The sequence below is a fragment of the Flavobacterium sp. TSSA_36 genome (assembly GCF_051547165.1).
GTDB lineage: Bacteria > Bacteroidota > Bacteroidia > Flavobacteriales > Flavobacteriaceae > Flavobacterium.
Map to the genome: position 1 here is coordinate 1 of NZ_JBPTTP010000002.1, position 115,343 is coordinate 115,343.

General features: G+C 34.5%; 108 protein-coding genes and 2 tRNA genes (1 of these 110 running past the window's edge). 59 read left to right on the plus strand and 51 right to left on the minus strand.

The genetic code is table 11. From position 1 onward, the window contains the following. Positions 1-55: 55 nt before the first annotated feature. A complete protein-coding gene (locus tag ACSVH7_RS04170) occupies positions 56-637 on the minus strand; it encodes a hypothetical protein (RefSeq protein WP_438065438.1) in 582 nt (193 codons plus the stop codon). After that, positions 631-1,470, minus strand: coding sequence for a hypothetical protein (locus ACSVH7_RS04175; RefSeq protein WP_438065439.1), 840 nt, complete (start codon positions 1,468-1,470; stop codon positions 631-633). Before ACSVH7_RS04175 ends, ACSVH7_RS04170 begins: the two co-directional genes overlap by 7 nt. 385 nt (positions 1,471-1,855) lie before the next feature. Between ACSVH7_RS04175 and ACSVH7_RS04180 the strand changes: the two genes are divergently transcribed. After that, positions 1,856-2,320 carry a hypothetical protein gene (locus ACSVH7_RS04180; protein ID WP_438065440.1) on the plus strand — a complete coding sequence of 155 codons (465 nt, stop codon included), beginning with the start codon at positions 1,856-1,858 and terminating at the stop codon, positions 2,318-2,320. A 238-nt stretch (positions 2,321-2,558) separates the two neighbouring features. Here ACSVH7_RS04180 and ACSVH7_RS04185 read toward each other — a convergent pair whose 3' ends face one another. Then, positions 2,559-3,326, minus strand: a complete 768-nt coding sequence (locus tag ACSVH7_RS04185) for a sulfite exporter TauE/SafE family protein (RefSeq protein ID WP_438065441.1) — start codon at positions 3,324-3,326, stop codon at positions 2,559-2,561. 483 nt (positions 3,327-3,809) lie between these two features. On the opposite strand from ACSVH7_RS04185, the gene ACSVH7_RS04190 reads away from it, so the two are divergent. Next, positions 3,810-4,331, plus strand: coding sequence for a hypothetical protein (locus ACSVH7_RS04190; RefSeq protein WP_438065442.1), 522 nt, complete (start codon positions 3,810-3,812; stop codon positions 4,329-4,331). Between the two features lie 43 nt (positions 4,332-4,374). Here the strand turns inward: ACSVH7_RS04190 and ACSVH7_RS04195 are convergent, their stop codons facing one another. Then, positions 4,375-6,438, minus strand: coding sequence for a M1 family metallopeptidase (locus tag ACSVH7_RS04195; protein ID WP_438065443.1), 2,064 nt, complete (start codon positions 6,436-6,438; stop codon positions 4,375-4,377). A gap of 349 nt (positions 6,439-6,787) precedes the next feature. On the opposite strand from ACSVH7_RS04195, the gene ACSVH7_RS04200 reads away from it, so the two are divergent. Next, complete coding sequence (locus ACSVH7_RS04200) at positions 6,788-7,525, plus strand: diphthine--ammonia ligase (RefSeq protein ID WP_438065444.1); 738 nt, start codon at positions 6,788-6,790, stop codon at positions 7,523-7,525. A gap of 576 nt (positions 7,526-8,101) precedes the next feature. Then, positions 8,102-8,362: a hypothetical protein gene (locus ACSVH7_RS04205; RefSeq protein ID WP_438065445.1), complete on the plus strand. Its 261-nt coding sequence runs from the start codon at positions 8,102-8,104 to the stop codon at positions 8,360-8,362. Positions 8,363-8,550: 188 nt separating this feature from the next. Here ACSVH7_RS04205 and ACSVH7_RS04210 read toward each other — a convergent pair whose 3' ends face one another. The 3 genes from ACSVH7_RS04210 to ACSVH7_RS04220 all read right to left on the minus strand — a co-directional run bounded on the left by ACSVH7_RS04210 (position 8,551) and on the right by ACSVH7_RS04220 (position 9,648). Beyond that, the gene (locus ACSVH7_RS04210) at positions 8,551-9,087 is read right to left on the minus strand and encodes a GNAT family N-acetyltransferase (RefSeq protein WP_438065446.1); all 537 of its coding nucleotides are present in this window, start codon (positions 9,085-9,087) and stop codon (positions 8,551-8,553) included. Then, positions 9,074-9,235 (minus strand): hypothetical protein, encoded by a 162-nt coding sequence (locus ACSVH7_RS04215; RefSeq protein WP_438065447.1) that lies wholly within the window; start codon positions 9,233-9,235, stop codon positions 9,074-9,076. The genes ACSVH7_RS04210 and ACSVH7_RS04215 overlap by 14 nt, the downstream gene beginning before the upstream one ends. A 173-nt stretch (positions 9,236-9,408) precedes the next feature. Continuing rightward, on the minus strand, positions 9,409-9,648 hold the full coding sequence (locus tag ACSVH7_RS04220) for a hypothetical protein (RefSeq protein WP_438065448.1): 240 nt from the start codon (positions 9,646-9,648) through the stop codon (positions 9,409-9,411). 111 nt (positions 9,649-9,759) lie between these two features. On the opposite strand from ACSVH7_RS04220, the gene ACSVH7_RS04225 reads away from it, so the two are divergent. After that, positions 9,760-10,005, plus strand: coding sequence for a hypothetical protein (locus ACSVH7_RS04225; RefSeq protein ID WP_438065449.1), 246 nt, complete (start codon positions 9,760-9,762; stop codon positions 10,003-10,005). A 26-nt stretch (positions 10,006-10,031) separates the two neighbouring features. Here ACSVH7_RS04225 and ACSVH7_RS04230 read toward each other — a convergent pair whose 3' ends face one another. The 3 genes from ACSVH7_RS04230 to ACSVH7_RS04240 form a co-directional block, all read right to left on the minus strand. Further along, the gene (locus ACSVH7_RS04230) at positions 10,032-11,396 is read right to left on the minus strand and encodes a hypothetical protein (protein WP_438065450.1); all 1,365 of its coding nucleotides are present in this window, start codon (positions 11,394-11,396) and stop codon (positions 10,032-10,034) included. Continuing rightward, positions 11,393-12,781 (minus strand): McrB family protein, encoded by a 1,389-nt coding sequence (locus ACSVH7_RS04235; RefSeq protein WP_438065451.1) that lies wholly within the window; start codon positions 12,779-12,781, stop codon positions 11,393-11,395. The genes ACSVH7_RS04230 and ACSVH7_RS04235 overlap by 4 nt, the downstream gene beginning before the upstream one ends. A 118-nt stretch (positions 12,782-12,899) precedes the next feature. Continuing rightward, positions 12,900-13,169 (minus strand): helix-turn-helix domain-containing protein, encoded by a 270-nt coding sequence (locus ACSVH7_RS04240; RefSeq protein ID WP_438065452.1) that lies wholly within the window; start codon positions 13,167-13,169, stop codon positions 12,900-12,902. A 245-nt stretch (positions 13,170-13,414) separates the two neighbouring features. Between ACSVH7_RS04240 and ACSVH7_RS04245 the strand changes: the two genes are divergently transcribed. Next, entirely contained in the window at positions 13,415-18,358 is a 4,944-nt protein-coding gene (locus tag ACSVH7_RS04245; protein ID WP_438065453.1) for a translocation/assembly module TamB domain-containing protein, read from the plus strand. 29 nt (positions 18,359-18,387) lie between these two features. Then, the gene (locus tag ACSVH7_RS04250; protein ID WP_438065454.1) at positions 18,388-20,676 is read left to right on the plus strand and encodes a BamA/TamA family outer membrane protein; all 2,289 of its coding nucleotides are present in this window, start codon (positions 18,388-18,390) and stop codon (positions 20,674-20,676) included. 238 nt (positions 20,677-20,914) lie between these two features. Here the strand turns inward: ACSVH7_RS04250 and ACSVH7_RS04255 are convergent, their stop codons facing one another. Continuing rightward, positions 20,915-23,416: a M14 family zinc carboxypeptidase gene (locus ACSVH7_RS04255; RefSeq protein WP_438065455.1), complete on the minus strand. Its 2,502-nt coding sequence runs from the start codon at positions 23,414-23,416 to the stop codon at positions 20,915-20,917. A gap of 259 nt (positions 23,417-23,675) precedes the next feature. Between ACSVH7_RS04255 and ACSVH7_RS04260 the strand changes: the two genes are divergently transcribed. Then, positions 23,676-24,617: a polyphosphate kinase 2 family protein gene (locus tag ACSVH7_RS04260; protein WP_438065456.1), complete on the plus strand. Its 942-nt coding sequence runs from the start codon at positions 23,676-23,678 to the stop codon at positions 24,615-24,617. 60 nt (positions 24,618-24,677) lie between these two features. On the opposite strand, the gene ACSVH7_RS04265 is transcribed toward ACSVH7_RS04260, so the two are convergent. Next, positions 24,678-25,745, minus strand: coding sequence for an AI-2E family transporter (locus ACSVH7_RS04265; RefSeq protein ID WP_438065457.1), 1,068 nt, complete (start codon positions 25,743-25,745; stop codon positions 24,678-24,680). Between the two features lie 480 nt (positions 25,746-26,225). Here ACSVH7_RS04265 and ACSVH7_RS04270 point away from each other — a divergent pair, with 480 nt between their 5' ends. From ACSVH7_RS04270 to ypfJ, 8 genes are all read left to right on the plus strand, one after another. Further along, the gene (locus ACSVH7_RS04270) at positions 26,226-27,653 is read left to right on the plus strand and encodes an L-serine ammonia-lyase (RefSeq protein ID WP_438065458.1); all 1,428 of its coding nucleotides are present in this window, start codon (positions 26,226-26,228) and stop codon (positions 27,651-27,653) included. Positions 27,654-27,910: 257 nt separating this feature from the next. Continuing rightward, the gene (panB, locus tag ACSVH7_RS04275; protein ID WP_438065459.1) at positions 27,911-28,729 is read left to right on the plus strand and encodes a 3-methyl-2-oxobutanoate hydroxymethyltransferase; all 819 of its coding nucleotides are present in this window, start codon (positions 27,911-27,913) and stop codon (positions 28,727-28,729) included. Further along, positions 28,730-29,425, plus strand: coding sequence for an RluA family pseudouridine synthase (locus tag ACSVH7_RS04280; RefSeq protein ID WP_438065460.1), 696 nt, complete (start codon positions 28,730-28,732; stop codon positions 29,423-29,425). It abuts the gene before it with no gap. Positions 29,426-29,491: 66 nt separating this feature from the next. Beyond that, positions 29,492-30,820 carry an aldehyde dehydrogenase gene (locus tag ACSVH7_RS04285; protein WP_438065461.1) on the plus strand — a complete coding sequence of 443 codons (1,329 nt, stop codon included), beginning with the start codon at positions 29,492-29,494 and terminating at the stop codon, positions 30,818-30,820. Continuing rightward, entirely contained in the window at positions 30,811-31,542 is a 732-nt protein-coding gene (locus ACSVH7_RS04290) for a nitroreductase family protein (protein WP_438065462.1), read from the plus strand. The genes ACSVH7_RS04285 and ACSVH7_RS04290 overlap by 10 nt, the downstream gene beginning before the upstream one ends. 11 nt (positions 31,543-31,553) lie before the next feature. Continuing rightward, a complete protein-coding gene (locus ACSVH7_RS04295; RefSeq protein ID WP_438065463.1) occupies positions 31,554-32,306 on the plus strand; it encodes a hypothetical protein in 753 nt (250 codons plus the stop codon). A gap of 129 nt (positions 32,307-32,435) precedes the next feature. After that, a complete protein-coding gene (locus ACSVH7_RS04300) occupies positions 32,436-36,455 on the plus strand; it encodes a PAS domain S-box protein (RefSeq protein ID WP_438065464.1) in 4,020 nt (1,339 codons plus the stop codon). Between the two features lie 16 nt (positions 36,456-36,471). Beyond that, complete coding sequence (gene ypfJ, locus ACSVH7_RS04305; protein ID WP_438065465.1) at positions 36,472-37,335, plus strand: KPN_02809 family neutral zinc metallopeptidase; 864 nt, start codon at positions 36,472-36,474, stop codon at positions 37,333-37,335. Positions 37,336-37,393: 58 nt separating this feature from the next. Here the strand turns inward: ypfJ and ligA are convergent, their stop codons facing one another. The 5 genes from ligA to rpsF all read right to left on the minus strand — a co-directional run bounded on the left by ligA (position 37,394) and on the right by rpsF (position 41,199). Beyond that, complete coding sequence (ligA, locus tag ACSVH7_RS04310; RefSeq protein WP_438065466.1) at positions 37,394-39,394, minus strand: NAD-dependent DNA ligase LigA; 2,001 nt, start codon at positions 39,392-39,394, stop codon at positions 37,394-37,396. A gap of 69 nt (positions 39,395-39,463) precedes the next feature. Continuing rightward, on the minus strand, positions 39,464-39,937 hold the full coding sequence (locus ACSVH7_RS04315; protein ID WP_438065467.1) for a DUF6495 family protein: 474 nt from the start codon (positions 39,935-39,937) through the stop codon (positions 39,464-39,466). A gap of 109 nt (positions 39,938-40,046) precedes the next feature. Continuing rightward, a complete protein-coding gene (gene rplI / locus ACSVH7_RS04320) occupies positions 40,047-40,490 on the minus strand; it encodes a 50S ribosomal protein L9 (protein ID WP_438065468.1) in 444 nt (147 codons plus the stop codon). Between the two features lie 65 nt (positions 40,491-40,555). Then, on the minus strand, positions 40,556-40,852 hold the full coding sequence (gene rpsR / locus ACSVH7_RS04325) for a 30S ribosomal protein S18 (protein WP_024982097.1): 297 nt from the start codon (positions 40,850-40,852) through the stop codon (positions 40,556-40,558). Positions 40,853-40,857: 5 nt separating this feature from the next. Next, positions 40,858-41,199 carry a 30S ribosomal protein S6 gene (rpsF, locus tag ACSVH7_RS04330; protein WP_024982098.1) on the minus strand — a complete coding sequence of 114 codons (342 nt, stop codon included), beginning with the start codon at positions 41,197-41,199 and terminating at the stop codon, positions 40,858-40,860. A gap of 166 nt (positions 41,200-41,365) precedes the next feature. On the opposite strand from rpsF, the gene ACSVH7_RS04335 reads away from it, so the two are divergent. Continuing rightward, positions 41,366-42,061 (plus strand): LytR/AlgR family response regulator transcription factor, encoded by a 696-nt coding sequence (locus ACSVH7_RS04335; protein ID WP_438065469.1) that lies wholly within the window; start codon positions 41,366-41,368, stop codon positions 42,059-42,061. Between the two features lie 12 nt (positions 42,062-42,073). Here the strand turns inward: ACSVH7_RS04335 and priA are convergent, their stop codons facing one another. From priA to nadC, 4 genes are all read right to left on the minus strand, one after another. Beyond that, complete coding sequence (gene priA / locus ACSVH7_RS04340; RefSeq protein ID WP_438065927.1) at positions 42,074-44,524, minus strand: replication restart helicase PriA; 2,451 nt, start codon at positions 44,522-44,524, stop codon at positions 42,074-42,076. Between the two features lie 141 nt (positions 44,525-44,665). Continuing rightward, positions 44,666-45,097 (minus strand): DUF2147 domain-containing protein, encoded by a 432-nt coding sequence (locus ACSVH7_RS04345; protein ID WP_438065470.1) that lies wholly within the window; start codon positions 45,095-45,097, stop codon positions 44,666-44,668. A gap of 192 nt (positions 45,098-45,289) precedes the next feature. Next, complete coding sequence (locus ACSVH7_RS04350) at positions 45,290-46,249, minus strand: YihY/virulence factor BrkB family protein (protein ID WP_438065471.1); 960 nt, start codon at positions 46,247-46,249, stop codon at positions 45,290-45,292. Positions 46,250-46,262: 13 nt separating this feature from the next. Further along, positions 46,263-47,120 (minus strand): carboxylating nicotinate-nucleotide diphosphorylase, encoded by an 858-nt coding sequence (nadC, locus tag ACSVH7_RS04355; protein ID WP_438065472.1) that lies wholly within the window; start codon positions 47,118-47,120, stop codon positions 46,263-46,265. A gap of 264 nt (positions 47,121-47,384) precedes the next feature. Here nadC and ACSVH7_RS04360 point away from each other — a divergent pair, with 264 nt between their 5' ends. The 6 genes from ACSVH7_RS04360 (at position 47,385) to ACSVH7_RS04385 (ending at position 51,672) form a co-directional block, all read left to right on the plus strand. Next, positions 47,385-47,927, plus strand: a complete 543-nt coding sequence (locus tag ACSVH7_RS04360; RefSeq protein ID WP_438065473.1) for a hypothetical protein — start codon at positions 47,385-47,387, stop codon at positions 47,925-47,927. A 2-nt stretch (positions 47,928-47,929) separates the two neighbouring features. After that, positions 47,930-48,133, plus strand: coding sequence for a helix-turn-helix domain-containing protein (locus tag ACSVH7_RS04365; RefSeq protein WP_159684713.1), 204 nt, complete (start codon positions 47,930-47,932; stop codon positions 48,131-48,133). A 286-nt stretch (positions 48,134-48,419) separates the two neighbouring features. Continuing rightward, positions 48,420-49,256: a 50S ribosomal protein L11 methyltransferase gene (gene prmA / locus ACSVH7_RS04370; protein WP_438065474.1), complete on the plus strand. Its 837-nt coding sequence runs from the start codon at positions 48,420-48,422 to the stop codon at positions 49,254-49,256. A gap of 35 nt (positions 49,257-49,291) precedes the next feature. Further along, positions 49,292-49,567 (plus strand): ATP-dependent Clp protease adaptor ClpS, encoded by a 276-nt coding sequence (locus tag ACSVH7_RS04375; RefSeq protein ID WP_438065475.1) that lies wholly within the window; start codon positions 49,292-49,294, stop codon positions 49,565-49,567. A gap of 92 nt (positions 49,568-49,659) precedes the next feature. Then, a complete protein-coding gene (locus tag ACSVH7_RS04380) occupies positions 49,660-50,925 on the plus strand; it encodes a sterol desaturase family protein (RefSeq protein WP_438065476.1) in 1,266 nt (421 codons plus the stop codon). A 75-nt stretch (positions 50,926-51,000) separates the two neighbouring features. After that, entirely contained in the window at positions 51,001-51,672 is a 672-nt protein-coding gene (locus tag ACSVH7_RS04385; RefSeq protein WP_438065477.1) for a lysoplasmalogenase, read from the plus strand. A 63-nt stretch (positions 51,673-51,735) separates the two neighbouring features. Here the strand turns inward: ACSVH7_RS04385 and ACSVH7_RS04390 are convergent, their stop codons facing one another. After that, positions 51,736-52,152, minus strand: coding sequence for a DUF6691 family protein (locus tag ACSVH7_RS04390; RefSeq protein ID WP_438065478.1), 417 nt, complete (start codon positions 52,150-52,152; stop codon positions 51,736-51,738). A gap of 7 nt (positions 52,153-52,159) precedes the next feature. Then, the gene (locus ACSVH7_RS04395) at positions 52,160-52,720 is read right to left on the minus strand and encodes a YeeE/YedE family protein (protein ID WP_438065479.1); all 561 of its coding nucleotides are present in this window, start codon (positions 52,718-52,720) and stop codon (positions 52,160-52,162) included. A 181-nt stretch (positions 52,721-52,901) separates the two neighbouring features. On the opposite strand from ACSVH7_RS04395, the gene ACSVH7_RS04400 reads away from it, so the two are divergent. The 3 genes from ACSVH7_RS04400 (at position 52,902) to ACSVH7_RS04410 (ending at position 55,156) form a co-directional block, all read left to right on the plus strand. Further along, on the plus strand, positions 52,902-53,357 hold the full coding sequence (locus ACSVH7_RS04400; protein WP_438065480.1) for a 2-dehydro-3-deoxyphosphooctonate aldolase: 456 nt from the start codon (positions 52,902-52,904) through the stop codon (positions 53,355-53,357). 129 nt (positions 53,358-53,486) lie between these two features. Beyond that, positions 53,487-54,305 carry a 3-deoxy-8-phosphooctulonate synthase gene (kdsA, locus tag ACSVH7_RS04405; protein ID WP_438065481.1) on the plus strand — a complete coding sequence of 273 codons (819 nt, stop codon included), beginning with the start codon at positions 53,487-53,489 and terminating at the stop codon, positions 54,303-54,305. Between the two features lie 17 nt (positions 54,306-54,322). After that, on the plus strand, positions 54,323-55,156 hold the full coding sequence (locus tag ACSVH7_RS04410) for a hypothetical protein (RefSeq protein WP_438065482.1): 834 nt from the start codon (positions 54,323-54,325) through the stop codon (positions 55,154-55,156). A gap of 539 nt (positions 55,157-55,695) precedes the next feature. On the opposite strand, the gene ACSVH7_RS04415 is transcribed toward ACSVH7_RS04410, so the two are convergent. After that, positions 55,696-57,792: a glycoside hydrolase family 97 protein gene (locus ACSVH7_RS04415; protein WP_438065483.1), complete on the minus strand. Its 2,097-nt coding sequence runs from the start codon at positions 57,790-57,792 to the stop codon at positions 55,696-55,698. Positions 57,793-58,119: 327 nt separating this feature from the next. On the opposite strand from ACSVH7_RS04415, the gene ACSVH7_RS04420 reads away from it, so the two are divergent. From ACSVH7_RS04420 to ACSVH7_RS04450, 7 genes are all read left to right on the plus strand, one after another. Beyond that, complete coding sequence (locus tag ACSVH7_RS04420) at positions 58,120-58,992, plus strand: DUF808 domain-containing protein (RefSeq protein WP_438065484.1); 873 nt, start codon at positions 58,120-58,122, stop codon at positions 58,990-58,992. Positions 58,993-59,085: 93 nt separating this feature from the next. Further along, positions 59,086-59,505: a DUF1801 domain-containing protein gene (locus ACSVH7_RS04425; protein ID WP_438065485.1), complete on the plus strand. Its 420-nt coding sequence runs from the start codon at positions 59,086-59,088 to the stop codon at positions 59,503-59,505. 123 nt (positions 59,506-59,628) lie between these two features. Beyond that, positions 59,629-60,480: an HAEPLYID family protein gene (locus ACSVH7_RS04430; RefSeq protein WP_438065486.1), complete on the plus strand. Its 852-nt coding sequence runs from the start codon at positions 59,629-59,631 to the stop codon at positions 60,478-60,480. 162 nt (positions 60,481-60,642) lie between these two features. Continuing rightward, entirely contained in the window at positions 60,643-61,011 is a 369-nt protein-coding gene (locus ACSVH7_RS04435; RefSeq protein ID WP_438065487.1) for a glyoxalase, read from the plus strand. A gap of 98 nt (positions 61,012-61,109) precedes the next feature. Continuing rightward, positions 61,110-61,610, plus strand: coding sequence for a type II RES/Xre toxin-antitoxin system antitoxin (gene parS / locus ACSVH7_RS04440; protein WP_438065488.1), 501 nt, complete (start codon positions 61,110-61,112; stop codon positions 61,608-61,610). Positions 61,611-61,612: 2 nt separating this feature from the next. After that, entirely contained in the window at positions 61,613-62,083 is a 471-nt protein-coding gene (locus ACSVH7_RS04445; RefSeq protein ID WP_438065489.1) for an RES family NAD+ phosphorylase, read from the plus strand. Between the two features lie 109 nt (positions 62,084-62,192). Beyond that, entirely contained in the window at positions 62,193-63,080 is an 888-nt protein-coding gene (locus ACSVH7_RS04450) for a carbon-nitrogen hydrolase (RefSeq protein ID WP_024980785.1), read from the plus strand. A 183-nt stretch (positions 63,081-63,263) separates the two neighbouring features. Here the strand turns inward: ACSVH7_RS04450 and ACSVH7_RS04455 are convergent, their stop codons facing one another. Then, complete coding sequence (locus tag ACSVH7_RS04455) at positions 63,264-64,790, minus strand: choice-of-anchor I family protein (RefSeq protein WP_438065490.1); 1,527 nt, start codon at positions 64,788-64,790, stop codon at positions 63,264-63,266. A gap of 185 nt (positions 64,791-64,975) precedes the next feature. Between ACSVH7_RS04455 and ACSVH7_RS04460 the strand changes: the two genes are divergently transcribed. The 4 genes from ACSVH7_RS04460 to ACSVH7_RS04475 all read left to right on the plus strand — a co-directional run bounded on the left by ACSVH7_RS04460 (position 64,976) and on the right by ACSVH7_RS04475 (position 67,921). Beyond that, positions 64,976-66,016 carry an agmatine deiminase family protein gene (locus tag ACSVH7_RS04460; protein WP_438065491.1) on the plus strand — a complete coding sequence of 347 codons (1,041 nt, stop codon included), beginning with the start codon at positions 64,976-64,978 and terminating at the stop codon, positions 66,014-66,016. A gap of 16 nt (positions 66,017-66,032) precedes the next feature. Continuing rightward, positions 66,033-66,623, plus strand: a complete 591-nt coding sequence (locus tag ACSVH7_RS04465) for a sigma-70 family RNA polymerase sigma factor (protein ID WP_438065492.1) — start codon at positions 66,033-66,035, stop codon at positions 66,621-66,623. Positions 66,624-66,699: 76 nt separating this feature from the next. Beyond that, entirely contained in the window at positions 66,700-66,936 is a 237-nt protein-coding gene (locus ACSVH7_RS04470) for a thioredoxin family protein (RefSeq protein WP_438065493.1), read from the plus strand. Positions 66,937-66,946: 10 nt separating this feature from the next. Beyond that, positions 66,947-67,921: a permease gene (locus ACSVH7_RS04475; protein ID WP_438065494.1), complete on the plus strand. Its 975-nt coding sequence runs from the start codon at positions 66,947-66,949 to the stop codon at positions 67,919-67,921. A gap of 72 nt (positions 67,922-67,993) precedes the next feature. On the opposite strand, the gene ACSVH7_RS04480 is transcribed toward ACSVH7_RS04475, so the two are convergent. After that, positions 67,994-70,255, minus strand: a complete 2,262-nt coding sequence (locus tag ACSVH7_RS04480; RefSeq protein ID WP_438065495.1) for a M1 family metallopeptidase — start codon at positions 70,253-70,255, stop codon at positions 67,994-67,996. 164 nt (positions 70,256-70,419) lie between these two features. Here ACSVH7_RS04480 and ACSVH7_RS04485 point away from each other — a divergent pair, with 164 nt between their 5' ends. The 3 genes from ACSVH7_RS04485 to ACSVH7_RS04495 all read left to right on the plus strand — a co-directional run bounded on the left by ACSVH7_RS04485 (position 70,420) and on the right by ACSVH7_RS04495 (position 72,539). Next, complete coding sequence (locus ACSVH7_RS04485) at positions 70,420-71,274, plus strand: aldose 1-epimerase family protein (protein WP_438065496.1); 855 nt, start codon at positions 70,420-70,422, stop codon at positions 71,272-71,274. A 10-nt stretch (positions 71,275-71,284) separates the two neighbouring features. Next, positions 71,285-71,836 carry a GNAT family N-acetyltransferase gene (locus tag ACSVH7_RS04490; protein ID WP_438065497.1) on the plus strand — a complete coding sequence of 184 codons (552 nt, stop codon included), beginning with the start codon at positions 71,285-71,287 and terminating at the stop codon, positions 71,834-71,836. Positions 71,837-71,981: 145 nt separating this feature from the next. Further along, positions 71,982-72,539 carry a DUF3575 domain-containing protein gene (locus ACSVH7_RS04495; RefSeq protein ID WP_438065498.1) on the plus strand — a complete coding sequence of 186 codons (558 nt, stop codon included), beginning with the start codon at positions 71,982-71,984 and terminating at the stop codon, positions 72,537-72,539. Here ACSVH7_RS04495 and ACSVH7_RS04500 read toward each other — a convergent pair. Beyond that, positions 72,536-72,760, minus strand: a complete 225-nt coding sequence (locus tag ACSVH7_RS04500; RefSeq protein WP_438065499.1) for a VF530 family DNA-binding protein — start codon at positions 72,758-72,760, stop codon at positions 72,536-72,538. The two genes, ACSVH7_RS04495 and ACSVH7_RS04500, sit on opposite strands and share 4 nt — an antisense overlap. Positions 72,761-72,830: 70 nt before the next feature. Between ACSVH7_RS04500 and smpB the strand changes: the two genes are divergently transcribed. Both smpB and ACSVH7_RS04510 read left to right on the plus strand, forming a co-directional pair. Beyond that, positions 72,831-73,283: an SsrA-binding protein SmpB gene (gene smpB / locus ACSVH7_RS04505; protein WP_438065500.1), complete on the plus strand. Its 453-nt coding sequence runs from the start codon at positions 72,831-72,833 to the stop codon at positions 73,281-73,283. Between the two features lie 70 nt (positions 73,284-73,353). Next, positions 73,354-73,992 (plus strand): hypothetical protein, encoded by a 639-nt coding sequence (locus ACSVH7_RS04510; RefSeq protein ID WP_438065501.1) that lies wholly within the window; start codon positions 73,354-73,356, stop codon positions 73,990-73,992. 33 nt (positions 73,993-74,025) lie between these two features. On the opposite strand, the gene ACSVH7_RS04515 is transcribed toward ACSVH7_RS04510, so the two are convergent. After that, entirely contained in the window at positions 74,026-74,667 is a 642-nt protein-coding gene (locus ACSVH7_RS04515) for a protein-L-isoaspartate(D-aspartate) O-methyltransferase (RefSeq protein ID WP_438065502.1), read from the minus strand. 164 nt (positions 74,668-74,831) lie between these two features. On the opposite strand from ACSVH7_RS04515, the gene ACSVH7_RS04520 reads away from it, so the two are divergent. Next, positions 74,832-75,797: a Gfo/Idh/MocA family protein gene (locus ACSVH7_RS04520; RefSeq protein WP_438065503.1), complete on the plus strand. Its 966-nt coding sequence runs from the start codon at positions 74,832-74,834 to the stop codon at positions 75,795-75,797. An 85-nt stretch (positions 75,798-75,882) separates the two neighbouring features. Further along, complete coding sequence (locus ACSVH7_RS04525) at positions 75,883-76,770, plus strand: 3-hydroxyacyl-CoA dehydrogenase family protein (protein ID WP_438065504.1); 888 nt, start codon at positions 75,883-75,885, stop codon at positions 76,768-76,770. Between the two features lie 74 nt (positions 76,771-76,844). Here ACSVH7_RS04525 and gpmI read toward each other — a convergent pair whose 3' ends face one another. The 3 genes from gpmI to ACSVH7_RS04540 all read right to left on the minus strand — a co-directional run bounded on the left by gpmI (position 76,845) and on the right by ACSVH7_RS04540 (position 83,447). After that, complete coding sequence (gene gpmI / locus ACSVH7_RS04530) at positions 76,845-78,362, minus strand: 2,3-bisphosphoglycerate-independent phosphoglycerate mutase (protein ID WP_438065505.1); 1,518 nt, start codon at positions 78,360-78,362, stop codon at positions 76,845-76,847. A gap of 121 nt (positions 78,363-78,483) precedes the next feature. Further along, on the minus strand, positions 78,484-80,910 hold the full coding sequence (locus ACSVH7_RS04535; RefSeq protein WP_438065506.1) for a DUF5916 domain-containing protein: 2,427 nt from the start codon (positions 80,908-80,910) through the stop codon (positions 78,484-78,486). A 143-nt stretch (positions 80,911-81,053) separates the two neighbouring features. Continuing rightward, complete coding sequence (locus ACSVH7_RS04540; protein WP_438065507.1) at positions 81,054-83,447, minus strand: DUF5916 domain-containing protein; 2,394 nt, start codon at positions 83,445-83,447, stop codon at positions 81,054-81,056. 114 nt (positions 83,448-83,561) lie between these two features. On the opposite strand from ACSVH7_RS04540, the gene ACSVH7_RS04545 reads away from it, so the two are divergent. Continuing rightward, a complete protein-coding gene (locus ACSVH7_RS04545; protein WP_438065508.1) occupies positions 83,562-84,377 on the plus strand; it encodes a murein L,D-transpeptidase catalytic domain family protein in 816 nt (271 codons plus the stop codon). Here ACSVH7_RS04545 and ACSVH7_RS04550 read toward each other — a convergent pair. Beyond that, positions 84,366-85,895 carry a L,D-transpeptidase family protein gene (locus tag ACSVH7_RS04550; protein WP_438065509.1) on the minus strand — a complete coding sequence of 510 codons (1,530 nt, stop codon included), beginning with the start codon at positions 85,893-85,895 and terminating at the stop codon, positions 84,366-84,368. The two genes, ACSVH7_RS04545 and ACSVH7_RS04550, sit on opposite strands and share 12 nt — an antisense overlap. Positions 85,896-86,168: 273 nt before the next feature. Between ACSVH7_RS04550 and ACSVH7_RS04555 the strand changes: the two genes are divergently transcribed. After that, positions 86,169-86,241, plus strand: a tRNA-Gly gene (locus ACSVH7_RS04555). Between the two features lie 40 nt (positions 86,242-86,281). Next, positions 86,282-86,354: transfer RNA gene (locus tag ACSVH7_RS04560), tRNA-Gly, on the plus strand. Between the two features lie 44 nt (positions 86,355-86,398). On the opposite strand, the gene ACSVH7_RS04565 is transcribed toward ACSVH7_RS04560, so the two are convergent. From ACSVH7_RS04565 to lon, 5 genes are all read right to left on the minus strand, one after another. Further along, the gene (locus tag ACSVH7_RS04565; protein WP_438065510.1) at positions 86,399-86,611 is read right to left on the minus strand and encodes a hypothetical protein; all 213 of its coding nucleotides are present in this window, start codon (positions 86,609-86,611) and stop codon (positions 86,399-86,401) included. A 664-nt stretch (positions 86,612-87,275) separates the two neighbouring features. Beyond that, positions 87,276-88,649: a nucleoside permease gene (locus tag ACSVH7_RS04570; protein ID WP_438065511.1), complete on the minus strand. Its 1,374-nt coding sequence runs from the start codon at positions 88,647-88,649 to the stop codon at positions 87,276-87,278. Between the two features lie 72 nt (positions 88,650-88,721). Next, positions 88,722-89,414 (minus strand): (d)CMP kinase, encoded by a 693-nt coding sequence (gene cmk, locus ACSVH7_RS04575; protein WP_438065512.1) that lies wholly within the window; start codon positions 89,412-89,414, stop codon positions 88,722-88,724. Positions 89,415-89,524: 110 nt separating this feature from the next. Further along, positions 89,525-90,550, minus strand: coding sequence for a type IX secretion system protein PorQ (porQ, locus tag ACSVH7_RS04580; protein ID WP_438065513.1), 1,026 nt, complete (start codon positions 90,548-90,550; stop codon positions 89,525-89,527). A 144-nt stretch (positions 90,551-90,694) separates the two neighbouring features. Beyond that, positions 90,695-93,148 (minus strand): endopeptidase La, encoded by a 2,454-nt coding sequence (lon, locus tag ACSVH7_RS04585; RefSeq protein ID WP_438065514.1) that lies wholly within the window; start codon positions 93,146-93,148, stop codon positions 90,695-90,697. Between the two features lie 615 nt (positions 93,149-93,763). Between lon and ACSVH7_RS04590 the strand changes: the two genes are divergently transcribed. From ACSVH7_RS04590 to ACSVH7_RS04615, 6 genes are all read left to right on the plus strand, one after another. Next, positions 93,764-94,324, plus strand: a complete 561-nt coding sequence (locus ACSVH7_RS04590; protein WP_438065515.1) for an RNA polymerase sigma factor — start codon at positions 93,764-93,766, stop codon at positions 94,322-94,324. Then, positions 94,314-94,859: an anti-sigma factor gene (locus tag ACSVH7_RS04595; RefSeq protein WP_438065516.1), complete on the plus strand. Its 546-nt coding sequence runs from the start codon at positions 94,314-94,316 to the stop codon at positions 94,857-94,859. Before ACSVH7_RS04590 ends, ACSVH7_RS04595 begins: the two co-directional genes overlap by 11 nt. Next, a complete protein-coding gene (locus ACSVH7_RS04600; protein WP_438065517.1) occupies positions 94,840-95,904 on the plus strand; it encodes a hypothetical protein in 1,065 nt (354 codons plus the stop codon). The genes ACSVH7_RS04595 and ACSVH7_RS04600 overlap by 20 nt, the downstream gene beginning before the upstream one ends. Positions 95,905-95,921: 17 nt before the next feature. Beyond that, positions 95,922-96,656, plus strand: coding sequence for a head GIN domain-containing protein (locus ACSVH7_RS04605; protein ID WP_438065518.1), 735 nt, complete (start codon positions 95,922-95,924; stop codon positions 96,654-96,656). Positions 96,657-96,759: 103 nt separating this feature from the next. After that, complete coding sequence (locus tag ACSVH7_RS04610; protein WP_438065519.1) at positions 96,760-97,290, plus strand: hypothetical protein; 531 nt, start codon at positions 96,760-96,762, stop codon at positions 97,288-97,290. A gap of 2 nt (positions 97,291-97,292) precedes the next feature. Continuing rightward, a complete protein-coding gene (locus ACSVH7_RS04615; protein WP_438065520.1) occupies positions 97,293-97,439 on the plus strand; it encodes a hypothetical protein in 147 nt (48 codons plus the stop codon). Between the two features lie 132 nt (positions 97,440-97,571). Here the strand turns inward: ACSVH7_RS04615 and ACSVH7_RS04620 are convergent, their stop codons facing one another. The 11 genes from ACSVH7_RS04620 to ACSVH7_RS04670 all read right to left on the minus strand — a co-directional run bounded on the left by ACSVH7_RS04620 (position 97,572) and on the right by ACSVH7_RS04670 (position 108,161). After that, complete coding sequence (locus ACSVH7_RS04620) at positions 97,572-98,894, minus strand: MFS transporter (protein ID WP_438065928.1); 1,323 nt, start codon at positions 98,892-98,894, stop codon at positions 97,572-97,574. A gap of 132 nt (positions 98,895-99,026) precedes the next feature. After that, positions 99,027-99,842 carry a M48 family metallopeptidase gene (locus ACSVH7_RS04625; protein WP_438065521.1) on the minus strand — a complete coding sequence of 272 codons (816 nt, stop codon included), beginning with the start codon at positions 99,840-99,842 and terminating at the stop codon, positions 99,027-99,029. Positions 99,843-100,045: 203 nt separating this feature from the next. Further along, complete coding sequence (locus tag ACSVH7_RS04630; RefSeq protein WP_438065522.1) at positions 100,046-100,468, minus strand: hypothetical protein; 423 nt, start codon at positions 100,466-100,468, stop codon at positions 100,046-100,048. Between the two features lie 71 nt (positions 100,469-100,539). Then, positions 100,540-101,412, minus strand: a complete 873-nt coding sequence (gene sucD, locus ACSVH7_RS04635) for a succinate--CoA ligase subunit alpha (RefSeq protein ID WP_438065523.1) — start codon at positions 101,410-101,412, stop codon at positions 100,540-100,542. A gap of 85 nt (positions 101,413-101,497) precedes the next feature. Continuing rightward, on the minus strand, positions 101,498-101,863 hold the full coding sequence (locus ACSVH7_RS04640) for a nuclear transport factor 2 family protein (protein ID WP_438065524.1): 366 nt from the start codon (positions 101,861-101,863) through the stop codon (positions 101,498-101,500). A gap of 2 nt (positions 101,864-101,865) precedes the next feature. Continuing rightward, positions 101,866-102,795, minus strand: coding sequence for a UDP-3-O-(3-hydroxymyristoyl)glucosamine N-acyltransferase (locus ACSVH7_RS04645; RefSeq protein ID WP_438065525.1), 930 nt, complete (start codon positions 102,793-102,795; stop codon positions 101,866-101,868). A 69-nt stretch (positions 102,796-102,864) separates the two neighbouring features. Continuing rightward, a complete protein-coding gene (gene efp / locus ACSVH7_RS04650) occupies positions 102,865-103,431 on the minus strand; it encodes an elongation factor P (protein ID WP_438065526.1) in 567 nt (188 codons plus the stop codon). 92 nt (positions 103,432-103,523) lie between these two features. After that, positions 103,524-104,309 (minus strand): acyl-ACP--UDP-N-acetylglucosamine O-acyltransferase, encoded by a 786-nt coding sequence (lpxA, locus tag ACSVH7_RS04655; protein ID WP_438065527.1) that lies wholly within the window; start codon positions 104,307-104,309, stop codon positions 103,524-103,526. Positions 104,310-104,378: 69 nt separating this feature from the next. Beyond that, positions 104,379-105,767 (minus strand): bifunctional UDP-3-O-[3-hydroxymyristoyl] N-acetylglucosamine deacetylase/3-hydroxyacyl-ACP dehydratase, encoded by a 1,389-nt coding sequence (locus ACSVH7_RS04660; protein ID WP_438065528.1) that lies wholly within the window; start codon positions 105,765-105,767, stop codon positions 104,379-104,381. Continuing rightward, the gene (lpxD, locus tag ACSVH7_RS04665) at positions 105,760-106,800 is read right to left on the minus strand and encodes a UDP-3-O-(3-hydroxymyristoyl)glucosamine N-acyltransferase (protein WP_438065529.1); all 1,041 of its coding nucleotides are present in this window, start codon (positions 106,798-106,800) and stop codon (positions 105,760-105,762) included. Before lpxD ends, ACSVH7_RS04660 begins: the two co-directional genes overlap by 8 nt. 131 nt (positions 106,801-106,931) lie before the next feature. Then, the gene (locus ACSVH7_RS04670) at positions 106,932-108,161 is read right to left on the minus strand and encodes an HD domain-containing protein (protein WP_438065530.1); all 1,230 of its coding nucleotides are present in this window, start codon (positions 108,159-108,161) and stop codon (positions 106,932-106,934) included. A gap of 218 nt (positions 108,162-108,379) precedes the next feature. On the opposite strand from ACSVH7_RS04670, the gene ACSVH7_RS04675 reads away from it, so the two are divergent. The 5 genes from ACSVH7_RS04675 (at position 108,380) to ACSVH7_RS04695 (ending at position 112,739) form a co-directional block, all read left to right on the plus strand. Beyond that, positions 108,380-109,960: a response regulator gene (locus tag ACSVH7_RS04675; protein WP_438065531.1), complete on the plus strand. Its 1,581-nt coding sequence runs from the start codon at positions 108,380-108,382 to the stop codon at positions 109,958-109,960. 52 nt (positions 109,961-110,012) lie between these two features. After that, complete coding sequence (gene tsaE, locus ACSVH7_RS04680; protein ID WP_438065532.1) at positions 110,013-110,420, plus strand: tRNA (adenosine(37)-N6)-threonylcarbamoyltransferase complex ATPase subunit type 1 TsaE; 408 nt, start codon at positions 110,013-110,015, stop codon at positions 110,418-110,420. Positions 110,421-110,437: 17 nt separating this feature from the next. Next, a complete protein-coding gene (locus tag ACSVH7_RS04685) occupies positions 110,438-110,914 on the plus strand; it encodes a GNAT family N-acetyltransferase (RefSeq protein WP_438065533.1) in 477 nt (158 codons plus the stop codon). Between the two features lie 220 nt (positions 110,915-111,134). Then, a complete protein-coding gene (locus ACSVH7_RS04690) occupies positions 111,135-112,328 on the plus strand; it encodes an alanine dehydrogenase (RefSeq protein ID WP_438065534.1) in 1,194 nt (397 codons plus the stop codon). Positions 112,329-112,364: 36 nt separating this feature from the next. Further along, complete coding sequence (locus tag ACSVH7_RS04695) at positions 112,365-112,739, plus strand: DUF4258 domain-containing protein (protein WP_438065535.1); 375 nt, start codon at positions 112,365-112,367, stop codon at positions 112,737-112,739. On the opposite strand, the gene ung is transcribed toward ACSVH7_RS04695, so the two are convergent. Genes ung through ACSVH7_RS04710 form a run of 3 tightly spaced genes read right to left on the minus strand, consistent with a single transcriptional unit; the run spans position 112,740 to position 114,058 of the window. Further along, positions 112,740-113,411, minus strand: a complete 672-nt coding sequence (ung, locus tag ACSVH7_RS04700; RefSeq protein WP_438065536.1) for a uracil-DNA glycosylase — start codon at positions 113,409-113,411, stop codon at positions 112,740-112,742. Next, positions 113,404-113,775 (minus strand): HepT-like ribonuclease domain-containing protein, encoded by a 372-nt coding sequence (locus ACSVH7_RS04705; protein ID WP_438065537.1) that lies wholly within the window; start codon positions 113,773-113,775, stop codon positions 113,404-113,406. Before ACSVH7_RS04705 ends, ung begins: the two co-directional genes overlap by 8 nt. After that, positions 113,768-114,058, minus strand: a complete 291-nt coding sequence (locus ACSVH7_RS04710) for a nucleotidyltransferase family protein (RefSeq protein ID WP_438065538.1) — start codon at positions 114,056-114,058, stop codon at positions 113,768-113,770. Before ACSVH7_RS04710 ends, ACSVH7_RS04705 begins: the two co-directional genes overlap by 8 nt. Before the next feature lie 113 nt (positions 114,059-114,171). Between ACSVH7_RS04710 and ACSVH7_RS04715 the strand changes: the two genes are divergently transcribed. Beyond that, positions 114,172-115,343, plus strand: partial view of an endonuclease MutS2 gene (locus ACSVH7_RS04715; protein ID WP_438065539.1) — the 5' portion only. 994 nt of this gene lie beyond the right edge of the window; 1,172 of the gene's 2,166 nt are visible here — the first part of the coding sequence; it begins with the start codon at positions 114,172-114,174; the stop codon falls past the right edge of the window.

The following is a 115,343-nucleotide window of genomic DNA, read 5'->3' on the forward strand; positions in this document are numbered from 1 at the left end:
ACTACAATCTATCATCAGAATATATCCAAAAACAAGAATAAACATGGAGCTAACATTACTCAACTACATCAATAACCTCAATTTGATACACATACTTTAAGTATAAAAAGAAAAAAGCCAATGAAAGAAACAATATCGCCAAACCAATCACCCCTGTGTTAATTTTTAGACCGCTTTGCGAAATTTCAATATTGGTGTTTTCGGTATTGACCTCTGCCATTTCCCCTTTTGGCTTTACAATGTTAGCTTTTATTTGCAATTCCGTGAGCTGAAACTGCTTGTACGAAAGTAGAAGTCCCATCAATACAATAAAAATCACCAACATAAAAATAATAATACCACTGTAAAACTGCCAAGCAAAACTGCGCTGTTGGTGCATCATGTCAAAATCGTATTTTTTCAACTGTCGTTCAAATCGGATCGAATCTTGACGCGCATTACCCGTTGCGACCACTACAGGTAGTTCTAATTGAGGTGGCCCTTCTAGAATTGCTTTATTTTGTTGTAGCGAATCATACGAGGCTAAAAACTCTGTGACCACATTATCCTTGGTTTCGGGTGCTTTTTTTACTTGTCCAACAACAACAACTGTATTTAAAAAAAGCAACCACAAACCACAACGAAACAACTTTACCATAACATGCTATATTTTTTTTTAAGAAATTCAATATATCGAATCCTTAAGTTAATTTTTTCATCAATCGTCGGAGCACGATACGCTTTCTTTTCAATTTTCATATAATCTGCTACCACATCCCTACTTATCTCAACACGTTTTATAGCAGGACTAAGATTTTTTGAAATCCATTCCAATAAATCATCCGCATAATTTTGTTTGTGCTGCGCTGTATTCAAAATAACTTTAGGCGAATAGGAAGGAAATCGGAGCTTTGCTATATTACTCTCTAGAAGCGACATCGGAGTTAATGGTTTCATTTGAAAAACTACTTTTCCTTTTTTAATCATTTTAAAAAGAGTAGGATACCGCTTTTTTAGAATCGGATCTTCTTGCCTTAAAGCCAACCCAATATCTTCAACGGGATACAGCTCATGATCATAATTAGTAGACTCATTAAGATAAATTGTAATGGGCCACGAACGCCCTAAGGGAGGGGCTTCAAAAAGCGACCATTGATCATAACTACCAACATCATATTTGTTTAATGAAACCCACGGTTCCACCTCTACCTTATCAGGCATAAGCCCCAGTTCGAGTTGATCAAAAATCTTTTTATAGACTGCTTGTCTAATACAAAACTCACCAAGTAAATTCAATTGCCTTTTTACGTTTCGAAGCTTTAAGTACTGTTGACTATTCGCATACTCCAAAACATTTATTTGTGAATATAAATTTTCCATGGGATCAAATGCATTAATGCTATCCAACAGACTACGCAAGTCATTATCTTTTGTTTGCGAATACAGTGGAACTGACGATAAGAACAAAAAAGCAACTATCCATACTTTCATAATGAGTTAATTTAAGAGTGAAAAAACATCGGTTATGAGAAATACCATGACAACATACAATAATGACCAGATATACAAAAAACACATAAAACACTACTAATCAACACTTTCAAATATACAATATAAAATTCATGTACAACGGAAAATCCTTATTATTACTACTGACGAGCCTTTAATTCCACCTAATTTCACGCTGCGCAAAAACAATAACTTGCAGCAGCGTAATCCAATCCGAAAAACGTTACTATATGGAATTCAGCACCGCTGCGAACCTTTTCCTAACGACGAATACCTGCCAATAAAATATTTTATAAAAACAAATGGAGATTTAAGTGATTAAATTTCGTAAATTAGGGCTTAAAACCCATAACTAACAGTAAAAAACATGAAAAACAACATCTTGATGTGCACAATCCTCTCTTGTTTAGGATTGGTGAGTTGTAAAAAAGAAACAGAGCCCGCAAAAAAAATTGATGAAACCCCTGTTTCAGTAGCCTGTTATCAAGCGGTCTACGAAAAAGACACCGCCATCTTGAAAGTGAATACTTTAAAAGACGGAAGTATTGCCGGAGATATGGTCTTGAAAGAATTTGAAACTCCAACCAAAGAAGGGACTATTTCAGGAAAATTTAGTGGAGACACCCTACTAGTGGATTATTCCTTTATGGTAGGACCTACTGATAAAACAATCTTTAAAAACCCATTGGCATTACTTAAAAAAGGCAACGAACTCATTCTTGGCAATGGTAAAATCGAGACGTATTTAGGTAAAACATATTTTGTAAAAGGCCAACCCATCGATTACGAAAAAGTAAAATACAAATTCACTAAAATGGATTGCAAAGAATAGTTGAATCAAAAAAAATCAGCAGGGCTTTCGCTTTTAAAAATTTTAGCTACGAATTACACTAATAAATCACGAATTTCAAGAAAGTGGAAAAACTTTGATCGCAGCTTGGCTAACTTTTTTTACCGCTGATTCGCTGATTTTCAAAGATTAAAAAAAGTGTTAGATAGAATTAGTGACCACTAGTGTAATTCATCGCTAACTTTTTAAAAATAGAATTCCTAAGAGTCAGTTCTCCTTTTTATGCATAAAAAATGGCATATGCAAATCGTAGTAACGTAGCAATCACTACTACCATAAAGAAAATGCGAATAAAGCTATTGCCTTTTTGAATGGCTAACTTAGCGCCTAACCAACCGCCAAAAGCATTACTCGCCGCCATAGGCAAAGCGATCGCCCAAATGATTTTACCTTTAAGCATAAACAAGCAAATAGAACCAAAATTAGTCGCCAAATTGACCATTTTAGCATTGGCCGAAGCATGAAGAAAATCAAAACCCATAATAGCAATAAACGCTACCACTAAAAAACTACCGGTTCCTGGCCCAATAAATCCGTCATACATACCTACTATGAAACTAATAGAAACAGCATTAATCAATTGACGCTTTTGCGAAATTTGCTTAACAATATGCTGGCCGAAATTTTTCTTAGCGTAAGTATAGACTACTAAAAACGACAATACTACCAGTAAAAGTGGTTTCATAAAATCATTACTCACATAGGTCAACAAAGTCGAACCCAAAAACGCCGAGGGAAAGGCCAATACCATCATGATAGTTAGCAATTTCCAATCTAAAACTACTTTTCGCATATATTGAAAAGCGGCAAAAGAAGTCCCACTAAAAGCGGGCACTTTTAAGGTACCAATTACCGTTGCCACAGGTAAACTTGGCAACAAAATCAAACCCACTGGTGTTTGAATAAGTCCACCACCACCTACAATTGCATCTATAAATCCTGCCGCAAATGCTGCCAAACAAAGTAAAAACAAAATTGATAACTCCATGTATGATTAAGGATTTTGGGTTGCAACAAAAATAATGGTATCAAATGGTTATACCAATCGATGGAAGACGAATTTTTAAAACTTAAAAATTTTTAAAAGTCTGTTTTAGAATTCACTTTTATAAAAAAAGGGAGTCACAAATTTCAAGAAAGTGGAAAAACTTTGACCGCAGCTTGGCTAACTTTTTTTACCGCTGATTCGCTGATTTTCAAAGATTAAAAAAAGTGTTAGATAGAATTACACCAATGGGCACTAATTTTCATAGAAATCGAAGTTGAATATCGTAAATTCCATCAACCTTACTAATTCTTGTCATCAAGACATTATAATCCCCAATTTATTAGTGAATACGTAACGGAATTTCTAAATGCGAATACCCCAAAAGTCAGCGCTATTTTTTGGACAATGGGGCAAAAAATTAAAACCTAGAAGCTTCATAAGGTTCAAAAAAGTTTATTTTTGTGCCCAAACCTAATTATACTTATGGACGCAACAAGAATTATAGAACTTGCTAGTTACACTTTACCTGCCCTAATCACTGGCATAGTCGCTACTCAATTTTTTAAATTACATACTAAAAACGAAGACAAACGTCGCAGTTATTTATTACATCGAGAGGCTCAAAAAACTGCATTACCCCTCCGCCTACAAGCCTATGAGCGCATGACCTTATTCTTAGAACGCATTAATTTAAACCAACTATTGATTCGTATTGCACCCAATTCTACTCAAAAAGAACCCTACGAGCAATTGGTTATTGCACATATCGAACAAGAATTTGAACACAATTTGACACAACAAATTTACATGTCAAATGAATGTTGGAATTTTATCATGACTGCCAAAAACGCCACAATTCAAATGATTCGCATAGCCGCAAAAAAAGAATCAATTACCAATGCACAACAAATGCGGGAATTGATTATCAATGATTTATTAGAAAAGCAATCTCCTAGCCATGCTGCATTGGCTTATATTAAAAATGAAGTGGGCGATTTGTGGTAATTCCTCAAGGGCGATTTTTGGACAAAATTCCAAATAGGTTCTATTATTCTGCCAACAATCGTGCTAATTGTAGTTTTTCGGATTCGTTTAATTGAGGTAAAAGTTGTTCCAAATTGGTTCTCTGAACAGGGTCTTTGAGTAACTTTCGAATGGCTGTTCGTCCAAACTTAGAGAACTGCCACATGTGATGCGTAGTGGCATTGACCAAATTTTTCAATACTTCTGGAGTAATCAATTGAAAACCTAGCAAAGTTTCTAATGCATTTTGGCGCGTACTCGCTTCAAATTCAGTGGACGAATACGAAATCAACTCTTGTATCAAAACTTTAGGTGTCGCACTATAATCTTTTGTATTCAAAGCCAATCCCAACCATAAAATTCTTAAATTATAATCGTTAAACCCTATCCAATTTTTCGTTTGATTTAAGTAACGTGCACGATCATTCTCGAAAGTATTCCACAAATGAAACAAAGCAATTTCTTGGGTTTGATAGGATGCTTCGTTAAGTAACGTTTCATATTCAAATTTAAATTCTTCTGGTACTTTAGGAAATAGATACGCTATTTTCTGACGAAGAGATCGATTATTGGCAGTAAAAGCAATCGCAATCAAATCTCGAATATCGGCATAAGACTCCTTTTGCAATTGCGTCAAAATACTTTCTTTTACCGAAAAATATACCTCCGACTCTAAAATTTCTCTAAACATAATTTTCTTTTCCGATAAGGGCTTGTTCCGAAGTTCATCTACTTCCAGTTGTATCTTACTACTTTTATTTTTTACTAATAATTCATTGGCTTCTATACTATTAAATCTATAATCTTCAAGCCATACTTTAGAAAAAGTTTTGGTGTCAAAATCGGCTACTTTTTCGATCTCCTGAAGAAAATCAGCTGTAGTTACTGTTTGAAAAGCATATTTTTTCAAATAATTTTTCAACCCTTTTTTGAAAGCAACATCTCCAATTTTTTGATGCAAAACAAATAAGGCCCAAGCTCCTTTTTCGTAAAACGTCAATGAACTCGCTTTGGCATTCAAAACCGGAATTGTATCTGTTCTAGAAGCAAACTTCAATTGTTGTGCTTTCTCATGCAAGTAGCTATAGAAAAAATCGTCACCATAAATTTCTCTTTCGGCCAACAAGGCAAAATAAGTCGCGAAACCTTCTTGCAACCAATGATGCTGGCTTGACTTAGCCGTAATCATATTTCCAAACCATTGATGCGCCAATTCATGAGCGTTAACATTGGTATATTTTCGATCATAAAATCCAATCGAATCCACCACATAACGAGTCAAGAAAGTAGTAGCAGTAGTGTTTTCCATTCCGGCATACAAAAAATCGCGTACAGGCACCTGTTTATAGATTTTCCAAGGATACTTCACTCCGATTTCTTTTTCCAAAAAATCAAAAATGGAAACCGAATAACGGTAGGTCGACTCAAAACGATCTTTATTTTTAGGTTCTAAATACCATTCCAAAGGGGTTCCTGCTGCGGAATGCCCCTCTTTTTTTTCAAATTTACCAATAGCCATCATCAACAAATAGGAACTCATGGGCTTTTGCATCCTATACTTCCAAACGACAACGCGATTAGCAACGCTTTTCTCTTTTAAAATCCCGTTTGACAGTACTTGATAATTTGAATCAAAAGTAATATCCAAATTGAAAATTACTTTTTCATTAACGTCGTCAAAACTCGGAAACCAATGACTGGTATATTTCCCTTGTCCTTGTGTCCAAATTTGAAAACCATCCGTTCCTGCCGTTCCTACAAAATACAGGGCTTGTTTAGGTTGTGCTTCATAAGAAAATTGAAGCGTGTGCTTTCCCTTTTTGAACTCAGCTATCAAAAGTAATTGCTCTTTGTTAGCAACATACGGTAATTCCTTTCCATCCCATTTTACCTGAGTAAAACGCATTGTTTTTGCATCAATTTTAATCGTATCAACAGGCTGTAACACCTCACATTCATAGGCTACATTTCCAGTAATAGATTTGGTGTTTGCATTCAATTGTAACTGAGCAGTAACCGATTTAAAATCCACAAATTGGGTTTGCTGTGCAAAAAGTAAGGAGCTAAAAAAAAGAAAAAAATATTTCATAGAATCAAGACTGCTGAGAATTTGAACTTCAAAATTACAAAGCTACAACCTATCCATCGAATAAAATAGAATTCTATTAGGCATTCCATGAAGAAAAAATGAACTATACTTACAATACGAAAATCAAAAAAAATGAAAACATTAAGAAAGTAAGAAAATAAAGTCAAGATGTTTCAAAACTACATTGAATGGCTGCCTAGCAAAAAAACACAAAACTTACAGTTACAACAAATAGTTATGTTTGCACAATTTCGCAACAAAACCAAATTGCAAATAAAAAATATTTTTAAGCTACACATCAGTGAGACTAAATCCGAAAATATACTAAGTTTACACCCAAAAAAAATTCTTGAAAACTAAAGCCCTTTTTAACTGGAGCAGTGGCAAAGATTCTGCCCTTGCATTATACAAAACACTACAAAATCCCGAATTTGAAATCGATTGTTTAGTAACAAGCGTCAATCAAAAGCACCAGCGAGTTTCCATGCATGGTCTGCGTGTGGAACTACTGCACCGTCAAGCCGAAAGCATAGGATTACCGCTTGAAATTGTGGCCATTCCAGAAATGCCTACCATGGAAGCTTATGAAGAAGCCATGCGGGCTAGTATAGCGCCTCTAGTAAACAAAGGCATTACTCACTCCATTTTTGGTGATATTTTTCTGGAAGATTTACGCAGTTACCGCGAAAAACAATTGGCTTCAATCGGCTTGCAAGGAATTTTCCCGCTTTGGAAAATACCCACTAAAGATTTACTACAAGAGTTTTTGCAACTCGGTTTCAAAACTATTGTGGTTTGTGTGAGTGAACGGTATCTGGATCAAAGTTTTGTAGGTCGTGTCATTGACGAACAATTCATACAAGATTTACCCGAAAACGTGGATATTTGCGGTGAAAATGGTGAATTTCACACCTTCACTTTTGATGGACCTCTATTTTATAAACCGATTCTTTTTGAAATTGGAGAAGTCGTGTACCGAAAATATGAAAAACCTGAAACTACAGACTCGTCTGATACTGCTTGCGATACAAACACCATTGACGCCTTTGAGTTTGGATTTTGGTATTGCGATTTACTCCCAATATAACGATTGAATTGATTTAACCCAGATTGTACCGCTTTTTAGCGATAAAAAAACGAAAAAGGTACCCTCTTAACGGTATGTAATCCTTTGCTACAAAATGAACCGAATTGTCTAGCTTCTCATATTCGAAATTGTAGCAACGATGCATGGTTTCGCCCTTCTTTTTTTCTTCAAGAGCGGCGAGATCTTAAGTTGTTGGCAATATAAGTTGTAGTATTTAATTCCAATTTCGACTTACACAATTTCGTTAATAATTTACCAATCAATATTCTCGCTAAGACACAAAGGCGCAGTATTCACAGAGCTTTCTTTGCGACTTTGCGGCTTTGCGAGAAATTAATATGGAGCATGGCACTATTATTAATTTCAAACAAATATAAATCACGCAGCCAAGCGTTAAATAAAAGTTAAAAAAAAGGATCCTTTTTGGTTATGTTTTAAGAAAAAATTAGTAATTTGCATCCTAATCAACTTATAAACAATTCATTACACTAAATCGATTATCTTTCTACCTCAACGAAGTAGGAACAAGCATCAAGAGCCATAAAATGGTAAGAATCTTAACGAATGGCAGCCATTATGAACTTAAAAAAAATACTATTTACCGCTTTATTGACTGTAGTGGTGATTTATGTAATATCTGCGATGGTACTTTTAGTTTCCAGTGGTGGCCCAAGCAATCTATGGCAAGCATTTAACCCATTGTACCAGCATGAAACCTGGATGTTTGTCTTTAGTTGGTCACTCAATGATTGGGGTATACCAGTGATGACGCTGCTTTGGTTTTTACTTTTTTATGCCATTTTCCAAATTGTAGACAAAACCTTTTTCGACGAATAACAAGCTACTTTGCTTGACAAGTAAGCTTCTCTTCTCTTGGAGACCTTTTTTTTAAAAATTTATCCTACTTGGAAAAATGAAGAGCAAAATAATTTTTTAATGATTTTTTTTATTATCAAATGCTCAAAATCAAACATTCGAAGAAAATTTAAGTGCTTATCATTTTAAAAATCAAAAGCATACTAAATTTAACAAATACTTTGAAGGTTAAAATACATTAATCGAGTATCCGATTTTTTGTCTTTACTGGAAAGGTATTTGAACCCCATCTTTTCATAAAAAGGCAATGACTTTTTGTATGCATCAACCGTAATGAATTTACAACCTGTTTTGTTGTTGTTTGTGAACGTTCCCTTGGTATAATCAATAATCATTTTTCCAAGTCCTCCAATTTGGGATTCTATATTTACAGCGAGCCTTCCGATTTTAACAGCTGGATAGCTTTTATGACCTCCTTTTTCAGAAGGGAGGTGAATGCCAATTCTCTCTATAAACTTTGCTAAATTGCCATCAAGATCAGTGTGAGATATTTTGTCATTGAGGTAATTAAAATAGGCAAGTGTCTTTGCATCGTCCTGAATAATATAAGTTACTGCAATTAATTCTTTTGCATATTTTTTTGCATCTTCAAAAAGAAAACCGTTTAAATCTGTGTCTCCACAATCAAACGGCAATATTTCTGTATCAGCTTCTAATCTGATTAATTTGATATTATTGTACTCCAAACGAGGCTAATTTCATTAAGGTTTGATAATTCTTGTTGATCTCTTCTTTTTCTTTTTTAGATACTTTTTTTACTTCTTTGTTTTCTTTTACAAATGTATCAGCATCTTTACCAGTTAGAAAAGGAGTTTCTTTAATTGGTTTTGCCATGATTTTTAAATTTAGTTTTTGTAATGTAAAAGTTTGAGTGCAAATGTACAAAACTATTTCAATGATAATTTTAATTTTTTTTGAGCACCATAATACGCTCTCAAAATAGATAAAACAAACAACGCTTCTCTGGGAATGGAGAAGCGTTGTTTGTTTATTATTAATTATATATTCTATTCAGGATAATGAATAGCAAAATAATTTTTCATTGCCTTTTCCATAATAATTGTATCCAATTCAAGTAACTTCTTTTGAACATCCCAACCTTCAATCAACGCTTCATCGTTGGCATCAATTACTTCACCCTCAAGTTTTCTCAAAAGAATAGCACTCAATAAAATAGTGTCACAGGAGTAAAAATTTGGATAATATGCCTCTATGAATGAAAAGTAACATTGAGTATGGATAGTCATAAGTTAAAATTTTATGAGTATAAAAGATATTTTATTCTAAATCAAATTGATTTTAATTCACCCTAAAAATAAAAAATTCCATTGTATATTTGCATACAATAAATATCATTTATGGAAAAATTAAATACCAAACAAGTCATAGAAAAAATAAAAGCAATAGAACCCAACGGAATAGAAGTTAGACTACAAATGGGCATTTTAACATTAACTAAGGCAATTTACTATAAAAAAAACATGGTGTATTTATTCTCAATAGACGAAGTCTTTAAATTTAATATAGATAGAGGTATGAAAAAAAAATATTTCTTAGAAAAACATTCAAATTGGATTTGGCAAATTGAACAAATAATAAGTTAGTTGGGCTAACTAAAAGTAATTTGGTTTTAAACCTTAACTTCCAAATTATTTAATTGGTTTATTAGCAATAACTTTGCCTCATTGATGCTGTCTTTTTTTAAAGGTATACCCATTACTAAAATTGTGTTTGTGACTTCGTTAATTCCGTTCTTGTATCTTATTATTTTCAATTCTAATTGGTCTGATGGATAACAAAGAAACCCATATTTAAAGTCTGCCTTACTAAAAGAAGTATAGGCCATAATTTGGTGCAAATCATGTCTGTGGTCATCTTTCAGAGTTTCGCTATTGTCGAACTTATTGTAAAGATTTGATTTGTATTTTGCATCAATGAATACCAATAAGCTTTCCTTTTGATAAATAGCGTCTGGTTCAATGTGTTTTAATTCCCATGAAAAATGTTTTGAAGTTCTGGAGTGGAATTTGAAATTTGCAAATAGTTTACCTCCAGTCTCTTTCGCAACTGCTTTGAAAATATATTGAACGAATTTTTCAAAAACATCTGAGAAATCCACTCTCCAAGCTGTACTATCAATCAAATTAAAGTTTAGAATTTTATTAGCTTGTTCTTTACATATTTTTACTGTTGGGCTGTCAGATGATTTGGTATCAATATTATTTGTGGCTTTGGGTTTATGATGATACAATTTTTCTTCAATGAAACTCAGCTTTACCCGAATTGTGTTTTTTATTCTGTGTGGTGTGTTGGAAGAAAGCAATTCGTTTTTACAAATGTCAAATACATATCGTACTTCCGCATATTCGCTATGAAACTCACTCAAAATGTTTTTTCGGGTTGGAAACTTTAAACGATTTTCAATTTTGTATTCGTTGTTAATGTATTTGTTCCAATTGATTTGACCAGAAGGTTGGGTAGATATTTTTTCGTTATTGTCAAACTTACGCCAGGGTCTTGATAGTAATTCTTCAAGAGAAGCAATGAATTTTACTGCTTCTAAATATAATGGAGGTCGGAAGTTTCTTCCAGAAGCAAGAGGTAGGCTGTCAATAACTTCAGGGCTTATTTCTGTGCCAAGTAAATTAAGAATTTCAATATAGTCTTCAAAACGGTCACGACCAGTAAACCTGGGCATAACAACAAAATCGCCTATTTGTTTTCCAGTATCTGATGCTCTAAGAGGAATTGTGCCAATGAAGTTGGATGAACGAAATGTCAATGAGGTGTTTTGGTCAGAACCAATAATAATAGGTTGCACACCTATGAATTTAAATTGTGATGAATTATAGTCTATAAACTTTTGTAAGTACTGACCAACAATTCTTTTATCTGCCGATTTAAACCATTTTTTTTGCAAGGCAATTCCACTTAACTGTCTTGATTGTTCAGTTAAGCATGGCACTTCACAAAAAACATCTAATGGTTTACTCATTCAAAAAGTGATTTATTTATTCGTATTGAGAAATAATTATTGAATTCTTCTTTTGCATTTCTAATCAAACCTTCTTGCAAATATTCTTTTATCAAAGGGAATAATTCATACATGATACGGTTTGTCATTTCCTCTTCACTGTCTGCAATAAAATAGCCTTGGCCTGGTTGAAGTGACAATTCATTACTTGAAGCGTACCAGTCGAAAATCTCTTGAATTCTTGAAAAATCCTCCTTGAAGAATTGCTTTGAAATAATCGCCTTAGGTTTCAATGTGAACCAAGCAAATCGTCTACGTAATGCAAAATCAACAACCGCCAAACTTCTGTCAGCAGTATTCATTGTAGCGATTACTGAAAAATTATCTGGAAGTTTATTAATCTTAAAACCTGGAGAAATTTCAATTTCAACATTTGATTTATCCATCTTGTGTTCAAACAAATAGAAAATAGGTCCTAAAACATTTGAAAGATTTGCTCTGTTTATCTCATCAATTATTAAAAGAACTTTTTCATTCTCGTGTTCCCTTGCATACTTCAATGCTTCAGTGAAGACTCCTAAGTTTTCTTTGTAACTAAGGTCTTTGTTACTAAGGTCTGGTCGTATACCATAAATAAAATCTGAAAAACTAGTTTCTGCATGAAATTGTGTGAAAAATGTTTTTGCTTTTATCTTTTCAGCTACTTCTTTTGCTGTTCTTGTTTTTCCTGTTCCCGGTGGTCCTTGAAGTACAATATATTTTCTTTCACTCAATAGACTTTTTATTTCTTCTGCTTCATCTATTATTTCAGCTTTAAAAAATGGATTTAAAGCTTCAGAAATTGCTCTTCGATGGTCTTTGTTCGATGGCCAATCTCTAAGTTTAGCATAAGCAGCTACAAACGCAGCAACTACTTTCTTACCTTCTTCACTTTCAGGGTCTTCTACAATTTGGCAAGCGGGTAAAACTTTTGTATAAGTCTTAATTGTATTTTTTATGTGTTGTAGGTCTTTGATTCCAGTGATTGCTTTTGGCAAACTTGTTTCTATGTCTGAAAAGTCAGACTTACAAAACCCTTTTTCATTAATAAGTTTTGAAAATAAACGTCTTAATCCTGGATAGGTAGCAAGTTCATAATCATTTTTAAAACCACTAGAGCCAACACCCAGACAAACTAACCAAGGACTACCTTGGTCATTTGGAAAAATAGTTAATGAAAAGTCATGGAATGGTCCCGAAGCTTCTTCTTCTGGATGAATAAAACCAAAATATGCTCCGTTGTCTTTTAAAGCTTCATGTCCTGTGTTGTTTCTCTCAACAAAAGGCTTATTAAATTCATTGTCAGTCTTGGCACCGAACTCTTCGGCTTTCTGTTTGATGAATTGTCTGATATTTTCAATCTTCATTTTAATATGGATTTGATGAGCTATTTTTATAATCTATAAACACTTATAAAAAATAACAATAGGAAATTAATAAATAAACTATTTGAGTTTAAAACAAAATACCATTAATCAAAGCATTTCAATTCTCATTTTTTATTTCATAATCATTATGACTATGATTTGGATTAACCTTTTTTAAATCTAAAAGTTCAGATAAATCAACATCAAAAACTTTTGCAAAAACTGCTATATTAGAAAGTGAAATATTTCTTTCTCCACGCTCAACCATTCCAATATATGTTCTATGGAAACCAGTTATAGAAGCCAATTTTTCTTGGCTCAAATTCTTATTAAGCCTCAATTGCTTTACTCTTTCACCAAATTCATTTAATAGAAATGTATTTATCATATCCCAAAACTATACATATTGTATTCTTTAATCAACATACAATATGTATCAGCCTTAATTAATTTAGAAAAAGATTAATAAAAAAAATCAATCTAAAAAATGACTTGTATAAATAGAAATTTGAATAATTTTAGTGAATTTTTTACTGATTATTATAAATTTCCATAATCCAAAATCCCACCTCCCCACCCCTCAACTTGCTATTTTGATCTAAAAAAAGTACTTTTATATTAAAACAAGTACATTTGAAACCCAATCTACAGAAAAGTATTGCCTTGGCACGCCGAATTCTTCCCGGAATGGTGCTTGTCCTCTTACTTTTGGTCTTGCTACTACATTTACCTTTTGTACAGCGCTTCGCCAAAAATCAGGCGGTAGCGTATTTACAGGAAAAAATCAAAACTACTGTTCAAATTGACACCCTTTCGTTTGGGCTATTTCAACCTATACGCGTAAAAGGATTGTTTTTGGCCGATCAAAAAAAAGATACTTTAGTAGCCGGACGCGACTTGAGCGTTGCGATTAACTGGCTGGATTTGGCGAGTAACCAACTAACGCTCAATAGCATTGCTTTAAATGGGGTAACGATCAAAATAGACCAAAACGTTCAGGGAAAATTTAACTTTGACTATATCCTAAAAGCATTTGAAAGTCAAGATGCTAAGGAGAAGTCCGAAAGTTCCTCGATGGCGATCGTCTTGCAAAAAATCAAACTGAGCCGAGTGCGATTGGTCTATCAGGATGTCAAAAATCCTTTGAAAACATCCGTAAAAATTAAACAATTCGATACGCAGTTTCAAACCTTCGATTTAGAAAATCAAATCCTAGCGATTCCAAAAATCAACCTATCCGGTTTGACAGCTAGCGTTGCACTTACAATGAATCCAACGCCACAAAACATCGCGCCCAATGCGATTGCTTCTCCACCAAGTCTACCTTGGAAAGTGAGTTTGGGCGAAATGGATTTGAAAAAAGTACAGTTGGATTATAGCGAAACCTCTCAAAAAATGAAAGGACAGCTTTCCTTTAAACGTTGGTACGCCAAATTGGATTTAATCGATCTAGCGAATGAATTGGTAGTGATTCGAAAAATTCATTTTGACAACTTACGGGGTGCAGTTTCTTTAGGAAAAACGACAAAAATAGCAGCTCCCGCCATAACTACTAACACTACGCCTAACCAATGGGAAGTAAAAATCAATCAAACTGATATCGCTCAACTGTTTTTTCAGTTTGACAACAACAACATTAACCGTTTGTCAAAAGGATTAGATTACAACCATATCCAACTCAAGAAAGCCCATCTCAAAGCGGCTAATTTTCATTACAAGCCCGAATCGATTGCGGTCAACGTAGCCTCTTTTGCCGGAAAAGAACAAAGTGGTTTGGTCATAGACTCCCTCTCCACCGACTTTTTCTTTGGTCCCAAAAACAGCTATTTAAAAAAGCTGTACCTCAAAACACCTCAAACCCTTTTGCGCAACCAAGTGCTTTTGGGCTATCCTTCTATAGCGGCTCTAAGCAAAAATCCGGGTGAGATATCCGTAAAGGCGAATCTAAAAAAGAGTCAGTTGGGTTTCAAAGATGTGCTTTTGTTAGCGCCACAATTGACCAACACCAATCCGTTTGCGAGTAATCCTAAAGGAATTTTGCTGATTAACAGTACCGTTTCGGGTAAACTGAATCGCATCGAAATTCCTAATCTTGAAGTGAGTGGCATTGGCAAAACCAAATTGCAAGCGAGTGGTTCTATCGTTGGCTTACCCAATGTAGACCAAGCCCGATTCGACATCGCTATTCAAAATTTTGAATCATCGGCACAAGATATAAAGCAATTCGCTCCCAAAGGAAGTCTGCCGTCGAACCTTAGCTTACCCAATCAATTGAGCGGAAAAGGAAGTTTCAAAGGTACGATTCATTCCTTTTTTACCGATGTGGTGCTGAACAGTAGTTTTGGCAAAGCCAAAGTAAAAGCCACCTTCGACCAACGCCAAAAAAACAAAGAACGCTACGACGCCCAAGCCGAGTTGACGAATTTTGATATCGGTCGTTTGATACAGAATAAGGATTTGGGGAAAATAAGTAGTCGCATCCGAGTAAAAGGGACGGGATTAGACCCCAAAACAGCTACAATTGTAAGTACAGGAACAGTATCTAAACTGATGTACAACAAGTACACCTATCAAAATTTGAGTTGGAATGGCGCAATGAAACAAGGACTTTTTGAAGCCACGATAGATGCGAACGACCCCAATTTGACCTTTACTTTGACAGGAACTGGAGGTATGAGCGGTAAAACGCCAAAAGGAAACGTAAAACTCCATTTGGACATCGCCGATTTAGAAAAACTAAACCTTCACGCAGGCCCTTTAAAACTGAAAGGCGAAGTCGATGCCAATATCCTTTCCGCCGATTTGGATAGACTTAACGGAACGGTAATCGCACATCAACTCATAATCACCAATGAAAAAGGAGATTTCCCGATAGATTCAGTTCAATTTAAAGCGGTATCCAATAAAGAAAAAACCGAATTGCTCTTGCATTCAAGCCTTATGGATGCGACTATGGAAGGACAATTTAAAATAAGTCAATTAGCAACGGCTTTACAAAACTCGATGGCAAATTATTACAATACAACGCCAAAAGCCAAAAGAAAAACAACGGCTCCGCAACACTTCAGCTTTACGCTCAACACCAAAGAAAGTCCGTTGTTTGCACAGTTATTGCCTGAGGTAAAGGAATTGGCACCTATTCAGTTTTCGGGGCGCTACAATTCGGTAAACGATTCGATTGCAGTCACAGGAAAAATGCCAAAACTAGTGTACGGCAATCAAACCATCACCAATGCCGATTTGAACATTTCCACCAATGATAATGCGCTGAACTATAGCTTGACCATTGATGATATTCAAAATCCACAAATGCAATTGCCTTTTACTTTACTCTCTGGAAAAGTAGCCAACAATCAAATCGATTATGCCTTACAACTTAAAGATAATAAAGACAAAGAGCGTTATTTTCTTGCTGGAAATGTAAAAACCAGTCAAGGCAATACTTTACTCCATTTGGATAAAAATGCGTTACTGAATTACGAAAATTGGCAAATTCCAGAAAACAATCAAATCGTTTCAGCACCCAAAGGATTGATTATTTCGGATTTCAAATTAGAACACGAAGGCAGCAGTATTAGTGTGCAATCGCAAACGCCAAACGCCAATGCCCCCATCGCTTTTGCATTTGAAAATTTCGACATACAAACGATAAGCAGTATGGTCGAAAAAGACGACTGGCAAATGAGCGGAAAAATCAACGGAACGGCTGTGGTCAAAAACATAGCAACGCAACCGCTTTTTACTTCGGATCTCAAAATTGAGGAGCTCACGTTCAAAAAAGATACGGTGGGGACTATTGCCATTCAAGTAAAAAATGAAAATGAAAACCTATATGAAGCGGCCATTTCGTTAACCGGACAAGACAATACGGTTACTATGGCAGGAAAATATGAAAGTAGTAACGGAAACTATGCACTCGATTTGGCCATTGAAAAACTCAATATGAAAAGTATTCAAGGATTTTTCATGGGTGAAGTGACCAAAAGTACTGGATTTTTAACCGGTAATTTTGAAGCTTCAAAAACCAATGACAACTCCACAATGGGTGGAAAAATGCAATTTAATCAAGTCGGTTTTACTGTAAAACAACTCAATGCCAACTTCCATTCACTAAACGACGCCATTACTTTTGATGGAAAAAACATCGTGCTAGATCATTTAACCATCAAAGATGAAAAAGGGAATGATTTGAAGGTGGATGGCGTAATACAAACCGAAACTGGAAAAAACATTGCCTTTGATATTGCCATTGATGCTGATAATTTTAAAGCTATTAATTCCAAGGCGTCGGACAACGAATTATTTTATGGTGAATTATTTTTAAACAATCATATTACGCTTAAAGGAGATCTCAAAAATCCAAAAATTGCAGGAACTATTCAAGTAAATAAAGATACTAAATTTACTATTGTAGTCCCACAATCTGATCCTTCGATTGCTGATCGAGAAGGAATTGTAGAATTTATCGATCAAGATCGCCCCATAGAAGAAGCCATTAAAGCAGCTGAAAAAGAAGTAAATCAAAGTGAAATTATGGGCATCAATGCGTCTATGGACATTTTGATAGACAAAGGCGCCGAATTAACTATGATTATTGACAAAACTACTGGAGACTTTGTAAAAGTAAAAGGGAAAGCCCTGCTCAATGGCGGTATCGACGAATCCGGAAAAACGACTTTAACCGGTAAATATGAATTGGAAGAAGGGGAATATGAAATGACTTTTAGTGGTATCAAGAGAAATTTTGCCATTAAAAAAGGGAGTTATATTTTATGGAAAGGCGCACCGATGGATGCGGATGTAAATTTAATTGCCGTGTATAAAGTGAACACTGCTCCTATTGACTTGGTCGCAAATCAAATTATTGGTTTTTCGGAAACAGAAAAAGCAACATTTAAAGAAAAAATTCCTTTTGAAACCGAGCTGCAAATGACAGGTGAAATCCTGAAACCCGAAATCACCTTTGACATCGTTGTACCCGACAACAATTCGGTTTCCTCAAAAGTAATGAGTACCACCAAGGCAAAGTTAGAGCAATTACGACAAGACCCAAATGAAATGAATAAGCAAGTATTTGCGCTATTGGTATTGGGTAATTTCATGGGAGAAAATCCATTGTCTAGCGAATCTGGTTTCTCTGCCGCCTCGATGGCGAGAGGAAGCGCAAGTAAAATTTTATCCAATCAATTAAACAATCTAGCAGGCGACTTAATTAAAGGTATCGAATTGAATTTTGATGTACAATCCACAGAAGATTATTCTTCTGGAAAAAAAGACGACCGAACCGATTTGAATGTTGGCATCACTAAAAAACTATTCAAAGACCGTGTAAAAATCACCGTGGGAAGTAGTTTTGAATTAGAAGGTAGTCAGCAATCCAATGAAAAATCATCAAATATAGCAGGTGATGTCAGCATCGATTATCAAATTACCAAAGATGGCAGGTATAAATTGAGGGGCTATCGCGTTAATAAATACCAAGTAGCCCTCCAAGGCGAAGTGATCGAAACAGGCATATCCTTTGTTATCACTATGGATTACAATAAATTTAAAGAATTGTTTCAAAAAAGCAAATAAATGACTTAAACCATCAAAGTCAACTGAAAATGTATAAAAAAATAGTACTCATAGCACTGCTCTTTTTAGGGTTACAAAGCTGTTCTCCAACAAAAAATATTGCGGAGGGCGAGTTACTGTACACTGGCGCCAAGGTGACTATTGAAGGGCAAATGACAAAAAAAGAAAAAAAAGCATTGACTGCCTTATTAAGTCCGCTTATTCGTCCCATTCCGAATCAAAAATTTCTAGGAAGTTATCCAAAGTTGTCTATTTACAATTGGGCGGGTATTCCCAAAAAAGAGAAAGGAATACGACACTGGATGCGAACCAAAGCAGGAGAAGCGCCCGTTTTAGGTTCTAGATTAGATCCAGAATACAATCGCTTAGTATTGCAAAATTTTTTAGAAAACAATGGGTATTTTAACGCCAAAACCAAGGTGGACACTTTAATTAAAGGAAAAACCATTCAAGCCATCTACACCATTTCCCCTTCCAAAGCCTTCAAAATTAAAAATGTTTTTTTTCCAAATGATTCCTCTGAATTATCCAAAGCCATACAGTCTACCGCCAAAAGGAGTTTATTAAAAATTGGTGCTATTTATACATTAGAAACCATAAAAGAAGAAAGAATACGAATTGATGAACGAATTAAAGAAAAAGGATTTTACTATTTTAGTCCTGAATACCTAAAAATCCAAGTAGATACCACAATAGGCGATGCTACAGTTGATTTGATTATCAAAGTCAAAGACGAAGCCCCTAGCAAAGCCAAATCAATTTATAAGATTAACAATATTGTAGTACACACCAATTATTCAGTAGGAAAAGACACCCTTATTACTACCCAAATAGCCCCGCCTAATTATAAGGATTTCAACATAATTGATCCTGATTCCTTGTTCAAACCTATTATTTTTGATCGATCCCTTTTCTTCAAAAAAGAAGAGGTTTATAATCGAAGCAACCAAAACTTATCACTGAATCGATTAGTGAATTTAGGTACTTTTAAGATGGTTAGAAATGAATTTAAACCCTCTTTAAAAGAAGGAAATTATTTGGATGCTTATTATTATTTGTCGCCCAATGAAAAAAAATCATTACGATTTGAGCTACTTGCCAAAAGTAATTCAGCCAATTATCAAGGAACAGAACTCAATGCTAATTGGAGTCATCGCAATACTTTTAGAGGAGCTGAACTATTGACTGTATCTGTCTTTGGTGGATTTGAAATTCAAGTTTCAGGGCAAAATAAAGGATTCAACGTCTATCGTGTGGGCAGCGAAGCGAACTTGATTTGGCCAAGAATGATTGCTCCTATCCGATTTAAAATGACAGACCGTTTTACACCAACTACCAAAGCAACAATAGGATACGAATACCAAGAGCGCCAACAACTCTATACACTTCAAACTTTTAAAGCACTTTTTGGTTACAACTGGAAAGAAAATGCCCGAAGAGAACATACTCTAAATCTTGGCGAAGTGATTTTTGCCCGACCTAGAAACGTAACTCAATTGTATCTTGATGAAATAGAAAATAATCCTTCACTGAAAAAAGTTATTGAACGCCAACTTATTTTTGGCCCCACTTACTCCTTTACCTATTCTAATACAGCTCAAAAAAGAAAGAAAAACACCCTGTACTACAAAGGCACGATCGATGTTTCAGCGGCGTTGACAGGCATAATTGCTGGGGCCAACATCGATAAAAAGGATACTTTAAAAATATTTAGTGTTCCTTTTAGTCAATACATAAAATTGGAAAATGAATTCCGCCATTATTTAAAAATAAGAAAAGAAAGCCAATTGGCCAGTCGAATTATTGTAGGAACCGCTTTGCCTTTTGGGAATTCTAAAGAAATGCCGTTTATCAAACAGTTTTTTATTGGAGGGACGAACAGTATTCGTGCCTTTAGAGCGCGTTCCATTGGTCCAGGAAGTTCCATAGATCCTGCGTTAAATACAGAAGGATTTTTGGCCGATCAATCAGGAGATATCAAAATCGAGCTCAATACAGAATTCCGCACTACACTATTTAGTTTTGTAAAAGGGGCTGCTTTTATTGATGCAGGAAATATTTGGTTACTCAATGAAAACAAAGACAAACCAGGAGCTAAATTTTCTAAAAACTTTATGAAAGAAATGGCTGTCGGTGCAGGACTTGGATTGCGATTTGACTTTAATTTTTTGGTACTTCGAACGGATTTTGCTTTCCCGCTCCGCAAGCCTTACCTTCCTGAAGGGAAACGTTGGGTCATTGACCAAATCAATTTGGGTAATGGAGCGTGGAGAAAAGAGAATTTGATTTTTAACTTGGCTATTGGGTATCCGTTTTAGTGTTTGTTTTAAACTTAAAAAACTTAACCACAAAGGACACAAAGGAGGCACAAAGGACACAAAAAATTTACCGCAATGTTCGCAAAGGGATACGCAAGGGGCGCAAAAATTAAACGATTAAACGATTAAACAATTAAACGATTAAACAATTAAACAGTTAACCGATTAAACAGTTAAACAATCAACAAAAAAAGCGCGACCCTAAGAATCGCGCTTTTTTGTTTAAGATAAATAAAGGCTAGTTCACCAAGAACAAAGCATTGCTAAAGAGTAAATTTCCATTCTCCCAGAATGCTCTAAACAATGGATTATCTACCATATAAATTACTTTTCCAGAACCTTTGTAGTCTATGGCGAAATTTACCGTTTCGGGTAATTCTTTACCAATTTCGTGACCTACGAAACCATAGCTTTTGTAGCCTTTAGGAACATAAGCAATATTCGAAGCATTTTTCAATAAAGCATAATGACGGCTATCGGTTTTTAAACTGAAATATTTTTTCCCTAAACCAAATGCCATAGGATGAGTAACATCCAAAACATTCTCGATAATCGCACCTGGTATAGCATCCGACATCGCACGACGCTCTTCGTTGGCCGAATCTAAGAAACGTTTTTTCAATTCTTTTTCTTTGGCGTTTTTTTCTGCTTTTTGCTTGTCATCATCGGTCGCGTGAGCATTTAATGCAAAACCATCTTTTCCATCAAAAATATCCAAAGCTCCGTTCATAGCAATAATTTTTCCACCGCTACTCACCCATTCGCTGATACGTTTTTGTTCGCCTTCAGAGAAATCATAATTACCATCTGCCAAAATCAAGGTGTTGAATTCGTGCAATTTTACTCTACGGAAACGATCCACATCTACAATGCTTACAGGATAACCAACGGTTTCTTCTAAATAAAACCAAACCGAACCAAAGTCAGTAGCATTTACTCCTCTTCCTGATAAGAACAAGATTTTCGGAGCCGTCAACAATGGGAAATTTTCTCCTCCTAAATCTCTGGCATTCTTAGAAAACCCAGAAGATATAACCGAAAAATCCGATTTCTTCTTCACGATTTCACCCACTACTTTTTCAAATTCAACCACCTTTGGATTATCGCCTTTGCTTACAATTAATCCCCCTGGTGCTATAGTAGTGCTTCCAAAAACAGCTTGTTTCATTGCTGAACGCACTTTGATTCCTTTTTGGTGCAATAGCGCTACCACTTGAGCCGAAGTACGATTGTTCCAAGGAATATGAAACGCATACACTGAACTTGGAATAGATGAAGAATCTACTTCAATTGATGGTTTTGTTTTGATATTGATGCCGTTTTTCAAAGCATAGCCTTCAACTCCATACGCTAGTGGCAAAGCCCAAGCCGTAATGTCATAAGACAAACTATCATTCAATTTGTGATTAGGTTCGAACAAAATTTGGGCAAAAACCGCTTTTTGTTGGTCTACTTTAATGATCATATCATTGGGCTCGATGGTAAAGCTATTGTCTTTTTTTGTTTGGTAATTAAAACCACTTGCTGATTGTTTGGCATCGGCATACGAAAATTCAATTTTGTTTTTTTGCAACAAATCAGCCAATTGCTCTAATTTAGGATTACTTTTCATTACATAAGTTGCATACTTCCCTTTCATTGTTTTTCTAGAAGTATTCATAAACCCTCTAAACCCTTTCAACAAAGGCTCCACTTGAGAAGCAGCCGATTCCACTATTGTTAAAACAGTTGTCGCGTGATGCGTTAAACGATCTTTGATAGTTACACTCGCTCCGTTTTCCATCGTTACTTCTCTACCTGCTCCAATACCACCTTGCTCTACTGTCATACCAACAGCACCATTATAGGTTGGATAGGTGTCTCCATAACTTGGGTAAAACAAATCAAAACGCTCGCTAGTGTTGTATAACCAATTTTGAGCGTCGAATTTAGCGGATATATTTTTTCCCAACAAGGCATGAAAATCCCTTTGATATGGCTCAATAAACTCATGCAAAGGTTCTGCGGATGGTGGGAAAAAGTAAGGCGAATTATAACCTTGTTCGTGAACGTCTGTATGCACTTGGGGCATCCATTGGTTGTACAAAGCGATACGTTGCTGGCTTTCTTTTTGCGTTTGCCAAGCCCAGTCTCTGTTCAAATCAAAAATGTAGTGATTGTAGCGCCCACCTGGCCATTCTTCCATGTGTTCTCTATCGGTAAGATCTGGATGCGTGTTTTTCCCAGCGATTTCATGCAACCAATTTCCGTATCTAGAATACCCATCAGGATTAATACAAGGATCTAAAATTACCACCGTATTTTTCAACCATTCTTTGGTCGTTTTATTTTCTGGATTGGTCAATTCGTAGGCAACCGTCAAAGCACTTTCGGTTCCTGCCCATTCGTTTCCATGAACGTTGAAGCTCAACCAAACAATCAATTTATCCCCAATAGTTTTGGATTGATTGGGAGCCATACCAATGGCTGCTAAATTGTTCAAACGAATTTCCTCCAAATTCGCTAAATTCTCAGGAGTAGAAATATAATACACATTCAAATTGCGGTGTTCGGCAGTTTGTCCGTATCGATAGGATTTGATATTGGATGTTTGTGCAACCAAATGCTCAAAATAATCTTCAACTTGATGATAAAAAGTAATGTGTTTGCCATAATCAGGAAGGAATTGACTAGGGCTTTTCACTTGGGCCGAAACACAAGTGATCACGAATAAAAATAAGAACAGAATTAGTTTCTTCATATTGTTTTTGGTTTATAAAGATTCAAAAATAAGGAAACCTAAGGTTTTGACCTAAATAAATTAAAAACTTACCCATAAGCCGATTTTGAACGACTTTTTAGCTCGAAAAACAAAAAAACATTGGTATACAAGGCTTTAAAAAATCACAATTAAAAACAATCGGTATTATTTTATTTTCATACAATAAATTAAAAAAGTAAATTTGAGTAAACCTATTGAAAAACAACCATTTAAAAACGCGTCTTAAAACCAAATATCCATGAGTAAAGAAGAAAAACCAAAGAAAAAAAAGCTCCTTTTTGAAAAATTAAATCCAAAAGAACGAATCGAAAGAGCCAAGCAATTTTCGGCACAATTTAAAGTCAAAGAAGAGGATAACTTTCAATTATCGGATTACAAAACCGATATTGATGTAGAACTTAGCAATAAGAAATTGGATAAGATTCTAGCGCTTGGCGTGGAGGCTTTGGCTGATATGCAAGAAATCTTATACGCTCAGGACAAATGGTCGCTATTACTTGTTTTTCAAGCGATGGATGCTGCTGGAAAAGATGGCGCCATCAAGCATGTACTTTCGGGCGTCAATCCACAAGGGTGTCAAGTCTCATCTTTCAAAGCACCGAGTTCCGAAGAATTGGACCATGATTTTCTTTGGCGTTGCCAAAAACACTTACCCGAACGTGGTCGAATAGGTATTTTTAATCGTTCGTATTATGAAGAAGTATTGGTCGTTCGGGTGCACGAACAAATTCTGAAAACCCAAAAGCTCCCTCAAGAATTGGTTACAGAATCTATTTGGGAGGAGCGTTTTGAAGACATTTGCAATTTTGAAAAATACCTAAATCGCAATGGAACTATCGTAATCAAATTTTTCTTGAATGTATCCAAAGAAGAACAAAAAAAACGTTTCATAGAGCGCATTGACGACCAAGATAAAAACTGGAAATTCAGCGCTTCCGATGCGAAAGAAAGAGCTTTTTGGGACGATTATATGAATGCATACCAAGATTTGATTCAAAAAACAAGCACCGCTCACTCGCCTTGGTATGTGGTGCCTGCAGATAATAAATCGTATGCTCGCATTGTCATTGCTTCGGCCATCATCAATGCTTTGGATGAAATGGGATTAGAATACCCTAGAGTAAGTCCAGAAAAAGTAGCCGAATTACAAGAAATTAGAAAGGCTTTACTGGAAGAATAATCATAAAATCCTTTGCCAAATTCGATACCTTTTTGGGCAAAGGATTTTTTATATGTCTTATTAATTCTCAGTTTCTAGCCAAGCTAAACATAATTTATACCCAATGGTCAAAACCACAGCCCCAAGAAAAAGTCCTAAAAAGCCACTCAACATAAAGCCACCAATTGCTCCTAAAAAAACAACTAACATCGGAACAGGTGCGTTTTTACCTAACAAAATAGGCTTCAATACATTATCAATTAATAACGTTACTAATAACCAAATTGAAAGCAAGATTGCCGTTGTTGTATCAGATACTGAAAACATATAAATGGCAATAGGAATTGCAATAGGCCCAATCCCAATTTGAATCACGGCCAAAACTAAGCAAGCTACAGACCATAATCCTGCAAAAGGCACACCCGCAACAAAAAAACCAATTCCTGCCATAACAGCTTGTATTGCCGCTACTCCCAAAAATCCTTTTACTACATTTTGAATAGTAGTCACCGTAATTGATGCAAAATGATCCCCTCTTTCACCTGCTAATTTGACAAATATTTTACTTGAAATCACTTTTAAATCTTCTGAAAAAGCCAATAAAAATCCCGCAATTATTATCGAAACATTAAACTGTAAAATCCCTTTCCCAATTTCAGCCAAAGCTCCTAAAATCCAAGTACCAACAACCGTAATTTGATCCGCATATTGTATTACGGTTTCTTGTAAATTATCAGAGGCATGTTGCCATATTTCAACAATTGGTTGAGCAAAAGAAGGCCAATTAGCAGTCACTTCATTGGGTGGTGGTATGATCGGCTTTCCAGATTGATACGTATCGGTGAGGTATCGAATCCCTTCATACAAAGATTCTGTGACCAAAAAACTGGGTACAATAATCAAACTTAACAACAAAATGGTTATAAGAACTACCGGGGTTTTGGTTCTACCTCGAAACAATTTTATCGAAGATAAATAAATAGGATACAAGGCCACTGCAATAACTATGGCCCATATTAAAACTAAAATAAATGGTTTTAAAATAGAAAAACACCAAAAGAATATTAAAAAAAGCATTCCCAAACGGATGATAATATCAATAATCTTCTCTAGTTTATTTTCTTTTGAGTGCTCTGGGTTTGTCTCCATGTGCTTTATGTTTTGTTTGTAAAAGTAGACCTTTTAGCTTTATCGATTTTGCGTTTTTTCGTTAAGAAATGCCTAATTATAGCCTTAATTTTAAGAACTTATTGATTTATTTTTCAATCTAAGTTAAAAAAATAAAAATAAAAAAAGTAGCTAACACTACAAATTTAAGATGCAATTGCACTTTACTACTGATTTCGAGAAAGTAGCGCTTTGACAATTCACACCAACTTAAACACAAAGTTCGTAAATGAAAAATCGCAAGGCTTACAATGTATGATGCTTTGTGCTATGTAAAAGAACCAAATAACATCCAATTTTGAACAACTAACAAAACAAACACTCTTCCCAATATTTAGCAAATCACCAAATTGAATATATAAAAAAAAAGAATGCTACAACACAAGTCTTATTAACAGATTATTTTTTGCAGATTTAACATTGATTCCTATATCTTTGTTTAACAAATTTTACTCTAGAATTATGGAAGAATGCATTTCAGTTTTCGATATGTTAAAGATTGGCGTAGGGCCATCTAGTTCTCACACCTTAGGTCCGTGGCGTGCTGCCGAACGTTTCCTTGAAGAATTACGTCAGGATTTTGATTTGGACAGTATCACTAGAGTAAAAGTAGATTTGTATGGTTCGTTGTCTTTGACTGGAAAAGGACACGCCACCGATTTGGCCGTAATGCTTGGTTTGAGTGGTCAAGACCCAGAGTACATTCCGGTGCAAGATATTGACGGAATCATCAAAGCGATAGAAAACAATCATTTGATTCAATTAGGCAACGAGAAAGCCCTTCCTTTTTATATTTTACAAGACATTGTTTTTCATAAAGAGTTTCTTCCTTTCCACGCCAATGGGTTAACCTTTACCTCTTATTTTGAAAATGAATCCGAATATGCTTCTACTTTTTATTCTATTGGAGGCGGATTTGTGGTAAAAGAAGAGCGCAGCAATGCCAAAAAGAAAATCGCTATAAAATGTGCATTCCCCTTCCCTATCAACAATGCCGCTGAACTACTAGAATATAGCATAAAAGAAAACAAAAATATTTCAGAAATTGTTTATGCGAATGAGATTTCGATGCGACCTGAAGCTGAAGTGCATAGTGAACTATTGCGCATTTGGCACACGATGTTAGAATGTATGTACATAGGCTGTCATTCAGAAGGCATATTGCCGGGTGGACTCAATGTTCGCAGAAGAGCCTTTGATATGCATCAAAATTTGATTGGATTATCGAATTATGATTCGCCACAATCTTGGTTGGAAGAAATTCGTAAAACCGAGGTAAAGTTTCGTCAAATTCTAAAATGGGTAAGCTGTTTTGCTCTGGCGGTAAACGAAGTAAATGCCGCTTTGGGACGCGTAGTAACTGCGCCAACCAACGGAAGTGCTGGCGTTATTCCAGCCGTATTGATGTATTATATGGTGATTGAAAACCATCAAGCCGACGAGAAACAAATCAAACAATTCTTGATGGTAGCAGGCGAAATCGGAAGTATTTTCAAAAAAGGAGCCACTATCTCGGCCGCTATGGGTGGTTGTCAAGCCGAAATCGGCGTGTCATCGGCTATGGCTGCGGGCGCTTTATGCGAAGTAATGGGTGGAACCCCTGCACAAGTATTAATGGCCGCCGAAATTGCAATGGAGCACCACTTAGGCTTAACTTGTGATCCAATTGGTGGTTTGGTTCAAATTCCGTGTATTGAGCGCAATACGATGGGCGCTATTAAAGCCATCAACGCAGCAGAATTGGCGCTCGAAACCGATTCGAAAAACGCCAAAGTGCCCTTGGATAAAGTAATTGATACGATGTGGCAAACTGCCAAAGATATGAACTCTAAGTACAAAGAAACCTCAGAGGGTGGATTGGCTATAGCGGTAAATATGGCGGATTGTTAATATTAAATCAATCCGTTTATGAAACTTTTCATGGTCAATAATTGGACTAAAAATTACCAAGTATACTCTTAACTGAAATTCCATGTTCTTTTACAGTTCTTGTTTTTTTTTATACAAACCTCTCAAATAAATTTCAAAAAAGAGCATTTACAATGGAGTAGCGATAAAACTACATTGCATAAATATAAAAGGAAGAACATACGGATAGAACTATACAATTTAGTATTTTTGCATCCTAAAAATTAAATTATAACGGTATGTCAGTTGCCAAAAAAGATTACAAAAAGATTACTACAAAATCTCTAATCGAGATGAAAGCTAATGGTGAAAAAATCTCAATGCTCACCGCTTATGATTTTACCATGGCTAAAATAGTAGATACCGCCGGCATCGATGTGATACTAGTGGGAGATTCTGCTTCGAACGTAATGGCCGGTCATGAAACCACGTTACCCATTACCTTAGATCAAATGATTTATCATGCTTCCTCTGTAGTTAGAGCCGTTGACCGAGCCTTAATTGTAGTCGATTTGCCTTTTGGAAGTTACCAATCTGACCCAAAAGAAGCCTTGCGTTCTTCCATCAGAATTATGAAAGAAAGTGGGGGGCACGCTGTTAAATTAGAAGGAGGTAAAGAAATAAAAGAATCCATAAAGAAGATCTTAAATGCTGGAATACCAGTAATGGGTCATTTAGGATTAACGCCTCAATCAATATACAAATTTGGAACGTATACCGTAAGAGCAAAAGAAGAAGAAGAAGCTGAAAAATTACTGGAAGATGCTCAAATGCTAGAAAAATTAGGCTGTTTTGCTCTTGTTTTAGAAAAAATACCGGCACATTTAGCTGAAAAAGTAGCGCAGAGTATTTCTATCCCTGTAATTGGAATTGGAGCTGGTGGTGGCGTTGACGGTCAGGTATTAGTGATTCACGACATGTTGGGAATGAATAATGAATTTAGTCCTCGTTTTTTGCGTCGCTATTTGAATTTATACGAACAAATGACGGGCGCTATCAGTAGTTATGTAGCAGACGTAAAATCGCAAGATTTTCCCAATACAAATGAACAGTATTAAATGAAAATAATTTCTACCAAAAACAATCTTCAAATACTTCATGAAGACAATCATCTAATCGTGATAAATAAGAGGGTGGGTGATTTGGTGCAAGGTGATAAAACGGGAGACAAACCACTTTCGGATATCGTAAAAGAATATTTAAAAGAGAAATATAGTAAGCCTGGCGAAGTTTTTTTGGGGGTAATTCATCGTTTGGATCGCCCCACAACGGGATTAGTTGTTTTTGCAAAAACCAGCAAAGCACTTAGCAGGATGAATGAGCAATTCAGCAAAAGAGAAACCCAAAAAACCTATTGGGCCGTGGTTAAAAACAAACCCGAAAAACCACAAGCACAATTGGTTCATTACCTCAAAAGAAACGAAAAAAACAATACTTCAAGGGCACATATCAAAGAAGTTCCTGATAGTAAATTGGCCAGTTTGGACTATACCATTATCAAAGAACTTACGAACTATTTTGCTTTAGAAATCAATCTACATACTGGGAGACATCACCAAATTAGAGCGCAATTGTCCGCTATCAATTGTCCTATAAAAGGCGATTTAAAATATGGTTTTGATCGAAGCAATCCTGATGGTGGTATTCATTTGCATGCTCGAAAACTAGTATTCACGCATCCCGTTTCTAAAGAATCTCTTGAAATTCTTGCTCCTGTACCAGAAGACTCGATTTGGAAAGTACTCGAATCCTAATGATGTGATTCCGTTTTTTATGTTAAAAAAAAACTAACTTGCAGGACCAAATTTCAATCGCAAAAAATGAATTACAAAACCAGTGTAGCTTTTAGAAAAGAAACTTTAGTAAAACTGCTCAATGCTGTGGTACAATTAGAAGATGAAATCATTCAAGCACTTTACAATGATTTCAAAAAACCAGCTTTTGAATCTGTTGTCACTGAAACTAGCTATGTCATTTCCGAGTTAAAAGATGCTATAAAAAATATAAAAAAGTGGGCAAAACCCCAACCTGTTTGGCCCTCATTACTCAACTTTCCATCCACAGATTACATCCTTAGAGAGCCTTACGGCAAAACACTCATTATTGCGCCTTGGAATTATCCTTTTCAACTGGCACTTTGCCCTTTAGTTGCAGCGGTGGCTGCTGGGAATCAAGTGGTATTAAAACCCTCAGAATTAACTCCAAATACGGCGGCAATTCTTGAGAAAATCATTGAAAACGTATTTCATGTAGAACATGTTCGAATAGTAAACGGCGGTGTAGAAGTGGCTCAAAAGCTCTTGTCGCAACGCTGGGATTACATCTTTTTTACTGGAAGTGTGCCCGTTGGAAAAATTGTCGCAAAAGCTGCTGCTGAACATTTGACTCCAATAACTTTAGAATTAGGTGGAAAAAATCCCTGTATCATTGACGAAACTGCCAATTTGAAATTAGCCGCAAAACGCATCGTTTGGGGGAAATTCATCAATGCTGGACAAACTTGTATTGCTCCTGATTACATTGTGATCCAAAAAGATATGAAAAGTCATTTTGTGACTTTTTTAAAAGAAGAACTAAAAAAAGCTTATGGTGAGGACCCAAAAAAATCCCCCGATTTCGCTCGTATCATAAATGAAAAAAATTGGCTTCGATTAGTCAACATGATCGAAGCGGAAAAAGTTATTGTCGGGGGGGAATCCGACATAGACGATTGTTATATCGCGCCTACTGTAATAGAAGAAAATACTTTAGATAGTCTTGTGATGCAAGACGAAATATTTGGTCCAATATTACCTATATTGACTTTCAATACCACAGAGGAATTAGAGGCAATCCTTTCAAAATATGAAAAGCCCCTAGCCTTTTATGTATTTACCGAAAATCATACTTTTGGTAAGCAAATTATGAAGCAATATTCTTTTGGTGGTGGATGCATTAATGATACCGTCATTCATTTTTCTAATCAAAGACTGCCTTTTGGCGGTGTAGGTCACAGTGGTATAGGCGCCTACCACGGAAAACTAAGCTTTGATACTTTTTCACATAAAAAAGGAATTGTAAAAAAGGCGAATTGGTTAGATTTACCCATGCGTTATGCTCCTTACAAAGACAAATTACCAACCATTAAAAAACTTTTAAATTGGCTATAGAAAAAACTGTTAGTGAAGCAATTTACTACCGAAGATCAGTTCGTGTATTTAAAAACGACGCGATTGATGAAGAAAAAGTAAAACAATGTATTGCTCTAGCCACATTAGCACCCACAAGCAGTAATATGCAACTTTGGGAGTTTTATCATATTGTAAATCCAGAAACAATTCAAGCAATAGCTAAAGCCAGTTTTGATCAAAATGCTGCAAAAACAGCAAATCAACTAGTAGTGGTAGTGGCCAGAAAAGACCTTTGGAAGCAACGAAAAGAAGCAAATATTGCTTTTTTAAAATCACAATTTGGTAATAAAAGTAAATCCGAATATACCAAAAGAGAACAATTTGCTTTAAATTATTACCAGAAAATAATCCCCACCATTTATACCGATTTTTTTGGTATTTTAGGAGCTATCAAAAATTTGACATTCCAATGTATTGGGCTATTCAAACCCATTTATCGTCAAGTTCGCACTAGCGACATGAGAATTGTAGCCCATAAAAGTGCAGCATTAGCGGCTCAAAATTTTATGATTAGCATGGCGGCGATTAATTATGACACTTGCCCAATGGAAGGCTTTGATTCATTGCAAATAAAAAAAATTATCAACCTACCTTCTAGTTGCGAAATCACGATGATACTAGGCTGCGGTATTCGCGACGAAAATGGTATTTATGGAGAACGCTTTAGAATCCCTTTTTCGGATGTTTATAAAAAAATATAAAACTATACACCATGGCTTTTGAATCCAAACCTACAGAAAATAAATTCTACACTAATGAAATTCGCTTTGAAACGGTCATTAACAAAGCTTTTGCTAATTACAAAAAAATAGCACTATACGCTGGATTAGCGCTGTTTGTTTTCTTTTTCTTACTTATCATAGTAGCCACTGCACTTTCAACACAATTAATAGGAGCGGAAAATATCAATGAAAAATCGATGATGCATTTTCAAAAATTACTAATAACCCCGCCGTACCTTTGGTATTACAAAGGATTTTCGGTACTCCTTGGAAGCTTCTTAAGCCCATTCATGGCTGGATTCTACAAAATGGCCGATGCAGCTGAAAAAGACATTTCTTTTGGCGTTAGAGACCTTTTTTCTTATTATAGCTCTCCCCTTTTCTTCTCAATTTTTGGAGTTACTTTTCTCATCAGTTTTATCACAAATGGTTTAAGCATACTTTTCGATCAAATAGGATTCTCATTTGTGGGCGTATTGCTAGGTCTACTCATCAATTTCACCACGCTTTTGACGGTTCCTTTTATAATTTTTGGCAATAAAAACACTTTTGAAGCGATTCAAACCAGTATTCAAATTACCCTAAAACAAGCTTGGGTGATCTTTCTGCTTGTTTTTGTTGGCTTTATCGGAGTGTTATTAGGTCTATTCGCTTTTTGTATCGGAATAATTTTCACCTACCCATTTTTGATTTCAGTAGTGTACCAAATTTATATCGAAATTACAGCTACTCCCTCTGAATGAGTCTTGTATCTGTAATTATTTTACAATTTTTCAACTATTTTGATGCACATTACATCATTTTAACTTAAATTTATTATTATTTCCTAGTAAAGCAAGTAAAGTACCACTGTTTAAATCATTGATTTTATATTGAATACAGTCATTATATATTCGATACTACAAAAAGTAACCACAAACAGTTGGTGGTTGTATACATTAAATAACAATGCTGTCCTTTCATTAGATTATAACAAACCTCAAATGCTCCAACTGTATATTTTTATACTCTTTTTGGGGCTTTCGGTTTTAGTGTTTTTTTCGTTTCGTAGAATGAATGCTAGTACCACGATTCATGGCGTACAATTAATACAAAATGAATATCGTGCCTATGTTTTACTTTTTGGAACCGTAATTATAGCTCTAGAATTACTATTTGATTATTTTAAAATTCGTCCCAAAAGCTTACTGCTTCAAAACACAATAGTAGCCATACTTGTTATTATCAATTATTTTCTGTTTGTAAAAATTGCCTTTATAAAAAATAACATTAAAAAAGTATTTTCGGCTTGTTATATATTTTATTTCATAATGGTTACACTGAACGTAATCAACTATGCAACAGATTACATTCCAAAAGTAGCGTTTGTGGTGTTACTTTTTTTATCCTTTGACTTTTTAAAAGGTAAAAATGTGTATCAATATTTTCAGGTTTTTGTGTTATCTATAATAGTAATAATTATCTCAAATGAGAGTATACCTATTAGAGATGGAGCTTATTTATTGAGCTATAGTATATTTATTTTTATTGTAAATTTTATTCGTAAACATATCAATACTACGCAAGAGAATGAAAGTAACTTCATAAAAAACATTGTAAATAATGGAAATTCTCTAATTATTGCAAGTAAATATGATGGTGAAATTTTGTACTGCAGTAAAACCATCACTTCAATTTTGGGTTATTCACAAGTAGAGGTATTAGGTTTTGAATTTTGGAGACTTACTGAAGATGCCGAATTTATTGGTTTACCTTATCTAGATCATTTTGTTGATGGACAAATTTATACTCGAAAACTCAAATGTAAGGACGGCTCCTATAAAACTATTCAATGGACTGATAAAAAGTTTAAAAATGAAATCATCATTGGTATTGGACAAGATATAACTGATCAAATCAATCTGAACAAAAAGTATGAAGACATCATTCAAAATGCCAATGATTTAATCTTTGAGACCAATAACAAAGGAGCTTTTACCTTTATCAATCATTTCTCTGTAAAAATTCTTCAATTCGAGGATAAAGAATTATTAGGTAAAAACTTCGCGTCTATAATTCGTGAAGAATACAGCAAAAAAATCATGCCGCTGCTTCTAAAAAACAGCAATAATAATCCAATTGAAATTCAATTAGCTACAAAATACGAAGACAACATTTGGATTTCCTTGAAATTAATTACCCGAAAAAATGAAATGGGAAAAATTATTGGTTATTCCGGAATCGGAAGAGATATAACCATACAAAAAGAAAATGAATTAAAAATTTTTGAACGCCAACAAAAAATAGAGTTATACAATTCAACTATTAAAAACTTATTTTCCGTTAATTTTAGGGAATACGACAATAGCGAAAGTGTCATAAAATTAGTCCTAAAAACTACTTCTGATATCTCTAAATGTGATCGCGTAAGCTTCTGGAAATATCGAGATAAAACCATTTTTTGCGAATGTATGTTCTATCTTCAATCACAAACTTTTGGAAAAAAAATCATATTAAAAAAAACAGAGTATCCTAAACATATACAAATAATTAAAGAAGGTATTCAACTTTCAAAAAATAACGTACAAGAAAATCCAGAAGATAATGAGTTGTATGATACCTACTACAAAGTTTATAAAATAAAATCAGCCATTGACACTCCTATACATTTAAATGGAGAGTTAATCGGAGTGCTTTCCTTTGAAACCGTAAAGGAATACAGAAATTGGGATCAAGAAGATCTCACTTTTGCAAGAACTATTGCTGATATATTATCGCTAACCATTACAAATCAAAAACAATTTGAAACTGAAAAAAAATTACAATCTAAAAGTGATTTATTAGCCGAGATGGCGCTATGTACCGAAAAATTCTTATTAAGTAAAAGTTTAAACGAAATGTTTACTGAAACGTTTCGAATTATGGGAAATGCAACCCAAGTGGATCATTTGTTTTATTATGAAAAAAATCCTTATACTCAACTGATAAGTCAAAAATTCAAATGGGCCAAAAAAGGAGTCCCTTTACAAATAACAAAACTTAAAGAACATACAGAAACACAATTAGAAGAAATTATAACCAAACTTTCTAGAAAAAAATTATTTAAAGCAAAAACTAACAACCTAAAAGAGTCATTTCTTAAAGATTTATTGGTATCCAATCAAGTCAAATCAATTTTAATTGTTCCAATCTATTACCAAGAGAGCTTTATCGGATTCATCGGTATGGATGATTGTTCGTTTGAAAGAACTTGGACCAAAGAAGAAATATTTATCATAAAAACGCTAGCCAGTAATATTTCCTATGCCATAGAACGAGATCGAAATGAAAAATTAATACTGAAAAGTGAAGAAAAATTTAAACTTATTGCCAGTAACATACCCGGAACAGTTTATCTTTCTAAATATGATGATTTTGCTACAAAAGTGTATCTTAATGACTCCATCGAGACCTTAACAGGCTATTCAAAACTAGATTTTTTAGAAGAAAAAGTATCGCTGCGCTCGTTATTGCATCCTGAAGACAAAGACAATGTACTTGAACATCAAAAAAGTAATTTTGAGAACGGCAAACCTTATCACGATCGCTACAGAATTATAAAAAAAACAGGAGAACCTATTTGGGTAGAAGAATTTAGTGATGCCATTAGAAAGGATAACAAAATAGAATATGTCGGAGGAATAATATTTGATATTTCGGATAAAATTATTTCGGAAATTATCTTAAAAGAAAAAGAATTCGCCGAAGCTGCTAACAAAGCAAAATCAGACTTTCTGGCCAATATGAGTCACGAAATTAGAACCCCATTGAATGGTATTATTGGATTTACCGATTTGTTAATGAAAACGCATCTGAATCGTACGCAAGAAAAATACATGACTACGATCAATCAATCGGCACTTTCCCTTTTGGATATTATCAATGATATTCTGGATTTTTCAAAAATTGAAGCTGGAAAATTAGATTTGGTAATTGAAAGACAGGAACTTTCTGAAATTCTCAATCAAACTATCGACCTAATTTTTTATGAATCCAATCAAAAACAATTACAGCTTCTTCTGAATATAAGCCCAGAAGTTCCCAAATTCGTCTGGATTGATTCGGTTCGACTGAAACAAGTTTTCATCAATCTTTTGGCCAATGCCGTAAAATTTACTGAAAAAGGAAGTATTACTTTGGAGGTAAATGTTCTAGCAAAGAATGAATTTAACGAACATACACTACGCTTTTCAATTATAGATACTGGAATTGGAATTCTTGAAAAAAATAAGAAAAAAATATTTTATGCTTTCTCACAAGAAGACAGCTCCACCTCTAAAAAATTTGGAGGTACAGGATTAGGACTTACTATTTCTAATCAATTGCTGAGCTTGATGCATAGTAAACTCCAACTGATAAGCCAAATCAACAAGGGAAGCACTTTTTATTTTGATATCACACTTAAAACAGGAAATGAAAACACCTTTTATGATACTGAACCGTCACAAAATCCAATAGTTAGAACTACTGAAACAAAAGTAAAACACGATATTCCTAACTTAAAAATAATGATCGTAGAAGACAATGTAATCAACATGTTACTTCTAAAAACAATTTTAAAAAATCTTTTTCACGAAGTGGTCATTTTTGAATTTTTAAATGGAAAAGAAGCTGTAGAGCAGTTTGAATCCTTACAACCAAACCTGATTTTTATGGATATTCAAATGCCAATTATGAACGGTTACGAAACTACTAAAGCAATCAGAAATACAGTCACTGGTAAAAAACTTCCCATTATTGCCATAACAGCCGGAACGGAAAAGGAAGAACGAAAAAAATGTTTAAAAGCAGGCATGAACGACTATATTCCAAAACCAATCATAAAGGGAATAATTGAAGAAGTAATATTCAAATGGATCAAAGAAATTAACTAATGTAAAACCACAACATATGAAATGGCAAGGTAGAAGACAAAGCGAAAATGTAGAAGATCGCCGAGGAATGTCAACTGGAGGGAAATCAATCGTAGGTGGAGGTATCATCGGCATAATCATTTTATTAGTCAATATTTTTGGTGGCGAAAATGCCCAAATGATCACCCCAGTTTTAGAACAATTCAACAACCAGTCACAAAGCGCACCTACAAAGCAAAGAGCCTCAACCCCTAATGAAATAGAAGAAGGCAATTTTGTAAAAACAATTGTTGGAGACAACGAAGACATCTGGTCTAACATTTTTAAAGAAAACAATCTTCCTTTCGAACCAGCAGGACTGGTGCTTTTTTCGGGTCAAGTTTCCACTGCATGTGGAGGCGCTAGCTCAGCATCAGGGCCTTTTTATTGTCCCGGCGACAAAAAAATCTACATGGATATGTCTTTTTTTGAAGAATTAAGAACCAAATTTGGTGCACAAGGTGGAGATTTTGCAGTGGCTTATGTTATTGGACACGAATACGGTCACCACATTCAGAATTTACTAGGGACTTCCACCAAAATGCGTCAACTCCAGCAAGGAAAAAGCGAAGCCGAGGCCAATAAACTCTCCGTAGCCCTAGAACTTCAAGCCGACTTTTATGCTGGTTTATGGACGCACTACAATGAAAAGATGAATGCCATTTTAGAACCCGGAGATATTGAAGAAGCCTTAAGTGCAGCGCAAGCAGTAGGCGATGATGCCATTCAAAAGAAAATGCAAGGCCATGTTGTTCCTGATTCATTTACGCACGGCACCTCTGAACAACGGATGTATTGGTTTCAAAAAGGATTACAATCTGGTGATATCAAACAAGGCAATACTTTTAATTACATAAAATAAATAAAAGAGCGGCTAAATTTCACAATTCAACCGCTCTTTTTTAAAATTCTAGTTTTTATCAATTTTGCAAAAGGATACTAAATGATTCTTCTGATAAAATTGTAATACCTAGTTTAGTAGCTTTTTCTAATTTGGAAGGCCCCATATTATCCCCTGCCACCACGTAGTCAGTTTTAGAAGAAATAGAACTCCCTACTTTACCACCATTATCTTCAATAGTTTTCTTTAAATCATCTCTAGAAAATTGCTCAAAAACACCTGAGACTACAAAGGTTTTTCCAGAAAATTTTGTGGTTGCATTCGGGTTGACCTTTTCAACAATCTCCAATTGAAGTCCATGAAATCTTAGCCTTTCGATGATAAGGTTGTTTTCTTCATTTTCGAAAAACTCAAGCACACTTTTGGCTATTCGTTCACCAATTTCATCTACCAAAATCAAATCATCAAAAGTAGCGTTCTTTAAAGCCGATATTGTTTTATAATGCTTGGCTAATTTTTTGGCAACCGTCTCCCCTACAAAGCGTATCCCTAAAGCAAACAAAACATTTTCAAATGGAATATCTTTCGATTTAGCGACCCCATTTATCAAATTCTCAGCAGATTTTTGAGCCATACGTTCCAATGGTAACACTTGTTCTACAGTCAAATCATACAAATCTGCATAATTATGAACCAAACCATTATTATATAATAAAGCTACGGTTTCTCCACCTAAACCTTCAATATCCATTGCCTTTCGTGAAATAAAATGTTGAATTCTCCCAATAATTTGAGGAGGACAACCATAAAAATTAGGGCAATAATGATTGGCTTCACCCTCTGAGCGCACCAAGATGGTTTGACATTCAGGACAATTTGTAATATAGTGTGTTATTGCGGAATCTACAGGACGTTTTGCAAAATCTACCGCGATAATCTTAGGAATGATCTCTCCTCCTTTTTCTACAAAAACGGTATCACCTACGCGAATATCTAATTTTTCTATTTGATCAGCATTATGTAAGGAAGCGCGTTTGACAATTGTACCTGCCAATTGTACAGGTTCCAAATTTGCAACAGGTGTAATGGCCCCGGTACGTCCCACTTGATAAGAAATCGAACGTAATTCAGTACTAACTTGTTCTGATTTGAACTTGTAAGCGATGGCCCAACGAGGAGATTTTGCAGTATACCCTAACTCGTCTTGATAAGATAAAGCATTTACTTTGATTACCACACCATCCGTTTCATAAGGAAGTTCATGACGATGCGTATCCCAATGGGTGATAAACTCAAAAACTTCATCTAAGTTTTTTGCTAATTTGGTTTCTTTAGGAGCCTTAAATCCCCAATCTCTAGCCTCTTGAAGTGCTTCAAACTGTGATTGAAACGGCAAATTATTTCCTACTAAGGAATAGAGTAAACAGTCTAATGGTCGCTTGGCTACTTCTGAACTATCTTGTAATTTCAAACTTCCTGAAGCAGTATTCCTTGGATTTGAATAAGGTGTTTCTCCAATTTCAATCAATTCCTGATTCATTTTTTCAAAACCAGCAAAAGGCAAGATAATTTCACCGCGAATCGCAAAATGGGCAGGAAAATCCCCTTTCAATTGCAATGGAATCGATCTGATTGTTTTGATATTATTGGTCACATCATCGCCCTGAAAACCATCACCACGAGTGACTGCACGAGACAATTGACCGTTTTCATAAGTGATGCTAATAGACGCACCATCGTATTTTAATTCACAAGTATATTCGATAGGAACATCACCTAAAACCTTTTGAATTCGGATTTCCCAGTCCACTAAATCTTCTTTAGAATACGAATTATCCAAAGAATACATTCGATAATCGTGAACTACCGTTTGAAAGTTTTTTGTAATGGCTCCCCCTACTCTTTGCGTTGGAGAATTAGCATCAAAAAATTCGGGATGAGCTGCTTCTAACGCTTGCAGCTCTTTTAATTTTTGGTCAAATTCGAAATCCGAAATTTGAGCTTGATCTAACACATAATAATTGTAATTGTGTTGGTCTAATTCGGAGCGTAACTGCTGAATTGTATCTTGAATAGTCATGAAGTAAAAAAGGCTATTTTAGGTTTAAATAAGGTACTAAAATAGCCATTTTATACTTTAAACCCTAGTTTATGATTCAATAATAGTATTAATTTGACTAAACAATTGACCATCACTTAAAAAAGCACCTTGTTGAATTAACTGAAACAAGGAATAATTTCGCTCCTCGGTAAATACTTTTTTACCCACTTTCATTTCAATGGTTTCTGTAAACATATTGTCCGAAAGCCATTGTAAACCTTCTTTGGTCAAAAAATCAACTTCAGGAACTAATGATTTTAGAACAATTGATTTTACTTCCGTATCAAAGCATTGAAAAAGGAAAATATGATTTTTAGAAAAATGTTCTAAAAACTTCGCCTTGGTTAATACACCTTCCCAAATCAAATCTGAAAAAACATCCAATTCTTGTTCGGCTACCTCAGGTTTCTCTTTTTTAATAGTATCCCATTCGGCTTTATCAATAGACTGAGTTGCTAAAAAAGTAGTAAATTCTTGGTGTAACTCTTCGAACTGTTCTTTGGTTAATCTTGTGTATTTCATTTTAATATAATTTAAACTAAAAGCAATCAATAACTCTTACTTATCTATAAAATAAAAAATCCCGATTTCGTTAAAAACGTATCGGGATTTAAAAAAGTAAAAGTTAAAATTATGCTTTTTCTGCAATAATTTCATATGCTAATTCAACGATTACATCTCTGTGTAAACGAACAGAAGCACTGTATTTACCGGTACGCTTAACGATACCGCTAGTGATAAATTTACGATCAATGTTTTGACCTGCATTAGCCAAGGCTGCAGCAATGTCGATATTTGTAATTGATCCGAATAATTTTTCACCACCTGCTTTAGCAGCGATTTTAATTTCTAAAGCTTTCAAGGCTTCAGCAGTAGCTTTTGCATCAGCTACGATTTTAGCTTCTTTGTGCGCTCTCTGCTTCAAGTTTTCAGCCAATACTTTCTTTGCAGAAGATGTAGCTAAATGAGCAAATCCTTGAGGAATCAAATAGTTACGACCATAACCGTTTTTTACAGTTACGATATCATCTTTAAATCCTAAGTTTTGAACGTCTTGTCTTAAAATAAGTTCCATGTTGTTGTCCTTTTATTAGAGAAGTTAGGTTTCATGAAGAGAAAACCAACAACTATTTTTATTAATTATTTAAGTAAATCAGCCACATATGGCATTAAAGCTAAGTGACGAGCTCTTTTTACAGCTACAGACACTTTTCTTTGGTATTTCAAAGAAGTACCAGTTAAACGACGAGGTAAAATTTTACCTTGCTCGTTCACAAATTTCAATAAGAAATCAGCATCTTTATAATCGATGTACTTGATTCCAGATTTTTTGAAACGACAATACTTTTTAGTTTTGTTGATTTCAATGTTTAAAGGAGTAAGATATCTGATATCTCCGTCTTTTTTTCCTGAAGCAGATTGTTGTAATGTTGCCATGATAATTAAGCTTTAGTAGATTTAAGTTTTGCTCTTCTTCTTTCAGCCCAAGAGATAGCGTGTTTGTCTAAAGTTACAGTTAAAAAACGCATTACACGTTCGTCACGTCTAAACTCAGTCTCGAATGGCAAAAGAACTTCACCAGCTACTTTGTACTCGAATAAATGGTAAAAACCACTTTTTTTGTTTTGAATTTCGTAAGCCATTTTTTTAAGACCCCAATCTTCTTTCGATACCATTTCAGCTCCTCTACTAGTAAGAAATTCTTCAAATTTGCTTACTGTTTCCTTTACCTGAACCTCAGATAAAACGGGATTTAAAATGAAAACAGTTTCATAATGATTCATAAATAATATATTTATTTGTTAAATTGGGTGCAAAAGTACTATTTTTATTTTATTCTGCAACTTTATTACTGAAATAATCGACAAAGTGTGAAAATTATGGCTGTAAATTTGTTTTACATAATAAAAAAAAATACATTTACCTAACCAAATCTTAAACTATTCCATTATGAAACTAAACTGTGTTGTTGTTGATGATAGTTCCATACAACGAATGATTATTGCGAAATTAGTGAACAATCACCAACATTTGCATTTAATAGGAGATTTTTCTAATGCCCTTGAAGCGAAAAATTGCATGTCAATTCATGCTGTGGACTTGATTTTTTTAGATATCGAAATGCCTGTTATCTCAGGATTTGATTTTTTAGATGGGCTAAAAACTAAACCACAGATTATTTTTATTACCTCAAAAGCTGAATATGCCATGAAAGCTTTTGATTATGATGCCACCGATTATTTACAAAAACCCATAGCGCTAGAACGTTTCAATGCCTCTGTTAAAAGAGCCATTGATTTACATTTGCTTAAAACAGAAAATAAAGAAGAAGAAGGCGATCATATTTTCATAAAAAGCAATCTAAAAAAATTAAAAGTTTTTGTTTCCAAAATCAAATGGATTGAGGCTTATGGCGATTATGTAAGGGTGGTTACAGAAGAAGATAGTAATTTGGTTTTATCAACTATGAAAGCCTTTGAAAACGATTTGAGTAAAGAAAAATTCGTCAGAGTTCACAAATCTTACATTGTAAATATCGACAAAATTGATCGTTTCAACAGTAAGTTCGCAGAAATTGGCATCAATAAAATTCCCCTTAGCAGGAATAAAAAAGAGGATTTAATTAAAGCGCTTTCAATGTCATAAAAAAGATATTACTTAGTAATAATCCACATTTACGATAACTTTTATTGCCCTGTATTGCGCAACAGCTTCAAAACTACTCAAAATTCTCTTAATACTATTTTTAGTACCCCCAATAGATTTATCTTGTGGAATTTTTACCATTATGGTTCGCATATATTCGTTTCTTATTCTATTGATAGCAGGTTCTTCGGGTCCCAAAACCGGAACATCTATTGTTTGTGCAAAAACCTGATACAGCCACATTGCCCCTTCTTTTAATTTGTCGAAATCTCGATGCTTCAACGTCAACTTGATTAACCTAAAATAGGGCGGATACTTATAAATTTGTCTATCATACAATTGCTCCTTATACATTCCTTCAAAATCATTTCGAGTCACTTGCTGAATGGTATTATGCATGGGGTTATAGGTTTGAATTATCACTTTTCCTTGTTTTTCGGCTCGTCCTGACCGTCCTGCCACCTGAGTCATCATTTGAAAACTACGCTCGAAAGCTCTAAAATCCGGATGATACAACATGGTATCAGCATTCATAATTCCCACCAAACTCACATTTTCAAAATCCAATCCCTTGGCCAACATTTGGGTACCAACTAAAATATCAATCTCTTGATTCTTAAAACTATCTATTATTTTTTCAAAACCATATTTTCCTCTTGTTGTATCTTGATCCATTCGACCAAGTTTAGCATTAGGAAATAATGACAATAATTCTAACTCAATTTGCTCTGTTCCAAATCCTTTAGTAGTCAAATCAATACTAGAGCAGGAATGACAATGAGTTGGTTTTCCCATAGCATATCCACAATAATGACAACGTAATTGATTTTTGTATTTGTGAAAAGTCAAACTCACATCGCATTGTGGACATTGGGGAATATTTCCACAAGTCATACATTCAACAATTGGAGAAAATCCCCTTCTATTTTGAAACAAAATCACTTGCTCTCCCAACGATAATGCCATTGTAATTGCTTCAATTAAAGCATCACTAAAATGCCCCTTCATTCGCTTTTTGAAATAATTTTCTTTTAAATCCACCAATTCTACTACTGGCATTTGCCCTTTTCCGAAACGCTCCTTCAAGCTTACCAAACCATATTTAGCTTTTTGCGCATTATAAAACGTTTCTATACACGGAGTAGCAGAACCTAATAACACTTTAGCCTTGTGAAAATTAGCCAAGACTATAGCAGCATCTCGGGCATGAAATCGCGGAGAAGGATCTGCCTGTTTAAAAGTTTGCTCATGTTCTTCATCAACAATAATCGCTCCTAAATCCTGAAAAGGAAGAAACAGCGCAGACCTTGCACCAATCACAATTTGCGCTTTTTCAGAATTATGCAAAACCTGTTGCCATACTTCTACGCGTTCATTAGTATTGTATTTCGAATGGAAAACCGCAATTTTATCTCCAAAATACAAACGCAAACGCCCAACCAATTGAGTAGTCAAGGCTATTTCTGGCAATAAATACAAAACTTGCTTTCCGCTAGCCAAGTAGCTTTCTATCCATTTGATATAAATTTCGGTTTTCCCACTTGCGGTGACTCCATGAAGTAAGCAAACCTCTTTTTGAGTAAATTGATACTGAATTGCATCAAAAGCAATTTGCTGAGAATCACTTAAATTCAATACCTTAGCACTTATTTCACTTGAATATTGCACCCGATCTTGTTGTACATAATATTCTTCAAAAATCCCTTTATCGACTAATGCTTTTACAGTTGCAGTAGTAACTTTGGCCGATTCCACTAATTTTTTTACTGGAATTGGCTTCTTCTCAACTGCATTTAATTGAAAAAAATGCAGCACAATATCTTTTTGCTTTTGGGCGTTTTTTAAAGTTTCCATTAAATTAGCCAAACCATTTTGCGTGTTGTAATCAGGATGTAAACGTACATAACGTACTAATTTAGGCTTATAACCTTCCATCATTTCCTCTTCCAAAAAAAGTATTTTCTTTTCAATCATTTTATGAATAACCGGAAATACATTTTTTTTATTCAAAATCGCTACAATATCATTGACTTTGAGTGAAGATTGTTGTTGTATGGCCTGATAAACCAAATATTCCTCATCCGATAACTGGGCTTCATCTACAAAAGAAGTCAAACGAGCAGAGACTATTGTTTCGCTTTCTAACAACAACCCACTAGGCATTGCATTTCGATACACTTCCCCAATCCCGCACATATAATAATTGGCAATCCAAAACCAATGATCGATTTGAATAGCAGTCACAATTGGCACTTGATCCAATATTTGATGAATTTCTTTGGCTTGATACACCAAAGGATCGTTTTGATGCAACTCAACAGCTATTGCAGTATAAATTTTACTTTTACCAAACGGCACTGCCAACCGCATTCCTTTTTTAATAAAATGAAATTCGGTTTCAGAGACTCGATAAGTGAAGGTTTTAGCTAGCGCTAAGGGCAAAATTACTTCGACGAAGAACATGTGGTTGATGATTTTGTCAAATGACAATTTTTGAAAGGTTGTTTTCTCTTTAGCCCAAAAATAATAAAAAAAACCTCAGCACCCTATTTCAAAATTGTACTTGAAATAAAAGCGCTGAGGAAATTCTTGGAATTGTTGAGATTATTTCACTCGATGCCAGTATTGAGTTCTTCCGATTAAAGAAAAACCAATGTAGCCTCTAACTTTTAATTTATCTTTTCCTTCTAAGGTAATAAAGCACTTATATTTTTTCCCTGTTACTGGATCTGTAATTGATCCATCATTATATTCTTCAGCGTCTTTTTTCAATCCTTTAACAATAACCATACCTAAAACTGGCTTGTTTTTTTCCTCACCAGAACATTCTGTGCATAATTTATCTTTCTTTTGAGGATCTAAAATATCAATAATTTTTCCATATATTTTACCTGATTTTTCATATACTTCTACGATTGATTTTGCCTTACCGGTTTCGTCATCAATGGTTTTCCATTTCCCTAAAACCGTTTGACTTTGTGCTGTAGCCACAACTGCTAAATACAAAATACTTGCTACTAGAAAGTTTTTTTTCATTTGTTCTGTGTTTTCTTAATTTTTACTTTAGTACGCCCTGATGAAAGCAATATCTTTTTTGAAGTTTCGCACAAACGTAGACTTAGAAAAATATTCAGCACAACAGGAAATAGCTTCTAACTTTTTAATTACTATTTTTTTGAAGTCCAAATGTATTCAAAAAAAGAAGATTTTGTCTTATTTATAACACAACTATAACGTTTTTTTAGATTTAATCTCGTTACGATGAGATTGAATAATTGCATTAAGCTCAAAACCAAGCAAAAGCAACATACAATTAATCCAAATATAAAACATCATTATCAAAAGTGTTCCAATAGACCCGTATAATTCATTGTATTTTGAAAACTTAACCACCCAAATCCCAAACCCATAGGAAGAAATAATTATTAAAATAGTAGTAAAAACAGATCCTACAGATATAAATTTGGGTTTATCCCTTTGTTTAATACCGAAGCGCAATAAGATAGAAGTAGTCAACAAAATCATCAAAGATAAAAATATATACCTGCCTAATTGAATCAAAGGAATAGTATCACTCAATACGTCTTGGATTTTTGATTTCTGAATAAAAACTTCAAATACAACGATAATTGCGACTGTAAAAAGCAATAAAAATGATAAAAAAATTGACATTCCTAGTGCTACTAAATATTGATCAACAATCCCCCTTTTTTCGGTAACAAGCCTAGATCCTTCAAAGCCACCTAAAATAGCATTTAAACCATTAGCCATTAGAAAAATTGACAATAAAAATCCAGACGACAACAAACCCGAGTGACTATTATTCAAAATATCATCAATAATTCCTGCAATAGCATCGTAGGTGTTAGGAGGAACACTTTGCTCTACAAATCGCAAAAAATCAACTTGAAAACCTTGTATAGGAATAAACGGAATTAAATTTAAAATAAAAAGAGCGAAAGGAAATAAAGCCATGAAAAAACTGAAAGCAATAGCTCCTGCTCTTACATTTAGTTTCCCCTTTACAATTCCATCAAAGTAAGAACGCAGAAAATCATATAAAGAAAGCTCTTCTAACCATAGTAATTTCCGATTTTTCAAAAACGACATCACTTTTTTAACCAAAGTACATTCTTTAATGTAGTTTTTTAGCCAAATTTCAAAAGGGACTTTATCCGTATCATCCATAATTTTTTGCGTATCAGATTGCTTTTAAACTCAAATCCATGTTATAAACCGAGTGCGTCAAAGCTCCTGAGGAAATAAAATCAACTCCACAAGCAGCGTATTCTTTGATTGTTTTTTCATTAATATTTCCAGAAGATTCGGACTGGCATTTGCCGTTAATCATTGCCACTGCTTTGCGGGTATCCTCATAATTAAAGTTATCAATCAAAATTCTGTAAATACCGTCAGACTTTAAAATTTCTCCTATTTCGGCTAAATCTCTAGCTTCCACAATGATTTTTAAATCCAAGTTGTTTTCCTTTAAATAGGCTTTTGTTTTGTCGATAGCTTTTGTGATGCCTCCAGCAAAATCGATATGATTGTCTTTGAGCATAATCATATCATACAACGCAAATCTATGATTCACTCCTCCCCCAATGGTTACTGCCCATTTCTCGGCGGCACGGAATCCTGGCGTAGTTTTACGAGTATCTAAAATTTGGGTTTTTGTACCTTCTAGCAAACGAACATAACTGTTTGTTTTAGTCGCAATGGCCGACATTCTTTGCATCGTATTTAGTACCAAACGTTCTGATTTTAATATCGACTGTGAACTACCCGATACGTGAAAAACCACATCGCCATAGCGCACAGGCGTTCCATCTTGTATAAAGGTTTCTATTTGTAAGGAAGGGTCAACATAGTTGAAAATCATTTTAGCCAAGGCAACACCTGCAATTATCCCATCTTCTTTTACTAGCAATTTTGCTTTTCCCGTGGCCGTTGACGGAATACAAGCTAAGGAGCTGTAATCCCCTGGACCTACATCTTCGCGAATACCATTAGCAATAAACAATTGTAACTCTTGTTGAAACTGTGCTTCTGAAATCATTCTCTTATTATTTTGTGGCGCTAAATTAATCAAAAACGATGGCAAAAGCTAGTCCAAAAACCAAAATAAACTATCAAAATTAGCCGAAAAAAAACCAGCAAAAACAAGGGTTTTCATTAGGAGTATCCCATTTTTTAAATCCTTCACTTTCAGTCTTTTTTGAATTACCGTTTTCATTCAAATAAATACAAATAATAAATTTTTATTGTTTATCAATAAATTTTTATTATTTTTGAATCAACAAACCTAAAAAAACAAACTTTTATGGAAATCAGAATTAGCACCCAACAGCTACTCAAAATTCTATTTTATGTAGCCCTTTTACTTTTTGTTGGCATTTGCATTGAATCGGGAATGTACATTTTTAATGGCATTTACACCTTCACCATCAATTCGTACAACGCCAATTTTTTGAGTCTAAAAGCACTCTATCAATTTGACCCAGGACATTATGGTGTAGTGATGCTGCTGTTAAGCATCGTTACAACTTTAAAAGCTGTGCTCTTTTTTGTTATCGTAAAACTATTGCACGATAAAAACCTCAATCTTTACCAGCCCTTCAGTACAAAAATGTATCATTTTCTCTTAACCTTAAGCGGTTTAAGTGTAATAATCGCTTTTTTTTCCAATTACGGCCTCAACTACTTAAAGTGGTTGCAAAAAAAACCCATTAGCCTTCCTGACTTGAGTACATTCGCAGTAGGCGGAGGCGATGTTTGGTTTTTTATGGGCATCATCTTATTTCTGATAGCAAAAATCTTCAAAAGAGGCATCGAAATCCAATCCGATAACGAATTAACCATATAATTATGCCAATAGTAGTCAACCTAGATGTAATGATGGCCAAAAGAAAAATGTCCCTCAACGAGCTTTCCGAAAAAGTAGATTTAACGCTATCTAATCTTTCGATTTTAAAAACAGGCAAAGCAAAAGCCATTCGTTTTAATACCCTCGAAGCGCTCTGCAAAGCCTTAGAATGCGAACCTGGCGATTTACTCGAATATAAAAAATAACCGTTCTCAAACCATCACAAAACCTCGACTTTTGGACACAATAAGTCGAGGTTTTCAATTTTTAGGAGCACAAAACAAAAGGCATATTTGTTAGCATGGTACTTGCTCTCCGCTATATCTTTGTCTTTTTAAAGAAAAAAGACAAAGGATGCCGCTGCGATCAAGGCTAAGGAGCAGCATTGTTGATTTTTTTGGTTTTATTCCTAATAACCAACACTATAGCTTTTTGATATTTTTAACGCAGCTTCACCACAGAAATAGTAACTTTGCAAAAAAATATTGAAAAATGTCAAATAGTTACATAGGATATCATTTTACTATTGAACCCAAAGAATTAGGTTCAGAAATTCTAATTGCCGAATTGGGCGAAAAAGCATTCGAAAGCTTTACTGAAACTGAAACAGGAATTGACGCATTCGTTCAAAAAGACCTTTGGGACGAAACTATTTTAGAGGATATTTTTATTCTACAATCCGAAGAATTCAAAATCAGCTATACCTTCGCAGAAATCGAACAAATTAACTGGAATGAAGAATGGGAAAAAAACTTTGACCCTATTGATGTAGATGGAAAATGTCACGTTCGTGCTCCTTTTCACCCAAAAACCAATGCCGAGTTTGACATTGTCATCGAACCGAAAATGAGTTTTGGTACCGGTCATCATGAAACTACTCATATGATGATTCAGCACCTACTCGATATGGATGTTGCCGGTTTAAAAACACTCGATATGGGATGCGGAACAGCAATCTTGGCAATTTTAGCCGAAATGAAAGGCGCTCAACCTATAGATGCCATTGACATAGACAATTGGTGCTATTTGAATTCCATCGAAAATGCTGCTCGTAATAATTGCAAACACATCAACGTTTATGAAGGAGATGCTGTTTTATTAAATGGAAAACAATACGATTTGATTATAGCCAACATCAACAGAAATATTTTATTGAACGACATGCAAAGCTATGTGGACAGTTTAAATCCAAATGGAATTATTTTATTTAGTGGCTTTTATGAAGAAGACATTCCATTCCTAGACGCTACATGCACTGAAAAAGGATTGACTTTTGTAAAAAAATTGCAACGAAACAATTGGGTTTCTCTTAAATATGTTAAATCATAATTTTACAAATTCCATAGTATCTAAATCCCTACATTATGAGTACTAAAGAAAAAGTAAGAGAAAAGGTCAGCATCAAGGAATTGATGGGACTCAACAATGAAATTATAGTATACAATGACGATGTAAACACTTTTGATCACGTCATTGCTACTTTGATTCGGGTGTGTGATCATACTCCGGAACAAGCAGAACAGTGTTCATTAATAATCCACTATAATGGCAAATGTACCGTAAAAACAGGCCCTTATGACGAATTAAAACCCCAATGCACCCAATTATTAGCAGCAGGTTTAAGTGCTGAAATTGTGTAAGAAAAACAACTTTTATAAAAAAGCAGGATTATTTTCATATTTAATAATTCTGCTTTTTCTTTTTTCTATATTTGACAAAAAAAAGAAGTTTTATGGAAGAATACGGCAAAATATTAGTAGTTGTAATGCCCATTTTTTTACTATTGATTGCCCTTGAAAAAACCTATGGTTATCTAAAAGGAGAAGACACCGCTCCTTACATGGACACCGTATCAAGTGTAAGTTCGGGAATGACCAACTCAGTTAAAGATGTACTTGGTATTAGTATTTCTCTCCTAACTTATGAATGGTTAGAAACTAAAATAGCACTATTTCATTTAGAGGCCAATATTTGGGCTTACCTCATCGCATTTATTACGATTGATTTTTATGGTTATTGGTCACATCGCTGGTCGCATCAAATAAATTTTTTATGGAACAAACACGCCATACATCATAGTAGTGAGGAGTTTAATCTAGCTTGTGCATTGCGCCAAACTGTTTCTAGTTTTGTCAATTTATTTACATTTTTACTTATTCCAGCGGCCTTATTAGGAGTTCCTTCCGTTGTTGTAGCGATTACTTTGCCTATACATTTGTTTCTACAATTTTGGTACCATACCAAACACATCAAAAAAATGGGATTTCTAGAAAAAATCTTAGTAACTCCCTCTCATCACAGAGTACATCATGCCATCAATCCAGAATATATTGATAAGAATCATTCCCAAATCTTTATTTTTTGGGACAAACTTTTTGGTACTTTCCAAGAAGAATTAGATGAAGTCCCTCCTGTTTTTGGGATTACCCGACCAGCACAAACTTGGAATCCAATCCGCATTAATTTTCAGCATTTATGGCTTTTAATCTCTGATGCATGGCGGGCCGAAAGCTGGAAAGACAAACTCAGTATTTGGTTCAAACCTACGGGTTGGCGTCCTGAAAATTTTGAAGAAAGATATCCCGTTACAAAAATTAGCGATGTGTATCATTTTGAGAAATACGGCACAAAACATTCTAAAAAATTAATGTATTGGTCTATTTTTCAAGCTTTGATTACATTATTATTGATTACCTATATGTATAGTTCCATAGGGGTTATTGGTTTACCCCATGTTTTTGTATATGGCGCCTTCATCTTTGTAACCGTATACAGTTACACAGAATTGATGGATGCCCGAAAAACGGCTGTATTTTGGGAAGCTTTACGATTCCTTTTTGCTATGGGGCTGCTCTATTTTTATGGTGATTGGTTTGGATTGACCCATTTATTACCCGTGAGTACCTTTATTTTAATTGGGTATTTTTCGATTTCTCTTGCTATGAGTATTTACTTTGTGGCTGTTGATTTTGAAAAAGAAAAAATAGCGCTTGCCTAATTGCTTCAAACTTATACTAAACTTATTTAATTATTACCAAGCGGTCGTTTGACTGCTAACTACTTCTTGTGTCTTATGAAAACAAACAGTATCCTTAACAGCTACCTTATTTTTAGCCTACTCTACTTAGTATTACCTTTTATTGGATTAGATACTGTTAACTGGTATTTAAAGCCTTTTTTGTTGCCCTTTTTACTAGCAACTGTTCTCCTTACAGCCGATTTCCAAGGCAAAAAAGTATTGCTTAGCGCTTTATTGTTCTCTTGGATAGGAGACATCATTTTGATGTTTGCTGACAAAGCCGAAATTTATTTCATTTTAGGATTGGTTTCTTTTTTGCTTTCTCATGTACTATACATTGTCCTTTTTAGTAGACAACCCAAAACAGCTCTTAAAGGTAATTCCGTTGCTTTGTACCTAGGAGCTATCCTGATTCTTGGTTACTTCTTTGGTATGATTGGTCTATTGTTTCCGAAATTAGGTCCTTTGCAAATTCCTGTGATGGTTTACGCTGCAGTTATTACTACAATGCTCTTTGTTGCTTATAAAGGAAGTTTAACTTGGAAAAAAACAGCTGCGCATTATATCCTAGCAGGCGCTATTTTCTTTGTGCTTTCGGACAGTATTTTGGCTGTTAATAAATTCTACCAACCCATAGCTCAATCTGGTTTTTGGATTATGAGCACTTACATCTTGGCACAGTATCTTATTGTTTCAGGCCTACTTCGCCTAAACCAAAAAAAATAGTCTTTTCAGTATAGAAAAAGACTACTTTTTAATCAATTTTTAAATGAAATTCTACTCAGAAGCTTAATGAGGTAGTTTGTCTTTCGTCAATCCATAGACAAAAGTTCCCAAAAGTGCCCCCAATAGTACTAGCACCACTGGGGAAAATCCAGCGCCTAACAATATAAAGATAGGTCCAGGGCAACAACCAACAAGCGCCCATCCTAAGCCAAAAAGGATCCCTCCAATCCAATAGCGTGTAGAACTTTTTTCTTTGTCTTCTACCCGCATAGGTTCACCTTTTATGTTTTTAATTTGAAACCGTTTCACCAATTGCATTCCGATTAATCCAGTGGTTACAGCAACTCCAATTATCCCATACATGTGAAAGGATTGAAAGTGAAACATTTCGTAAATGCGATACCAAGAAACGGCTTCTGATTTCGTTAAAACAATTCCGAATAGGAATCCAACGAGAAGGTATTTTAAAGCTTTGAACATAACGTAATTATTTTAAAAGTAAAGGCAACAAGAGATGCGCCATAATTAAACCACCAATAAAGAACCCAATTACCGCTTTGAGCGAAGGCAATTGCAAATTACTCAAGCCTGTAATGGCGTGGCCTGAGGTACAGCCACCGGCATAACGAGAGCCAAAACCAATTAAAAATCCACCTAAAAGCAATAGCGCTATTCCTTTTGGAGATTGAAACACCGAACTGCTAAAAAGCGCATCAGGCACTAATTTCCCATCGGGAGCATCGACACCTAAAACGGCCAATTGTTCAATGGTTTCGGGATTGATCGCAACATTAGTTGGTGCACTCATATAATGCACAGCTACAAAACCTCCTAGCATTGCCCCTAATACCACGACTAAATTCCAGCGGGAGGCTTTCCAATCAAAATCAAAGAAAGGCACCTTTTTTCCCGCACTAGCCAAAGTACACAAGGAACGAAGATTAGAAGACATACCAAATGTTTTTCCTAAAAAAATCAAAGTAAGCATAACCATGCCTATTACAAAACCTGAAAAATACCAAGGCCACGTTTGATACATAAAATCCATAAGTTCAAATTAAAATTTCTGCAAAGATAAGATGCTTTTGAAGCGAAACGGTGAGATATGTCACAAAGCAAAAAAAAACAGTCCTACATATTGTAAAAACATACCCCTCAAATTTTTATATTTGCTAGAAAAACCCATGCAAGTGGGCGCTCTAATTGTTTTAAAAATAAAATTTTCTACTATGAAAAAAATCTATGGTTTTTTGGCCTGCCTTTTCCTTTTTACCGCTTGTATTAGCACTAAGTCGACCCTTCAAAATGTAGACAATAATGCTCCTATTCCTAAACTTTCCAAAAACAATACCTTTGTCATTACCGCTTTTAGTAAAGATAAAAAATACGGATACGACAAAGATTTTCCCATCAATATTTATTATCGCGGTACGAAAGATGAAAGCATCAATCAACACCGATTTTTGAATGCGCTAGCTGGCCCTAAAGGAGAAGTGATCACTTATACTAAATTAGAAAGTTGTTGTCCGTTTCCTTCTAAAAACTCAGAAATGGGAGCCGGGTTTTTAGATGTTTATGAGGTAAAATGGGAAGGACAGAAAAAACCGATTTTATTATACTTAAATATTTATGAGAGAGGACAATTAATGGTACCGATTGGATTCAGTCTTAAGGCCCAAAATTAAACAGTATATTCTCTAAAAACAGGACTGATTTGTGGATTCTTTTTGAATAATAATGTGCCCACAAACTATTTTCTTAAAAATTATCTAAAATCCCAAAAGCTATTTACCTTTGCAAAAAAAAATCACAACATGAACATACATCATATTCCTCAAATTAAACATACAGAAAGTGGTAATTTTTTCGTTTTAGCTGGTCCATGTGCCATTGAAGGGGAAGAAATGGCTTTGCGTATAGCCGACCGATTGGTTAGCATCACAGACAAATTGCAAATTCCTTACGTTTTTAAAGGATCTTTCAAAAAAGCCAACCGTTCAAGAATAGACAGTTTTTCTGGCATTGGAGATGAAAAAGCTTTGAAAATTCTTCAAAAAGTATCCGAAACATTTGGTGTACCAACAGTTACAGATATTCACACTAATGAGGACGCGGCTATGGCTGCTGCTTATGTAGATGTTTTGCAAATTCCTGCCTTTTTAGTACGACAAACAGACTTGGTGGTTGCTGCTGCCAATACTGGAAAAGTAGTCAACTTGAAAAAAGGACAATTCATGAGTCCAGAGAGTATGAAACATGCGGTTCAAAAAGTACTGGACTGTCAAAACGAAAATGTAATGGTTACAGACCGCGGTACTATGTTTGGCTACCAAGATATGATTGTAGATTATAGAGGTATTCCAACGATGCAGCAGTATGCCACAACCGTTTTGGATGTTACGCATTCTTTACAACAACCTAACCAAACCGCTGGTGTAACTGGAGGTCGCCCCGATATGATAGAAACTGTAGCTAAAGCCGGAATTGCGGTAGGTGTAGACGGAATCTTTATTGAGACTCATTTTGACCCCGCTAATGCTAAAAGTGATGGTGCGAATATGTTGCATTTAGATTATTTTGAAGCGTTAATGACAAAACTAGTCGCCATCAGACAAACTATCAATCAATTTTAATTTTATAGTAGAGCCCCTTGAAAAATTTATTCTATTTCGTTAGTGCTTTTTTAATTACGACTATTGCTATAGCACAAGAGAGCAATAATGAACGCTACACTGCTCATAATAAAGGAAAATTCTTTGTTTCGTGGGGAGGCAACAGAGAATGCTACAGCAAATCGGACGTTACTTTTACAGGTAAAGATTATCGTTTTACGGTAGCTGACATGCGAGCTCATGACAAACCTAAAGGCTGGCATATTGATTACATCAATCCTACCAAAATGACAATTCCTCAAACAAATTTACGTTTAGGGTATTTTTTCTCTGATCATTATAGCGTAACAATTGGAGTAGATCATATGAAATATGTGATGACACAAGATCAAACGGCCAATGTTACAGGTTACATAAATGGCCCTATTCATAATGGCATTTACAACAATACTCCTGTTAACTTTACTGACGAAACATTTTTAACCTACGAACATACTGATGGTTTAAACTATATCAATACAGAAGTTTCTCGTCATGATGATATCTCTAAGTTATTCAAAATTGGAAATACGGATAAAATTCAAATTAACTTGACAGAAGGAGTAGGTTTTGGGGTATTGTATCCAAAAACGAATACCAAATTGCTAGGAAAAGAACGTCATGATGATTTTCACGTATCAGGTTTTGGAACTTCCTTGAAAGCAGGTTTAAATGTTACTTTCTTTAAATATTTCTATATACAAGGAGAATTAAAAGGCGGCTATATCAACATGAATGACATCAGGACCACAGTGAGTACCGATGACAAAGCATCGCAAGATTTTTTCTTTTTCCAAAAAATAATTATGTTTGGCGGAATATTCAGGATTTAGAAATTATAGTATAATGCGTAGCAGTAAATAGAGGAAAGACGGAAGATGAGGAAGAAATAGATGAGAGAGAATAGATAAAAAGTCTTATTTCTAGACTTTTGTTCAAAAAAGAGACGCTTAATTTGTTGTTCTTTCTATTATTATTTTTTATTTAATATCGTAATTTCTTTATACCATTCCGTAGCTATTTGGTAAAATTTACCCGTTTCGCTCCAAAAGCATTCACTACAAATTCTCAAACTAAACCACTATGGACCGAAAGGCCATAGATTTGGTTTGGCAGGCTAAAAATCTGCAAGGTTGCAATATAATTTAACCGCAGATTCACAAATTATTATAATTATTAATCTTTTAAAATCTGCGAATCTGCGGTGTGAAAATTTTTAGAAGCTAAAGCAAGATGCACTGAAAGTGCATAGTTTTAAACTCTATTTGAGACCAATAAAACGTAAACACGCACTAAATAAGTGCTGTATTCATAAAAAAAAGGAAAGAATAGCTACAAACTATCCTCTCCTTTTTTTATGAAATAATCTAAATTATTTAATTGGTTCAAAACTTATGGCGGTCCCTCCTCCTGCGGCCAATTGCAGTTTGATTTTACTAGCCGAAGTTACCACTTGCGTTTTGATTTTATAGGCAATTGGATTTTTTTCCCAATGTGCATCCTTGGCATCTTCATAAATAATGGCTTTGTATTTTTTGCCTTTAGTCAGGAAATCCAATTTAATTTCTGTTGTTCTGGTATTTTCATCCGTGATGGCACCTAAGAACCAAGTGTCTTTTCCTTTGGTTTTTCTAGCCACCGTAAGATAATCCCCGGGTTCTGCTTCTAAATACAAACTTTCGTCCCAATCCATCGCCACGTCTTTTATGAACTGAAAAGCATCAGGGTATTTCACGTAGTTTTCGATTAAATCGGCCGCCATTTGCAAAGGCGAATACATTGTTACGTACAAGGCCAATTGCTTCGCCAAGGTCGTGTGCACTTGCTCGGTTTTACTTTTATCGTAGTAACTCATTTTGATTTCAAAAATCCCTGGCGTGTAGTCCATAGGTCCCCCTAATTGACGTGTGAAAGGCAAAATGGTTTCATGTGCTGGAGGATTTCCGTTGCTCCAAGCATTGAATTCGTTCCCACGAGCCGATTCGGCAGCAATATAATTAGGATAAGTTCGACTGTAACCTGTTGGGTGAGAACATTCGTGAGAGTTGACCATCAATTTGTTATCAGCAAAACGACGTGCTACAAAATTAAAGTGATTCACCATGGATTGTCCGTCATGGAATTCGCCACGTGGAATTATTTTACCTACATAGCCAGTTTTAGCGGCAGGATAGTCGTATTTTTTCATCAAATCCATCGCGCGATCTAAGTGGCGTTCGTAATTACCCACTGAACCAGAAGTCTCGTGGTGCATGATCATTTTTACGTTTTTGGCTTTGGCGTAAGCCGTTACTTCATCCAAATTAAAATCAGGATAAGGCGTCATAAAATCAAAAACCTCTTCTTTCCAGTTGCCAGCCCAATCTTCCCATCCTACGTTCCAACCTTCTACTAACACGCCATCAAAACCGTGCTTAGCAGCAAAATCGATATAACGTTTCGTATTTTCGGTTGTGGCTCCGTGTTTCCCTGTTGGGATTGCGGCTCCATTGATATTGTGAGCATTTTGAGATCCTGCATAATCCCAAGTTGATTTACCAACATGCATTTCCCACCAAATCCCCACATATTTCATCGGTTTGATCCAAGAAGTGTCTTCAATTTTAGACGGTTCGTTCAGATTCAAAATCATCTTTGAACTCACGATTTTTCTCGCGTCGTCGCTTACCATAATCGTACGCCAAGGAGATACACAAGGCGCTTGCAAATAAGCTTTGTCACCAATGACGTTGGGCACCAAATTGGCCTTAAGAGAATACTTTTGCACATTGGCATCCAAATGCATCACAGGATAATTCACCACCGCCGCCTCAAAAATATTAAGGTAAAGCCCTGAAGATGATTTCATTTGCAAAGGGGTTTGCACCGTATATTTTCCTGGAATTGATTTTACACCAATACCGTTATTCATATTTAATTTTTCATTGTCAATTTCGGAGAATTTCGTTTCATTATATACGTATTCATTACTATCAAAATCTCCTGGAATCCAAAATACTTTGTGGTTATCCGTCAAATTAAACTCGGTTTTCTCATCAGAAATGATAAAATAGTTGAGGTGTTCTTGTTTTGGAAAATCATAGCGAAACGCTACCCCTTCATCAAAGGCTCTAAAAATCAAATTTAGCTTTACTTTCGAATCTTTATTTAATAAAGAAACAATAAGTTCATTGTAGTGGTTAACAATTTGAGCTTCTTCCCCTAGAACCGGTTTCCATTTTTCATTAATCGAATTACTTTTAGTCCCCGTAATTTCAAAATGATTCATTAAACCTTGTTTGTCTTTAAGATTAATCCCCAAGGCACTTGGTTGTACAACAGGTTTATTCTTATAAGTTACGGTATACGTAGGTTGTCCATCAGAAGTAAGCTGGAAGGAAAGCGACAAAGTCCCTGCGGGGGATTGTACAGATTGTGCATTACTTGTACACATCCATAACAAAGAAAATAAGAATACAATTTTTTTCATGGTATTTAATTTAGATAACCTTAAAAATACACAAAAAATCGGTTTAGGAAAACACGCTGAGTTACTCCATCGTTTGAGTTGTATAATTTGCCCGTATTTTAACTCAATATTTACATTTGGATAAGCAATCTACATTCCATTAATTTCAATAAAATTTAAACTCTTACAGGTATTTAATCCATTATAACTAGTAAAACGTGCTAGTAAAAATCCATTAATACGACTGGAATTTCTATCAAAAATGTAGTAGTTTAGCGGAATCAAATTTAAAAACATAGTAACTAAATTCTTTTTAGCTATAACCTCAACAAAATCAAACAAGTATACATGGGATCAGGATTTTTTGCATTATTGGATGATATCGCAGCAATTATGGATGATGTGGTAGCAATGAGTAAAATTGCTACCAAAAAAACAGCAGGAATTTTAGGAGATGACTTGGCAGTCAATGCAGAAAAAGCTTCAGGATTTGTTTCTTCAAGAGAACTACCAGTATTGTGGGCTATTACTAAAGGTTCTTTTTTTAACAAACTAATCATTCTTCCGATTGCTTTTGTACTTAGTGCTTTTTCTCCTTTGGCCATTAAAGTAATTTTAGTTTTGGGAGGACTTTATTTAGCTTATGAAGGTGCGGAAAAAATTTATGAATACTTCTTTCCGCATCATCATCACGAAGCTGAAATTTCAATAACACAATCTTTCACTGAAGAAGAAATTCTTACACAAGAAAAAGGAAAAATAAAAGCCGCTATTGTTACAGATTTTATCCTCTCTGTTGAGATTGTAATTATTGCTTTAGGAACCGTTTTAGAGAAATCAATTCCTACTCAAATTGCCGTAGTTTCTATAGTTGCCATTATTGCTACTATCGGCGTATACGGCATTGTAGCATTAATTGTTCGTATGGATGATATGGGTTTCAAACTAATGCAACTAAGTAGCAAAGAGAATGGCTTTTTGACCAAAATTGGAAGCTTCTTAGTAAACGCTTTACCTAAAGTCATTAAAAGTTTAGCCGTAATCGGAACTATTGCTTTAATAATGGTTGCTGGTGGAATTTTTGCTCATCAAATCTATTATTTACATCACGTACTTCCACAAGTTCCAAGCTTCATCAAAGAACCAATATTTGGTTTACTCTTTGGTGGAATTACACTACTCATAGTAACCATCATAAAGAAAATTTTAGGTAAAAAATAAATAACACCCCTATTTTCAATTAATTATAAGTTAGCTTTTGTTTTTTCTACAAAATAAAAGCTAACTTTATTTTTTATCCTAATCTTAAAGAAAATGGCGCAACAAACTATCGAAACAGATCAAAATGTGGCTGATTTTATTGAAAAATTTGCCGATTCAGAACAAAAGAAAAAAGACAGCCATAAATTAGTTGAAATTATGCAGGCTGTTTCTGGTTGCCAAGCTACAATGTGGGGCGCATCAATCATTGGCTTTGGCAAATATCACTACAAATACGAAAGCGGACACGAAGGAAACGCTCCCCTACTGGGTTTTTCTCCAAGAAAATCAGCGATTTCGTTGTATGTTTTTACTGGACTCGAAGAGCACGAACCCCTTTTAACAAGTTTAGGGAAATTCAAAAGAGGAAAAGCTTGTTTGTATGTTACTAAACTCAGTGATATCGATTTGAATCAGTTGCAAGTGATTATGAAAGCCAATATTGAATATTTAAAAACTCGCTTCGAATCTTAAATTAAAAATTGAAAAGACTATTTCAAGAAAGTAAAAAGGCTATTATACTGATTTTTAGCATCCGACCATACCCAAACAAAGCAACGTTTCTAAATTTTAAACTAGGAAAATAAATTCAATCAAATGAAAAAGGTTTTTATTGTTTTACTATCCATTCTCTGTCCTTCAATTGTTATCAGTCAAAATGAAAATAAAAAAGTAAAAGACAGTTTATATATTGAGGCTGTGGAAAATAAATTGCAACCAGACAAAGTTCTTCACGCAGAACCACTTTACATTGATCTAATTAGAGATTTAGGTGCCCGAAAAGGAGAAAAAGAATGGAATATCGGCTTTGAATTAAAAGACAATAATTCATTTGATTCCTACAACGGATTTGTTGAATATGAGTGGGCAGTAATTGATCGTTTAGGTTTAGAAATTGAAGTTCCATTCACTTTTTATTCTCCAAACAACAGTGGTGTTACCATTCCAAAAAATGCCATAGATGGATTAAAACTAGCTACACAATACTCGTTTTATGTTTCCGAAAAAAACAAAACCACACTAGCCATTGCCTACCTGAACGAATTTGAACTACCCAGCTTTTCAGATTATGGAAAATCTAAAGCCATAATTGGTAACATTTACAATCCTTTTTTTGTTGCTGCAAAACGATGGGGGAACAATTTTCATACTTTACTTTACACAGGCCCCGTAATTGAACATCATTTTAAAAGTAAAGAAATCGAAACCACTTGGCAAATTAACACTAGTTTTCACTATATGATTCCCGGAACTAGTAACTTTATTGGAATAGAATTGAATAAAGAAATTCATAACGGCGCTTTTGATATGGTTATAAGACCACAAATGCGTGTTGGTATAATTGATAATTTATTGATTGGTATCGTTACTGGAATTCCTATAAGCAAAGAAAACGAGCGATTTAGCACTTTCCTCCGACTAATTTATGAACCAAAAGGTATACATTAAAAATTGACAATCTGTTACTTGTACCAATAATAAAAATGGCACGCGGATGTCCCAAATTTAAACGGATTTTTCATATGGAAATCAGCGAACATCTGTACCATATGTGTTCCAAAGTTGCATTGTTGATACACATAGCGGACAGTCATATTAAAAAATAAAAAAATGCATTTCAAAACTAAATCCATCCGCCCCTTTATAGGCTCAAAAAACTACACAGAATCGAGACTATTTTATAAAGAGCTGGGCTTTACTGAAAATATTCTTTCTCCCAATATGAGTTATTTCAGCACCGCTAATTTTGGCTTCTATCTACAAGATGCTTATGTAAAAGACTGGATTGACAATACAATGGTTTTTATGGAAGTTGAAGATGTAGAAGAATTCTGGGAATCATTGAAAGCTTTGCATTTAAATGAAAAGTATCCTACTGCGAAACTAGTCCCTATCCGCTATCTCGACTGGGGTAAGGAATGTTTTTTACACGATCCTTCAGGTATTCTTTGGCATTTTGGAGCATTTACTTTAAAGTAAATTTTAACTTATTTTGAACATAAAAAGCAAATATGTTGTATATTTACAGCACATATGCTTTTATAAAAAATTAAAAAAAAACGCTAAACACAATTCAAATGGAAAACGAGAACCCTAAAAAAAAGTCTTTTGATCCCCAAGAAAGTATAAGTAGAGCAAAAGAATATCAAATTTCAAAACCAAAATGGCACATCGTTTCTGAAGGAAGTGAATATATATGGACCTCAAAACTAGAACGAGTTAGCATCATTAGAAAAGGCATTCCATATGAATCAATTGAAGGAATAAGCAAGAGAATTAATCTTCCTATAAAGGAAGTTTTATACTTATTTGGTTTACCACAAACCACCTATAACAAAAAAAGAAGAGAAAAATCCTTACTCAATGGTAGAGACAGCGAAATTGTTTTATTACTTACCGAACTAGTAGACTTTGGAATAGAAGTATTTAATAATGAAGAAGATAAATTTCAAAGATGGTTAAAAAAACCTAACTACGCTTTGGGAGGTTATACCCCTGAAAGTTTATTAGACTCAACTACTGGCATTCAGGAAGTCAAAAATTGTTTAAATAGACTAGAACACGGAAGCTTTGCCTAATTATGAAAGTGTTCAGAATCGAAAGAGAAAAATATCTATCAACCACTTTAAAAGGGATTGGAGCGGCTTTAAGCGAGGGTTTTAGATGGAATAGTGCCAATACAAATTTAGTTTATACAGCTGAATCTAGAGCATTAGCTACTTTAGAAATAGCCGTTCATCTAGATCTAACAAGTGATTTACCAACCGATCGCTTTTATGTTGAATTATGTATTCCCGATGAAATTGAAATACTTGATTTGTCCATAGAAAGCCTTCCTGAAGGTTGGGATTCAAAACCACCTTTATTGGAAACGCAATACATTGGTGATGATTTCGTGTTACAAAACGAAGCATTAATATTACGAGTTCCTAGCAGTATCATTCCTCAAGAATATAACTACTTAATCAACCCACACCATCCAGAAATCAAAAAGATAAAAATTATAAATACAGAAAAACTAATCTTTGACCATCGCTTAAAAACAAAATAAATCGAATCTTTAATCAACTCTTATTTATTCTGTGCTATTATAACTTTCATTTTCCCTCATTAGAACTCTTTAGAAAAAATAACTACTTTTGCACTCTAAATTTTAAGTTATGCCTAATAAAAAATACAAAATAGCGGTTATCCAATTAAACCTCAACGATGTTGCTGAAAACAACTTAAAAAAATGTTTACACTGGGTTCGAGAGGCAGCAAAGCAAGGCGCAGAAGTTATTTCGTTACCAGAATTATATAGCAGTCATTATTTTTGTCAAAGTGAAGACGTGGATAATTTTGCCTTGGCAGAACCTTTATACAGCACTTCATTTATTGCTTTTTCGGCATTAGCCAAAGAATTAGGCGTGGTAATCATTGTTCCTTTCTTCGAAAAGAGAATGGCAGGAATTTACCACAACAGTGCTTACATCATTGATACCGATGGAACCGAAGCTGGACTGTATCGCAAAATGCACATTCCAGACGATCCTCATTTTTATGAAAAATTCTACTTTACACCAGGTGATATTGGTTTCAAAGCTTTCCCTACACAAAAAGGAAAAATTGGAACCTTAATTTGTTGGGATCAATGGTATCCAGAAGGTGCGAGACTAACTGCTTTGCAAGGAGCTGAAGTGTTGTTTTACCCAACCGCAATTGGATGGCATCCTTTAGAAAAAGAACAATATGGTGAAAACCAACACGGTGCTTGGATGAATGTGATGAAAGGTCACGCGGTAGCCAATGGTGTGTATGTAGCCGCAGCCAACCGTATTGGTTTGGAACAATACATCGAAGGAACAGCTGGAATTGAATTCTGGGGTTCGTCATTTATTGCTGGACCACAAGGCGAAATTTTAGCACAAGCTTCACACGATAAAGAAGAAATACTAATCGCTGAAGTTGATTTGGATTTACAAGAAAACGTACGTCAGAATTGGCCGTTTTTCAGAGACAGACGCATCGATGCTTTTGGGGACATTACCAAAAGAGCAATAGACTAACTTCAATAAAGTTACTAAGAAACTAAGTATCTAAGATGCTAAGAATATTTAAAAATTTGTTTCTTAAATACTTTTAGCTAAGAAACTACTTTATTAAAAATTCCGCTAAAAAACAAAGCGTCTGAAATTCTAAGAATATTTTAAACTTAGAATCTCAGACGCTTTTCTATTGAAAATCTTGAGTTAATTCAATTCAGGCTGAAAAATCTTGATTGTTCCATCCCCTTCACTACTTACGATAACCATACTTTTCTTGTTCGGACTTTTAGCTGCAGGAATAAACGTTAGTCCTTCAGGAGCATCGCCCGTTTTGATAATTTGTAAAAACTTAGGAGCTGTAGGAGAAGTCACATCGTATACCATAAAAGCATCGGCTCTTTCTAGACCTACAAAAAGAATTTGCTTATTTCCCATTTTGGTTACATAAACCGCCTCAGGTTCTACGCCTTTGTCATCACTTCTATTATCATCATAAAGTCCTAGTTCATTAGCTTTTTTATCTAATTCATTTTTACTATCAAAAACTAAAGCACCGGTGTTGCCATTCCAAATCGAGAATGAACGAGCACCAAAACCAATCAATTCATCAAAATCGCCATCGCCATCAGTATCTCCCATTTTGATATTGATATTCAAACGTCCCAAAACACCATCCGCTTTCATAGCAGCAGCCGTTGGAAAAACCGTTGGATCCAAAACCACTGAAGAGTGATTGATTCTACGAACATCCACAAAAGCACTGTATTCGCGTGCATCCCCTTCATTGGCTGTAACCAAATAAGGAATAGCATTACTTTCAAAATTAGCAATCGCATCCGGTTGAAACATTCCTTTCACCTTCCAAGTGGCAAAAGCAATGGCTCCATCTTTATCGCTTACATCTATAGCGTTATCTGCCAAAGAATAGTCTTTATATCCTAATGGAAAAAGTTGTAAGTTCTTTTTGCCTATCAAATCAATTTTAGCTATTCCATTATTTTCTTGCAAAGTAACCCAAGCCGTTTTTGAGTCCGCTGAAACCGTAACATATTCTGGTTCAACATCGTTAGCAAAATTATTGGAAACACTTGCTATACGAAATCCTTTGGTCTTCAAATCAGAAAGTTGTGTACTGAATTGAGCAAAATTTAAAGTCGTCACAGCATAATTCGCAGCAACATCAATAATTGAAACAGAACCTTCTGGATCTAATGAATAGGTATCGTTAGGCTCTCCTTCATTAGCAGTAACCATAAATTTACCGTCTGGCGAAAAAGTAATCATATCTGGCAAAGCCCCTACAGTGATTTCTTTAATCAAAGCATAAGTCGAAGTATTAAAAACGACCACTTTCCCTGCCTCCTGTTTATTCGATTTAGATTCTAAAGCCACCGCTAGTTTTCCTCCATAAACTGCAACGCTATTAGCAGCACCATTGTAGGTAGCCATATCAATACTCGTTAGCACAACAGGTTTTGTAGGATCTGTCAAATCGATTACATCAATTTTGTTCGTTGAGCTGTTGTTTACCGTAAAAAGCCTTTTGGTAGTTTCATCATAAGCGCTAATTTCTGCAGCGCCAGTTCCACCAATTGTAATCGTACCTACTTCTTTAAACGAAGCTGGATTTTCGTTTACTTCCAATTCTGGAGTAGTGTTCTCATTATTGTCGTTTTCACAACCAAAGATCAAAAATAGCGCTGCAAACACAGCCAAAGTTTTCTTTATCATTATTTTAAATTTAGTTTTTTCAAAAATAGGGCGACAAGAAATCTCTGGCATTATCAAAATATTATATAATCTTTAACATAAAAAACAAACGCCGCAAACGAGCCTTTCAAAAATGTATGAATTTCAATTCTATTTTAATACTTGGGAATGTTTATCTTTGCCCGAAGTAAAATTGGCATCTATTTATGACAACAACCTCAAGAAGATTCCCAGCAGAATGGGAAAAACAACAAGGAATCCTATTATGTTTTCCACATAACGGAAAAGACTGGCCTGGAAAATACGAAGCGGTACAATGGGCTTTCGTAGAATTCATCAAAAAAGTAGCCACCTACGAAACTGTTTTTTTGGTAGTTGCCGATGAAAAACAAAAAGAAAAAGTTACTGAATTGCTAACAATGGCTACAGTAAATTTAGATCAGATATCCTTCATCATTCATAAAACCAATAGAGGTTGGATGCGTGATTCTGGTCCAATCATTGTAAAAAATGGCAATCAAATAGAAGCCTTGAATTTCAATTTTAACGGTTGGGCTAAGTATAAAAACATCAATTTAGACAAACACGTACCAAGTAAAGTAGCCGAGCATTTACAACTTCCCTTAACGCAAGTTACCTACAAAGGAAAACCCGTAATTGTAGAAGGTGGTGCTATTGATGTAAACGGACGTGGTACCTTGTTAACTTCAGAAGAATGCTTAATGCATCCTACAATTCAGGTGCGTAATGAAGGTTTTACCAAAGAAGATTACGAAGCGGTTTTTAAAGAGTACTTAGGCATTACCAATGTCATTTGGCTAGGAGATGGCATAGAAGGCGATGATACACACGGACACATCGATGATTTATGCCGATTTGTAAACGAGGACACTATTGTTACCATTATTGAAACTAATCCAGAAGATAGCAATTACAAACCTTTACAAGACAACTTAAAACGTTTGCAAAATGCGAAACTAGAAAACGGACAAGCACCTGTAATTGTTACTTTACCTATGCCTAAACGCATTGATTTTGACGGATTGCGTTTACCTGCGAGTTATGCTAATTTCTTGATTTTAAACCACTGTGTTTTGGTACCTACTTTCAATGATGCTAATGACCGAGTGGCTTTGAATATTCTTTCAGAATGTTTCCCTGATAGAGAAATCATCGGAATAAGTGCAATTGATTTTATTTGGGGATTTGGAACGTTGCATTGCTTGAGTCAACAAATTCCTGAGTAATTTTTACTTTAAAAAGATGAAAAAAGAATGCTGCAATATCAATGAAGTAGTAGATGAATTTTATTCTTTTTTAAAAAATTACATTCTTAAAAAAGTACAAGACACAACGATAGCTGAGGATATTGTTCAAGAAGTGATGCTACAACTCATTGAATCGCATCAAAAAAATAAAGCCATTGCCAATGTAAAGGCTTGGTTGTTTCAAGTAGCCAGAAATACGATTCACGATTATTTCAACAAGAATAACATTGATAGTATCGAGATTGATGAAATCCTTCTCGACAAAAATGCACAAACATTTGAATTATCGGTATATGATTATATTATACCGATGATTCAATTACTTCCTAAAAAATATGCTGAACCTTTGTATTGGAGTGATATTGATAAAATCCCTCAAATCGAAATCGCCAAAAAACTGAATATAAATCTTTCAGCGGCAAAAATGAGAATTCAAAGGGCAAGAATCCAATTGCGAGAACTCTTTGTAGACAGTTGTGATATTGAATATGATGCAAATGGTAACTTTGTTACTTGTACGGTTAAAAAAAACTGTACAACCGTTCAAAATCATTTGGATGATTTTAAAGCTGAAGTAAAAAAATAATTTTTTTTCCAAAAAAATGTGTCTTTTGTTTCAGTTCAAAGACTACATAGTATAGTTTAATCTTAAAAAAAATACTATGAGTACTGAAATCAAAATTTTACATTCGTCATGCTGCGGTGCTAAATCACCAATTAAAGAACAATTAACAGCAATTGCAGAAAAAAACAATCTTGACATTTCGATCACCGAGTTATCCGATTTACAAGATACTATGGCTTTTGGAACAATGACCTTCCCATCTCTAGTTATCAACGGAAAAGTCTATGATTACAAAAAAATAAATCCAGAGGAACTTTTAGTATCCATTCTTTAATTCATTAAAAATGGAAACACTAACAAATCTTCTCACGTATCTGGCAGATTTTGTGGTCTATGATAATTTTGGACTTAGCAGTACCGATAAAATTGGTGCTGCTTTACACTATTTCATCATTACTTTTAGCGAGATCTCGATACTGGTAATTCTAGTTACTTATCTAATGGGTATTGTGACTAATTATTTGCCATTAAATAAAATTCGTCTATACCTAGAAAAAAACAAAAAAACGGGGATTGGAAATCTAGCGGCATCTACTTTGGGAGCTATCACGCCATTTTGCTCTTGCTCCTCGATTCCATTGTTTGTGGGTATGCTTAAGGCAAGAATTCCTTTTGGAATCACACTTTCTTTTTTAATCACCTCGCCTTTGGTTAATGAAATTGCCATTGCCCTATTTTGGGTCGCTTATGGTTGGAAAGTAGCCGTGATTTATATTATATCAGGCATTCTTCTTGGGGTTGTTGGAGGAATAGTATTGGATAAAATGGGAATGGCTGAACATATCGCCGATTGGTTAAAAACTTCTGATTCTTTTCAAAATTCTGAAGAAGAAGATAAAAGAACCCTTCTTCAACGTCTTCCTGAAATTAACTTAGAGGCCATTCAAACCTTAAAAAAGCTAGTGGTATATGTATTTATCGGAATTGCGATTGGTTCCTTTATTCACGGATATGTGCCACAAGCGTTCTTTGAAAGTTATTTATCAAAATCCAATATTTTTGCAGTACCCATTGCTGTTTTGGCTGGTATTCCGCTTTATATTGATGCCGTAGGAGTTTTGCCTGTTTTAGAATCGTTGGTTAGTAAAGGAGTACCCTTGGGAACCGGAATTGCCTTCATGATGGGAGCCATTGGTTTATCGCTACCTGAAGCTTTATTGTTAAAAAAAGTGATGAAAACCCGCTTGATCATCGCTTTCTTTACTACCATCAGCATTGGAATGATACTTTCTGGATTTGTATTTAATTTAATTTTTTAACCAAAATAAAATTTATAAAAAAACGACTGCTAGATTGTTCCTAACAGTCGTTTTTATTTATTGAAAAAATTACTATTTTTCTCTAGTAAAAGGAATCACTTGTCCGTTTCCAGAAACTACCATATCAAATCCTGTTTTTGCCTCATTGAACTTGAATTTTAATCCAGCCGCAGGAGCCTCAAATGTATTTGCTTCACCAGTTACTGGAGTCGCAGTAAAAGAAGGATACCCTGATATTTCAACTTTCAAAGCACTATTTTTTTCGGTCAAAGTTATTTTCAAAGGAGCATTGGCCGTTGCATAAACCCCTAAATAATCGTCAAGAATCACATCTTTTTCTAATTTACCAGTAGCAGCAGTCCAAGTATTATTAGCAGTATTTGAATCTGGGAAAACGTGATCTGGATCAATTACAACACTTTCTATTTCTTCGGTAGAATTGTGTTTGAATGACCAATCCTTGTTACGTTGCCAAATCTCAACTGGTAATTTCACTCGGCTTACTTTACCACTTTTAGTTTTAACATCAACAACTATTGGCATTGCCATTTTTTCGAAATTCTCAATAGTAATAATGATTCCTTTTTTTGGATCGTTTTTCACATATTTCACTGAATTTACACCTTGATCCAATCGCCAGTTGTATTGGAACCAACCTCTCCAAAACCAACTCAAATCTTCACCAGCAACATTCTCCATTGTTCTAAAGAAATCGTCAGGAGTAGGATGTTTGAAAGCCCATCTTTCCACATACGTTTTAAAAGCAATATCAAAACGCTCTGGTCCTAAAACTTGCTCTCTTAAAATCACTAAACCTGAACTTGGTTTAAAGTAGCACAATACCCCAATGTTTTTCTCCTTCATATTATCAGGGGAACTCATAATGGTCTCTAGTTTAGGACTCGTCAACATTTCGCTAATTTGGTGCAAATCTGATGGTCCTTCTTTGTATTCCCCTTTGTTAAAATCAACGCCACTTAATGAATTGATAAACGTGTTAAATCCTTCGTCCATCCAAGCGAATAAACGTTCGTTAGAACCAACAATCATTGGAAACCAAATGTGTCCAAACTCGTGATCCGTAACACCCCATAAATCTTTTCCTTTGGATTCCCATCCACAAAAAACAATCCCTGGATATTCCATTCCGCCTTCATTTCCTGCAACATTGGTAGCTACTGGATAAGGATATTCTAACCAGCGCTTAGAATAATTTTCTATAGCACCTTTTACGTATTCAGTAGAACGTCCCCAAGCCTCGTTGCCTGCAGATTCTACTGGATAAGCAGATAAGGCTAATGCTTTTTTACCGCTAGGCAAATTCATTCTCGCCCCATCTAAAATAAACGCTGGTGAAGAAGCCCAAGACATATCACGCGCATTCTTAATTTGATAATGCCAAGTTTTAGTAGCAGTTGCATTGTTTTTTGCGGTAGCATTTACTTCATCGGCAGAACGAATCACCACCGTTTTATCGCTAACCAAAGCTGCTTTGTATTGTTTGAATTGCTCTGCAGTATACACTTCTGCTGGATTCAACAACTCACCTGAACACACCACCATATGATTAGCTGGCGCTGTAATTTTAATATCAAAATTACCATACTCCAAGTAAAATTCTGAAGCGCCTAAATAAGGATTGGTGTTCCATCCGCGTACATCATCATACACACACATACGAGGATACCATTGTGCTATGGTAAAAATCTTTCCGTTTTTGGTTTCCAAAACTCCCATACGGTCAGATCCTTCGTTCGGTGCAATAAAAGAAAACTCTATTTTTAGTTTCACGCTTCCTCCTTTGGCAGTAATAGCTTCAGGAAGAAAAACTTGCATACGAGTATCCGTAACTACAAATTTTACGTCGGTTGCTGTCTTAGCTTTTCCTGAAATAGCTTTAACCGATTTGATTTTAAAACCCGCGTCAAAAACCTGTCCTTGTCCTCCATTTCTACTTCCTGTCAAAGGAACTAAAGCCGCTCCTCTAGAATCTTGTTTGAACAAATTTTGCTCTAAATTCAACCAAAGAAAACTTAATTTATCTGGGCTGTTATTAGTGTAAGTGATTTCGTCAGTACCTATGATCTCATTTGAAGCATCATTTAATTTAGCCGTTAACTGATAATCCGCTCGGTTTTGCCAATAAGCAGGTCCCGGTTCACCACTTGCTGAACGCGTAGAAGTACCGTTTTTAGTATAAAAATGCGGTGCAAATGCATCGTGATAATCGTACTTAGAAACTAGTTCTTTTGTTTCAGCTGGAGTAGGTTGCTGACCAAAAACGGAGAGAACTCCAAAAAAAATGCCCAGGCAAGAAAGCCACTTTGTCTTCATAATATCTATAGTTTGTGTTAGTGTAAGCACAAATTAAATGAAAAATTAATTATTTATAACATTACAACTAAAGAAATTAAGATAATTCTTAAGGTTTAATATATTCAGTTTCTCTGTTTATAGGAATATCAATATCTTTACCTTTCATTTATAAAAAAAAGATCGTGACTACAATTTCCATAAATAACGACCAAATAACGGCACAATTTAAAACACTTGGAGCCGAATTATTTTCTTTAAAAGATAAAAACAACAAGGAATTCATTTGGGAAGGTGATCCTAATTTTTGGGGAAAGCACTCCCCTATTTTGTTCCCAATAGTAGGCTCTTTACAAAACAATACTTTTGAATATAATGGTGTCTCTTATTCACTACCCCGTCACGGATTCGCTCGTGAACTGACTTTTGAAGTAATCAATAAAAAGGAAGATAGTGTTATTTTTTCATTACAATCCAATGAAGAAACGTTAAAAAAATATCCTTTCTCGTTTGAACTTCAATTGAGCTACACATTAATAGGCACTTCATTGCATTTAGGATACAAAGTCATCAACACATCGGATGCTGTACTTCCGTTTTCCATTGGTGGACATCCAGCCTTTGCTTTGCCAAAAGCATTCGATAGTTACCAATTACAATTTGATGGATTAAACTCTTTAACTTTTAATTTATTAGAAGAAGGGTTGATTTCTGATCAAACGAAAACCATTGAAATCCCGAATCAACAATTGAATTTGGAGTACCAGTTATTTGAGAATGATGCTTTGGTGTTCAAAAATATACCTTCAAAATCTGTAACAATTTTAGAAGAAAACCAACCCATACTCAAAGTAGAGTACCGCGATTTTCCAGATCTTGGCGTTTGGACACCCGTAAATGCTCCTTTTATTTGCATTGAGCCCTGGTTTGGTTATTCAGACACCCCAAATAATTCAGGAAAAATATTGGAAAAAGAAGGCATTCAATTGGTAAAGCCAAAATCTTTTTTTGAATCTAATTACACTATAACACTTCTCTAAATTAAATAAAATGCTAACCATCAACTTCTCTCCTTTTCCGGTTTTAGAAACCGAAAGACTCATCTTAAGAAGAGTTTTGCCCTCCGATGTTAAAGAAATGTTCGAATTGCGTTCCAATCCCGAAACTATGAAATATATCCCAAGGCCTTTGGTTACAAACTATGAAGAGACTTTGGCACATATTAAAATGATGGATGATAAAATTGAGAGTAATGAAGGTATCAACTGGGCCATTACATTAAAAGGTGATGATACGATGCTAGGAGTTATTGGACATTATCGCATCAAACCCGAACATTATAGAGCCGAAGTTGGCTATATGATTTTACCTGAATATAATGGAAAAGGAATTACTTCAGAAGCGGTACAATGTGTAGTAGATTATGGCTTCACTACTATGAAATTACATTCTATAGAAGGGGTTATTGACCCTGAAAATGAAGCTTCAGAGCGAGTTTTACAAAAATGCGGATTCGTCAAAGAAGCCCATTTTAAAGAGAATGAGTTTTATGATGGTAAATTTATTGATGCTGTAGTTTATTCTAAATTATCTAATTCGTAGTGTATTGTTTTCAAAAATGATTTCTTACGATTGATCAAGTAAGAACAAAAAAATATTGAAAAAAAGGTGTTTTTTTTCTAAATAAAAGTAGTGATAATTAGGATTTTTCTCAAATTTAAATTTACATTTGCCCAAAAATTAAATCATGAAAAAATTTATTATATTTCTTTTATTAGTAGTAATTAACACGAGTTTTGCTCAAACTTTTATCAAATTTAATGGGTTAACAGCACTTGTAGGTGTCCCTAATATTGGAATAGAAACTAGTATTGGTGATAAGACAACTTTTAGCTTTGATGTTATGGCTTCTTTCTGGAAATCGTTTGACGGACATCATCCTATGCAGTTTTATACCTTTACACCAGAAATTCGTTATCATTTTAAGGAAAAATATAAAGGTTGGTTTGTGGGGGCACATACAGGCCCTGACATCTATAACCTACAGAAATGGAATTATTGGAATAGCAACAATTACGAACACGGTTTTGGGTATCGCATCGGAGCTACTGTAGGTTACAATTACAAAATAACGGAGAATATCCGCTTAGAGGCTTTTGTGGGTGGCGGATGGCATCAAGGATTTTATAAAGGATATTATAACGACGGGACACCCGGACGTTATGAAAAAGCAAAAAATTGGAACAAAAGTGGAGAATGGCTACCTTACCGAGGAGGATTAAATATCACCTACAAATTGAACTAAAATTTAGGTAATGAGCGTAAGTACAATTCCTCTACTTGTTTTCTAGCCCATTCTGTCTTTCGCAAGAAAGTCAAACTTGATTTCACACTAGGATTTGTAGTAAAACATTTGATTTTTATCAATTCACCCAAAGTATCAAAACCATAAAAAGCCACTAACTTTTCTACTATTTTTTGAAGAGTAATGCCATGTAAAGGATCCTTTGAATGCTTTTTTTCCATGGAACAAAGGTAAAGCATTTTTTCAAAAAGAATTGCGCTTTCATTATTTTGTCCCTAAATTTGCTGACCTATGCAAAAAACAGTGAACATACTCAATAAAAGAGCTCGTTTTGATTATGAAATAATCGAAACCTATACCGCAGGAATAGTTTTGGCAGGTACCGAGATTAAATCCATTCGATTGGGCAAAGCCAATATTACCGAGAGTTTCTGCGAGTTCAGTAATAATGAATTATTTGCCATCAATACTTATATCGAAGAATATGCATTTGGCAACCAATTCAATCATAAAGCCAGAAGTGAGCGTAAATTATTATTAAACCGAAAAGAATTAAAAACCCTTGCTCGTAGTGTACAAGCCAAAGGACTCACTATCGTTCCGCTAAAATTGTTCACTAATGAAAAAGGAATGGCAAAACTACAAATAGGCCTTTGTAGAGGAAAGAAAAACTACGACAAGAGAGAATCACTAAAAGAGCAAGACACCAAACGAGACTTGGATAGAATAAAAAAAGCTTATTAATTTTCTATCTTTTATTAATTTTATTAAGCATAATCGCTATTTTTACCTAAACTAACTTAAAAAAATGATTATGAAACACTTATTACTATCCTTACTCTCCTTAACCCTTTTCAGCTGCGGAAGCAATACTGTAATTGTAAATAGTTGGAGTGATCCTGAAACTACTATTGCACAAGAGCAATTCAAAAAGATATTAGTTGTAGCTTTAGTAAAAGATGAAGCCACTAGAAGAACTACCGAAAATAGAATCGCTTCCTCTAGTCCCATTTTTGTAACTTCATTTCAATATTTGAACGGAACTAACTTAGAATTAAGTAAAGAACAAAAACTTAAAATCCTTAAAGATGAAAATTTTGACGGGGTACTTACCATGCGCTTGGTGAGTAAAGAAAAAGAAACCAACTATGTTCCTGGAACCAATACTTCTACATTCTATGGTGGATTTGGTGGAATGTATTCAGGTATGTATGGCTACGGATTTGGTAATTGGTATGGCATGTACTCTCCTAATTTTTATGCTCCAGGGTATTACCAAGAAAGCACCTATTACATGGTAGAAACCAATATCTTTTCTTTAAATAAAAACAAATTGATTTGGACAGGAACCACAAAATCTTCTAACGTTTCTGATTTAGGGTTAAAAGTAGACGAAATAATGAAAACACTTTACGGTCAAATGATCAAGGACAAGACAGTAAGTAAAAAATAAAAAAAAGCGGTTAGAAGAAAATCTAACCGCTTTTTAATTTTTATCCTCAAGCAAGGGAACAAATCGAAATTCACCAAATTCATGCTTTTCAAACTGAGTCGCATTCTTACGGATAAGCATGGTCATTATTTGAACCTCTTCACCAAGTGGAATCACTAATCTCCCTCCAATTTTAAGCTGAGCCATTAAGGGTTTTGGAATAAATGGAGCACCAGCCGTTACAATAATACTATCAAATGGCGCATGCAAAGGTAATCCTTTGTAACCATCACCGAAAGATAAATGCTTAGGCCTCACACCTAATTTAGGAAACAAAACGGAGGTTTTTTTAAACAACTCACTTTGTCGCTCTACACTATACACTTTAGCACCTAAAGCACACAAAACAGCGGTTTGATATCCTGAACCAGTACCGATTTCTAAGATTTTATCCTCTTTTTTTACTTCTAACAATTGAGACTGAAACGCTACGGTGTAGGGTTGAGAAATCGTCTGATCGGCACCAATAGGAAAAGCTTTATCTTGATAAGCATAATTTTCAAAACCCGACTCCAAAAAAAGATGTCTTGGTATCTTACCAATTGCTTCTAAAACTGAAGCATCAGTAATTCCCTTCCCTTTCAAAAGAGCAACTAATTGATTTCTAAGTCCTTGGTGTTTGGCAGTATCTTTCAATGTTGAATTAAATTGTTTCGGCAAAAATAAACTAAAAATTCAATTTCCAAATGAAAAAGAAATCCATTTAAAACTAGGTTTAGTGACATTTTATACTAGTATTTTAAGTTTTATAAAATTGGTAATTCTTATTAAATTGTTATTTTTGTAAAAAGAACATTCTTATGCTAAAAATTGGAGTATTGGGTGCTGGTCACCTAGGAAAAATACATTTGCGTTTGTTGCAACAATCAGACAAATACGAGTTGGTTGGTTTTTATGATGAAAATCTAGAAAATGGTCAAAAAATTGAAAAAGAATTTGGCTACAAACAATTCAAAACTATCGCTACTCTAATTCATGCTGTTGATGTCATAGATATCGTTACACCAACGCTTTCTCACTTTAAATGTGCCAAAGTTGCTATCAAATCTGGCAAGCATGTTTTTATCGAAAAACCCATTTCTAATACCGTTGATGAAGCTCTTGAAATTATTGCTTTAGCCAAAGAAAACAAGGTCAAAGGTCAAGTAGGTCACGTAGAACGATTCAATCCCGCTTTTATCGCTACAAAAAACATGATCGAAAATCCAATGTTTATTGAAGCACATCGACTAGCAGAATTTAATCCTAGAGGAACGGATGTACCCGTTGTGTTGGATTTAATGATACACGATATCGATGCTATTTTAAGTGTCGTGCAGTCCAAAGTGAAAAATATTAGCGCCAGTGGTGTATCGGTAATCAGCGAAACTCCTGATATTGCCAATGCTAGAATTGAATTTGAGAACGGATGCGTTGCTAATTTAACTGCCAGTCGCATATCCATGAAAAACATGCGTAAATCAAGATTTTTTCAAAAAGATGCTTACATCTCGGTTGACTTCTTAGAAAAAAGATGCGAAGTGGTTAAAATGAAAGATGCTCCAGAAGTTCCTGGTGATTTCGATATGATTTTACAAAATGCAGAAGGAGTAAAAAAACAAATCTATTTTTCTAATCCAGAGGTAGAACAAAACAACGCCATTCTAGACGAATTAAATTCTTTTGCAGACGCCATTAACAACAATACTACCCCAGTTGTTACTTTAGAACAAGCAACAGAAGCCTTGCGTGTAGCTTATCAAATTATTGATTGTTTTAAAAAATAATACTACTACAAATAAATAAACAATTTAAAACAAAGCTTGAAGTTGTATGGTATAACTTTGAGCTTTTATATTTAAACAAAAACTTATGAAAACAATAGCTGTTATAGGTTCAGGGACTATGGGTAACGGAATTGCCCACACCTTTGCACAAAGCGGATTTACAGTAAAATTAATTGATCTTTCTGAAAAAGCATTAGATAAAGGAATGGCAACCATTGCTGCCAATTTGGACCGAATGGTAAGTAAAGGCACCATTACAGAAGAAGACAAAGCCAAAACTATTACCAATATCATTACGTATACGGATATCAAAGACGGAGTGGTTGGTGTAGACTTAGTAGTAGAAGCCGCTACAGAAAACGTAGAACTAAAACTAAATATTTTCAAGCAACTGAATGAAGTTTGTTCTCACAACACTATTTTAGCTACCAATACTTCTTCTATTTCAATTACGCAAATCGGAGCTGTGGTAAGTCATCCAGAGCGTGTTATCGGTATGCATTTTATGAATCCGGTACCAATTATGAAATTAGTTGAAATCATTAGAGGATACAATACATCTGATGAGGTTACCGAAATCATCATGAAATTATCTGAAAAACTAGGAAAAGTACCTGTTGAGGTGAACGATTATCCTGGTTTTGTGGCGAACCGAATTTTAATGCCGATGTTAAATGAAGCCATAGAAACGTTGTACAATAAAGTAGCAGGCGTTTACGAAATAGATACGGTAATGAAATTGGGTATGGGACATCCAATGGGACCATTACAATTAGCTGATTTTATTGGCTTGGATGTATGTTTAGCCATTTTAAACGTCATGTACGAAGGATTCAAAAATCCAAAGTATGCGCCTTGCCCATTATTGGTCAATATGGTTCGTGCTGGAAAACTAGGAGTCAAATCTGGAGAAGGTTTCTATGACTATAGTGAAAGTAAAAAAGCAGAAAAAATTTCAAAAATGTTCTTGTAATTTTTTATTCTCTAAAAATAACAAACCCCAAAATCAGTTGATTTTGGGGTTTGTTTCTATAGAGGCTTTCGAGTTTACAATAACGAATGACTCGTCATCACAGCAGGTTTTTCAATTCCCATCAATTCTAAAATTGTTGGTGCAATATCACCTAACACACCATCATTAATTTTTTTTAATTCTTTGTCAACTAAAATAATTGGCACAGGATTCGTAGTGTGCGCCGTATTTGGACTACCATCAGGATTAATCATCGTTTCACAATTTCCGTGATCGGCAATTACGATAGTGGTATAATCATTGGCCAAAGCCGCTTCAATTACTTCTTTCACACAAGCATCAACTGCTTCACAAGCTTGAATGGCAGCACTCATTACTCCTGTATGCCCAACCATATCACCATTAGCAAAATTCAAACAAACAAAATCAACCTCCCCTTTATTCAATTCAGGAACTAAAGCATCTTTTAGTTCATAAGCACTCATTTCTGGCATCAAATCGTAAGTAGCTACTTTTGGAGAATTTCTTAAAATACGTGTTTCGCCTTCAAACGGCGTTTCTCTACCTCCTGAAAAGAAAAAGGTAACGTGTGGATACTTTTCAGTTTCGGCAATACGGATTTGTTTTTTGTTGGCTTTTTCTAAAACCTCACCTAAAGTCTCTGTAATATTATCTTTGTTATATACCACTTTTACATTTTCGTACGTTTCATCGTAATTCGTCAACGTAACATAATACAAAGGCAGTTTATGCATGTTTTGTTCATGAAAATCTTTTTGTGATAACGCTTCTGTTAACTCACGACCTCTATCTGTTCTAAAGTTAAAAAAGATGACCACATCATCTTTTTCGATTTTTGCCAAAGGTTGATTTTGAGCATCCACCACTACCAAAGGATCAATGAATTCGTCAGTCACTTCTTTAGCATAACTTTCTTCGATAGAAGCAACTGGATTTTGAGTATGTTTTCCCGTTCCATTAACAATTAAATCATAAGCTAATTTTACGCGTTCCCATCTTTTATCACGATCCATAGCATAATATCTACCTACAACAGAAGCTAATTTAGCAGTAGTTGTTGCCATGAAATTTTCTAAATCTTGAATGTATTTTTTTCCTGATTTTGGATCTACGTCACGACCATCCGTAAACGCGTGAACAAATACGTTATCCAAACCATATTCTTGAGAAGCGGTAATCAAACCACGTAAATGAGAAGTATGAGAATGCACTCCCCCATCTGAAACCAACCCTAAAAAGTGTACTTTTTTGTTGTTCTCTTTGGCATATGTAAAAGCATCAATTAGAATAGGTTCTTTCGCCAAAGTATTATTGGCCACTGCCAAATTAATTTTAGCTAAATCTTGGTACACAATTCTACCAGCACCAAGATTCATGTGCCCAACTTCACTATTCCCCATTTGTCCTTCAGGCAAGCCTACGTTCAATCCATCGGTTCTTAATTGAGCACTTGGAAAATTTTCGTAAAGACTATTTATAAAAGGGACATTAGCGTTGTCTATTGCAGATACTTTAGGATCAGGTGATTTCCCCCACCCATCAAGTATCATAAGGATTACTTTCTTGTTCATGATTATTTTTTTATCAAATATAGAGAATTTTCAAAAGCCGAAAAAGCATTCCAAAATACCCTTTGAATTTCAATCGTTATAGATGATAAAAATTCACAAAAAAGACGATAAATTTTCGTTTTTAACTTTTAATAAACAAATTCTTCGCTTCATTATAATCAATAAAATAGCGAACACTAATAGATAAAGTATGTTGTAATTTTTCATTGGTCAAAATTGCATCCAGATTATCTCTATAATTTTTATTGATTAAATTCTCAAAATTTGCCGAATTATTTCGGTACAAGAAAGAAACCTGACTTCCTGGAGCAAACCACCAAGAGCAAGACAAATCCAAATTCCAGGAATAAAAACTGGAATTTTTATTCAGATTATAGCCTACTAAATCAACCAATCTTCCGTTTGGAGCTAGTTGCAGTATGTTCTTATTCTCTGCATACGACCAATACTGTCTTACTGACAAATTAAAATTCACTTGACTGTTAATTGAATATTTTCCCGATAGGTTATGAGAATAGGTAACCACATTACGATTAGCAAATACAATAGTTTTGTTTCCCAACGGATCCATACTATTGTTTATCGCATCGATAAATCCTTTGTTATTATTGCGTCTTGAAAATCCAAAATCATATACCATTGCTATTTTATCATTAAAGCGATATCTTGGACTCACACTCATACCTATAAACTCTCTTCCTGGCTCATCTGAACGGAAATATTCTGGATTAATATCAAACGCGAATTTGTAATTATAATTACGAGAATAATACGCCCAGAAACCATAACTTTTTGGCGTAATCACATAACGACCTGACTGACGAGGTTCATAATAATCATAATTTTCAAAAGGATTAAAAACAATTCCAAGACCATATGAATTATTCTTTTTGGTTTCAATATTGGTGTTTACATTGATATTATTACCTTGTACCTGACCGGTTTCTTTATTAAATTGAAAGAAATTATTATAATTCACTCGAAACCCATTAAAGTGTTTGGTTGGATTTAAAATTCTATAATTAGCATTTCCATAGCAACTATAATAATTCGTTTGAAAATTAATCCCCAAATCATTATTATCAAAGTCTTTAGTATACAAATCTGTCCCCAAACTATACCGATAATTCCCTGATGTCTCTGCAAAATTAAGTTGCGTAGCTATTCCTTTTTTTATCGCTTCGTCGTTGACATAACTGTATTTAAAATCTCCCGATAGGTTATACGTATTGGCTTTGGTATTTAAATCCCAAACTAATGCTGAGACATTTCCATCTCTAAAATTACCATTTCTAGTTACATTAGTATTTACAAAAGTGACTGATGAATTTTTACGGAAACGTTGGTCCAAAACTAAAACATTGTAATTAGCCAAAGGCTCTACTAATTCTTTTCTAATAGCTCCTGTTTTAGTGTTTTGAATAGTCGCATTTGTTTTTTCGGTGACCGCATTCAATACCCCAATTCCCAGACCTCCTTTTGTTCTTCCAGAAATTTTTAAAGCATTTATTAAATTCACACTGGCTGGGTTGTCAATAATTACCTCGTCACTTGTTTTGGATGGATATAGGGTAGGCGCACCCCCAATTCGTCTAGAATACAACAAATTTCCTTTACTAAACAAATCTGTTCCTTCAGTAAAAAAAGGTCTATTTTCATTAAATTGTTGTTCAAAAGGCCCTAGGTTCAATATTTTATCATCATATTTTGTTTGACCAAAATCAGGTATTAAAATTGCATCTAGGGTGAACGCATCGTTTATTCCGTATTTCACATCCAATCCTCCTTTCAATGTCCCTTTAGTTTTTTGTTGGTCATTGGCATTTAAATAAAAAGAAGAATAGGGTAATAAAAAAAGTCGTGTGGGTGTTTTAATATTTTCAATTCCGGTCAATATTCCATTTTGTTGCGTAAAGGTACCAAGTTTGGAATCGATAAAATTCCAAGAATATTTCTGGCGATCTCTTCTTATTTCTCTAAAAAAATTTACTCCCCAAGTTTGCATTTTTTCAGGAGAAAACCGTAAGGCAGCATAGGGAATTCTCATTTCAACAACCCATCCAAAATCCGTAATCACAGCTTTACTTTCCCATACTGCGTCCCAAGAATAATCTTCTCCGTTACTATCAGTAGCCAAACAATCCGCTTGACCATCGGCCGCATTGACAAAAAATTGAAAATTTTGTTGCCCATCATTGTATCCGTTGATAAAAATTCCAAAAATGTCTGCGGTTCCAAAATCATCTCTTTTAGAAATTTCTCTCAATATTTTATTCGGCTCGCTATCATACATTTTGGCTGCAATATAAACAGCCGTATTGTCATAAAGTACTTTCACTTCTGTTCTTCTTTCTTGAAGTACCGCCTTGCCATTGTCGGGCTGAAACATTACAAAATCAGTTGCAGGAGTTACTGCATCCCAAATTTTCTCTTCTAACTTTCCGTCTATACTAATAGGCTCAGAAATAAATTGAGTTGCCAAGGTTTTCTTTTGGCTATAGCCAAAAGAAATAAAAAACAAACTAAAGGCCAAGAAAAAAAATCTCATAATAACAATTTTTTGAAGGGTTAAGCAGTCCTCAATTTGATTAATAGACACCCTTTTTCATTAATTGTTACAGTTCTCTTAAAAATTATCGGCAGTCTTTGCTAATTCTAAACATTTATAACTTTATATAGACTTTGCTTCTATTAGAATTTATTTTTCAAAGCATTGTAATCAATGAAATAACGAACACTTAATGACACTATAGAGGTAAGGTTATTATTCCAAACATTTTTAAAATTTGTTGGAAAATCTCGTTCTACAAGATTTGTTCTTTCTAAAGCATAATTACGATATAAAAACGACAATTGACTACCTGGGGCAAACCACCAACTGTATGATAAGTCAAAATTCCAGGAATTGAAATTTCGATCTTTATTCTCAGTATATGCTGGATTGTTTAGTAGCTTTCCATCCTGTTGTAAGCTTAAAAATTCATGATTTTTGGCATAAGACCAATAATAACGTGCGGTTAAATTGACAGTCATTTTTTCGTTAATAGCATATTTACCCGTAAAATCATGTTGAATATATTCTCGATTACGTTCTGCAAAAATGATTTCATCATCTGTAGCGGCTACCCAACCTCTATCGTTTTTTTTCTTCAAATAATCAACCGCATAAGCCAAGGAAAGTCTGTCATTAAATCGGTATTTAGGACTTGCATAAAAACCATATTGATGACGTCCCGCCTCGTCAAATAAAGCTCCTGAAAGCGTAACATCAATAGTAAAAGGATGATTTCGATTCATTTCAACGCCAAAATAAGAAGACATTCTTTTCGGTATAAAAACATATCTGTTGTATTCTCGCGGTTCATAAAAATCATAATTAACTAAGGGATTGGCAAAAAATGCAAATTCAAAATAATCATTATTCAAATTTGTTCCCTTGATAAGTGCTTTGTACCAGGCTTCCTGAAGTTTTCCGAAGGTGTTTTGTATTTCAACGTTTACTTCTTGTTCTACTTTGAAAGTATTAAATGTTTGGGTTGGATTCACAATTCTGTAACTACCATTAGCAGAAAAACCATGATAATTGGTGTAAAAAATAATTCCCAAATCATTAATATCGTAATTTTCAGAAATATATTTTCCCGAAAGCATGTACCGATATTTTCCGCTGGTTTTAGCGAAATTCAAAGCCGTCTTAAACCCGTTGTAATCCTGCTCCGTATTGATGGTGCTGTACTTAAAATCCCCATATAGATTATAGGTATTAGCTTTCGTATTCAAATCGAACAAAAGTCCCGATACATTGGCATCTCTAAAACTTCCATTACGAGTGGTATTAGTATTGATAAAAGTCACTGATGAATTTTGATTAAAGCGTTGATCAAACACTAATACATTATAATTTGTTAGTGGCTCGATTAGCTCTTTTCTAGTACTTCCCGAAATAGTATCTCTAATGGTTGCAAAAGTTTTTTCGGTGACTGCATTTAAAAAACCTACCCCCAACCCTTTTTGGGTCCTACCAGAAACTTTTACAGCATTGACCAAGTCAACTGTATTCGGGTAATTCACAATCTCTTCATTGTCTTTTACGGTAACTTCAGTAGTAGACCCCAATCCTATTCTTCGGGAATAAAAAAGATTTCCTTTGGTAAACATATCTGTTCCTTCAGTAAAAAAAGGACGATTTTCCTGAAATTGTTGCTCAAAAGGTTCTAAAATCAAAATAGCGTTGTCAAACTTGGTTTGACCAAAATCTGGAACTAAAATTGCATCTAATGTAAATGAATCATTAATTCCATATTTCAGATCTAACCCAGCCTTAAATGTGGTATCATCTCCAGAATCATTTTTTTGATAGTAGGCCGAAGAGTAAGGAATTAAAAAAAGTCGTGTGGGCGTGTTAATATTTTCAATTCCCTCTAAAACTCCCGCTTGAGGAATCACCGCTCCAATTTTAGTATCGACCAAATTCCAGGTATATTTTTGCACGTCACGTTTAATTTCTCGCATGAAATTAATCCCCCACGTTTGTTGTTTAGATTTAGAGAAACGCAAAGCAGCATAGGGAATTTTCATTTCTACTGTCCAGCCAGTAGCGGTTAAAAGCACTTTACTATCCCAAATGGCATCCCAACTAAAATCTTCAAAATCTTCAGTCGCTAAACAATCCATTTGAACTCCTGCGGCACTTACAAAAAATCTAAAATCTTGTTGTCCGTCATTAAAACCATTAATATACACACCAAAATGGTCGGAAACCCCGAACACATCTCTATTAGTAATCTCTCGCTGAATTTTATTAGGTTCGTCATCCAGCATTGTTGCAGCGATATAAATCGCATTATCATCATAAAGAATTTTGACTTCGGTTTTTTTAGCAGTACTAATTGGCTTACCATTATCAGGCTCAAACATCACAAAATCAGTTGCAATTGAGGCATTTTTCCAAGATTCCTCTTCAAATTTCCCATCTACAGTAATACTTCCTTTAAGAACATTCGTCTTAATTATTTTTTTTTGAGACCAAACCGAGCAATATAGAAATAACAACAAAACTGTTATACAACCGTAATATTTATTCATTATCAAGTTAAATTTACGGTAAATATATAAATTTTAACATAATTCAACTCTTTTTTAAAACATGAATTGAAAAATATAAATCAAAAAACATCGATGAAATGTTAAATTTAACCGATGAAATACATTTTTTATCAATATCAAACTTCATTTGAAGTATATTTGCAACTAACAACTACTTACACAACAAAAAGAGTATCAATGAATTGTAATGTAATTTTTATCTTATTTTATCTAACTTATAACCTAATTCACCTGCCTTTTTCTACAAAAAAAGAAAGCACATTAGGGAAGGTAAAAACCGAAAAAATAATAAATATCAAATCAAAATCATATTTGATGATACAAAATGCTTACGACAATTTGAAAAGCAGTTCATGTGCCTTACCAAAGTTTGAGAGCTTTGCAGCAGCATTTGCGGGATACCAATCATTACAAGAAAAAGGGCTTGTAAAAAAACAGATTCTAACCCTAATAGATTTCAGCCTATCTTCAAACACTAAGAGACTCTGGGTTATTGATTTAGCAAATCATGCTATCTTATTTCATACCTTGGTGGCTCATGGAAAAAACACTGGGGAAGAATATGCCACTCAATTTTCAAATAAAAATGACTCTTTTCAAAGTAGCTTGGGTTTTTATAGCACGGGAGAAATATACCATGGAAAGCATGGATTGTCTTTGAAATTAGATGGGTTAGAAAAGGGAATAAACTGTAACGCTAGAGCCAGAGCTATTGTGATTCATGGCGCCGACTATGTTTCAGAAAAATTCATTAAAGAAAACAAACGACTAGGCAGAAGTTTAGGCTGCCCCGCTCTTCCTAAAGAGATAAATCTCCCCTTAATCAACGCCATTAAGGATCAATCTATTTTGTTTATCTACCATCCTTCAAGAAAAAAAGAAGAAAAAAACGATGCATTAACTTCGTAAACAATCATATAAAGGTTCATCATACTCATAAATATCTTTACGAAAATAGAGCTTCCCTTTATCACTCCATGCAGTCCAATACCAAATGTAGAGTAGGTATTTTTTTTCTATCTTTATGTTATGTGTTTTTCTCGAAGCAATCACTGAATCTATTTTTTCTTTGTCCCAATGTTCCGAATGATTTAAAAAATATCCAGCCAATTCTAGTGGTTTTTCTACCCTAATACAACCCGAACTCAAAGATCGATTGCTAAGTCCAAATAAATTACGATGATTAGTGTCATGCAGATAAATACTATGACGATTAGGAAATAAAATCTTCATTTCACCCAAAGTATTTTCTGGCCCTGGACCTTGTACATATCTATAATTATGCGGTTTGGAAGCATTCCAATCCTTAGGCAGAACGACTTCATTTTTGGTATTATAAATTACAATCCCCTTTTGAGATAAATAATTTCGATTTCTCAACATCGCTGGCACAATATCTTCTTTTAATATAGTGGGTGGAATAGTCCAAGTAGGATTAAGTACCACCGTACGTAAATATGAATTCAACACTGGTGTTTTACGTTTTATTGTACCTACCACAATTCGCTGTGTCATCATGGTATCTTGATTTTCAACCACTACTAATTTGTAATCGGGTATGTTAATATAAACAGCATTTTCCCCTGCATGGCTCTCAAACCATCTCCATCGCTCTAAATTGGCTATAATTTGTTTTTTTCTTGTATTTTTTGAAAAATTCAAAGCCTCAATGGTCCCCTGCCCTATTACCCCGTCCTGCATCAGTCCGTGTCTTGCTTGAAATCGCTTTACTGCTTCCCAGGTTTTCTTGTCATAAGTAGTAGCCAATGAATCAGAAGTAGTTAAATCTCCCCAATACCGAAGCTTTTTTTTGATTGTTTTCATTGCAGGAGCAACCTCATTCAACTCAATATTTCTAGTATAATTTAAAGGTAAAAAATAACGATCTTCCAATCGATCAATCACTTTCAACGCATCAATTAATTGATTATAAACCAATGATTTTGGCCTGCATTCCTCCAAAAGGCCTGCGAAATCATTAGTATCAAATGCCTTCAAAAGCAATAAATTAACCTCTAAATTCGATTGGGTCAGATCCCAATTATCATACATTTTACCAGGATTTAACTTTCCGTTTTTCAAATGCTTTAAAAACAATTGCACCTTTTCAGTTAACAAAATATCATAATCAATCACATCATTACCAATCCAATTCTCTTGTTTTTTCTCATATGTTTCCAACTTATCCAAGTTATAATCATTAGTAAAAAGACCATCATTGGCAGCATTTTTAATCATTTTCAAAACAAATTTTCGTTGTTTTTCTGATTGCCAAACGGTATGAAACTGAGTCGCCCTATAAAATTGTATCAATGTTGCGTTTTTTGAACCAAGTACTAACAAACTATCAAATAATATAGCACTCGTAGTAACTTTCAACTTTGGCAAAGGCGTCATACTTGAAGCAACTAATGGGGTCGTAACCATCTTTTCAGACTTCTGACAACTTAGTAAAACAAGCAATGAGAAGAAAAAGCAACTATACTTCATGGTTAATAATTTATTAAAACAAGTAAAATTACTCTTTTAAAGTGAGCACCCTCTATTATCTCAACAAAAAAGGGAGTTAAGTAGAAAAAAAATAAATTATAACTTTTTAGTTTTAAATCAATTACAAATTTAATGCTTTTTTATCTCATTTTTTTGGTTACAAAATTTGCAAATAACTGAAATGTTTCCCTATATTTGCACCACAATAATGCGAAAGTAGCTCAGTTGGTAGAGCTCCAGCCTTCCAAGCTGGTTGTCGCGAGTTCGAGCCTCGTCTTTCGCTCTACGTTAGGATCAACCTAATTACGTTCTAAAATCTTAATGCGAAAGTAGCTCAGTTGGTAGAGCTCCAGCCTTCCAAGCTGGTTGTCGCGAGTTCGAGCCTCGTCTTTCGCTCTTTAAAAGCCGAAACATTATTTGTTTCGGCTTTTTTTTTGTTTTTATGTCAATGGAGTCAGTTTTATTTCTTTAACACAATATCTCTTTTTATAATCAAACTTACAGATGTGCTCTATGACTTGATCAGCCTTTGTTCCTGCAATAATGACCACTAAGAAACCTTTTTTACCTTTGCTTTTTTTGTTGGTTACAAAAATGTAAAGCCCCCACCCCTGAAACAAAGCTACTTCATCAATTGATAAATGAGCCCCCATATTTTAAGAATAAACAATCCTTTGATGCGCAAGTACTCGTGGAGCCCAAGTATTAAATGAACTTAGATATTTTTTTGCATTGTCTTTGGAGTTTTTTCCGTTCACTCCGAAAAAAACTCCAATGGCATGACAATCGATAGCAATGTTATCTATTAATTTCTTTTAAAAAAGTCGCAAAACCTTGACTCATGCAGGTTACTTTAGTAACTAAATTCCAATGTCTTTAACTATCTCACCTTTATTTTTATTAGTCTAGCAACGTTTTTTATATATAAATACACAAATTTACCTCTTAGGGAAAAATCTTGAATAGTGATTTCGTCTGAAAATCCTTTAGATACTAATTAAAGTGCATCAAATTCTCTTGAGGGTTTGGCATTCTCTTAAAATAAAGGTGTAATATTTCTTCTGTATTGGTAGTAGAAATCACTTCAAAGTGATCAACTAAAAAGTCAGGTAACATAAATTTTAAAAGCTCTATGGGTCTCATCCCTTATTCTTAGATTGCAAATCTCTAATTTTATTTTAACATTTCCCCCTCAGGTTTTGTTCTAGGTCCCAAAACAATTCAATTAATTCCAACACACTCAAAAACAACTATTCACTAATAAAAAATCCCAACAGCTTTTAAACCATTGGGATTTTTTACTACTACTAATTGCGACTAATGTACCTTGTCTATTGCTTTGGGATGATGTTCGTGTTTGAACAAAATAGCAAATGCAATGGCAATTAACAATGAATAAATTGCGAAAGCCAGCCAAATGGTATGCCAATCTTTCATGAAGATTTCTGAATCAAAAAAACCATCTGTTGCGATTTTTTTTCCTTGGCTTTGAATAAAATCAAGCATTTTAGGATTGGTAGTTTCTGTTTCTAAAAACCCTGCTAAATCAGCGGTACTTTTAAATGATTTAGTAAAAAACTGATCGATTGCCCAACCTGAGGTAAAACTTCCAAGCACAGCGCCAATTCCGTTAGTCATCATCATAAACAAACCTTGAGCAGAAGAACGATTTTTGGCATCGGTGTTGGTCTCAACAAATAAAGACCCAGAGATGTTGAAAAAATCGAATGCCATTCCATAAACCACACAAGACAAAATAATCATCCATAATCCGTTTACAGGGTCACCAAAGGCAAACAATCCGAAACGCAATACCCAGGCTAACATACTTATCAACATGACCTGTTTGATCCCAAAACGCTTTAAAAAGAAAGGAATCGCTAGAATAAATAACGTTTCTGAAATTTGAGAAATCGACATGATAATGGTAGAATATTCTACAACAAATGAATCTGCATATTTTGGAAAATGCTTAAATTCATCAAGAAAAACATCGCCATAAGCATTAGTTAATTGCAAAGCAGCCCCTAAAAACATGGAGAAAATAAAGAACAAAGCCATTTTATAATTAGCAAATAACTTGAAGGATTCTAAGCCCATTAATTCCATGAAAGAAGCATTCTCTTTGATGAGATTTTGAGGTTTGCATTTGGGCAAAGTAAAAGCATACAATCCGAGTGCAATAGCAGCAAATCCAGCGATGTAAAACTGATTAGCGGATGCTTTATTATCTGTTAAATTAGTAATCCACATGGCCACAATAAAACCTACTGTTCCAAAAACTCGAATAGGAGGAAAATCCTTTACCACGTCGCAATTATTAGATTTTAAAGCATTGTATGAAATGGAATTACTAAGTGCTATAGTGGGCATATAACAACACATCGCCAAAAGCATTACATAAATGAAATTGTCAGGTGTAGTCACTTGAGGCAGAAAAAACAAAACCGCGGCATACAGAATATGCAAAATACCGTATAATTTTTCGGCATTTACCCATCTATCCGCTATAATTCCTGAAAGCGTGGGCATGAATAACGATGCAATGCCCATGGTACTAAAAACTAAACCAAATTGGGTGCCATCCCATTGTTTTGTGCCAAACCAAAAATTGGCAATAGTAATAAGCCAAGCTCCCCAAACAAAAAATTGGAGAAAACTCATTATAATCAATCTAATTTTAATTCCCATAAGGTCTATTTGATATAATAAAAAACAAGCGGTAAACTTACTATTTAAATAGATATTTACAAAACAAACTACTTACTTAATAATTACTTGTGAAACTAAATCAAAAACAATAGCAAATTGTTCTTCCTTATTCAAACTAGAATTATCAATTTCTATAGCATCAGCAGCAATAACCAAAGGAGAATCTTCTCTATGTGTATCGATATAATCGCGTTCTTCTACATTTTTTAACACGGCTTCATAACTTACGTTATCTCCTTTTTGTTGCAACTCTGCAAAACGTCTTTGCGCACGGGTAGCTGCGCTAGCTGTCATAAAAATTTTCAAGTCAGCCTCCGGAAAAACTACAGTTCCTATATCGCGTCCATCCATAACAATGCCTTTATTCTTCCCCATTTCTTGTTGTTGCTCCACCAATTTGGCTCTTACTTCAGAAACTTCGGCAATTTTACTAACATAATTAGACACTTCAATCGTTCTGATTTGGCTTTCTACATTTTCGTGATTCAAAAACATTTCCGCAAAACCTAATGTGGGATTAAATTGAAACGATAATTGAATGGAAGGAAGTGCCGCAATCAGAGCTACTTTATCAAAAATCGTTGCCGAAATGATATTGTTTTGCATAGCAAAATAAGCTACAGCTCTATACATTGCGCCCGTATCCACATAAATATAACCCAGTTGCTGCGCTAATTGCTTAGCCAATGTACTTTTTCCCGTAGACGAAAAACCGTCAATAGCGATGGTGATTTTAGTATTCAAAATGAAGTTGATTTTTGCAAGTCTTTCGGAAGAAAAAAATTGCTGATTTTAAAAATGATGCTCCCCTCAATTGTGTGGGCTTAAAAATAAAATGCAAAGTTAACAAACTCTTATTGCAAGTTCAATGTTAAACCAAACAAACTTGTATTTGCAGCCAAAGTATATCTGGAATAAGAATAATTAAATTTGAGGCGGTTCATCTTTAAGCCAAATCCAACTGAAATTCCAGAAAAATGACGTTGATCCACAACGCGCAATTCTTCGGCCCGACGAAAATTATATCCTAAACGAACATTGAATTTTCTTTTGGGAAATAATTCAACACCAAAAACTACATGTCTTAAGGCATTGTTTACAAAAGAAATTTTTTCTTGGGTTGTTGTGCCGTCAATACTCGTTTCACCACGAACGGGATTGGCAAAAGCGATATTCCATTGTTGCAAATTTTCTAAGGTCAAATGCCAACGAATCGGAACATTGTCCAATTCTTGTGAAACACCAAAAATTATTTCTAAAGGTAATTTTTCATGTAAACCAGAATAAGTCGTGAATTGGGTTCCTAAATTCCGAATTACCAATGCCCAATTCACATCGTTGTTTTCATCTATAAAAACAGCGCCAAGGTCTATTGCGCCACCAAAAGATTGATAGTTTTCCAAAGAAGAAGAGATTAGCTTAGCATTGGCACCAATAAAAAAATTAGAGTACGGAATATTGTAAGCATATCCCAGAGAAAGCGATACTTCACTACCCGTAAAAGAGTTGGTAGCCTGACCATTTTCATCATACCCCTCAAATTGTCCATAATTAACGTAATTGACTCCCGCTTGAAAAGTTTGCAAATGTTGGTCGTACGTATAAGCATAGGAAGCCGTACCGTAACTCACTTCTCCATAATAACTCCCGTAATTCAGCGCTAATTGATTGTGCATTTCTGGATTAATAGCCGCTGGATTAAAATGTGCCTGATTGACATCATCATCATAAATAGTCACGGTTTTTCCTCCTAAAGCCGCTTGACGTGGCGAAGTTACCAAATTCAAAAACTGATAAGTATACCGTCCTCCTATTTGCCCAAAAACTGGCAAACAAAGTGAAATTATAAGTACAACTAAAAGCTTTTTGAATACCTTCAAGATGGTGTTTTTTTGATTAAATAGAACGACAAAACGAAGATAAAATTATATCTAATAAAAATATGCTTTTCCGTATAAAAAAGAAATTCCAAATTCCGAACTTGATCAACCGCTGGAATTTGGAATAACTAATAAGACTTTGCTTTATTTTAAATCTTTTGCGTTTTTCACCTTCTGATTGGTAATGGCAATAGTTAAAACTTCACTCATTTCTTTCACATAATGAAACGTAACCCCATCTAAATATTCCGGTTTGATTTCATCCACATCACTTTTATTGTCATGGCAAAGTATAATCTCTTTGATATTCGCTCTTTTGGCAGCTAATATTTTTTCTTTGATTCCGCCTACAGGCAAGACTTTTCCACGCAAGGTAATTTCACCTGTCATGGCTAAATTTTTCTTCACTCTTTTTTGAGTAAACAACGACACCAAAGAGGTTAACATTGCAATTCCAGCACTAGGACCGTCTTTTGGAGTAGCTCCTTCTGGAACGTGTAAATGAATATTGTATTTCGAAATGATTTCAGGATTTAAACCAAGCAATTCAGCATTCGATTTGATATATTCTAGGGCAATCGTAGCCGATTCTTTCATGACATTCCCTAAATTTCCAGTAATGGTCATTACTCCTTTGCCTGGTGAAATCAAAGATTCGATAAACAAAATATCACCGCCAACACTTGTCCAAGCCAAACCGGTAACTACACCCGCCACATCATTACTTTCGTATTTATCGCGCTCCAATCTTGGTACACCTAATACTTTTACAATATCTTCGTCCGTTACTTTTTTGTTATACTCCTCCTCCATTGCAACTGATTTGGCTGCATTTCGAACCACTTGAGCAATTTTATTTTCTAAGCCACGAACACCCGATTCTCGAGTATAGCCTTCGATGATTTTTTCTAATTGTTTTTTGCCAATAGTCAAATCTTTAGCCGTCAAACCATGAGCTGCTAGTTGTTTGGAGAACAAATGTTTTTTGGCAATTTCAACTTTTTCTTCAATAGTATAACCCGACATTTTTATCACTTCCATACGATCGCGCAAGGCAGGTTGAATAGCCGACATATTGTTAGAAGTCGCTAGGAACATAACTTTAGACAAATCATATCCCATTTCTAGGAAATTATCATAAAAAGCATTGTTTTGTTCAGGGTCCAAAACCTCTAACAAGGCAGAAGAAGGATCTCCGTTATGGCTGCTTGATAATTTATCTATCTCATCTAAAACAAAAACAGGGTTAGAAGTACCTGCTTTTTTCAAACTTTGAATAATTCGTCCTGGCATAGCTCCTATATATGTTTTACGATGCCCACGAATCTCTGCTTCGTCACGTAAACCACCCAAAGAAATACGAACATATTCTCTACCCAAAGCCTCAGCAACCGAACGTCCAATAGAAGTTTTACCCACACCTGGAGGTCCAGTCAAACAAATAATAGGAGACTTCATGTCGTTTCTTAATTTAAGTACGGCCAAATGTTCAATCATTCTCTTTTTAACTTCTTCTAAACCAAAATGATCTTTATCTAATACTTTTTGAGCGTGTTTTAAATCAAAATTATCTTTAGAGAATTCGCCCCAAGGCAATTCTAAAAATAATTCCAAATAATTTCTCTGAATTCCAAAATCTGGAGCCTGAGGATTCATTCTACGCATTTTGGACAACTCTTTTTCGAAGTGTTGTTGCGTTTTCTCATCCCATTTTTTGGTTTTGGCCTTTTGGCTCATTTCATCTATTTCCTCCTCTTGCGAAACACCTCCCAATTCTTCTTGGATGGTTTTCATCTGTTGGTGCAAGAAATATTCTCTTTGTTGCTGGTCTAAGTCGAAACGTACTTTGGACTGAATATCATTTTTCAGCTCTAACCTTTGCAATTCAATATTCATGAATTTTAAAGTAGCCAAAGCTCTTTCTTTCAATCCATTAATCACCAACAAATCTTGCTTTTCTTTCACCGAAAGATTCATATTTGAAGAAACAAAATTCACCAAAAAGGATTGGCTTTCAATGTTTTTGATAGCAAAAGTAGCTTCGGATGGAATATTTGGGCTTTCTTGAATAATTTTGATGGCCAATTCTTTGATTGAATCAATAATCGCTGAGAATTCAGTGTCGTTTTTACGAGGTCTTTTTTCGGATACTTCTTTAATTGTAGCGGTAATATAAGGCTCTTCTGCAACCACTTCATCAATTTCAAAACGCTTTTTACCTTGAAGAATTACCGTTACATTCCCGTCAGGCATTTTAAGTACACGCAGAATTCTAGCTACGGTACCTACTTTGTTGATGTCGTTTTTAGAAGGATCTTCATCGTCTTCATTGATTTGAGCTACCACACCAATTACTTTACCGGAAGCATTAGCATCATTAATTAATTTGATGGATTTATCCCTTCCTGCAGAAATAGGAATTACAACGCCGGGAAACAAAACCGTATTACGTAAGGGCAAAATAGGCAACGTTTCCGGCAAGGATTCGTTATTCATTTCCTCTTCGTCTTCAGGGGTTAAAAGCGGAATTAAATCTGATTCAGAATCAAATTCTTGAAGTGACAAGTTGTCAATTGTTAGTATTTTATGGTTTGACATATCGTTATTAAGTCATTTTGTCATTAAATGAAAATTCATTCCATGCAAAGTTAATGTTTTATACTTTTTAATTCTCTGAAATTCAACACTTACACTGTTTCATGTAGTATAATTCAAGGTAATAAAGACAATCTTTGTGCCATACCTTTGAAACGAAAAGGGATAAGGAATATTTTATGATATTCCTAAAAAAAGCAATAGTACTACTATCGAGATAAGTTTTATAAAAAAATCATTCTCCTTTGAAAAAATAGAAAATTGAATTAGTAAACCATCGATTAAAAAAATTTTTAACTAGAATTTCATTAATTCCATCTGATATCTGAGAACTTTGGCCATGAAGTCGCTTTAAATCTTTCTTTTTTTATCTATTTCATGATCCGTCTTTTTTATGCGGACATACTGCAGAATCGAAAGAATTCCAACAAATAAGTAACTAGAATAAAATTTACTAAATTACCAGCGAAATAGTGTAAGTCGAAATCGGAATTAAATACGACAATTGATATTGCCAACAACTTATGTACTTAATTTTGATACCTTTAAATAACTTTTTACAAAAACTGTAACATCATCTAAAAACAGCCGTCTTTCTTTAAAACCATCAATTACTATTTGTCGTATACTGAATTACATATCGAAGAATTGGTTACGCTATGCCAACAACAAAACCAAAAGGCCCAATTTGAAGTCTATAATAGGTATGGTAAGGCTATGTACAACGTGGCTTTTCGTATGGTAAAAGACGCCCATTTTGCTGAAGATGTGATGCAGGAAAGTTTTTTGAAGGCATTTACTAAAATTGACTCCTACAAAAAAGAAGTGGCTTTCGGCGCATGGCTAAAACGTATTGTAATCAATTATAGCATTGATTTTTGTAAAAAAAACAACAAAATTAAAGCGGATGATTTTGAGAAAAACCTATATAAAATTGAAGACAAAGAGCCTGAAATTTCGGAAGTTATCAACTTTAATGAAATAAAAATAAAAGAGGTTTTGCTAGCCATACAATCCTTAAAAACCAGTTACAGTACTATTTTGACCTTGTTTTATATCGAAGGGTATGATCAAGAAGAAATTAGCGAAATTCTAAAAATAAGCTATGCAAATTGTAGAACAACTTTGAGCAGAGCGAAGGAAAGTTTAAGAAATAAATTACATGAATATGCAAAATAAAGAGGACACATTAGACCAATTGTTTACCAAATTCGAATCAGAATGGGATGTTGTAGCCCTACCTCATGATCACCAAAATCGATTTATAAGCAAACTTGAAAATACAGGCATTAAAAGAAAGAAAAGGAATTGGTATACCTCAATTGCTATTGCAGCATCTTTAGTAGTGATGTTTAGTTTGTCCTTCTTTTTTAAGACCGAAGCCAAGACAAATCATTTCATTTTTGCTTCCACAGAAACAAAACAGACTGATTCCATTTTTACCGTTTTGATCAAAAATGAACTGCATAAATTACAAGAAAAAAAATCGCCACACAACCAAAAAATAATTGCTGATGCCTTACAACAAATGAAAATTTTGGATAATGATTATCAAAAAATCATTAAAGAAATTGCTACTAATGGAGAAAATAAACAAATTATCTACGCTATGATTAGCAATTTGCAAACTCGAATTTCCTTCTTGCAAAATGTATTGACTCAAATTGAAGCAACAGAACAACTTAACACTCAAAATGATGAAAAAACTTTATAAAATTATTATTGTATTCCTGCTATTCCCGATACTTGGTTTTGCAAATGACGATGCAATTATTACAAAGCAAAAAAACATCAAAAAAGCCTTCATTGTCAATAGTGATGCAGGAATTGATATTACTAATTCCTACGGAACCGTGTTTGTTACCACTTGGGAGGAAGACAAGATTGAACTTGATATTTTAATAAAAGTAAGTGGTGATAGTGAAAACTGGGTAAATCAACGCTTAAACGATATCACTATTGATATCAATGCATTGAAATCATTGGTAACCGCAAAAACTCAGATTGAGAATACTAATTACCGTTCCAAAGGCAGAAATAATAGTTTTGAGATTAATTATGTTATCAAAATTCCAAAAAATGGCAACGTGACTATTGATAATAAATACGGTAATATCGCTACCACCGATTTGAATGCTCCAACAAACATTCTTTGTAAATATGGAAAAATTACCATGGGTAGATTGAACAGCAATAAAAACAATATCACCATAGAATACTGCTCCAACTCCAGCATTTCTTATTTGAAAAATGGCTACATCATAGGGCGTTACTCAGGACTTACTATTGATGCCCTCTCGAAAATAGATTTAATTTCAGACTATACTGATACGGCTATTGGTGATGCCGGTGATGTAAAATACACTAGCAAATATGGCACTGTAAAAGTAAAAGAAGTGAATTCGCTTGAAGGAATTGGGAATTATTTGACCATAAAAGTAGGAACATTGAACAATCAGCTCCAACTACAAACCAAATACAGCAGCATTGACATTGGATTAGTGCAAGCCAAAGCCAATTCAATTGCGATCAATGCTGGTTACACTGGAGTAAAAGTAGGTTTCAGTCCCAATTATGCTTTCGATTTTGATGTAACCCTTCGATATGCCGACTTCAAATACGATAGTGATTTTGAATTCACGAACAAAGCTGAAACCAATTACACCAAAAATTTTAACGGCTATTATAAGAAAAAAGGAGTAAATACAGTCGTTATTACTTCTGAATACGGAAATGTGGCTTTAACCAAAAAACTATAACTACAAAAACAATACTTATGAAAAATCTATCGATTGCAGGGGGATTATTACTCTCATTTAGCACTTTTTTGTCTTACGGACAATGGAATATGGGTAAACAAATTAAAGGGAACGGGAATGTAATTACAGAAACCAGAACTACTTCAAGCTATGACGGAATAAAAGTTTCAGGCTTTTTTGATGTAGATTTGGTCTCAGGAAAAGAAGGCGACATCATTATCAAAGGAGAACAAAATATTTTGGAGTATATTGATGTGGAAGTCGTAGACAATGTCTTAAAAATTGGCACCGAAAAAGGATACAATTTTAAATTATCCCAAGGAAAATCAGTACACATCACGATTCCTTTTGAATCAATTAATGCTCTAGTATTGAGCGGGTCAGGAGACATCATCAGTAAAGATGTAATTAAAACGGAGGCATTTGACGCAAAACTTTCGGGTTCAGGTGATTTAAAATTGGCTGTAGAAGCTCAAAAGTTCAATATGAGTTTGAGTGGTTCTGGAGATATTGTTTTAACAGGTAATGCCGACGATTTTATTAGCAGCATTTCAGGTTCGGGTGATATTAATGCTTCCGACTTAAAATCAAAAACAGTTAGCGTTAGCATTTCAGGTTCTGGTGATACGAAAGTTAGTTGTTCCGAAAGCTTATATGCAAGAGTATCAGGTTCAGGAGATATTGTATATTACGGAAACCCTGCCAAAAAAGACACCAAAGTGGTAGGTTCTGGTGAAATTTCTAAAGGTTAATTATTTAGGGAATGGTTAGTAGCCAATAATTTATTACATACATCTAAAAATGTAAAAGCATCTTTTCATTTTAGTATTGGATAATATTGATTAAATTAGCTGAATGGATAAAGAGAAAGAAATAGGTTTAGATTTTATAATTGATAAACTAACCAACTCTATTGAAAATATAATTACTGGTGACAGTTTTCAAACTGAAATTTCTATACTACAAAATTCTGACTTAAAATACATAACAAAGAAAAATGGATGGTTTTTTAACTGGAACGAAGAATATGAAAATCCAATTAGAGATATTTATAAACTAACCATTTCTGGAAATTCAAAAATTATTCAAGGGCTAATTAGCTTAGAGGTTAAATCAGATCATGTTTATATGCATCTTGTTGAAAGTGCTCCCTTTAACAAGGGACAAACAAAAGTTTATGCTGGTGTCGCTGGAAATTTAGTCGCATTTGCTTGTAAATTATCATTTCAAAGAGGGCATGACGGAAATGTCTCTTTTCTCTCAAAATCACAGTTAGTTGAGCATTATGAAAAAACATTAGGTGCTTTTCATTTTGGTGGTAGAATAATGATAATTGAAACAAACGCTGCGCTAAAACTAATCAAAAAATATTTTGAAGATAAATGATTATGAAAACTAAAAAATTAGATTTAGAATTTGATACTATTGGAGGATTAAGTTCTTTGACATTAGCCGAAGAAAAAGCTTTGAGTGACTTCTTTAAAAAGAAAAAAACAACAAAAAAGACAACTGAGGTAAAAAAACTTAAGACATAAAAATTTACTTTATGTTTTCTACATCAACAATTAAGATCATAGTATTTATAAATATAAATGAAGTGAGGAAAGTTTGGTTTTTAATCAACTAATATCTAAATAAAATTTAATCAATTAGCAAAGCGTCTTCATTTAAGACGCTTTTTTTGTTGGAACTCGTTTTAACAAAAGAACCGCTATGAAAAAGAATAAAGCCAAGAAAACAATGGCAAATCTCGGACTTCCAGTTACTTGGTCAATTATACCATACACACACATACCGATGACAATACCCACTTTTTCAGCCACATCATAAAAACTAAAAAAGGAAGCAGTATCGGTAGTTTCTGGCAAAAATTTAGAATAAGTAGAACGTGATAAGGCCTGAATTCCTCCCATTACTAAACCTACAAAAGCAGCCATAATATAGAATTGGTTAGGAGAAGTAATTATAAAAGCGCCAACACAAAGTAGAATCCAAATTGTGTTAATTACAATTAATGTCTTGATATTACCAAATTTCTCTGAGGCTTTAGAAGTCAAATAAGCTCCTAAAACTGCAACTAATTGAATCAATAGAATACAAATAATCAATCCCGTAGTACTATCTTCCTTTGTTTTCCATTCGATTTCTTGGGCTCCAAAATAAGTAGCTACTAGCATCACCGTTTGAACCGCCATACTTGAAACAAAAAAACCATATAAATAATGTTTCAACGGTAGATTATCACTCAGAATAAGCCAAACTTTTTTTAATTCTTTAAATCCATTGAAAATAATATCTTTATGGATAGGCTCATCTGTTTTTTTATTTCCTTTTGGCAGAAAATAGTAAGTATATTGACTGAATAGAATCCACCAAACTCCTACCATCACAAACGAATAACGCATGGCCTTCATGGCAGCTTCACCATCAGTACCTGAGATTCCGAATAATTTTGGCTTCATAATCATAGCCAAATTGATAATCAATAAAATCACACTCCCAATATATCCCAATGAATATCCCTTAGCACTTATTGCATCTTGCTGTTCGGTAAAAGCAATATCAGGAAGGTAGGAATTATAAAAAACTAAACTCCCCCAATATCCCAATAATCCCAGAAAATAGAACAACAACCCACTATAAATGGCATCTAAATTAAACCAATACAATCCCATACAAGACAAAGCTCCTAGGTAACAAAAAAACTTCATAAAGCTTTTTTTATTCCCCACATAATCTGCAATTCCTGATAACAAGGGTGAGATTAAAGCCACCGCCAAAAAAGCCAAAGCAGTTATAAAACTTATCAAAGCTGAGTTTTTTAAGTGCATTCCAAAAACGTCGATATAATGACTCTTGTCTGCAAACAAAGCCTCATAAAAAATTGGAAAAACAGCAGAAGCGATGGTTAAAGTATATACCGAATTGGCCCAATCATAAAAAGCCCAAGCATTTAATAGTTTTTTATTGCCTTTAGGTAAGTTTGCCATAAATTGTAAATTCATTTTTTAGTGGTGTAAATGTATCTTTTTTCTTGAATTGAAAAAATAAAAACACTTTAAATAATAGCAAAAAAAAAGCCAAGTCTGAGCTTGGCTTTAAAATCAATCTATAACTTCTGGCTAATAGGTTTGGCCAAATTTTGCAGCTATCGCTTTGGCCTGTGGTACTAAATTTTGCAAATTAGCGACACGAGTGGCATCGGAAGGATGCGTACTCATAAATTCAGGTTGCGATTTTCCTCCTGATTGTGCTGCCATGCGTTTCCAAAAAGAGATCGCTTCCTGTGGATTATAGCCCGCAATAGCCATCAAAGTCAAGCCTATTTTATCTGCTTCACTTTCATGCCCTCTACTAAAAGGCAACATTACCCCCACTTGTGAGCCTACTCCATACAGTTGTTGCCATAACTGTTGTTGATCAGCAGATTGACCTCCTGTTAGCACCGCTAAGCCAACGGCACCATATCCTTGCAATTGAGCAGCACTCATTCTTTGTGCACCATGATTAGCTAAGGCATGTGATACTTCATGTGCCATAACGGTAGCTAATCCCGCATCATCTTTGGTCACGGGTAAAATTCCAGTATAAACCACAATTTTACCACCCGGTAAACACCAAGCGTTCAAGTCTTTGCTTTCAACTAATTTATACTCCCACCGATAGTCTTTCAAATATTGGTTTTGTCCCATTGAGGTTAAATATTTTTCGGCTGCTTCTTTAATTTTTATTCCAATATTTTCAACTCGCTTGGCATCCGTTGTACCTTGAATCACTTTGTTTTCTTTAAGAAATTGACCATATTGTTGGAATGAAGAAGGAAACAACTCACTATTAGATACGAGGTTCAATGTTTTCTTCCCTGTCATTGGATTAGTAGCGCAAGCACTAATAATAAATAAACTCAGAATCGTGATAAAAAATAGATATTTTTTCATAATTTTATTTTTTTGGTATCACAAAATTAGCACATTTTTCAAGCTATATACCATTAAATAGTTACCATTTAAAACTACACTTTTAGAAATTTATTGCAAAACAGTCCTAACAATACTTGAACATCATCCAAAAAAAAATCTCATAGCTTTTTACTATGAGATTTTTTTAAAAAGATGCATGCTCTATTTAATCTCTTTTAAAATTAAAAAGCTACATTCCATCTAGGCAATTTGCCATTTGCCTCTAAAAAATTTTGCAAAATTTGCCCTTCAACAGCTGTAGGAATAGCTTTTATTTGCTCATTAAAAGTTTCGTACCAAACTACTTCGAGTGATGTAATACCTTCTAATTTCATTTGGGCTGGCCAAGAATATTTTCTTCCTGTTTTAGCAAATTGATGTCCTTCGACAATTTTTTCTGTTAAGCCTCCTTTTTTTATTTTCAAAGAACCATCATTTTGAACCGTTCCTGAAGAACCTACCATAATTAACTCTCTATCTGAAGTCAAATCAAATACCAAAAACACTCCACAACCTTCAGTTGCATTACAAACTTGTTCCAAACTATCTTCTGGAGAAAACAAGAAACTATTCGTTACTGAAAACTTTTCTAACTCTTTATTCATGACTTTAAATTTAAACAAAAAGCCTCACAAAATCGTGAGGCGTTTTGAGATTTATACTTAGGCTTTAGAAATTATCCTAAAACTTCTTTTACTTTCTTTCCAATTTCAGCAGGAGAATCCACAACATGAATTCCGTTATCTCTCATAATTTGCTTTTTTGCTTCAGCTGTATCATCAGACCCACCTACAATAGCACCTGCATGCCCCATAGTACGTCCCGCTGGAGCTGTAACTCCTGCTATGAAACCAACAACAGGTTTGCGATTTCCATCAGCTTTGATCCATTTAGCCGCGTCTGCTTCTAATTGACCACCAATTTCACCAATCATAACGATACATTCCGTTTCTGGATCATTCATCAATAACTCAACTGCTTCTTTGGTTGTAGTTCCAATAATTGGATCTCCACCAATTCCAATAGCTGTGGTAATTCCTAAACCTTGTTTTACTACTTGATCAGCGGCTTCATAAGTCAACGTTCCAGATTTAGAAACGATTCCAACAGTTCCTTTTTTGAACACAAAACCTGGCATAATGCCAACTTTTGCTTCACCTGGCGTAATCACACCTGGACAGTTTGGCCCAATTAATCTGGCATTTCTTTCTTTTACGTAAGCATTTGCTTTAATCATATCAGCCACTGGAATACCTTCAGTAATAGCAATAATTACTTTGATACCCGCATCAGCTGCTTCCATAATTGCATCGGCAGCAAAGGCTGGTGGTACAAAAATGATCGTAGTATCCGCTCCTGCTTGATCTACAGCATCTTTTACGGTATTAAAAACAGGCAAATCTAAGTGCGTAGACCCTCCTTTTCCTGGAGTTACACCACCCACCACGTTAGTCCCATATTCAATCATTTGAGAAGCATGAAAGGTACCTTCGCTTCCAGTAAATCCTTGAACGATAATTTTAGAATCTTTATTAACTAAAACACTCATGATATATTTTTTATGTAGTTATTTTAAAAAAATGTGTTGCAAAAGTAAGATTTCTGAGATTAAATCAAAGGTAATTATTAACAAATTATTTGGAAATTTGACTCATTTGATGTCCTCTATAAAGTTTCCCCTCTTTGATTTGCCAAATTACCATAAATTGAGCTACTACTATTTCTTCTCTAGGATTTTCAACGGTCTTAACAAAATGAGCATAACGTACCGAAATCAAGTCGTTTTCTTCCATAATATGACTTATTCTGATTTTTGATCGGATGTAGGCATTTTGAAGCTGTTTTACATACTGTAACAAACCCTCATAGTTCATTTGAATTGATCCTTCTGAAGAATCCCAATCCAAAATAATTTCAGGGTGTATAAAATCTTTCAAAACTGACTGATCAATCAAAGCGTCAGATTTATAAAATGCTTGCACAAATTCTTTTGCAGTCATATTCACTTTAATTTACTTAAAATTTCAGGAATTTTTTTGATATTCGCTAGTTGCTTCAACTGCTCTCTAGATTCTTGAATAGGCGTTCCAAAATAGGTTTTACCTCCAACAACAGATTTAGTGACTCCCGTTTGCCCCATTACCACAGCTTTAGTACCAATCGTTATGCCGCTTGTGGTTCCAACTTGCCCCCATAAAGTCACTTCGTCTTCAATAATCACACAACCTGCAATGCCAGTTTGAGAAGCAATTAAACATCGTTTTCCAATAACGGTATCATGTCCAACATGAACTTGATTATCAATTTTTGTTCCTTCACCAATAGTAGTATCCCCAGTTACTCCCTTATCTATTGTACACAGAGCACCAATACCTACATTATCTTCAATTACTACTCGGCCTCCTGAAATTAATTGATCAAAACCTGTGGCTCTTTTTTTATAATAAAAAGCATCCGCTCCTAAGACAGTTCCTGCATGAATGATTACATTATCCCCAATAACCGTATGATCATAAATAGCAACATTCGAATGAATCAAGCAGTTATCTCCAACAACCACATTATTCCCTATAAAAACGTTGGGCTGAATAATAGTATTGACTCCAATTTTTGAAGTTGCGCTGATTGCTGAACCTGAAGGCACAAATGGCTTAAAGTATTGGGTTAATACATTAAAATCTCGAAAAGGATCCTCTGAAACTAAAAGTGCCTTCCCTTCAGGACAGGGTACTTCTTTGTTAATTAGCACTACTGTTGCCGCAGATTGAAGCGCTTTATCATAATATTTGGGATGATCCACAAATACAATATCTCCGGGTGTTACAACGTGAATCTCATTTAATCCTAAAACAGGAAAATTAGGATCCCCAACAAACGGGCAATTAATTAGTTCAGCAATAAATGCTAAGGAATATTCTTTATGAAACTTCATAGTTAGGGTTCTCTTTGTTTTTCAGTCACAGTAAGATAAAAACAATGATGTGACTAAAAATAAATAAATCTACTCTTTTACACGTTCCATATAAGAACTTGTAGCGGTATCGATTTTAATTTTATCACCTTCATTAATAAACAAAGGAACATTGATGGAAGCCCCTGTTTCTACCGTTGCTGGTTTTGTAGCATTAGTTGCCGTGTTTCCTTTTAAACCTGGTTCTGTATATGTAACTTCCAAAACAACAGAAGGTGCCATATCTACTGAAAGCGGTAAATCTGTTTCCGTGTTAATTTGGATCATCACATTTTCTCCTTCTTTCAATAAATCAGGAGCATCTAAAACGTCTCTATTTAGAGTAATTTGTTCAAAAGTTTCAGCATTCATGAAATGAAAATCATTTCCTTCAGGGTATAAAAACTGGAAGGTATGTGTTTCCACACGAACTACATCTATCTTATGTCCTGCTGAAAAAGTGTTATCCAATACTTTTCCATTAGTCACTGATTTTAGTTTTGTTCTCACAAAAGCAGGGCCTTTACCTGGTTTAACGTGAAGAAATTCGATGATTTTATAAATATCGTGATTGTGTTTGATACAAAGTCCGTTTTTAATATCTGAAGTAGATGCCATTTTTATAATATTTAAATTGTATTGAATGTTGTTTTGTGTTGCCTCGTCTGCTACTTGATTCGTATTTATAAATCAAAAAAACGATGCCTTTTTTAATAATTTCCTGAATATCCTTTCATAACTCCTCTTGAAGAGTTACGAATAAAATCTATAATTTCATCTCGTTCAGGGGTTGCCTCCATTTCGGCTTCAATAATCCCTAAAGCTTGAGTGGTATTATAATTTTTTTGATACAGAATTCTATAAATATCTTGAATTTCTTTTATTTTTTCGGTGGTAAAACCTCTTCTCCTTAACCCTACGGAATTGATTCCTACATAAGACAAAGGTTCTTTGGCCGCTTTGGTAAAGGGAGGCACATCTTTTCTAACTAACGATCCTCCTGAAACCATTGCATGATCTCCGATGTGAATAAATTGATGCACCGCTGCTAAACCTCCAATTACTGCATACTTTCCTACAACAACGTGCCCTGCTAAAGCTACGCCATTTACAATAATTGCATTATCACCAATATGACAATCGTGAGCAATATGTGCGGTTGCCATTACTAAACAATTATTTCCTAAAGTAGTCTGTCCAGAAGCAATAGTGCCTCTATTGATGGTTACGCATTCACGAATAGTACAGTTATCGCCAATTATTGCAAGAGAATCTTCACCGCCAAATTTCAAATCCTGAGGCACTGCAGAAATTACGGCTCCTGGAAAAATATTACAATTTTTTCCAATTCGAGCCCCTTCCATAATGGTCACATTAGAACCAATCCAGGTTCCATCGCCAATCACAACATTATTATGAATAGTTGTAAAAGGCTCAATTACTACATTTTTGGCAATTTTTGCACCAGGATGTACATATGCTAAAGGTTGATTCATTTTTTCTGTTTAATCGTTAACCTGTCTAATTAATTATCCCAAAAAAGGACGAATCAATTCAACAAAAAATTATTGTTTACGGGCAATTTGCGCCATCAATTCTGCTTCAGCCACTAATCTACCATTAGCATAAGCATTGGCTTGCATATGACAAATTCCTCTTCGTATCGGTGTTATTAAATCACATTTAAAGATTAATGTATCACCCGGTAGTACTTTATGTTTAAACTTCACTTTATCAATTTTCATAAAGAAAGTCAAATAATTCTCAGGATCAGGAACTGTACTCAATACCAAAATTCCTCCCGTTTGTGCCATTGCCTCCACTATTAAAACACCAGGCATTACTGGAGCATCGGGAAAATGGCCAACGAAGAAATTTTCATTCATGGTTACATTTTTCATACCAACCACGTGAACGTCTGTCATTTCGATAATACGATCAATTAACAAGAAAGGAGGTCTATGAGGTAAAACTGACATGATTTTATGAATATCCATCAAAGGTTCTTGATTCAAATCATAAACTGGCACATAATTGCGTTGCTCGATTTTAATCAGCTTAGCCATTTTCTTAGCAAATTGGGTATTTACGTAATGTCCTGGCTTATTCGCAATGACTTTTCCTTGAATTTTGGTACCAATTAAAGCTAAATCACCCACTACGTCCAACAATTTATGTCTTGCTGCTTCGTTTGGATAATGTAAGGTTAAGTTATCTAAAATACCATTGGGAGTAACCGATATAGTCTCTTTTCCAAACGCTATTTTTAAATTCTCCATTGTTGTAGCAGAAATCTCTTTATCCACATAGACAATAGCATTATTTAAATCACCTCCTTTTATCAATCCGTTATCCAAAAGTGATTCTAATTCATGTAAAAAACTAAACGTTCTAGATTCGCTAATTTCTGTTTTAAATTCAGAAATACTTTTCATTGTTGCATTTTGAGTCCCTAAGATTTTGGTACCAAAATCAACCATAGTAGTTACACAATAATGATCATTAGGCATGACTAGTATTTCACTACCCGTCGCTTCATCTGTAAATGAAATAATTTCCTTAACTACATATACATTGCGTTTCGCATTTTGCTCTTCGATGCCTGCTTTTTCAATTGCCTCAACAAAAAACTTTGAGGAACCGTCCATGATAGGCAATTCGGATGCATTTAATTCTATAATGACGTTATCTAAATCGCACCCTTCTAAAGCCGCTAAAACATGCTCAGGAGTTTGTATTTTAACACCTAATTTTTCAAGATTAGTTCCTCTTTGAGTGTTCACCACATAATTAGCATCAGCTTCAATTATAGGCTGACCTTCTAGATCAATTCTAATAAATGTAAAACCATTGTTAACTGGAGCTGGCTTAAAAGTCATTGTTACTTCTTTGCCTGTATGCAATCCAACACCGGTTAATGAAATTTCTGTTTTGATGGTTTTCTGTTTAACCATTATTTCCATTTTTTTGATTTATTATTTTTTTTAATTCCTCAATTTCTGCTACCAACTGCGGTAACTTTTTAAAATAAACATACGATTTATTAAACTCATTATATCCAAAAGTTGGACTACCTTGCAATACCTCATCATCTTTAATATTGCGAGTAACGCCGGATTGAGCTTGAATTCGAACATTATCTCCTAAAGTGATGTGCCCGGAGATGCCAACTTGCCCTCCTAACATTCCGTTTTTTCCTATTTTTGATGAGCCCGCAATTCCAGTTTGAGCAGCAATGACCGTGTTTTCACCAATTTCAACATTATGTGCTATTTGAATTTGATTATCCAATTTTACACCGCGCTTGATGAGTGTAGACCCTAAAGTTGCTCTATCAATGGTAGTATTGGCTCCTATTTCTACATCATCTTCTAAAATAACATTTCCTATTTGTGGAATTTTATCAAAAGTGCCATCTGGTTTTGGCGCAAAACCAAACCCGTCTGATCCTAAAACCACTCCTGAATGCACCACACAATTGTTGCCAATTACGGTTTCGGAATAAATATTAACGCCGGCAAAAATAGTAACATTATTGCCAATCACAACATTGTCACCGATAAAACTATTGGGATAAATCTTAACATTATCTCCGATAGTAACATTTTGCCCCACATAACTAAAACTTCCTAAGTATAAATTCTCACCATATTTGGCACTTTCAGCTATAACCGAAGGTTGTTCAATTCCTGTTTTATTATTTTTTACTTCATTATAAAACTCCAAGAGTTTGGTAAATGAAGCATACGCATCTTTTACTTTGATTAAAGTAGTAGCTATTGGGAGTTCTGGTTCAAAACTTTCATTTACAATAGTGATACTCGCTTGCGTTGTATAGATATAATTTGAATATTTTGGATTGGATAAAAAAGTCAATGACCCCTCCGTACCTTCTTCGATTTTTGATAGTCTAGAAACTAAAGCATTGGAATCTCCAACCACTTCTCCTTCTAAAATACCGGCTATTTGTTCTGCTGTAAATTTCATCTTATTAGATTGTATTTTTCATAGGAATAAGATGGAACTCTCCATAGAACGTCCTGCTTACACTTAAAAATATATTTTGGGTTCTTTTCATTGCGACAAAAGTATAAAAAATAGGTTTTATAAATTCAAATTTATAAAAGTTGTTTCGGAAAACACAGATAGTGCTTAATCACAAACTTTGAAGCTGCTTTAAAATTTAATTGATCCGAGGCATCCACAATATCCTCTATTGTTTTGTCTTTCATTAGTATCCGTATGGGTTCCGCTACTTTACTGTACGCTTGATTTTTAATTTTCCCTCTAAAAACAAAATAATCCGCCTCTAGTAATGTAATTCCATTTTCTTGACTAAATTGCTCTTTTAATTGCATTACTATTTCATTAGACACTTTATCTCCGCTCAATTTTATCTTCAACAAATCACGATTAATTATCATTTTACTCAAGGATGACAAGATAAAATCAGGATGATTTTGCCATGATTTGAGAGCACTTATGATATCAAAATCATCCAATTTTGAAAACAAATCCAAAATTGCAGGTTCAAAAGTGGCTAGCGTAATTTTGTTTTCCATAAAAAAAGTCAGGGGACTACTAGCTCCTAATTGCTCCCCTTTTAAAGTCAACTCTTTGGCTCTTTTTAATATTTTGGTCAAAATTGACTCAGCAACCAAGCTCGTTTTGTGAAGATACACTTGCCAATACATCAATCTACGAGACATTAAAAACTTTTCTACCGAATAAATCCCTTTTTCTTCGATTACCAACACGTCATCAACCACATTCATCATCTGAATAATGCGTTCGGAATTAACATTCCCTTCGGAGACTCCTGAATAAAAACTATCGCGCTTTAGATAATCCATTCGATCCATATCTAATTGACTAGAAATCAATTGCAACATGAACTTTCGATGATAATCCCCTTTAAAAACTTGAATAGCCAGACCCAATTTCCCCTCAAACTCCTGATTTAATTGTTGCATGAATAACAAAGAAATAGCTTCGTGATGTACGTCTTCAACTATACTACTTTCCATGGCATGGGAAAAAGGACCATGACCGATATCATGCAACAAAATTGCGATATACAATGCGTTTTCTTCCTCATTTGAAATGACAATCCCTTTGAATCGAAGCGCATCTACTGCTTTTTGCATAATGTGCATACAACCTAAGGCATGATGAAACCGGGTATGATTTGCCCCAGGATACACTAAATAAGATAGCCCCATTTGTGAAATTCTACGCAATCTTTGAAAATAAGGATGCTGAATTAAATCGTAAATAAGTGCATTGGGAATGGTAATGAACCCATAAATAGGATCATTGAATATCTTTAGTTTATTGATTTGACTCACTTCTAAATTTTTTAAAAAGAGAACAAATATAAGTAATTTAGATGGTTTGTGCTTTTGTCTTGTTTTTTTCAAAAAAATAATCGCTTTACATACTTTCTAATCCTATTAAAATAAAATAAACACAAATAAATTCTAAAAAATCAATGATACTGTTTTTAGCCGAATTTAATTATTTAATTTGGCTAAAAGTTTTAAACTACTAAGCCAACGCTAAATTTATGGATGCAATACAAATTTTATGGGTAGATGATGAAATAGATTTACTCAAACCACACATACTTTTTTTAGAGAAAAAAAACTATCAGGTTACTACTTGTAATAATGGTTTGGACGCTATTGGTATTTTTGAAGAAAAAAACTTTGACATTGTTTTTTTAGATGAGAATATGCCCGGCATGAGCGGATTAGAAACCCTTTCAGAAATGAAAGAGAAAAAATCAGCCATCCCCATGATTATGATCACCAAAAGTGAAGAGGAATATATCATGGAAGAAGCCATTGGATCAAAAATCGCTGATTATTTGATCAAACCCGTAAACCCAAATCAAATACTACTTAGTTTAAAAAAGAACTTAGACCATTCTAGATTAATTTCTCAAAAAACCACTTTAGATTATCAAAAAGAGTTTCGAAAAATTACTTTAGAAATGGCGATGGTCAACACTCACGAAGATTGGATTGAACTCTACAAAAAACTACTTTTTTGGGAATTAGAATTAGAAAATATCGATGACCAAAGCATGATTGAGATTTTAGAATCTCAAAAAGTAGAAGCCAATTCGCAATTTGGCAAATTCATAGAACGCAATTATGAAGATTGGTTTGCAACGAAAAACGACTCCAAAGGGAAATCCGAAAAAAACGCAAAACCTGTACAATCCCATACATTATTCAAAGAATTAGTAGTTCCCGAAATTATAAAAAAAGACAAACCCGTACTTTTTGTAGTGATTGACAATCTAAGATACGATCAATGGAAAGCTTTTGAAAATGTAGTAGCCAATTATTATAAGCTTGAAAAAGAAGTACCCTACTACTCGATACTTCCCACTGCGACACAATACGCTAGAAATGCTATTTTTTCAGGATTGACACCACTAGAAATGGAAACGAAATTTCCGCAATATTGGAAAAACGATCCCGAAGAAGGTGGGAAAAACCTATATGAAGCCGAGTTTCTAACCGCTCAATTAAAACGACTAGGACTCAATATAAAAGAGGATTATTTCAAAATTACCAATTTGGCTGGAGGAAAAAAATTAGTTGAAAATTTTAAAACACTAAAAAAAAATGACTTGGTGACTATTGTTTACAACTTCGTAGACATGCTTTCTCATGCCAAAACTGAAATGGATGTTGTCAAAGAATTGGCAGCCGATGACAAAGCCTATCGCTCTTTAACTTTAAGTTGGTTCAAAAATTCCCCTTTACTAGAAATCATTCAACAAGCCCAAAAATTAGGTTTCAAATTGATTTTAACAACCGATCATGGCACAATTAATGTCAAAAATCCCTCTAAAGTAGTAGGCGATAAAAACACGAGTTTGAATTTAAGATACAAAACAGGAAGAAGTTTGACTTATGAACAAAAAGATGTGTATGCTGTAAAAGCCCCAAAAGAAATAGGATTGCCTACCATAAATATGACAAGTTCGTATATTTTTGCAAAAAACGATTTATTTTTGGCTTACGTTAACAATTACAATCATTACGTAAGTTACTATAAAAACACGTATCAACATGGTGGCATTTCATTAGAAGAAATGATAATACCCTTTTTAGTATTTAATCCGAAATAGTTTTTTCAGAAAGCTGAAAACCGAAAAGTAATAAACCGAAAATAACACAACAATGACCATCACTTTTTCAATTGATCAATTGGACCAAGTAGCTAAAGTACTACTTGAACAAAATCCCAATAAAATTCTCTTATTCAATGGAGAAATGGGAGTAGGAAAAACTACATTAATCAAAAAAATATGTGAGAATTTGGGAGTAAACGAGCCAACAAGTAGTCCAACCTTTTCTTTAGTTAATGAATACTATACCACTAACAATCAATACATTTATCACTTTGATTGTTATCGATTAAAATCTGAAATCGAAGCACTTGACATGGGAATTGACGAATACTTGTATTCTGGCAATTGGTGTTTCATAGAATGGGCTGAAAAAATCACAAATTTGATTCCTGAAAACCATTCAATTATTACAATACAAGTGCTAGAAAATGGAATACGAAAACTGACTTTAGTCTAAATTAATACCGCTTTGCTATGATCAATCAAAAACCAAAAGTCGAAATCATTCCTTTTTCAATAGAAAATAAAGAAGCAATCAAACTCTTAAATTTAGAATGGCTTCACAAATATTTCAAAGTTGAGCCAAGGGATGAACAGGTATTAGAACATCCTGTCGAGGAAATCATCAATAAAGGAGGTGAAATTTTTTACGCAAAATACAAAGAAAGCATAGTCGGTACAGTTTCATTACTCAAGGTCGATGCCGTTACTTTTGAATTATCTAAAATGGCCATTACCGAAAAGGCACAAGGTCTAGGTATTGGACGCCAATTGTTAGGACATTGTCTTTCTGAAGCCAAAAAAAATGCCGTTCACAAAATAATTCTGTATTCCAACAGAAAATTAAAACCCGCAATACATCTTTATGAATCCTTTGGTTTTAAAGAAATTCCACTAGAATCAAGTGTGTATGAAAGGGCAGATATTAAAATGGAATTAGTAGTACTGTAAACTTATCACCTTTATCAAAATAGACCAAAAACCCTAAATGCATGCTTTTATAAGTACCCTATTTTTTCACATCTTTTTCTAATTCAAATTAACTCTAGCGTTGCTATATTTGAATTTTATTTTAGATAGCATTAAAAAATCTTCTTTTTATTCACAGTAAAACAAACCATAAATAGTATTAAATACTTTTTTGTAAATTGTACTCAAATTCAAAAATATTATGTCAATTAGCCCTTTTACCAAACAACAGTTACTACCTCAAGAAGAAAAACTGGAAGTTACCCGACCTAAAAGTGAGCTTTTTATTGGGATTCCCAAAGAAACTAGTTTTCAAGAAAAAAGAATTTGCCTAACTCCTGACGCGGTAAATTCCTTAACTTTTCAGGGGCATCGCGTGATGATTGAGTCGGGAGCAGGTGAAAGCTCTAGCTATAGCGACAAAGAATATAGTGATGCTGGAGCTGAAATCACTATAGATACAGCAAAAGTTTTTGGTTGCCCCATCATTTTAAAAGTTGAGCCACCAACATTAGCTGAAATAGAATTATTACACTCAAAGTCGATTGTAATTTCTGCTATTCAAATTAAAACAAGGCAACGAAGTTATTTTGAAGCTTTAGCAAGAAAAAAAATCACCGCTTTAGCTTTTGAGTACATTAAGGATGAAGACGGCTCTTACCCTGCCGTAAAATCCTTGAGCGAAATTGCTGGAACCGCCTCAATACTCATCGCTTCAGAACTAATGATTACTACCGAGTTTGGAAAAGGACTATTATTTGGTAACATCACAGGAGTTCCACCAACAGAAGTTGTGATTCTTGGTGCTGGAACAGTGGGAGAATTTGCAGCCAAAACAGCAATTGGGCTTGGTGCCAACGTAAAAGTATTCGATAATTCTATTACCAAATTAAGACGCTTACAAAATCATTTGAATCAACGCATTTTTACTTCAACGATACAACCCAAAGCATTATTAAAAGCATTGAGAAGATGTGACGTCGCTATTGGTGCCATGAGAGGCAAAGAACGATGCCCCATCGTAGTGACCGAAACTATGGTAGAATACATGAAAAAAGGGGCGGTTATCGTTGACGTAAGTATTGATACTGGAGGCTGTTTTGAAACCTCCGAAGTTACCACTCACGAAAAACCTACCTTTATCAAAAGTAATGTTTTGCATTATTGTGTTCCTAATATTCCCTCTCGATATTCTAAAACAGCGTCACTTTCCATTAGCAATATCATTACGCCTTATTTACTTCAAATCGCAGAGGATGGGGGTTTAGAAAGTGCCATACGTTGTAACAAAGGGCTTAAAAATGGAGTATATCTTTACCATGGTATACTCACCAACAAAGCAATTGGTGATTGGTTTGACATACAGGATAACGATATTAATTTACTTGTTTTTTAAACCAAGTTTCAGTTACCTTTGCAAAAAAAATACTTCATGAAATTTACATATCGTTTCGCTTATTATTTGATTGGTTTATTGATGGGATTATTTGTAGTAGCTGCAATCTTTTCTGGCAAAGACACCCGATGTAACTATTTTCCAAACGCCCGTGTGTTGAATGATTTAAGAAATAAGCCTTTTGTTTACTCTGACAAAGCTTCTCAAATTCTAAACGAAAAATGGGTCGACACCGCAGATATTAAAAACACCCTAAAATTCGGCGATGTAGATTTTGACAAAAGCAACCTTCCCCTTGAAAAAGGAAAGCTATATACTATTTACGGAAAAACAGCTAAAAATCAAGAAATCACTGTTGAAGTAATCAATTACTCAGACAAAGCAGTTTTAAGAGATATTATCAAAAAATAATTACAACCAATCAATAGGTTGTAAACTCTTCGAGGTCAAATAAGCATTGGTTTGTGAAAAATGTCTATTCCCAAACCATTTTCCTTGATTGGCGCTCATGGGCGAAGGATGACCAGATTCTAAAACCAAATGTTGGCTTCTGTTGATTTTATTGCCTTTCTTTTGTGCAAAACTCCCCCAAAGTAAAAAAACAAGTTGCTGTCTTTCAGAAGCTAATTTTTCGATAACAGCATCAGTAAATCGACTCCAAGCTAAATGTTTGTGGCTATTGGGACTGTCTTTTCGAACACTCAAGGTAGCATTCAATAGCAAAACCCCTTGCTTGGCCCACGCTTCTAAATTTCCCGAAGTGGGCATAAAAATAGCACCCAAATCATCCGTTAGCTCTCTGTAGATATTACGTAAAGAAGGTGGAATTTTAACTCCATCATTTACAGAGAAACTCAAACCATTGGCTTCCCCTTCTCCATGATAAGGGTCTTGACCAATGATGACTACTTTTACCTCTTTTAAATCACAATGATTAAAAGCTGAAAAAATCAAGTCTTTTGGAGGAAAACAGCTGTAGTTTTGATACTCTTCATCAACCTGTTGGATCAAATTTAAAAAATAGTCTTTTTCAAGCTCTTCGGATATAAAGGTTTCCCAAGCAGGGTTAAGCTTTTCATACATTACTACATCTTTTTAATTCTTCTTCAATAACTGTTTGAAGTTTTGGTAAATGATTTTTACCTATTTCAAAAACAATTTCATAATCTAACATTTCATAATGATGCGAAATAAAATCTCTGAATCTAATTATTTTATTCCATTCAATTTCGGGATACTTTTCCTCTAAAACAGTATGTTTTCTTAATATATTCTTCAAATTTTCACCCACCGCTTGAAGCCTAGTGACTATGGAATCTAACAAAATCTGACCATATTCGGTCGTAATAAAATCTGAAGGTTCTTTTATTTCTGAAAATCTCTTATTACAAACTTTAATATGCTCTAAAATAGTTTCTAAAGAATACTGATACACTTCATTAAACATAAATCAAATCATTTTGTATACTATTTATGAATCGTTCAGACAAATGAGGCCCCTTTCTTATGATTTCAATTTTAGATTGCAATTTATCTTCCAAATAAGTATACAATCCCATCAATAAACTGTAAGAAGGTACAGAAAATTCAACTATAAAATCAATATCGCTGTCCTTGTTTTCAAGTCCCTTAGCATAAGAGCCGAATAAAGCAATTGATGCTACTCCAAAATTCTCTGCTAGATATTGTTTATCGCCTTTTAAAGCATTTATAATTTCCTCTTTTTTCATTTTTGTTACAATCTATTACGAATTCGATTCGTAACAAATATAAATATTAATTGTTTTAGATTAATACAACTTAACAAGTTTGTAACTTTGTCCTTTTCACAATACAAAATTAAATGATTGCTATCACCGAAAAAACATTACAAGATTTACAATTCCCCACTGTACTCGAAACCCTATCGGATATTTGCAATACTGATATTGGTAAAGAGAAAGCATTAAAAATAACGACTTTTAGAGAGAAAGAAACGTTGATGGAAGCTTTGTTGCAAACTTCAGAGTATGTTTCTTCTTTTCAAAATAACAATGCCATACCCAATCACGGATTTGACGCCATTACTCATGAAATCAAATTTCTTGGAATTGAAGATAGCTTTCTTGAAGTAGGAAGTTTCAGAAAAATCGCTACGCTTTCTAGTACTAGTAATTTTCTATTGGCATTTCTTAAAAAATTTGAAGATTATTATCCTAATTTAAATGCTCGTGCCAATAAAGTAGAATTTACCAAAACAATCATCACTCAAATTGATGAAGTGGTAGACAAATATGGAGAAATCAAAGACAATGCTTCTCCTGATTTGTTAGATATCCGAAGAAACATGAATACCGTACGCGGCAAAGTAAACCAAAGTTTTGGCGTTGCCTTATCACAATACAATGGTTTGGGCTATTTGGATGACATCAAAGAGAGTTTTGTTCAAAATCGTAGAGTTTTAGCTGTTTTGGCGATGTACCGCAGAAAAGTAAAAGGCACCATTTTAGGTAGCTCAAAAACAGGCAGTATTGCTTACATCGAACCAGAAGCTACTTTGAGATATTCGCGTGAATTGAGCAATCTAGAATATGAAGAAAAGGAAGAAATCACCAGAATCTTAAAGCAATTATCAAACGCTATTCGTCCTTATTTGCCTTTGCTTATCGAATATCAAGAGTTTTTGAGTGATATTGATGTTATTGCTGCGAAAGCCAAATATGCCAACAAAATCAATGCTATTTTACCTCAAATCAGTGAAGAAAGAAGGTTGTTTCTAAGAGATGCTTACCATCCTATTTTGTATTTGAACAACAAACAAAAGAACGAAGTTACGCATCCGCAAACTATAGAACTCAACCAAGATAACCGAATCATCGTTATTTCTGGTCCTAATGCGGGTGGAAAAACCATTTCCTTAAAGACCGTTGGCTTATTGCAATTAATGTTGCAATCGGGTATGTTGATTCCGGTACACGAACGCAGTGAAACCTTTTTGTTTGACCGAATTCTAACGGATATTGGCGACAATCAATC

Excerpts from the sequence above, each read along its gene's own strand:
- ACSVH7_RS04180 (WP_438065440.1), top strand. The coding sequence starts at position 1,856 with ATGAAAAACAACATCTTGATGTGCACAATCCTCTCTTGTTTAGGATTG.
- ACSVH7_RS04255 (WP_438065455.1), bottom strand. The coding sequence starts at position 23,416 with ATGAAGAAACTAATTCTGTTCTTATTTTTATTCGTGATCACTTGTGTT.
- ACSVH7_RS04595 (WP_438065516.1), top strand. The coding sequence starts at position 94,314 with ATGCAAAATAAAGAGGACACATTAGACCAATTGTTTACCAAATTCGAA.
- ACSVH7_RS04645 (WP_438065525.1), bottom strand. The coding sequence starts at position 102,795 with ATGAAGTTTCATAAAGAATATTCCTTAGCATTTATTGCTGAACTAATT.
- ACSVH7_RS04565 (WP_438065510.1), bottom strand. The coding sequence starts at position 86,611 with ATGGGGGCTCATTTATCAATTGATGAAGTAGCTTTGTTTCAGGGGTGG.
- ACSVH7_RS04345 (WP_438065470.1), bottom strand. The coding sequence starts at position 45,097 with ATGAAAAAAAACTTTCTAGTAGCAAGTATTTTGTATTTAGCAGTTGTG.
- smpB (WP_438065500.1), top strand. The coding sequence starts at position 72,831 with ATGCAAAAAACAGTGAACATACTCAATAAAAGAGCTCGTTTTGATTAT.
- ACSVH7_RS04435 (WP_438065487.1), top strand. The coding sequence starts at position 60,643 with ATGCATTTCAAAACTAAATCCATCCGCCCCTTTATAGGCTCAAAAAAC.
- lpxA (WP_438065527.1), bottom strand. The coding sequence starts at position 104,309 with ATGAATCAACCTTTAGCATATGTACATCCTGGTGCAAAAATTGCCAAA.
- lpxD (WP_438065529.1), bottom strand. The coding sequence starts at position 106,800 with ATGAAATTTACAGCAGAACAAATAGCCGGTATTTTAGAAGGAGAAGTG.
- ACSVH7_RS04450 (WP_024980785.1), top strand. The coding sequence starts at position 62,193 with ATGCCTAATAAAAAATACAAAATAGCGGTTATCCAATTAAACCTCAAC.
- ACSVH7_RS04675 (WP_438065531.1), top strand. The coding sequence starts at position 108,380 with ATGGATGCAATACAAATTTTATGGGTAGATGATGAAATAGATTTACTC.
- ACSVH7_RS04710 (WP_438065538.1), bottom strand. The coding sequence starts at position 114,058 with ATGAAAAAAGAGGAAATTATAAATGCTTTAAAAGGCGATAAACAATAT.
- ACSVH7_RS04480 (WP_438065495.1), bottom strand. The coding sequence starts at position 70,255 with ATGAAGACAAAGTGGCTTTCTTGCCTGGGCATTTTTTTTGGAGTTCTC.
- ACSVH7_RS04335 (WP_438065469.1), top strand. The coding sequence starts at position 41,366 with ATGAAACTAAACTGTGTTGTTGTTGATGATAGTTCCATACAACGAATG.
- ACSVH7_RS04220 (WP_438065448.1), bottom strand. The coding sequence starts at position 9,648 with ATGACTATCCATACTCAATGTTACTTTTCATTCATAGAGGCATATTAT.
- ACSVH7_RS04455 (WP_438065490.1), bottom strand. The coding sequence starts at position 64,790 with ATGATAAAGAAAACTTTGGCTGTGTTTGCAGCGCTATTTTTGATCTTT.
- ACSVH7_RS04230 (WP_438065450.1), bottom strand. The coding sequence starts at position 11,396 with ATGAGTAAACCATTAGATGTTTTTTGTGAAGTGCCATGCTTAACTGAA.
- ACSVH7_RS04385 (WP_438065477.1), top strand. The coding sequence starts at position 51,001 with ATGAAAACAAACAGTATCCTTAACAGCTACCTTATTTTTAGCCTACTC.
- ACSVH7_RS04640 (WP_438065524.1), bottom strand. The coding sequence starts at position 101,863 with ATGACTGCAAAAGAATTTGTGCAAGCATTTTATAAATCTGACGCTTTG.
- ACSVH7_RS04570 (WP_438065511.1), bottom strand. The coding sequence starts at position 88,649 with ATGGGAATTAAAATTAGATTGATTATAATGAGTTTTCTCCAATTTTTT.
- ACSVH7_RS04475 (WP_438065494.1), top strand. The coding sequence starts at position 66,947 with ATGGAAACACTAACAAATCTTCTCACGTATCTGGCAGATTTTGTGGTC.
- ACSVH7_RS04195 (WP_438065443.1), bottom strand. The coding sequence starts at position 6,438 with ATGAAATATTTTTTTCTTTTTTTTAGCTCCTTACTTTTTGCACAGCAA.
- ACSVH7_RS04445 (WP_438065489.1), top strand. The coding sequence starts at position 61,613 with ATGAAAGTGTTCAGAATCGAAAGAGAAAAATATCTATCAACCACTTTA.
- priA (WP_438065927.1), bottom strand. The coding sequence starts at position 44,524 with ATGTTCTTCGTCGAAGTAATTTTGCCCTTAGCGCTAGCTAAAACCTTC.
- kdsA (WP_438065481.1), top strand. The coding sequence starts at position 53,487 with ATGAACATACATCATATTCCTCAAATTAAACATACAGAAAGTGGTAAT.
- ACSVH7_RS04470 (WP_438065493.1), top strand. The coding sequence starts at position 66,700 with ATGAGTACTGAAATCAAAATTTTACATTCGTCATGCTGCGGTGCTAAA.
- ACSVH7_RS04685 (WP_438065533.1), top strand. The coding sequence starts at position 110,438 with ATGATCAATCAAAAACCAAAAGTCGAAATCATTCCTTTTTCAATAGAA.
- ACSVH7_RS04500 (WP_438065499.1), bottom strand. The coding sequence starts at position 72,760 with ATGGAAAAAAAGCATTCAAAGGATCCTTTACATGGCATTACTCTTCAA.
- ACSVH7_RS04250 (WP_438065454.1), top strand. The coding sequence starts at position 18,388 with ATGTATAAAAAAATAGTACTCATAGCACTGCTCTTTTTAGGGTTACAA.
- ACSVH7_RS04535 (WP_438065506.1), bottom strand. The coding sequence starts at position 80,910 with ATGAGATTTTTTTTCTTGGCCTTTAGTTTGTTTTTTATTTCTTTTGGC.
- ligA (WP_438065466.1), bottom strand. The coding sequence starts at position 39,394 with ATGACTATTCAAGATACAATTCAGCAGTTACGCTCCGAATTAGACCAA.
- ACSVH7_RS04225 (WP_438065449.1), top strand. The coding sequence starts at position 9,760 with ATGGAAAAATTAAATACCAAACAAGTCATAGAAAAAATAAAAGCAATA.
- ACSVH7_RS04625 (WP_438065521.1), bottom strand. The coding sequence starts at position 99,842 with ATGAAAAAATATCTATTTTTTATCACGATTCTGAGTTTATTTATTATT.
- prmA (WP_438065474.1), top strand. The coding sequence starts at position 48,420 with ATGTCAAATAGTTACATAGGATATCATTTTACTATTGAACCCAAAGAA.
- ACSVH7_RS04660 (WP_438065528.1), bottom strand. The coding sequence starts at position 105,767 with ATGGTTAAACAGAAAACCATCAAAACAGAAATTTCATTAACCGGTGTT.
- efp (WP_438065526.1), bottom strand. The coding sequence starts at position 103,431 with ATGGCATCTACTTCAGATATTAAAAACGGACTTTGTATCAAACACAAT.
- ACSVH7_RS04400 (WP_438065480.1), top strand. The coding sequence starts at position 52,902 with ATGAAAAAAATCTATGGTTTTTTGGCCTGCCTTTTCCTTTTTACCGCT.
- ACSVH7_RS04265 (WP_438065457.1), bottom strand. The coding sequence starts at position 25,745 with ATGGAGACAAACCCAGAGCACTCAAAAGAAAATAAACTAGAGAAGATT.
- ACSVH7_RS04600 (WP_438065517.1), top strand. The coding sequence starts at position 94,840 with ATGATGAAAAAACTTTATAAAATTATTATTGTATTCCTGCTATTCCCG.
- ACSVH7_RS04390 (WP_438065478.1), bottom strand. The coding sequence starts at position 52,152 with ATGTTCAAAGCTTTAAAATACCTTCTCGTTGGATTCCTATTCGGAATT.
- ACSVH7_RS04285 (WP_438065461.1), top strand. The coding sequence starts at position 29,492 with ATGAATTACAAAACCAGTGTAGCTTTTAGAAAAGAAACTTTAGTAAAA.
- ACSVH7_RS04395 (WP_438065479.1), bottom strand. The coding sequence starts at position 52,720 with ATGGATTTTATGTATCAAACGTGGCCTTGGTATTTTTCAGGTTTTGTA.
- ACSVH7_RS04620 (WP_438065928.1), bottom strand. The coding sequence starts at position 98,894 with ATGGCAAACTTACCTAAAGGCAATAAAAAACTATTAAATGCTTGGGCT.
- ACSVH7_RS04190 (WP_438065442.1), top strand. The coding sequence starts at position 3,810 with ATGGACGCAACAAGAATTATAGAACTTGCTAGTTACACTTTACCTGCC.
- ACSVH7_RS04280 (WP_438065460.1), top strand. The coding sequence starts at position 28,730 with ATGAAAATAATTTCTACCAAAAACAATCTTCAAATACTTCATGAAGAC.
- ACSVH7_RS04495 (WP_438065498.1), top strand. The coding sequence starts at position 71,982 with ATGAAAAAATTTATTATATTTCTTTTATTAGTAGTAATTAACACGAGT.
- ACSVH7_RS04205 (WP_438065445.1), top strand. The coding sequence starts at position 8,102 with ATGAACTTAAAAAAAATACTATTTACCGCTTTATTGACTGTAGTGGTG.
- gpmI (WP_438065505.1), bottom strand. The coding sequence starts at position 78,362 with ATGAACAAGAAAGTAATCCTTATGATACTTGATGGGTGGGGGAAATCA.
- ACSVH7_RS04420 (WP_438065484.1), top strand. The coding sequence starts at position 58,120 with ATGGGATCAGGATTTTTTGCATTATTGGATGATATCGCAGCAATTATG.
- ACSVH7_RS04295 (WP_438065463.1), top strand. The coding sequence starts at position 31,554 with ATGGCTTTTGAATCCAAACCTACAGAAAATAAATTCTACACTAATGAA.
- ACSVH7_RS04430 (WP_438065486.1), top strand. The coding sequence starts at position 59,629 with ATGAAAAAGGTTTTTATTGTTTTACTATCCATTCTCTGTCCTTCAATT.
- ACSVH7_RS04175 (WP_438065439.1), bottom strand. The coding sequence starts at position 1,470 with ATGAAAGTATGGATAGTTGCTTTTTTGTTCTTATCGTCAGTTCCACTG.
- ACSVH7_RS04215 (WP_438065447.1), bottom strand. The coding sequence starts at position 9,235 with ATGGCAAAACCAATTAAAGAAACTCCTTTTCTAACTGGTAAAGATGCT.
- lon (WP_438065514.1), bottom strand. The coding sequence starts at position 93,148 with ATGTCAAACCATAAAATACTAACAATTGACAACTTGTCACTTCAAGAA.
- ACSVH7_RS04540 (WP_438065507.1), bottom strand. The coding sequence starts at position 83,447 with ATGAATAAATATTACGGTTGTATAACAGTTTTGTTGTTATTTCTATAT.
- ACSVH7_RS04315 (WP_438065467.1), bottom strand. The coding sequence starts at position 39,937 with ATGAAATACACAAGATTAACCAAAGAACAGTTCGAAGAGTTACACCAA.
- ACSVH7_RS04415 (WP_438065483.1), bottom strand. The coding sequence starts at position 57,792 with ATGAAAAAAATTGTATTCTTATTTTCTTTGTTATGGATGTGTACAAGT.
- ACSVH7_RS04360 (WP_438065473.1), top strand. The coding sequence starts at position 47,385 with ATGGAAATCAGAATTAGCACCCAACAGCTACTCAAAATTCTATTTTAT.
- rplI (WP_438065468.1), bottom strand. The coding sequence starts at position 40,490 with ATGGAACTTATTTTAAGACAAGACGTTCAAAACTTAGGATTTAAAGAT.
- ACSVH7_RS04695 (WP_438065535.1), top strand. The coding sequence starts at position 112,365 with ATGAAATTTACATATCGTTTCGCTTATTATTTGATTGGTTTATTGATG.
- ung (WP_438065536.1), bottom strand. The coding sequence starts at position 113,411 with ATGTATGAAAAGCTTAACCCTGCTTGGGAAACCTTTATATCCGAAGAG.
- ACSVH7_RS04510 (WP_438065501.1), top strand. The coding sequence starts at position 73,354 with ATGAAACACTTATTACTATCCTTACTCTCCTTAACCCTTTTCAGCTGC.
- rpsR (WP_024982097.1), bottom strand. The coding sequence starts at position 40,852 with ATGGCAACATTACAACAATCTGCTTCAGGAAAAAAAGACGGAGATATC.
- ACSVH7_RS04705 (WP_438065537.1), bottom strand. The coding sequence starts at position 113,775 with ATGTTTAATGAAGTGTATCAGTATTCTTTAGAAACTATTTTAGAGCAT.
- rpsF (WP_024982098.1), bottom strand. The coding sequence starts at position 41,199 with ATGAATCATTATGAAACTGTTTTCATTTTAAATCCCGTTTTATCTGAG.
- ACSVH7_RS04185 (WP_438065441.1), bottom strand. The coding sequence starts at position 3,326 with ATGGAGTTATCAATTTTGTTTTTACTTTGTTTGGCAGCATTTGCGGCA.
- ypfJ (WP_438065465.1), top strand. The coding sequence starts at position 36,472 with ATGAAATGGCAAGGTAGAAGACAAAGCGAAAATGTAGAAGATCGCCGA.
- ACSVH7_RS04460 (WP_438065491.1), top strand. The coding sequence starts at position 64,976 with ATGACAACAACCTCAAGAAGATTCCCAGCAGAATGGGAAAAACAACAA.
- ACSVH7_RS04170 (WP_438065438.1), bottom strand. The coding sequence starts at position 637 with ATGGTAAAGTTGTTTCGTTGTGGTTTGTGGTTGCTTTTTTTAAATACA.
- ACSVH7_RS04545 (WP_438065508.1), top strand. The coding sequence starts at position 83,562 with ATGAAATACATTTTTTATCAATATCAAACTTCATTTGAAGTATATTTG.
- sucD (WP_438065523.1), bottom strand. The coding sequence starts at position 101,412 with ATGAGTGTTTTAGTTAATAAAGATTCTAAAATTATCGTTCAAGGATTT.
- ACSVH7_RS04375 (WP_438065475.1), top strand. The coding sequence starts at position 49,292 with ATGAGTACTAAAGAAAAAGTAAGAGAAAAGGTCAGCATCAAGGAATTG.
- ACSVH7_RS04350 (WP_438065471.1), bottom strand. The coding sequence starts at position 46,249 with ATGGATGATACGGATAAAGTCCCTTTTGAAATTTGGCTAAAAAACTAC.
- nadC (WP_438065472.1), bottom strand. The coding sequence starts at position 47,120 with ATGATTTCAGAAGCACAGTTTCAACAAGAGTTACAATTGTTTATTGCT.
- ACSVH7_RS04525 (WP_438065504.1), top strand. The coding sequence starts at position 75,883 with ATGAAAACAATAGCTGTTATAGGTTCAGGGACTATGGGTAACGGAATT.
- ACSVH7_RS04550 (WP_438065509.1), bottom strand. The coding sequence starts at position 85,895 with ATGGTTACGACCCCATTAGTTGCTTCAAGTATGACGCCTTTGCCAAAG.
- ACSVH7_RS04605 (WP_438065518.1), top strand. The coding sequence starts at position 95,922 with ATGAAAAATCTATCGATTGCAGGGGGATTATTACTCTCATTTAGCACT.
- ACSVH7_RS04610 (WP_438065519.1), top strand. The coding sequence starts at position 96,760 with ATGGATAAAGAGAAAGAAATAGGTTTAGATTTTATAATTGATAAACTA.
- ACSVH7_RS04465 (WP_438065492.1), top strand. The coding sequence starts at position 66,033 with ATGAAAAAAGAATGCTGCAATATCAATGAAGTAGTAGATGAATTTTAT.
- ACSVH7_RS04365 (WP_159684713.1), top strand. The coding sequence starts at position 47,930 with ATGCCAATAGTAGTCAACCTAGATGTAATGATGGCCAAAAGAAAAATG.
- parS (WP_438065488.1), top strand. The coding sequence starts at position 61,110 with ATGGAAAACGAGAACCCTAAAAAAAAGTCTTTTGATCCCCAAGAAAGT.
- ACSVH7_RS04260 (WP_438065456.1), top strand. The coding sequence starts at position 23,676 with ATGAGTAAAGAAGAAAAACCAAAGAAAAAAAAGCTCCTTTTTGAAAAA.
- ACSVH7_RS04490 (WP_438065497.1), top strand. The coding sequence starts at position 71,285 with ATGCTAACCATCAACTTCTCTCCTTTTCCGGTTTTAGAAACCGAAAGA.
- ACSVH7_RS04520 (WP_438065503.1), top strand. The coding sequence starts at position 74,832 with ATGCTAAAAATTGGAGTATTGGGTGCTGGTCACCTAGGAAAAATACAT.
- ACSVH7_RS04240 (WP_438065452.1), bottom strand. The coding sequence starts at position 13,169 with ATGATAAATACATTTCTATTAAATGAATTTGGTGAAAGAGTAAAGCAA.
- ACSVH7_RS04425 (WP_438065485.1), top strand. The coding sequence starts at position 59,086 with ATGGCGCAACAAACTATCGAAACAGATCAAAATGTGGCTGATTTTATT.
- ACSVH7_RS04270 (WP_438065458.1), top strand. The coding sequence starts at position 26,226 with ATGGAAGAATGCATTTCAGTTTTCGATATGTTAAAGATTGGCGTAGGG.
- ACSVH7_RS04690 (WP_438065534.1), top strand. The coding sequence starts at position 111,135 with ATGTCAATTAGCCCTTTTACCAAACAACAGTTACTACCTCAAGAAGAA.
- ACSVH7_RS04615 (WP_438065520.1), top strand. The coding sequence starts at position 97,293 with ATGAAAACTAAAAAATTAGATTTAGAATTTGATACTATTGGAGGATTA.
- ACSVH7_RS04630 (WP_438065522.1), bottom strand. The coding sequence starts at position 100,468 with ATGAATAAAGAGTTAGAAAAGTTTTCAGTAACGAATAGTTTCTTGTTT.
- panB (WP_438065459.1), top strand. The coding sequence starts at position 27,911 with ATGTCAGTTGCCAAAAAAGATTACAAAAAGATTACTACAAAATCTCTA.
- tsaE (WP_438065532.1), top strand. The coding sequence starts at position 110,013 with ATGACCATCACTTTTTCAATTGATCAATTGGACCAAGTAGCTAAAGTA.
- ACSVH7_RS04380 (WP_438065476.1), top strand. The coding sequence starts at position 49,660 with ATGGAAGAATACGGCAAAATATTAGTAGTTGTAATGCCCATTTTTTTA.
- ACSVH7_RS04235 (WP_438065451.1), bottom strand. The coding sequence starts at position 12,781 with ATGAAGATTGAAAATATCAGACAATTCATCAAACAGAAAGCCGAAGAG.